A 110235-nucleotide genomic window follows, 5' to 3' on the forward strand; every position below is an offset into this window, starting at 1 on the left:
TCCGTCTGCACACCTTTCCCCCGCTTTCCCTCCGACGGGCGGTTTGATGCGAGCGAACGGAGCAGGCCGCGGGACGGCGGGGCGGGTTCGGCCCGGTTACTGTTGTGGCCATGCGTCTCCACGTCGTCGACCACCCCCTGGTCGCCCACAAGCTCACCACGCTGCGCGACCAGCGCACGGACTCCGCGACCTTCCGCCGGCTGGCCGACGAACTGGTCACCCTGCTCGCCTACGAGGCCACGCGTGACGTGCGCACCGAGCAGGTCGACATCAAGACGCCGGTCGCCTCGACCACCGGCGTCAAGCTCTCCTACCCGCGCCCGCTGGTCGTGCCGATCCTGCGCGCGGGCCTGGGCATGCTGGACGGCATGATGCGGCTGCTGCCGACGGCCGAGGTGGGCTTCCTGGGCATGATCCGCAACGAGGAGACCCTGGAGGCGTCCACGTACGCCACGCGTATGCCGGAGGACCTCTCCGCCCGCCAGGTGTACGTCCTGGACCCGATGCTGGCCACCGGCGGCACGCTGGTCGCCGCGATCCGCGAGCTGATCCGGCGCGGCGCCGACGACGTCACGGCCGTGGTGCTGCTCGCCGCCCCCGAGGGCGTGCAGATCATGGAGCGCGAGCTCGCGGGCACCCCGGTCACGGTCGTCACGGCAGCCGTCGACGATCACCTCAACGAGCACGGCTACATCGTCCCGGGTCTGGGAGACGCGGGCGACCGTCTGTACGGCGCAGCCGAGTAACCCTCGAGCCGATCCGGTCGGCTCGAGGGTCCGAAGGCGGTCAGAGGCTGCCGGCAGGCTTGCTAGCAGCTCTGCTTCGTGGATGCCGTCGGGCGGGGTTCGGACAGGGCTGTCAGGGCCTTGGCCGCGGCTGCCTGCGGCGTCAGGGTCTTGAAGCCGTTGCCGATGATCAGGTCGACGGTCGTGCCCGTGCGGGCGGCGTCCGTGCGGCGCTCGGCGGTGCCGAGCTGCGTGGCGAGGACCGGCAGCGAGGTGTTCAGCGAGGCCGCGGGGCCGAGCAGTATCCCCGTGCCGGTGACCTTCTTGTCGTACTGCTTGCTGGCGTTGCCCACCTCGCCGATCTTGAAGCCGCGTTTCTTCAACTCGTCCGCGGTGGTCTTGGCGAGACCGCTGCGGGTCGTGGCGTTGAAGACGTTCACGGTGATCTGGGCGGGCTTGGGCACCGCGCCCGTGGCCGCGGCGGCACCTGCGGCAGCGGAGGCGGAGGGCACGGCGCTCGCCTTCGTCGAGTTCTTCGCGCAGGCGGCGCCGGCGGCCGAGGCCGTCCCGCCGCCGCCCGTGAAGACGTCGATGAGCTGCAGAGTGCCCCAGCCGGCCACGCCGAGCACAGCACCGCAGCCGACGACCACGACGGCCAGCCTGCCGCGTCGTCGGTGGGGGCGCATGCGGGGGTATTTGTCCCCCGTGATCCGGTACTTGCCGCCCATGCCGGGGGGAGTCAGCATGCTCATGGGCGCAGCGTAGTGCGCCCGGGCGGCCGTGACTAATAAAGGATCATCCGACACTGCGCGGGGGTGCGAGAAAGAACCCGAACGGGTCAATCCCGGGGTTCGTCAGGGGCCTGCGACGGGTCTCGCGACGGTGCCTGCGGCGGGGCTCAGTCCAGCTCGAGCACGCGCGCGTGCAGCACCTGTCGCTGCTGGAGCGCCGCCCGCACCGCGCGGTGCAGCCCGTCCTCCAGGTACAGGTCGCCCTGCCACTTCACGACGTGCGCGAAGAGGTCGCCGTAGAACGTGGAGTCCTCCGCGAGCAGGGTTTCCAGGTCGAGCTGCTGCTTGGTGGTCACCAGCTGATCGAGGCGGACCGGGCGCGGCGCGACGTCCGCCCACTGCCGGGTGCTTTCCCGGCCGTGGTCGGGGTACGGCCGGCCGTTTCCGATGCGCTTGAAGATCACACGGAAAGCCTACCGGTCCAGACGTTCCGGGCGCAGCCATGGAGACGGAGTGCGACGCTGGAAAAGACGTGATGAACAGGGGTAAAACGGAATGAGGGGCTGCCGATGAGTGAGTCGACGAGCGCCGCTGACATCGCCGCCGGGTACGCCTTCACCGGCCCCGCCCTCGACCTGGGCGCTCTGTTGTGGGACGGCAAGTGCCTGCCCGACGCCCCCGTCCGCATCCCCCTCCCCATGCTGAACAGGCACGGCCTGGTCGCCGGGGCCACCGGCACCGGGAAGACCAAGACGCTTCAGCTGATCGCCGAGCAGCTCTCGGCCCAGGGCGTCCCGGTCTTCCTCGCCGACGTCAAGGGCGATCTGTCCGGGGTGTCGGCTCCGGGGGCGGCGAACGACAGGGTCCGTGGGCGGGCCGCGGAAGTCGGCCAGAAATGGTCGGCGACGGGCTTCCCGGCCGAGTTCTACGCGCTCGGCGGCCTGGGCCACGGCATTCCGCTGCGGGCCACGATCACCAGCTTCGGCCCCGTGCTCCTCGCCAAGGTGCTCCAGCTCAACCGGACCCAGGAACAGTCCCTCGGCCTGGTCTTCCACTACGCGGACACCAAGGGCCTGGAGCTGGTCGACCTCAAGGACCTGAGGTCCGTCGTCGCCTTCCTCACCTCCGACGAGGGCAGGACGGAGCTGAAGAACATCGGCGGTCTGTCGACGGCCACCGCCGGGGTGATCCTGCGCTCCCTGACCGCCTTCGAGGCGCAGGGCATGGCGAGCTTCTTCGGCGAGCCGGAGTTCGACACGGCCGACCTCCTGCGCACGGCGTCCGACGGTCGCGGGATCGTCTCGGTGCTCGAACTGCCCGCCGTCCAGGACAAGCCGCAGCTCTTCTCGACGTTCCTGATGTGGCTGCTGGCCGACCTCTTCCACGACCTCCCGGAGGTCGGCGACGCGGACAAGCCGGGGCTCGTCTTCTTCTTCGACGAGGCGCACCTGCTGTTCAGCGACGCGTCCAAGGCGTTCCTCGACTCCATCACACAGACCGTCCGGCTGATTCGCTCGAAAGGGGTGGGCGTGTTCTTCGTCACGCAGACCCCGAAGGACGTGCCCGGCGACGTCCTCGCCCAGCTCGGCAACCGGGTCCAGCACGCGCTGCGGGCCTTCACCCCGGACGACCAGAAGGCCCTCAAGGCCACGGTGAAGACGTTCCCCGACTCCGGCTACGACCTGGAGGAACTGCTCACCGGGCTCGGCACCGGGGAGGCCGTCGTCACCGTCCTCAGCGAGAAGGGCGCCCCGACCCCGGTCGCCGCGACTCGGCTGCGTGCGCCCGAGTCGCTGATGGGCCCGGTGGACGGCCCGGAGCTCGACCGGGCGGTCCAGGCATCCTCGCTCCACGAGCGGTATGCACAGGCTGTGGACAGAGAATCGGCGTTCGAGAAGCTGGCGGCCCGGGAAGAGGCCGAGGCGGCCCGGCCGGAGCCGAAGGAGACCAAGGAGACCAGGGCGACCGCGGCCAAGGAGACCAAGGGGAGCAGGGAGCCCAAGGAGCCAGGTAGGCCCAAGGCGGAACGGTCCGTGGTCGAGCAGGTCGTCGGCAGCGGCATGTTCAAGTCGCTGGCCCGGTCCGTCGGCACCCAGATCGGCCGCGAGATCACCCGTTCGCTCTTCGGTACGGCCCGGCGGAGGCGGTAGACCGCCTCCGCCGACCGGTCAGCGGTCCCGATTCTCCCGGGGCTGCTGCGGACGCTGCTCCTTCACCTGCGGCTTCGGTGCGCTGCGGGCGGCCTCCGCGCGCAGCAGGGCGCGCAGGACGGCGTACGGGTCTCTGGGCATGACACTTCCCTCGCATGTTCCTTGCGTGAGTGCTGACGGGCCTGGGGGGACGGCTTCCGTCAGCAGCGCAGAACCACGGTGCGCAGGGTGTGCAGGGCGTACGGGGTCCTCGGCGGTGCGGGGCGCGGCCGGTCCGCCGGGACGCCGGGCGCGGGGGCCGGGAGCGGCGCCGGGCGCAGGGGTGCGGCGGGACGGTGGGCGCCGGAGGCGGGTCGCAGCGCCGTGTCGAGGACGTCGTACTCGACGATCTCGGCGGCGGCGACCGGCGCCGCGGAGAGCTCGCCGGGCATGCACGGTGCCAGCAGGGCGAGGAGCACGGCGAGCACCCGTAGCCAGGCGCGGCTGCGGGAGTGACTGCGTGCGGTGCTCATGGGAGGTGATCTCCCCGCGACACGCCCGGCGTTCAGCATGCCGGACGGGAGAATCACCTGTTCGGAGGAGGGGGCGTACGGAGGCCGAAGGGCGTGCTCGGACGGTGTGCGGGACCCGCCGGGATCTACCGGGACCCGCCGGGCCCGGCCGCGGACGCTCGACGCGGTGACGGTCCGTAGGAAAGGGCCGCCCCCGGCCGGACCTACTTCTCGGCCGCCTTGGCGGCCTTCGCCGCCGCCTTCATCTCCTGCTTGTGGGCGCGTACCTTCGCCAGCGACTCCGGGCCGGTGATGTCGGCGACGGACCGGAAGGACTTCGCCTCGCCGTAGGCGCCGGCCGCCTCCCGCCAGCCCGTGGGCCGTACGCCGAGCTGCTTGCCCAGCAGGGCGAGGAAGATCTGCGCCTTCTGCTTGCCGAAGCCGGGCAGTTCCTCGAGCCGCTTCAGCAGCTCCTTGCCGCTGCCGGCGTCCTTCCAGACGGCCCCGGCATCACCGTCGTAGTGCTCGACGAGGTACTGGCAGAGCTGTTGGATGCGCTTGGCCATGGAGCCGGGGTAGCGGTGCACGGCCGGCTTGTCGGAGAGCAGCGCGGCGAAGGCCTCCGGGTCCTGGGCGGCGATGTCGTGTGCGTCCAGGTCGTCGGCGCCGAGCCGGTCGGCGATGGTCCGGGGACCCTTGAACGCCCACTCCATCGGAACCTGCTGGTCCAGCAGCATCCCGACCAGCGCGGCGAGCGGGGACCGCCCGAGGAGCTCGTCGGCCTCGGGGTCCTGGGAGAGGTGAAGGGTGACGTCCATGCGTAGATGATCCCGCCTGCGCGCTGAAGGGGCGCGGGGAACTGCGCGACCGGCCGCGACGGCGCCGCGACGGCGCCGCGGCGGAACGACGGCACATCGCGGCACTTCCAGCGGAGCGCTTGGCTCGCGCGCCGGTACTCCCGGGGGCGCGAGCCGAGGGCGCAGGCGGGGCGATGGCCCTAACTCGCGCGCCAGTATCCGAGCGCGTGCAGCCGGTCCTTCGGTATGCCCAGTTCCTTGCGGACGTAGGCCGACAGCGTTCTGGTGGTGCGGGTGTCGCAGGCGATCCAGACGTACGGGTCGGGGGTGGCCGAGAGCAGGTCGGGCAGCTCGGCCTTCACCCGTTCGACGAGGTGGGCGCCGGAGTCCTGCCGGGGCACGCGCCGTATCTCGTGGCGGTCCGGGTCGGTGCGGAAGGGGAGGTCCTCGGTGTGTTCCGGGGCGCCCTCGAACCAGACGGTCGCCGGTACGCCGCCGAGCGCACCCGCGCCGAGCAGGGAGTTGATGGCGGGCAGGGAGGCCGGGTCGCCGATCACGAGGACGTGCGAGGGGGCCGGGGCGGGCGGTTCGAAGCCGGTGCCCTGGACGGTCGCGCCGATCGTGTCGCCGGGCTTCGCCGCCCGCGCCCAGTCGCTGGCGGCGCCGTCGTGCAGGGCGAACTCCAGGCTGAAGGCGCCGGCCGCCGGGTCTGGGTCGACCAGGGTGTAGGCCCGCTGGTGCGGCCGGCCGGCGTTCTCGAACCAGAGCCGGACCCATATCGTCGGGTGGACGCCGGTGGCGGCGAGCAGTCCGCCGTCCGAGAGGTGCAGTCGGCGGTAGTGCCCGGTGACCTCCTCCACCCCCGTGACGGTGAGGGTGAAGTCTTTCGCGCGCATCAATTTGAGGACCGCGCCCTCCCAGCCCCGCCCCTGTGCCATGACGTCTTCACCCCTCGCGTACGATTTCGGCACAACTAACTTAGGCAAGCCTAACCTAAAGCAAAGTGGGATCACAGGGTGACTGCCGAGATCTACCGTGACGCCTGGGGCGTCCCGCATCTGCGCGCCGACAGCGTCCGAGCGCTCGCCCGCCTCCAGGGGCTGGTCACCGCCCGCGACCGCGCCTGGCAGCTGGAGGTCGAACGGCATCGCGCGCGGGGCACCTCGGCCGCCTTCCTCGGCCCCGAAGCCCTCCCCTGGGACAGATTCGTGCGCCGCGCCCGCCTCGACGACACGGCGAGACGCTGCTTCGCCGAGCTGGAGAAACAGGACCCGGAGACGGCCGACTGGCTACGGGCGTACGTCGACGGCGTCAACGAGGGGCTGACCACCGGCGGAGCCGCCGCGCCCGCCCCCGAGTTCGCCCGCGTCGGACTCGCCGCCGGCCGCTGGGAGCCCTGGACGCCGCTCGCCGTCTGGCTGGCCACCCACATCCTGTTCGCCGGGTTCCCCGCCAAGCTGTGGCGCGAGGAGGCCGCCCGGCACCTCGGCCCCGAGGCGGTCGGACTGTTCGCCACCGACGGACCCGGCACCTCCGGCAGCAACGGCTGGCTGGTGAGCGGCGAGCGCACGGTCACCGGACAGGCCGTCATCGCCGGCGACCCGCACCGCTTCATCGAGGACCCCGGCGTCTACCAGCAGATCCGCCTCGCCTGCGACGAGTTCGACGTCGTCGGCCTCGCCGTCCCCGGAGTCCCCGGCATCGCGCACTTCGGCCACACCGGCACCGTCGCCTGGGCCATCACCAACGCCATGGCCGACTACCAGGACCTCTACCGCGAACGGCTGCGCCGCACCGGCGCGGGCGTCGAGGCCCTGGGCCCGGACGGGACCTGGCAGCGCGTCGCCCGGCACACCGAACTCGTGCGCGTGGCGGGGGAGGAGACCGTCGAGGTCGAGGTCCTGGAGACCGAGCGCGGACCGGTGATCGCCGGGGGCCCGGAGGGCCTCGACGACGGCTCCCCGCTCGCGCTGAGCCTGCGCTACCCGCCCCGCGTCACCGCCGACCTGGGCTTCTCCGCGCTCCTCCCGCTGCTCCGCGCCCGCCGGGTCGCCGACGTGGACCGCGCCTTCGACCGCTGGGCCGAGCCGGTCAACGTCGTCCAGGCCGCCGACACTTCAGGCGGCCTGCTGCACCGGGTCGCCGGCCGGGTGCCGCTGCGCGCCGAGGCCAACGGCACCCGTCTGGTCGCCGCCTGGGAACCCGGCCACGAGTGGACCGGCTGGCACGAGATGCCCCACGCGGGACTGACCGACGGCGTCGCCGTGATGGCCAACCAGCGAGGCCCGGCGGTGGAGTTGGGCGTCGAGTTCGCCGCGCCGCACCGCGCCGACCGGATCGGGGCGCTGCTGGCGGAACGCCGGCAGTGGTCCGCCGCCGACATGCCGGCGATCCACACGGACACGTATCTGGCCTCCGCGGCACCCCTGTTGGAGCACGTCGCAGCCCTGGACGCGCTGACCGGACCGGCCGCCGAACTCCGCGACCGCCTGCTGCGCTGGAACCGCCGGATGGACGCCGACAGCCAGGAAGCGGCCCGGTTCGCGGCCCTGCGCAGCGCGCTGGTCCGCCGCCTCGCCGCGCACCCGGCGCTCGCGGCCCTGACCGGCCCGCCCGCCTACCCGGAGGTCTTCCTCCCCTGGCTCGCCCTCGTCCCGCGGATCGGCTTCGCCCTCCAACACCTCCTGCGCGCCGAGGAGCTGTACGGGATCGACCGGCCGGAACTCGTCCGGGAGGCCCTCGAGGAGGTCGCCGGGCAGCCGGCCGCCCACTGGGGCGACACCCACCGCCTCGCCCCCTGGCGGGCGCTGCCCGACCCTTCGGACGACCCCGCGGACGAGCCCCCGGCCCTCGCCGGCGACCACGACTGCGTGCTCTGCACCTCGGCCGTGCCCGGCTGGACCGACCTCGCCGCCCGCGGCCCGGCCGCGCGTTACGTATGGGACCTGGCCCGCCGCGAGGACAGCCTGTGGGTCGTCCCGTACGGCGCGTCGGGCGTCCCGGACCACCCCCACCATCACGACCAGCTGCCCCTGTGGCTCAAGGGCGAGCTGGCCCCGGTCGTCACCGACTGGGCGCAGCTGACGAAGGAGAGCGACCACCATGGCTGACCCTCAGGTCCACCACGTTCCGTCTGGCCGGTATGTCCATGAAGCGCACGTCGACGGGTTCGGCACCCTCCGGCTGAGGCCCCTCGACGCCGAGGCCGACGCCGGTGTCGTCCACTCCTGGGTGAGCGAGGAGCGGGCCGTGTTCTGGGGCATGAACGGTCTGACGCGGGACCAGGTCGCCGAGATCTACGCCCATATGGCCGGCCTCGACACCCATCACGCCTTCCTGGCCGAGCTGGACGGCGTCCCGGTCGCCCTGCTCCAGACCTACGAGCCGACCGAGGACCGGGTCAGCGAGGTCTACCGGGTCGAGCCCGGAGACATCGGCATCCACCTGCTCATCGCACCCGCCGGCGAACAGGGCACCCGGCGCGGCTGGTCGGCGGCGCTGATGGGCGAGCTCGCCGCCTACGTGCTGGTCGGCCTCGACCGGCGCCGGGTCGTGGTGGACCCCGATGTGGGCAACGAGAAGGCGGTCGCCCGCTTCCTGCGGCAGGGCTTCGAGGAGGGGCCGGTCGTCACCCTGCCGGAGATCGTCCTGCCGGATGTGCGCCTGCCGGAGAAGAAGGCGCAACTGGCCTTCCTGCGCCGGGAGGTAGCGTTCCCCGGGTGACCTCACCGCTCACCCCCGAAGACCTCGTCGCGCACTACGGCCTGGAGCCGATACCCCGCGAGGGCGGCCTGTTCCGCCGCACCTGGGCGGGGCCCGAGGGGCCGGACGGCCGTCCCGCAGGCTCCGCGATCGTCGCCCTGCTCACGGCCGGCGACCACTCGGCCCTGCACCGGCTGCCCACCGACGAGGTCTGGCACTTCTACCTCGGCGACCCGCTGGAGCTGCTGCTCCTCGCCCCCGACGGCACCTCCCGCACGGCGGTGCTCGGCCCGGACGTCCTCGGCGGACACCAGCCGCAGCTCACCGTGCCCGCCCGCACCTGGATGGGCGCGCGGGTGGCCGCCGGGGCCGCCTGGAGCTTCCTCGGCTGCACGATGGCCCCCGGCTTCACCTACGCGGACTACGAACACGGGGACGCGGACCGTCTCACGGCGCGTTATCCGGACCGGGCGCCCCTGATCAGGGAACTGTGCCGTCCATGACGTTGCTGGCGGGCCGGGTGGCCCTGATCACCGGGGCGAGCGGCGGCATCGGCCGCGGCATCGCGCTGCGGTTCGCCCAGGAAGGCGCGGCGGTGGCGCTGCACTGCTGCACGGGTGAGGCGGCGGCCCGGGCGCTCGCGCGGGAGATCGGCGAGCGGGCCGTCGTGCTGCCGGGCGCGGATCTCACCGTCGAGGACGACTGCCGGAGCGTGGTGACGCAGGCCGCCGAGTGGGGCGGCGGACGGCTCGACGCCCTGGTCAACAACGCGGGCGTACAACCGGTCCAGCCGCTGCCCCAGATGACCGCGGCAGACTGGCGGGCGGTCGTGGACACCAACCTGACCAGCGTGTTCGCCTGCACACAGGCGGCGGCGGAGGCGATGCGGGAGCACGGCGGGACCATCACCCACATCGCCTCCGTGGAGGCGGGCAGCCCGGCTCCGGGCCACGCCCACTACTCCGCCGCCAAGGCCGCCGTCGTGATGCACGCGCGGGCGGCGGCGCAGGAGTACGGGGCGTACGGCATCCGCGTGAACACGGTCTCGCCCGGTCTCATCGACCGGGAGGGCCTGGCCGAGGCCTGGCCCGAGGGCGTACGGCGCTGGCGGCAGGCGGTCGCGGTGGGCCGACTGGGCCGCCCGGAGGACGTCGGCGACGCCTGTGTCTTCCTGGCCTCGCCGCTCGCATCCTGGATCACCGGGCACGACCTGGTGGTGGACGGCGGGGTGTCGGCCCGGCCGACCTGGTGAACCGGATGCCCGATGCATGCGTACGTATCTCCGAGCACGCGAGTCTCGAGTCTCAGGCAAGGCGGAGCGGTGACGTGGGCGAAGGGCGCGATGACGGACGACACGGCAGTGAGCGGCACGGCGGCGGAGCGACCGGCGGGCGGCGCCACGGCGGTCGGGGACCCGGTCGACCCGGCGGCCGGAGCCGGCGACTTCAAGGGCTGGTGCTGCTGGGCACCGTGCTGGTCCTGCTCCTCCTCGGCGGCGGACCGGCCTCGGCGCACGCGGCTCTCCGCAGCGCCGACCCCGCCGACGGAAGCATCGTCAAGACCGCACCCGACTCCATCACCCTCACCTTCACCGAGTCGGTAGGCCTGCTCGACGACTCGTTCCGCGTCTTCGACCCCGACAACCAGCGGGTGAGGACGGGCAAGGCCGGGCATGCGGACGGCCGTGCCGACACCGCGCGCGTCACGCTTCCCGGCAAGCTCGCCACCGGCACCTTCACGGTCGCCTGGCGGGTCGTGTCGGCGGACAGCCACCCGATCGCCGGCGCCTTCACCTTCTCCGTGGGCGAACCGTCCGCGACCCCGCCGGCCCTGCCCAGCACCTCCGTGGAGAACCCCGCCACCAGCGGACTCTTCAACATCGGCCGCTATGTCGCGTACCTCGCCGCGGCCCTGCTCATCGGCACGGCCGCCTTCATCGCCGTCTGCGGACCGCCGGACATCCGGCCGCTGCGCAGGCTGCTGAAGGCCGGCTGGTGGGCGCTCGCCGGATCGACGGTGTTCCTGCTGCTGCTCCGCGCCCCCTACGAGACCGGCACCGGCCCGGCCGAGGTCCTCGACCCCTCGGGCCTGACCCGCACCCTGGGCACCCGCCCCGGCCTCGCCCTGCTGGCGCGTCTCGCGCTGCTGGCGGCGGTCGCGGTCCTTCTCCTGCGGCAGCGGGGGCCGGTCGAGCGGCGCGAGCGGCCGTCCCGCGCGACCTTCCTGACCGGCGCGGCGCTGGCGGTGGGCCTGACCCTGACCTGGGCGGCCGCCGAGCACGCGTCGGCCGGCATCCAGGTGCCGGCGGCGATGACGTCCTCGGTGCTGCATCTGCTCGCGATGGCGGCCTGGCTGGGCGGCCTCGCGGCCCTGCTCACCCTGATGTACCGGGCGTCCGTCCCGTCCCGCGTGGTCGGCAGCTTCTCCCGGCTGGCGGGCTGGTCGGTGACCGTCCTGGTGGTGACGGGCGTCTACCAGTCCTGGCGTGGCCTCGGCTCCGCGTCCGCGCTGACGGACACCACGTACGGCCGGATCCTGCTCGCCAAGCTGGCCGCGGTGACGCTGCTGCTGGTCGCGGGCGCATGGTCCCGGCGGACGGTGACAACGGAAAGGACGGCGAGGAACGTGACGGCTGAGACGGTCGAGACGATCGAGACGGTCGAGACGGCTGCGGAGCAGGACGCGCGGGTCCCGGAGCCGGTGAGTGCCCTGGCAAGCGGTTCGGCGGGCGGTTCGGTGAGCACTCCGGTCGCGGAGAAGCAGTCGGCCGAGAAGCAGTCGGCCGAGAAGCAGTCGGCCGAGAAGCCGTCGCCGTCGGCCGGGAAGCCGTCGGCCGGGAAGGTTCCGGCCCCGCTCGCCCTCACCCCCGCCGAGGACGCCCGACGCCGTGCACTGCGCCGTTCCGTGCTGGTCGAGGTCGTCGTCTCGGTCGTCGTGCTCGTCCTGACGACCGTGCTGACGGGCACCCTGCCCGGCAGGGCGGCGGCCGAGGCGGCGACGGCGGAGCAGTCCGCCGGGCTGCCCGTGGCCTCCGTGACCGACGTCCCCTTCACCATCAGCTCCGTCGACGGCAGGGCCGCCAACTTCAGCGGCAAGGTGCAGGTGACCCTCGACCCGGGCCGGGTCGGCGAGAACAACCTTCAGGCCGTGGTCTACGGCCCCGACGGCGGTTTCGTCAGCATCCCCGAACTGCGCGTCTCCTTCAGCCTCCCCGAGCAGGAGGTCGGTCCCCTCGACGCCAAGGTCACCGACCGGGGCGGCTACTTCGCCGCCGACGCGGTCAATCTGCCCATCCCCGGCGAGTGGGAGATGAAGGTGACCGTGCGGGTGTCGGACATCGACCAGGTGAGCGTGGAGAAGCCGGTGCAGATCGTGCGCTGACGCCGTCAGCGTCCCGCCGGGTCGGGAGTGGCGTGGCGCGCCGCCAGCGCGCGCTCCGCCTCCTCGAGCCGGCGTGAGCACCGGGCGTCCGGATCGTAGGCGACCGCCGTGCTCACACAGGTGCAGAACACCTGGGTGTCGAGGGTGACGCGGCTGGTGACCCGGAAGGACGAGCGGCGCACCTCGCCGATCGTGGTCGTGATGGTGACGGGCTCGGGCTGCACGACGAGCGGCTGCGTGTAGTCGAGCTCGTGGCGTGCGTAGACGAACCGGGGGCGGATCTGCTGCCCGGGAAGACCCGGGCGCAGATAGAACATGTCGAAGTGGGCGTCCTGGATCATCTCCAGCAGCCGGACGTTGTTCACATGGTTCATGGCGTCCAGGTCGCTCATGCGTACCTGGCGGAGATACAGGTGCGGACGGCTCTCCGGCAGCTCACGGGGCGTGCGCCCGGTGCTCGTGCGGCGGATGTCGGTCGCCAGGGCCTGGGTCAAGACGGTCACTCCTCGGATGTGCTGCGGGGGCTACGGGGACTGCGGGGCCGGGCCGTGTCCCTTGCGGGCCCGGGGCGGCCAGGCCCTAGAGGGCCTGCTCGATCAGGTCGGCCGCGGCGCCCGCCCCTCCCGCCTGCGTGATCTCCCGGCGCACGGCGGAGACGCCCGCGCGGATGTCCCGGTCGGACGACACCCGCAGCACGGCCTCGCGCAGCGCCTCGGGCGTGAGCGTCTCGCGCGGCAGCCGGACACCGAGCCGCAGCCGTTCGATCTGCGCGGCGTTGACCCGCTGCTCGGCCATCTGCGGGACCGCGACCATCGGGACGCCGTAGTGCAGCGCCTCCATCGTGCCGCCCATGCCGGCGTGGGTGACGAACGCGTCCGCGTGGGCGAGAACCGCCAGTTGGGGCACGTGCGCATGCACTTCGACGGTGTCGGGGAGCGGCCCCAGCTCGTCCCGCGCGACCGCGTGGCCGACGGACATCACCACCTGCCAGGGCAGCTCCGCGAAGGCCTGCACACAGGACCGGTAGAACTCCGGCCGCCGGGTGAACTGCGAGCCCAGCGACACCAGCAGGACCGGCAGATCCGGGCGCGAGGGCTGCCAGGACCCCTGGTAGGAGCGGTCCCCGAGCACCGGCCCGACATAGGCGACGCGCTGTGCCGCGACGGTGTCCGCCCGGCGCTGGAAGACCCGCGGGAAGAACGCGAGGGCGTGCTGCGGCGCCACCAGTTCGTGGATCCGCGCGCTGTCGACCCCGTGGTCCGCGAAGGCCGCCACCAGCTCCCCGAAGCCCGGGATCTGCGGGAGTCCGGGCACGTCGAAGAACTCGGGGACGATGCCGTCGTAGGCGAGATGCGTGGGCGACGCCACGACGATCGGCACCTCCCACCGCGACGCCAGCAGCAGCCCCGCGAACGCGTAGATGTCGCACAGCACCAGGTCCGGACGGTCCTTGCCGTACGCCCTGCTCAGGGCGGGCAGGGCGGCCAGCGCCCCCTGGACGACCCGGGCGAACCCCTCGCCCATCTCCTCGGGCGCCTCCGAGTCGTCCGCCGTGTCCGGGTGGAGCACGGGCTCCGCGCCGGCCGCCTTCACCTGGTGCACGAAGGGCTCGGTGACGGCGTAGGTGACCCGGTGACCGCGCCGTACGAGTTCCTCGACGACGCCCAGCGTCGGATTCACGTGCCCGTGCATCGGAACGTTGAACACGGCGATGTGCGCGGGATTGCGCGCGGGACTGTGCGCGGGACTGTGCGCGGGATTCGGATGAGTACCAGGCACGACACGCAACTCCTGTCCGGCGCGGAGCCGGGGCCGGGGGACTGATGGCGGGGGCGTCCGAGGGTGGACGCGGAGTCCCGATTAAAGGCGCTCCGACACCGTTCGGAGCCGTAAACCTGCTGCAGTGTCACCCCATCAGGGAGCCTCCACGGCCGTGCGTTGACACCTGCGGGGGCTCCCGGACGTGACTGCCGGTGCGATCCGCCGTTGGGGGTACAGGACGTCGTCCTCCAGCAGGCCCACGACAGGAGCAGTCTCATGCCCGGATCGCATCTTCCCTTGATGGAAGAGGGGATGGCCCGCTGGCCGTTCGGCCCGCCCAACGCCGGCATCGCTCTGGACTTCACGGGCGACCCGCCCGCGCCGGCGGAGCTGCGGGCCCTGGTGGACGAACGCTGGAAGGCGCTGCCGAGGCTCACCCAGACCCTCGTCGCCCCCGGCGGCGCCCGGACCGGCCTGGCCTGGTGGACCGGCCGGCACCGCTGGGCGCGCGGCGACGGCCACGACCTCGCACAACAGGTCGACAGCGCGGACAGCACCCTGCGGGACGCGGTCCGCCACTGGTTCCACACCCCGTTCCCCGCCGACCGCCCGCCGTGGAGCCTCCACCTCCTGCGGGGCGCGACGGAGGGAGAGTTCTCCCTCCTGTTCCGGATGCACCACAGCCTGCTCGACGGCCGCTCCCTGACGACCCTGCTGCGCGCCCTCTTCGACGACGGCCGCCCGCTGGACGCCGCCGCCTCCCTGGCCGTGCCCGGCCCCCGGCGCCGGACGGCCCGCCCCGCCCCGACGGCGGGCGATCCACCCGGACTGCTCACCGCGGGACGTGCGGTGCCCCTGCCGCACCAGGGCCCGCGGGAGCCCGCGTACACCGTGGTGCGGTTGCGCGCCGATGTCCTGCGGGCCGCGCGGGAAGCCGTCGGCGTGCGGACGGCGACCACCAACGAGGTGTTCCTGGCGACGGTCTCCGGAGTCCTGCGCTCCTGTCTGGCGGCCTCGGCGGACGACCGGGGCGCTGAGCCGGCGCAGCAGGTCTGGCTGTCGGTCCCGGTCGACGAACGTCCCGAGGACTGCGGCGAGTTCCTCGGCAACGCGTTCGCCAACGTCCGGGTCCCCGCGCCGGTGACCCTGTCCGACCCGGCGGCCCGGCTGACCGCGTGCACCGGACTGCTGACCACCGTCACCCGGGCCCGGAGCACCTCCGAGAAGCTCGTCGAGGGCACGCTCGGGGCGGTTCCCGGGGCGACCATGGCGCTGGCCGGCGGCAAGATCTTCGCGCCCGCGTACGCGCCGGCGGCCTGCTCCTACGTCCATCTGCGCGAGCAGGGCCAGACCCTGGCCGGACGGCCGCTGCGCCGGCTGACCATCGTCCCCATGGTGCCCCCGGCCGACACGGCCACCTTCGGGCTGGGCGGCTGCTCGCAAGGTCACACGCTGAGCGTCGCCACCAACTCGGGCGGCCGGGACGCCGCCCTGCTGGCGGAGGCCTTCCTGGACGAGCTGACCCTGCTCGCCGAGGGGCCGGCCGGCCGGGGCTGAGACGAGGGGAGGGCCGCCGGTCGACTGCCCGGCGGACCTCCGCACTCACCTGCTCACTTGCTCAGGTGTTCGCTTGCTCAGGTGTTCAGCTGCCCTGCGGAGCCCACCCGTCCGTGCCGGTCAGGTAGGCGGCGACGGTGTAGGCGCCCTCGTTCTCGGCCGTCAGCTGCGGCCGGTCGGCGTTGACGCCGGTGTCGAGGTACTCGTTGAAGCGGGCGGCCTGCCAGGTCTGGGTCGCGCTCCAGTTCTGGTACGGGGCGCTGCCGACCTGCGCGGGCAGCGAGGTGTTGCGGATGACCTGCTGGCCGCTGGGACCCCAGGGCCGGCCGAGGCTGAGCTTGGCGGCGTTGTCGACACTGGGCGGGCTACTGCGGCGGCGCGTACCCCAGCTCCTCCGGTGACCTGGTGAAGACCTCCACCGGCGGGTACGCCATCGCCTTCGCCGACCGCGGAGCCGCCTCGGCGGTCAAGAACACCGCGGACAGCAGCGGCCGCGGCTGGACCGTCACCCCGAAGACGGACACCCACCAGGTGGCGGTCGCGCTTCTGAAGGACGCCTCGAAGCCCGGCAGCACGGTGCTCCTCACCGACGACCCGACCACCGACCACCGACCACGTCAACGTCCACATCGCTCCGTACGGCAAGAACCTGCTCGTCTCCTGGGAGAGCGTCGCCGGCGCCACTTGCAAGGACGGCACCTGCACCGGCAGGTTCACCGGCACCCACCTCCAGGTGATCGACCCCACCGGAAAGCCCGTCTCGGCGGAGGAGGTGGTCGACGCCCACATCGACCCTGTCGATCGCCCGCCTCACCCCCTGATCCCCTCCGGCGACATCCCCTCCGGCGACGAGGAAGGGCCCCGCTGCGAACAGCGGGGCCCTGCGTCATTGCCTCATCTGCTGTGACCCGGGGCGGGGCGGGTGCTCACTGACGCCGTTGGCCAAGGACACAGAACTCGTTGCCCTCGGGGTCTTCCATGACGATCCACGACTGCTCGCCCTGGCCGATGTCGACCCGCTTCGCGCCATGGGCCTCCAGGCGGGCCACCTCGGCGGCCTGGTCGTCAGGCCTGAAGTCGAGATGCAGCCGGCTCTTGGCCTTCTTGCTCTCCTCGATCCGGACGAAGTCCAACCCCGGCAGGAGATCCGGCTCCGGGCGGATCTCGAACTCATCGTCGGAGGAGTGCACCACAACCCAACCAAGAGCCGTGGCCCACCACTGCCCCAGCGCCGCCGGATCCACCGAGTGAACGATTACCTGTTCCCATTGCAAGGTCATTTGCCGAGCCTAGGCCCACCAGTTCCTCGGGGCCGTCGAAGGGCGAGCTCTCCCGGTGGATCAGCGCAGTCCGGCGAAGAGATCGGTCTCGGGTATGGCCGCGCCGGTGGTGTCGCGGACACGTACGAAGGTCTCGACGCCCATCAACTCGCCGAACCTCTCCTGGCCCATCTTGAGGAAGAAGATGTTCTCGCCCTGACTGGCGTGCGCCGCCAGCGCGTCGAACTTCTGACCGCTGAACGCGGTGGCGTCCACCCAGGTGGTGATCTCATCGTCGGGGAGGCCGATCTCGGCCAGCGCGGCGGCCTCGGCCGGATCCGGCTCCGGCATGTCCTCCTGGGACTCGCGCATGATCTCGCCGAACCGCTGCATCATCGAGCGGGGCATCGTGGTCCAGTACACCTTCGGTGTCAGCGCGGTCAGCTCCAGCGCCGCCATCGTGATGCGGTGGGCCTGGATGTGATCCGGGTGGCCGTAGAAGCCGTTCTCGTCGTAGGTGACGACCACATCGGGCCGGTAGTGCCGCATGAGTTCCGCGAGCCGGGCCGCGCCTTCCTGCACGGGGGTCTGCCAGAAGGACCCGGGGGCGTCGTTGCCCGGCCAGCCCATCATCCCGGAGTCGGCATAGTCCAACATCTCCAGATCGCTGATCTTCAGGACGTCACAGCTCGCCTCGAGTTCCTGACGGCGCATCAAGGCGACGGCCGCCGGGTCGTGCCCGGGATCGCCCGGTTTGACACCCCCCGGTCCGTCACCGCAACCGCCGTCGGTACATGTCACGAGAACCGTGCGGATGCCTTCCGCCGCATACCGCGCGAGGACCCCTCCGGTTCCGGTGGCCTCGTCGTCGGGGTGGGCGTGTACCGCCATGAGCGTCAAGGGCCGGTCAGTCATGGAACAGTCCTCCAGCAGAAAGCAGAAATACGTCTTGGTCCAGGTGCGCGGCGGGCGTACCGCGATCCCGGGGCCCGGATCCTGTCGGGGCGGACGCTCGTGATCTCCGCGTTCCCCGCCCGTGCGGCGCCGGTCCCTCGGTCGATGCAACCGTGACGGCTGTGCCGACTGTTCCCGGCACGGCCGCCTGGTCGTCCGGGCGTCGGCGTCGCGACGCGAACGGGGTAGCGGCGCGACCTGCACGCTCTCTCGCGACCTGCACGCTTTCTCGTAGGCGTCGTCGCGGCGGAGGGGGATGACCAGGTCGGCATTTCCTCCAGGCCTCCGGAGTCGCGCAACACCCATCCTCATCGGCGCTGCGCAGGTAGCCAACGGTCGAGGTACCGGCGCAGCGCTTCCACCTGCGTCCCGCGAGCTGCGTGGGCAAGGTAGCCGTCAGGGCGCACGAGCCCGTGGGCCACACCTGGCCACGGACTCTCGTCGCCGAGCCGGTGCACGCTGACCAGGTCCTCCCGTCCCCTCAGGACCGAGATGAGCTGTTCATCGCTCCAGAGCGTCGGTGGCCCGGACAGCAGCAGGTGCCACCCGGGCCCAGCAGTTCGGGCCTGGAGTCCGCGTGGCAGGTCGGGCAGCCGGTCGCCCGCACGCGGACCACGCCTCGGCCGCAGCGGGCCCCTGGTGGTGGCGGGGCCGCGCCGGTACTGAATGCCCAGCTCCGACACCGTACGGAAGACCCGCCCTCGCGGCCCGGTCGCACGCAGTGCCAACGGGGCCAGACGCGGCGCGAGCCGGGTGCGGGCGAAGCTGATGACGGGGTTGCTGCTGGTGGCGACGGTGAACGCTCGGTCGGTGAAGCGCAGCACGCTGCGGCCGACCGGGGCGCGCTCGGCCTCGTACGTCTCCAGCAGTTCCTCCGGTGCCCTGCCCCGGCATACGAGAGCGAGTTTCCAGCCCAGGTTGAGTGCGTCCTGGATGCCGGTGTTCATGCCCTGGCCGCCGGCCGGGCTGTGGATGTGGGCCGCGTCCCCGGCGAGGAAGAAGGGCCCCGACCGGTAGCGGGCGGCTCCGCGCTTGTGGAGGCGGAAGTCGGTCATCCACACCGGGTCGCGCAGCGCCGGCCGGTCGTCGGCGTATCGGTCGGTGATCTCCTGCAGGAGTCCGAGACTCACCTCGGCGTCCGGGGCGCCCGGGGTGCCCGGCGGCCGCATCGCGAGCATCCGCCAGCCGGCCGGAGAGCCGAGCGGGAAGAAGAACAACATCCCGGCCCCGGTCAGGTACGTGTGCACCGCCCCGGGCTCCAGCCCATCGACCTCCAGGTCGGCAAGCAGAAACGTCTGCGGATAGGCGTGCCCCTCGAAGCCGATCCCCGCCTGGGCCCGCACGGTGCTGTGCGCGCCGTCGCAGCCCACGACGTGCCTCGCCGCCACGGTCTCCTCGGTGCCGTCGCTGCGCCGCAGCCGGCAGGTGACAGCCGAGCCCGTGCGCTCCAGACGGATCAGTTCCGTGCCGCGCTCGACGTCCACGCCCCGGTCCCCCAGATGTTCCGAGAGGACGCTCTCGGTCTCCGCCTGCGAGAGGAACAGCAGAAACGGGTACGCGGTGTCGGCCAGCCCGATGTCGAACAACGGAATCCGCACCACCCGCTGCGGCAGATGCATCCTCAGCTGCATCGCGGGATTGCCACGTCCGACCAGCTCGCCGGTCACCCCGAACGGAGCGAGTGCTTCCAAAGTGCGTGGCTGGACGACCAACGCGCGCGACTCATGGACCCGGTCCAGACAGCGGTCGACGATCCGGAAAGCGGTGCCGTAGGTCCGCAACTGGGCGGCGAGCGCGAGCCCGGTGGGCCCTGCACCGACCACGAGCACGTCCAGAGTGGCCGTCATGGATCCACGGTAGTGCCCGCCTCGATGCGTCCTGGCCGCGCTACGGGCGATCATGGCAGTGCGGCGAAGCCGCCGCGCACCTGAGACCAAACCTGACACGGACAACGTCGAAGGGCCCCGCTGCGAACAGCGGGGCCCTTCGACATCGTGCCCGGTGAGGCACTGGCGGAGGATACGAGATTCGAACTCGTGAGGGGTTGCCCCCAACACGCTTTCCAAGCGTGCGCCCTAGGCCACTAGGCGAATCCTCCGCGGCAAACAATACAAGACGTTGAGGAGTGCTCGCGAACTCGTTCCCCCCGCTCAGATCCTGTAGCCTGTGCGAAGCCCCTCACGCGGCGCTATCTGACTGAACTCCCCCAGGGCCGGAAGGCAGCAAGGGTAGGTTGGCTCTGGCGGGTGCGTGGGGGGCGCTTGCGTTTCCGGGCGGCTCGCAGGCGCCGGGAGCTCGGGCGGCAGTGGTGCGGTGGGGTCCGTGCGTGGGGCTTGATGTCAGTGGTCGCCTATAACCTCGTATGCGTGTCGTCTCTCGCGCTGTACCGCCGCTATCGCCCGGAGTCGTTCGCCGAGGTCATTGGGCAGGAGCATGTCACCGACCCGCTGCAGCAGGCGCTGCGGAACAACCGGGTCAATCACGCATACCTGTTCAGCGGGCCGCGCGGATGCGGGAAGACCACCAGCGCGCGGATCCTGGCGCGCTGTCTGAACTGCGAGCAAGGGCCCACGCCGACCCCCTGCGGGGAGTGCGAGTCGTGCAAGGACCTGGCCAGGAACGGGCCGGGTTCCATCGACGTCATCGAGATCGACGCCGCGTCGCACGGCGGTGTGGACGACGCCCGTGACCTGCGGGAGAAGGCCTTCTTCGGCCCCGCCCGCAGCCGCTACAAGATCTACATCATCGACGAGGCCCACATGGTCACGTCAGCCGGTTTCAACGCGCTCCTCAAGGTCGTCGAGGAGCCGCCGGAGCATCTGAAGTTCATCTTCGCGACCACGGAGCCCGAGAAGGTCATCGGGACCATCCGGTCGCGGACCCATCACTACCCCTTCCGCCTGGTTCCGCCGGGCACGCTGCGGGACTACCTCGGTGAGGTGTGTCAGCAGGAGGGCATTCCGATCGAGGAGGGCGTGCTGCCCCTCGTCGTGCGCTCCGGCGCCGGGTCCGTGCGTGACTCCATGTCCGTCATGGATCAGCTGCTCGCCGGCGCGACCGACGCGGGTGTGACGTATGCCATGGCCACCTCGCTGCTCGGCTACACGGAAAGCTCGCTGCTCGACTCCGTCGTCGAGTCCTTCGCCACCGGTGACGGTGCCGCCGCCTTCGAGATCGTCGACCGGATCATCGAGGGGGGCAACGATCCGCGCCGCTTCGTCGCCGACCTGCTGGAGCGGCTGCGGGATCTCGTCATCCTCGCCGCCGTGCCGGACGCCGCCGAGAAGGGGCTCATCGACGCCCCCTCCGATGTCATCGAGCGCATGCAGGCCCAGGCCGGCGTCTTCGGCGCCGCGGAGCTGAGTCGCGCCGCCGACCTCGTCAACGAGGGCCTCACCGAGATGCGCGGCGCCACCTCGCCCCGTCTCCAGCTCGAGCTGATCTGCGCGCGCGTGATGCTGCCCGCCGCCTATGGGGACGAACGGTCCGTCATGGCCAGGCTCGACCGCATCGAGCGCGGCGTGAACTTCTCGGCGGGCCCAGGCATGGCGGGCCCAGGCATGGGGGCGGCGGCGCAGGGGGCACCCGCCATGCCGGCGATGGGCTACGTGCCCGGGCCCGAGGCGCACGGCGGTGCCGCCATGGGCGGGGGGGAGTCGGTTCCGCCCGGCGGCGGGGCTGCCGCGGCCCGCGCGGCCGTTCGCGGCCAAGTCGGTCAGCCGGGGCAGCAGAGTCAGCCGCCTGCCGCTCCCGCTCAGCCACCCGCCGCCCCGCCCGCAGCTTCCGCGACGCCGGCTCCGGCTCCGGCGACGCCCGCTCCCGCTCCCGTCGCGGCCCAAGCCGTCCCGCCCGTGGACGAGGGACCCGCCGCGCCCGCCCCCGGCGCCTGGCCCACCGCCACCGCGGCGGGCAGCGGGCGCCGACCCGGCGGCTGGCCCACGGCCACGCCCGCAGGCGGCGGCGGACGTCCCCCGGCGGCACCCACCCCCACCGGCCCCCAGACACCCACCCACACTCCCGCGCCGAGTGCGCCGAGTGCGCCGAGTGCGCCGACCGCATCGCCCGCATCAGCCGGGCCGGCCGCTGCATATGCGCCCCCCTCCGGCGGCCTCGACCCCCGCATGCTCTGGCCGAACATCCTGGAAGCCGTCAAGAACCGACGCCGCTTCACCTGGATCCTGCTCAGCCAGAACGCCCACGTCGCCGCCTTCGACGGCACGACCCTGCAGCTCGGCTTCGTCAACGCCGGCGCCCGCGACAACTTCGCGAGCAGCGGCAGCGAGGAGGTGCTGCGGCAGGCGCTGTCCGAGCAGTTCAGCGTCCAATGGAAGATCGACGCGATCGTCGACCCGTCCGGCGGCTCGGCGCCCCCGGCGGGCGGCGGCTTCGGCGGCGGCGGAGGCGGCGGGTCCCCGGGCGGCTACGGCAACCCGGGCAACTCCGGTGGTTACGGCGGTGGCTACGGCGGCGGTGGTGCGACGACCTCGTCGGCGCCGTCGGCCATGGCCGCACCCCCGCCCCCACCCCCGTCCACGCCCTCGGCACCGGCCGCCCCCACCCCTCCTGCCCAGCACGCGCCCCAGCCGACGTCGGCCCCGGCTCCCGCCCAGCCCCGCCCCCCGGCCCCGGAACCGGTGGCCCCCGAGGACGACACCCCTGAGGACGACGACCCCGACCTCAACGAGTCGGCCCTCTCCGGCTACGAACTGATCGTCCGCGAGCTCGGCGCGACCGTGGTCGAGGAGTTCACCAACGAGTAGTCCCGACCCCCGCCCGACCCCCGCCCGACCCCCGCCCGACCGCTGCCTGACCTCCGCCCGACTCCTGCCCGACCCTCCGCCTGATCCCTGCCCGGCCCCAGCCCGCCAGCGGGCTCATTTGGAGGAACGCACAAGGCCGTCGCCCCTCCGCTCTCGGAAGCCCGCACAAAACACCGCGGCCCCCGCCGGTTAGGCTGACCCCCGTGAACGTCCTCGTCATCGGCAGCGGCGCCCGCGAACACGCCCTGTGCCGCTCACTGTCCCTCGACCCCGCCGTCACCGCGCTCTACTGCGCGCCCGGCAACGCCGGCATCGCCGAGGTCGCCGAGCTGCACCAGGTCGACGCCCTGGACGGCAAGGCCGTGTCCGCGCTGGCCGTGGAGCTCGGCGCCGAGCTGGTCGTCGTCGGCCCGGAGGCGCCCCTGGTCGCCGGGGTCGCCGACGCCGTGCGCGAGGCGGGCATCCCGGTGTTCGGCCCCTCGAAGGAGGCCGCGGAGCTGGAAGGCTCCAAGGCGTTCGCCAAGGACGTGATGGCCGCGGCCGGCGTGCCGACCGCCCGCTCCTACGTCTGCACCACCCCCGAGGAGGTCGCCGAGGCCCTCGACGCCTTCGGCGCGCCGTACGTCGTCAAGGACGACGGTCTGGCCGCCGGGAAGGGCGTCGTCGTCACCGACGACCTGGCGGCCGCCGCGGCGCACGCGGCCGGCTGCGAGCGGGTCGTCATCGAGGAGTTCCTCGACGGCCCGGAGGTCTCCCTCTTCGCGATCACCGACGGCGAGAGCGTCGTCCCGCTCCAGCCCGCCCAGGACTTCAAGCGCGCGCTCGACGGCGACGAGGGCCCGAACACGGGCGGCATGGGCGCGTACTCGCCGCTGCCCTGGGCGGACCCGGAGCTGGTGCAGGAGGTCCTGGAGACCGTTCTGCAGCCGACCGTCGACGAGATGCACCGCCGCGGCACCCCGTTCTCCGGTCTGCTCTACGCCGGCCTCGCGATCACCGGCCGCGGCATCCGCGTCATCGAGTTCAACGCACGCTTCGGCGACCCCGAGACGCAGGTCGTCCTGGCCCGGCTGCAGACCCCGCTGGCGGGCGTCCTGATGGCCGCCGCCACCGGCGAGCTCGCCGACCTGCCGGCCCTGCGCTGGAAGGACGACGCGGCCGTCACCGTCGTCATCGCCTCGCACAACTACCCCGACACCCCGCGCACCGGCGACCCGATCACCGGCCTCGCCGAGGTGGCCGCCGAGGACGCCCCGCACGCGTACGTGCTGCACGCCGGGACGAAGTACGACGGCGACGGCAGCGACACGGTCGTCAGCGCCGGCGGCCGCGTGCTGTCCGTCACCGCGACCGGCGCGGACCTCACCGAGGCCCGCGAGCGCGCGTACACGGCCGTCGCACGCATCGGTCTGGACGGCTCCCAGCACCGTACGGACATCGCCGCGAAGGCGGCGGCCGAGGCGTAGGCGTCCACGCCGACCAGGTATTTCCCAGGCCCCGGGCGGCCATGGAACTCCTCATCGAGGACCCATGGAACCCGGGGCCTGATCGTTGCCCAACGTCATACACCTTTCCCCAAGGCCATTCCATCGAGTGAGCGCTGAGCTATCCGGCTGACGGGGGCCGGAGCGCCAACTAGGGTGCGGCGCAAGCCATCCGGTACTCGTTCCGGCACTTGGCCCACCGGCATTGCGATGTCAGTGGCGGGTGCCACAGTGGGGGAGTGACAACTGCGAAGACAGCCGGGGGAAACAGGACTGCAGGGAGGGGGTGAGGTCCGGTCGTGACCGGTATGGGTGTGGAGGTGGGCGCGCAGGCCGCGCGGGCCCGGGCGCTGGCGGTGCTGCGCATCCGCAGCCGGGCGCTCGCCGTCGCGCTGCTGCCCGCGGCCGCCGCCGTGATCCTGCTCGCGGGCGGTTCCACCGGCCAGTTCGCCGGCCCGGGCTGGGATGCCGCGCGCTGGACCGTGTCCGTCGTCGCACTCGTCGTACTGCTCGCCGCGGGCGTGATCGCCCTGGTCGTAGCCCGCGCGCGCCCCGCCGTCAGTCCCACGGTCGCCGTCGCCGAGGAGGCGGCCCCCGATCTGTACCGCCTGGTCCGTGACCTCGCCGACCGCCTCGACGTCCCCGTGCCCTCCGCGATAGCGCTCACTCCGGACTGCGACAGCTGGCTGGAGGACCGCACCCACCCGGCCCACGGCCCGCCCCCGTCCCGCGACGGGGACGAGATAGCCGGCGCGGGCGGCTCCAACGGCGCTCTCCACCGCCGTGCGACAGCGGCGCCCGTGCTCGTCATAGGCTCCCCGTTCCTGTGGTGGATGCGGGTCGGAGAGCTGCGCGCCGTCCTCGCCCCCGTGGTCGCCGGTACGGGCCCCTCGGCGCACCCGGACATAGCCGCGGCCCGCCGCTTCGTGCGCGGGCTGGACGCGGCGGTGGCCGACTGTGCCGACCGAGGCAGCCGGTATCCCGTCCTGCGGCCGTTCTGTTCGGGCATCGGCTGGGTCGCTCGGCTGATGCTGCGCGGCTGCCAGGTCCACGCCGGCGAGATGGAGCGGGGCGTGGCCGCCGCGGCCGCCGAGCGTGCACAGGCTGTGGACTACGGGCTGCGGATCGTCGCGCAGGAACAGGTGGGCCTGGCGTACGCGGGCTGGGACCGGCTGCTCACGAGAGTGGCGCTGCCCGCCTGGCGGATGGGCCGCTGGCCCTCCCGGCTGGACGCGGGAGTCGTCGCCGCCCTGACCGAGCTGTCCCGGCGCGACCGGCTGGCCGAGGGCTTCGCCTCCCGGCTCGGCGAGCGCCCCGCCTGTGACCTGCTCGAAGAGCCCGGCGCCGTCGACGAGGCCGCCTCGCTGCTCGCCGCCCGCCTCTTCCACGGCGGCCCGGCGGAACCCGGCCCGGACTGGTCCCCGGTGGCCTGGGAGGACTACCCGGACGAGGTCGTGGACCGCAAGTGGCGCACCGACGCGGCCCGCCTCCACCGAGTCCTGGACGCCCTCGGCGTCCGCCGCACCCCCGACCCCACGAGCCGTCTCGACCCCACGAGCCGTCTCGACCCCACGAGCCGTCTCGACCCCACGAGCTGTCTCGGCCCCGCAGGTCACCTGGACCCCACGAGCAGCCTCGACCTCACGAGCTCTGCCCACCCCACGAGCATCGCTCACCCCGGGGGGCCCACCCTGGCCCGGGTCCTGGACCACCTGGCGGACCGGCCCGACGCCGGGGAGGAGGACCACGGCGCGGAGGGGCCCCACGCGGACACGTCCTACCCGACGGACCCGGCCGCCCCGCCGCCTGCGCCCCCGCTGACGGAGCCGCTCGGCATGCCCCCCACGGCCGACTCCGGCCCCGACTCCGACCCCGCCCTCACTCCCGAAGCCCTCGACGCCGAGGACCTCCAGCCCCCCAACCCCCGCAGCGCCGCCCTCGCCGCCCGGCTCGGTGTCGAGGTGGGCCGGGAGGAGGCGGCAGCCGCGCCCACGGCTCCCGTCGGTCCCCCGGCGCCCGGCCAGGGCCCCGACACGGCGCTCTGGAACGACGACGCGCTCCCCCTGTTCCCCCTCCAGCCCCCGCGCACCGACCGCGAGCTCCTCGCCGATCACGTCACGGCGATGGTCTGCTGCGCCGCGATGGACACGGTCGGCGCGACCCCGGGCCTCGACTGGCTCGACGGCCCGACACTCATGGTCGACGGCGTGCGCGTGGCCGATCTGGCCCCCCGGATCCTCAGCCTCGTCGAGGACGGCGACGCGGTCCCGCTGCGCACCTGGCTCGTGGAGCTGGGCATACGTCCGGAGAAGCCGGTACGGCTCGGCTGAACTCGGCGAAGCCGCAGCACCGCCACCGCAAAGCCCTACCGGAGCACCCCCTTCCACTTTCGGCCAATTCGCAACGAATAGTGACTGTCTGCGCGCGTTATGTGATGTGCTGGGACCGATAGAGCCCATGGCAAGGGCTCGCGACATAAGACAAAACGCGAGACACGCGCGACGCACACGAGACACATGAAGTACGCGAGGCACGCGAGGCACGCGAGACGAACGCGCACGGCGGTCACGTACGCACGAACCACCACGGGGGCACGAGGGAGGGGAGAACCATGGCACCCGGACCAGGACCAGGACCCGGACCAGGACCGGAGCGCATCCGCCGATGGGAGTCGGGAGCGCTGGCCCACGCCGTGACCGATCCCTTCGGACAGGGCCCCCTCCCCTGGCTGCGCGGCAGCGAGACGTACTTCGACGACACCGGCCAGGTCGTCCCCTGGTACGTGGACCCGGCCCCCGCCTCGGCCCCCGCGCAGGGCGCCCCCCGCGTCCCCGCCCCCCGCACCGCCCCCGGGGCCGGCGCTCCCCGCTCCGCGGACGACGTCCGCCGCCAGATCAAGGGCTTCGTCTCCACCGGCGCGGTCGCCCCCGGCGACGCCGTCGACTTCCACATCACCGTCGACCCGCCCCAGGAATTCAGCGTCGACATCTACCGCATCGGCCACTACGACGGCGACGGCGCCGCCAAGATCACCACCAGCCCGCGCCTCTCCGGCATCGTCCAGCCCCCGCCCCTGACCGCCGACCGCACGGTCTCCTGCCACCACTGGTGGCTCTCCTGGCGTCTGCAGGTCCCGTCGTACTGGAACGTCGGCGCGTACGTCGCCGTCCTCACCACCGTCGACGGCTACCGCTCCCACGTGCCCTTCACGGTCCGCGACGACCACCCCGCCGACCTGCTCCTGGTCCTCCCCGACATCACCTGGCAGGCCTACAACCTCTACCCCGAGGACGGCCGCACCGGCGCCAGCCTCTACCACGCGTGGGACGACAGCGGCCGTCTCCTCGGCGAGGCCGACGCGGCGACGACGGTCTCCTTCGACCGCCCGTACGCCGGCGCCGGCCTCCCCCTGCACGTCGGCCACGCCTACGACTTCATCCGCTGGGCCGAGCGCTACGGCTACGACCTCGCCTACGCCGACGCCCGCGACCTGCACACCGGTCGCATCGACCCCACCCGTTACCGAGGCCTGGTCTTCCCCGGCCATGACGAGTACTGGTCGGCGAGCATGCGCCGCACCGTGGAACTCGCCCGCGACAGCGGCACCTCACTCGTGTTCCTGTCCGCCAACTCCCTCTACTGGCAGGTGGAGTTGGCGCCGTCCCCGTTCGGCGTGCCCGGCCGGCTGCTCACCTGCCGTAAACGCAGGGGGCCCGGCAAACCCGTCCTGTGGCGGGAGATCGACCGCGCCGAGCAGCAGTTGATCGGCATCCAGTACGCGGGCCGGGTGCCCGAGCCGCACCCGCTGATCGTCCGCAACGCCGAGCACTGGCTGTGGGAGGCGACCGGCGCGGGCGAGGGCGACGGCATCGAGGACCTGGTCGCGGGCGAGGCCGACCGCTACTTCCCGCGCACCCCGCTGCCGCCCCACGAGGACCGCATCCTCCTCGCCCACTCCCCGTACACCGACGGCGACGGCGTCCTCCGGCACCAGGAGACCTCCCTCTACCGCGCCCCCTCCGGCGCGCTGGTCTTCGCCTCCGGCACCTTCGCCTGGTCCCCGGCCCTGGACCGGCCCGGCCATGTGGACCCCCGCATCCAACGCGCGACGGCCAACCTCCTGGACCGCATCTGCAAACGCGACTGACCCGCTGCCTCGAGCTGAGCAGTCATACGGGACAATCGAGTCGTTGGACAGAACCACGGGGAGGAACCGTGTCCGGATTCGTAGAAAAGCCCGAGCCCCTTCAGGTGCCGGGCCTGGTGCATCTGCACACCGGCAAGGTGCGCGAGCTGTACCAGAACGAGGCGGGCGATCTCGTGATGGTCGCCAGCGACCGTACGTCCGCCTTCGACTGGGTGCTGCCGACCGAGATCCCCGACAAGGGCCGCGTCCTCACCCAGCTCTCCCTGTGGTGGTTCGACCAGCTCGCCGATCTGGTCCCGCACCACGTCCTCAGCACGGAACTGCCCGCCGGCGCCCCCGCCGACTGGGCCGGCCGCACCCTGACCTGCAAGTCGCTGCAGATGGTCCCCGTCGAGTGCGTGGCCCGCGGCTACCTCACCGGCTCGGGCCTTCTCGAGTACCGGGAGTCCCGCACGGTCTGCGGCCTCGCCCTGCCCGAGGGCCTGGTCGACGGCAGCGAGCTGCCCGCCCCGATCTTCACCCCGGCCACCAAGGCCGCCGTCGGCGAGCACGACGAGAACGTCTCCTACGAGGAGGTCGCCCGTCAGGTCGGCGCCGACACCGCGGCCCAGCTCCGGCAGGCGACCCTCGCCGTCTACGGCCGGGCCCGCGACATCGCCCGCGACCGGGGCATCATCCTCGCCGACACCAAGTTCGAGTTCGGCTTCGAGGGGGACACGCTGGTCATCGCCGACGAGGTCCTCACCCCGGACTCCTCCCGCTTCTGGCCGGCCGACCAGTGGCAGCCGGGCCGCGCGCAGCCCTCGTACGACAAGCAGTTCGTGCGCGACTGGCTGACCTCGGCCGAGTCCGGCTGGGACCGCGCGAGCGAGCAGCCCCCGCCGCCCCTGCCCCAGCACATCGTGGACGCGACCCGCGCGAAGTACGTCGAGGCCTACGAGCGCCTGACGGGCACCAGCTGGGCGTGACGCCCGACACGCAATGAGAAAGGCCCCCGGAGAACCGGGGGCCTTTTTCGATACCGAGCGGACGACCAGGTTCGAACTGGCGACCTCAACCTTGGCAAGGTTGCGCTCTACCAACTGAGCTACGTCCGCATCGCGCCGTGGTCACCGTGGTGCCGTGGCGCGAGAGCAACTATACCCAACCTCGCTCCCGGGCGAGCCGCACCGCCGCGTGCCGGTTCTCCGCCCCGAGCTTGGAGACCGCCGACGACAGATAGTTCCGCACGGTTCCCTGCGACAGCGCGGCCCGCTCGGCGATCTCCGCGACGGGCGCTCCGTCGGCGGCGAGTTCGAGCACCTCCGCCTCGCGCGAGGTCAGCGGCGAGTCCCCGGCGGCGATCGCGTCGGCGGCCAACTCCGGGTCGACGTAACGGTTCCCGGCGTGCACCGTGCGGATGATCTCCGCGAGCCGCTGAGCGCTGACCGTCTTCGGGACGAACCCGCGTACACCCGCCGCAAGCGCCCGCTTGAGATGCCCCGGCCGACCATGACTGGTGACGATCATGGCCTGGCAGCCGGGCAGTTCGGTCCGCAGGGATGTGGCGACCTTCACACCGTCGGCGCCCGGCATCTGAAGATCCAGGACGGCCACATCGGGCCGGTGCGCCCGTGCCATGGCCAGCGCCTCCGGTCCGGTGGCCGCCTCGGCGACGATCACCAGGTCGTCCTCCAGGGAGAGCAGCGCGGCCAGCGCGCCCCGGATGAGGTGCTCGTCGTCGGCGAGCAGCACCCGCACCGGCGTCGTCATGAAGTGACCTCGCTCACAACGGCTTGGGTGGGCACGGAAGTCTGGAGAGTCCGAGGAGTCACGGGAGCCAGGGGCACCTCGGCCACCACCCGGAACACGCCCGCGCCGGCGAACCCGGCCTCCAGCGTCCCGTCGACCGCCTGCAGCCGTTCCCGCAGCCCGACCAGCCCCGACCCGTCGCTCTCGTCGTCGCTCTCCCGCGCCCCGTCGTTCTCCACCGTCAGCACCGCACGTCCCTCCGTCACCCGCAGTGCCACCGAGCACCGCCCGGCGTTCCCGTGCCGCAGCACATTGGTGGTCGTCTCCCGCACCACCCAGCCGAGCGCCGACTGCACCTCGGCGGGCAGCCCGCCCGTCTCGCCCCGGACCTCGCACGCGATCCCCGCCGCCGTCAACACGCCTTGCGCACCCGCGAGTTCGACCCCGAGGTCGGCCTCCCGATAGCCCCGCACGACAGCGCGGACCTCCCGCTGCGACTCCTGCGCTATCCGCTGGACCTCGATCATCTGCTCCACGGCCTCCGGTCGCCCGCGCCGGGCCAGTTGCACGGCCAGCTCGCTCTTCAGGGCGATCACCGCCAGATTCCTCCCCATCACATCGTGCAGATCCCGCCCGAACCGCAGCCGCTCCTCCGCGACGGCGAGCCGGGCCCGGGTCTCGCGGGCCTCGTCGAGCGCGTAGACGGCGTCGAGCAGCCAGATGGAGAAGACGGCGGTGAAGGCGAGGAACGAGCAGCCGACGAGCACGCCCCCCATGGTGACCAGGACAGAGGCGGCGGGCCCGCCCAGCGCCAATGTGATCGCTCCCGAGCCGAAGGCGAAGCCGCCCACGATCGCGTAGACGCGGCGCCGATCCCGCACACCGAGCACGAGGACCCCCGCACCGACGATCAGGACGACCCCGAAGACCCCGCCCGCGGCGCTGTCCACCTTCTCGCCGCTCGGCCCGTGCTTGGCGATCCCCATCGCCGCGACGGCGATCACGGCGGTGAGCGAGGCGAGCGTCCACAGCAGTCGCACCGGCTGCGGGCGCCGCCCGCGCGTCCAGTCCAGCGCCCGGGACACCGTCAGCATGCAGACCCCGCCGTGCAGGGCCACCGCGGTGAGCAGCCCCGCACCCAGCCCCGGCCCGAGCAGTCCGATGGCCGGCAGGCCGACGCCGACGATCTCGGTCAGCCAGAAGAAGTGGAACGAACATCGCGTGTACGTCTCGAACTTCGCCGGTGTGCTCTTCTGCCGCCACCAGCCTCCCGGCCCGCGCATCTCCCTGTAGCCCCCCGTTCTCAGCGCCGCGGCTCCCACCGGAACCACCGCCATACAGCAAACACCGCCAGCACGGTCCAGGCCAGTGCGGTCAACAGGGCGCCCAGGGCCTCGTACACCGACAGATCGCCGGTCCAGCCGCCGCGTATCAGGGCGATCACCGGGGACAGCGGCAGCAGTTCGAAGACCGAGGCGAGTCGGTCGGGCAGCAGTTCGAGGGGGACGGTGATCCCGGAGCCGAGCATCGACACCAGCACCATCGGCATGGTGGTGACCTGCGCGCTCTCCACGGTCCGGGTCACCGCCGCCGTGACCGCCGCGAGCGCCGCGCACATCGCCAGGCCCAACAGCAGCCCCAGAACGGCTAGATGGGGAGCCCGGGGGGCCGGTATGTCGAGCAGCACCGTCGAGCCGACCACCAGCACCAGGGACTGCACCAGCCCGGTGGTGAGGACCGGCAGCGCCGCCCCGCCGAGGATCTCCGCATCCCGCAGCTCGCCGGTGCGCAGCCGCTTCAGCACCAACTCCTCGCGCCGGGCGGTGTATATGGCCGCCAGCGCCGAGTACACCCCGAACAGCAGCGAGAAGCCGATGGCGGCGGGCAGCAGCACCAGGCCGATGCTCAGCCCGGCGTCCTCCACCTCCATGTCCTTGACCACTGTGATCAGGCTGACCGGCAGCACGAGCGGCACCAGCACGGCCGCGATGAGCGTGCTCTTGCTGCGTCCGAGCAGGGTCAGCTCGGCACGCGCGAGGGCGGCCATCCGGCTCACCGGCGTGGTGACCGCGCGGGTGGCCGCACGGCCGGTCGAGTCCTTCACCGTCGCCCCGCTCATGCCGCGACCTCCTCGGTCCGGTCGCCGGTCCGGTCGCCGGTCCTGTCGCTGTTCGACGCCTGCCGGGCGATCCCCAGGAACGCCTCCTCCAACGAGGCCGACCGCACGTCCAGCCTCCGCAGCTCGACCCCGGCCCGCTCCGCCCACACCAGCAGCCCGGTCGCCGCCCGCTGCAACTCCCGGGTGCGCAGCCGCACGACACGCCCCTCGACCTCGTGACCGCACACGCCCAGTTCGGCCAGCGGCGGCAGGTCGCCCACGAAGTACCCCTCGGGCAGTTCGAAGGCGATCCGGGACGGCTGGGCGCCGGTGACCTCGCCGGGTGTCCCCGCGGCCGCTATGCGGCCCTCGTGCAGGATGGCCAGCCGGTCGGCGAGGTTCTCCGCCTCCTCCAGGTAGTGCGTGGTCAGCAGCACCGTCGTACCGGCGTCGCGCAGGGCGCGCACCAGGTCCCAGGTGTCCCGGCGGCCCTCTGCGTCCAGGCCGGTCGTCGGCTCGTCCAGGAACAGCACCTCGGGTTCGCCGAGCACCGCGAGCGCGAGGTCGAGGCGGCGCCGCTCACCCCCGGACAGCTGCTTGACCCGGACGCGGGCCCGCCCGGCGAGCCCCACCAGCGACAGCGCCTCCGCGACGGGGCGGGCGCCGCTCACGCAGCCGGCCCACATCCGGGCGGTCTCGGCGACGGTCAGCTCGGAGGGGAAGCCGCCCTCCTGGAGCATCACGCCGGTGCGTGGCCGGACGGCGGCCCGCTCGGCGCAGGGGTCGTGGCCGAGGACGGAGATCCGCCCGCCGTCGGGTCGCGCGAGCCCCTCCAGCAATTCGACCGTCGATGTCTTGCCGGCGCCGTTCGTGCCGAGCAGCGCGAAGATCTCACCGCGGTCGACGTGGAAGGAGATCCCACGGACCGCTTCGAACCCGCCCCCGTACACACGCCGGAGGTCGGTGACCTCAATCACGTGTTCATTCGTGTCCATGCCTCCAGCGTCCCCGCGGACGGGGGTCGGCAGCAGTGCGAGGTGTCACCACTCCGCATGACAAATGTCAGACGACGGTGGGCGCGGGCGCGCATGAAAAAGCCCCCCGGCAACAGCCGGGGGGCTTGATACAAGAGCGGACGACGAGGCTCGAACTCGCGACCTCAACCTTGGCAAGGTTGCGCTCTACCAACTGAGCTACGTCCGCATTGCCTCCGACCAGCTTTCACCGGTCGGTGCGAGCACCAGCCTACCTGATCCAGAAGACTGGTCAGACCGGCGATGCAGAGCGGGTGACAGGAATTGCACACTGCGCCTTCCCCCTGGAAGGGGGATGTTCTGCTACTGAACTACACCCGCGTGTACTCCGTGAGCTGGGCTTTTCGGGCCCCGCCCCTCGGCGTGCTCCAGACTCTAGCCGACCCGGAGGGGTGCAGCGCAAGTCGGTTCGTTCGAGGGGCGGGTGACCGGCCGTCGGCCCGGCGCTCACCGGGCCGGGCTCACCCGGCAGCGCTCACTGCGCGTCGGCGAACGCCTCGTAGATCTTCTTGGGGATGCGGCCGCGGGCCGGCACCTCCATCTTGTTGGCCTGGGCCCAGGCGCGGACCGCCGACGGGTCGGGAGCGACCTCGGTCTGCTTGTAGGCCTTGCCGGACTTCGACCGCTTGCGGCCGGCGTCCACGTAGGGCGCGAGGGCCTTACGCAGTTTCTTGGCATTGGCTTCATTCAGGTCGATCTCGTACGACCTGCCGTCGAGCCCGAAGGCGATCGTTTCCGCCGCTTCCGAGCCGTCGATGTCGTCAAAGAGAGTGACCACGACCTTCTGCGCCACGAATATCGGTCCCTTCGTGCGACAGCTCTGCGATGACGTGCCAAGACGTCGCGGAGATGTCGACTGTTCGCCTGTTATGGGGCAAAGTATCGGCTATTACCAATTCATTTGTACAGTGCCCGGCATTGCAATGTGAAGCCCGACTAAATCTGTCCGCGTGTCCCAGGGCAATAGGGAACGCGGGTGCACCCCGGATCTTTCCCTGAAATTTCCGCGAAGGCACAGGTCCGATACCTGATCGTGATGGCGCTCACGTACTTTCCTACAACTCTACCCGCGTAGAAATTTTGTACGGGTAGTCTGAAGACACCGAAGACACCTGTTGGAAGTACTCCTGCAGGAGCCTGCTCAGCACCACACCACCGGGAGTGCCAGTGGCACGCGTCGTAGTCGACGTCATGCTCAAGCCGGAGATCCTCGACCCCCAGGGCCAGGCGGTGCAGCGCGCACTGCCGCGGCTGGGTTTCGAAGGCATCTCCGACGTACGTCAGGGAAAGCGATTCGAACTGGAAGTTGACGGCCCGGTCGACGAGGCCGCGCTCGCCCGCATCCACGATCTTGCGGAATCCTTCCTCGCCAACACCGTGATCGAGGACTTCACCGTCAAGGTCGAGTCGGAAGAAGCAGTCGCGGGGGCCGCGAAGTGACCGCTCGTATTGGCGTCGTCACTTTTCCGGGCAGCCTCGACGACCGGGACACCCAGCGTGCGATCCGCCTCGCGGGCGCCGAACCGGTCGCCCTCTGGCACAAGGACAAGAACCTCCACCAGGTCGACGCAGTCGTCCTTCCCGGTGGTTTCTCCTACGGCGACTATCTGCGCGCCGGAGCCATCTCCCGCTTCTCGCCGGTGATGGAGACCGTCATCGAGCAGGCGAAGGCCGGCCTTCCGGTCCTCGGCATCTGCAACGGCTTCCAGATCCTCACCGAAGCCCATCTGCTGCCCGGCGGGATGCTCGGCAACGACCACCTCCACTTCATCTGCCGCGACCAGAAACTGCGGGTGGAGAACGCGGACACCGCCTGGACGGCCGACTACGAAGCGGGCCAGGAGATCCACATCCCGCTGAAGAACATGGACGGCCGGTATGTCGCCGACGAGTACACCCTCGACCAGCTCGAGGCCGAGGGCCGCGTCGCCTTCCGCTACCTGGACGTGAACCCCAACGGCAGCCTCCGTGACATCGCCGGCATCACCAACGAGGCCGGCAACGTCGTGGGCCTCATGCCGCACCCGGAGCACGCCGTCGAGCCCCTCATCGGCTCCGGCCGCACCGACGGCCTCCCGTTCTTCACCTCGATCCTCAAGAAGCTGGTCAACGCATGAGCCGGACGCCTCTGGACACGGTCGAGCACGCGGCCGAGACCCCCGACGTCGAGCTGCCCTGGGCCGAACTCGGCCTGAAGAAGGACGAGTACGAGCGGGTCGTGGAGATCCTCGGCCGCCGCCCGACCGGCGCCGAGCTCGCCATGTACTCGGTCATGTGGTCCGAGCACTGCAGCTACAAGTCCTCCAAGGTCCACCTCCGCCAGTTCGGCGAGAAGGCCCCCCAGTCCGATGCGCTGCTCGTGGGCATCGGCGAGAACGCGGGCGTCGTGGACGTCGGCCAGGGCTACGCGGTCACCTTCAAGGTCGAGTCGCACAACCACCCCTCCTACGTCGAGCCCTACCAGGGCGCGGCCACGGGCGTCGGCGGCATCGTCCGCGACATCATCGCGATGGGCGCGCGCCCGGTCGCGGTCGTGGACCCGCTGCGCTTCGGCGCGGCCGACCACCCCGACACCAAGCGCGTCCTGCCGGGCGTCGTCGCCGGCATCGGCGGCTACGGCAACTGCCTGGGGCTGCCGAACATCGGCGGCGAGGTCGTCTTCGACGCCTGCTACCAGGGCAACCCGCTCGTCAACGCAGGCGCCATCGGCGTGATGCGGCACGAGGACATCCACCTCGCGAAGGCGTCCGGCGCGGGCAACAAGGTCATCCTGTACGGGGCCCGGACCGGCGGCGACGGCATCGGCGGCGCGTCCATCCTGGCGAGCGAGACCTTCGACGACGCCAAGCCGTCGAAGCGCCCGGCCGTACAGGTCGGCGACCCCTTCCAGGAGAAGCTCCTCATCGAGTGCACCCTGGAGGCCTTCGCCGAGAAGCTGGTCGTCGGCATCCAGGACCTCGGCGCGGCAGGCCTCTCCTGCGCGACGTCCGAGCTGGCCTCCAACGGCTCCGGCGGCATGCGCGTGACGCTGGACGACGTACCGCTGCGCGACTCGACGCTCTCGCCCGAGGAAATCCTCATGAGCGAGTCGCAGGAACGCATGTGCGCGGTCGTCGAGCCGGCGAAGGTCGACCGGTTCCTCGAGATCTGCGACAAGTGGGACGTCATCGCCACGGTGATCGGCGAGGTCACCGACGGCGACCGGCTGGAGATCTTCTGGCACGGCGGCAAGATCGTCGACGTCGACCCGCGGACCGTGGCCCACGACGGCCCGGTCTACGAGCGCCCCTACGCCCGCCCGGAGTGGCAGGACGCCCTCCAGGCGGACGACGCGAACAAGCTGCCCCGGCCGCGGACGAGCCAGGAGCTGAAGGACCAGGTCCTGAAGCTGGTGGCCTCGCCGAACCAGGCGTCGAAGAAGTGGATCACGTCCCAGTACGACCACTTCGTGCAGGGCAACACCGTCCTCGCCCAGCCCGAGGACTCCGGCATGATCCGGATCGACGAGGAGAGCGGCCTCGGCGTCGCCATCGCGACCGACGGCAACGGCCGGTACGCCAAGCTCGACCCGTACGCGGGCGCGCAGCTGGCCCTCTCCGAGGCCTACCGGAACGTGGCCACGACCGGCGCCAAGCCGCTCGCCGTCTCCGACTGCCTGAACTTCGGCTCGCCCGAGGACCCGGCGGTGATGTGGCAGTTCGCGGAGGCCGTCCGCGGCCTGGCCGACGCCTGCCAGCAGCTGGGCACCCCGGTGACCGGCGGCAACGTCTCGCTCTACAACCAGACGGGCGAGGTGGCCATCCACCCGACCCCGGTGGTGGCCGTGCTGGGCGTCATCGACGACGTCGCCCGCCGCACGCCCGTCGCCTTCCAGGAGGAGGGCCAGCTGCTCTACCTCCTCGGCGACACGCGCGAGGAGTTCGGCGGTTCGGCCTGGTCCCAGGTCGTCCACGACCACCTGGGCGGACTGCCCCCGAAGGTCGACCTGGAGCGGGAACGGCTGCTCGCCGAGATCCTGATCTCCGCCTCCCGCGACGGCATGATCGACTCCGCCCACGACCTGTCCGACGGCGGTCTGATCCAGGCGGTCGTCGAGTCGGCGCTGCTCGGCGGCAAGGGCGCGCGGCTGGTCGTACCGGACGGCCTCGACGCCTTCACCCTTCTCTTCTCCGAGTCGGCGGGGCGTGCCGTGGTGGCCGTCCCGCGCTCCGAGGAGCTCCGCTTCAACGACATGTGCGGGGCGCGCGGTCTGCCCGTCACCCGCATCGGCGTCGTGGACGGGGAGACGGTCGAGCTCCAGGGCGAGTTCGAGCTGTCCCTCGAGGAGCTGCGCAAGGCGCACGAGGAGACCATCCCGGCGCTGCTCGCGTAAGCGGCAGCCCACCACGAGCTCCACCACCAGCCCCACCAGCAGCACCCCGAAGGCCCCGCCCGCACCCACGGACGGGGCCTTCGCCGTCGGCGGGGACAAGCCCTAGGCTCAACTCCATGCCTCCGGCCAAGAAGCGCACGCGTGCGTACGACCCCGTCAGGACCCGGGCCGCGGTCCTCGCCCAGTTCGGGAACGTGCGGGAGGCGGTCGAGGGCCTCGGCCCCGAGCAGCTCGCACGGCCCACCCGGCTCGGCGACTGGACCGTCCGGGAACTGGTCGCGCACATCGGCATGGCGCTCCTCGCCGTCGGCCGGTTCCTCGACAAGCCGGAGCCGGCCCGGCAGGACGCCGCACTCCTCGACTGGCCGTTCGCGACGTCCGCGAACTCCGGCGGCATCGACGGCATGGCCCGTCTCCTCGCCGAGCGGCACACCGACCTCGCCGCGTTCCTCGCCGACACCGGGCAGCGCCTCACCGCGGATCTGGACGCCCACCCGGGCCCCCGCCTCCTCGCCACCAACGCCGGCGCCATCACCCTCGCCGACTACCTCGTCACCCGCACCGTGGAACTCACCGTCCACACCGACGACCTCAACGCCGCCGTCCCCGGCCTGGACATCCCGCACGACCGTCAGGCGCTCGCCGCCGCCACCCGGCTGCTCGCCGACGCCCTCGCCGTCAAGGCGCCCGGCGGCGCGACCGAGGTGCGGATCCCGCCGTACGCCGTGGTGCAGTGCATCGAGGGCCCCCGGCACACCCGCGGCACCCCGCCCAACGTCGTCGAGACCGATCCGCTGACCTGGATCCGGCTGGCGACCGGCCGGGTGACCTGGCAGGACGCCGTGGAGTCGGCGAAAGTCGGCGCGAGCGGGGAACGGGCCGACCTCGCGGCCCTGCTGCCGCTCATGTCCTGAAACCGACGCCCGAATCGAACCCAGGTGGAACCGACCACCCCACCCGTCCCGTCGAACCGGCATGTACAGGCAGAGGCACAGCCCTACGCACACGTACAAGCGGCGCACGACGCTGACCGCCGCCGCCCTGCTGCTTCCGCTGCTCCCGCTCGTCGCGGCCTGCGGCGCGGAGAAGACGGACGGCGAGCAGCCCGGCAGCGGGGCGGTGAGCGCGGAGCAGCCCGTCACCGGGGTCCGGTGGAACGTCGACAGCGTCATCGTGGACGGCACCACCCACGAGGCCCCGGACGGCGCGCACCTGAAGATCGAGGACGGCAAGGCGGCGGGCAGCTACGGCTGCAACAACTTCACCGCCAAGGCCGTCGTCGAGGGCGACAGTGTCACCTTCAGCGAGGCCAGGGCGACCAGGATGGCCTGTCAGGGCCGGCCCATGACCTTCGAGCGCACCCTGTCCGCCGCCCTCGCCGAGGGTGCCCTCACCACCGAGGTCAAGGGAGCCACGCTGACGCTCGGCACGGCCGACGGCGACCAGGTCCGACTGACCAGAGGATGAGATCCCGCCCTCCGGCCGTCCTCAATGGTGTGCGACACCTCACTCGCACCCGGGGAACGGCCCCCGCGCGGTCGCCGCCGGGGCACGTCCGATCGGCTGTCGGATCACCGCGTATCAGGTCTGACCTGCAAAAATGAGTCGATCATGGATAACGTCGCCGAGAAGTGATCCGGTTACCGGCAGGTAGCCCCAATTCGGACCAGTGGTCGATCTCGCCTACACTCGGTGGCGTGCCACGTGGTGACGGTCGACTCAGTCATGATCTGCTCCCCGGCGAGAAAGGACCCCAGGACGCTTGCGGCGTCTTCGGAGTCTGGGCTCCCGGTGAAGAGGTCGCCAAGCTCACTTACTTCGGGCTCTACGCCCTCCAGCATCGGGGTCAGGAATCCGCGGGAATCGCGGTCAGCAACGGCTCCCAGATCCTCGTCTTCAAGGACATGGGTCTCGTTTCCCAGGTCTTCGACGAGACCTCGCTCGGTTCGCTCCAGGGTCATATCGCGGTCGGACACGCCCGCTACTCGACCACCGGCGCGTCCACCTGGGAGAACGCCCAGCCGACGTTCCGTGCCACCGCGCACGGCTCGATCGCGCTCGGCCACAACGGCAACCTGGTCAACACGGCCCAGCTCGCCGAGATGGTCGCCGACCTGCCCAAGCAGGAAGGGCGCACCCCGCGCGTAGCGGCCACCAACGACACCGACCTGCTCACCGCGCTCCTCGCGGCCCAGGTCGACGAGGACGGCAAGCCGCTGACCATCGAGGAGGCAGCCCACGCAGTCTTCCCGCAGGTCAAGGGCGCCTTCTCGCTCGTCTTCATGGACGAGCACACCCTCTACGCGGCCCGCGACCCGCAGGGCATCCGCCCGCTGGTCCTCGGTCGGCTGGAGCGCGGCTGGGTGGTCGCCTCCGAGTCCGCCGCCCTCGACATCTGCGGCGCGGCCTACGTCCGGGAGATAGAGCCGGGCGAGTTCATCGCCATCGACGAGAACGGCCTGCGCACCTCCCGATTCGCGGACGCGAAGCCCAAGGGCTGTGTCTTCGAATATGTGTACCTGGCCCGCCCGGACACCGACATCGCCGGCCGGAACGTGTACCTCTCCCGCGTGGAGATGGGCCGCAAGCTCGCCAAGGAAGCCCCGGTCGACGCCGACCTGGTCATAGCGACACCGGAGTCCGGCACCCCGGCCGCCATCGGCTACGCGGAGGCCTCCGGCATCCCCTTCGGCGCGGGCCTCGTGAAGAACGCGTACGTCGGCCGGACGTTCATCCAGCCCTCGCAGACGATCCGCCAGCTCGGCATCCGTCTGAAGCTGAACCCGCTGAAGGAAGTCATCAAGGGCAAGCGGCTGGTCGTCGTCGACGACTCGATCGTGCGCGGCAACACCCAGCGGGCCCTGGTCCGCATGCTCCGTGAGGCGGGCGCCGCCGAGGTCCACATCCGGATCTCCTCGCCGCCCGTGAAGTGGCCCTGCTTCTTCGGCATCGACTTCGCCACGCGCGCGGAACTCATCGCCAACGGCATGACCATCGAGGAGATCGGCACCTCGCTCGGCGCCGACTCGCTCTCCTACATCTCCATCGACGGCATGATCGAGGCCACCACCATCGACAAGCCGAACCTCTGCCGCGCCTGCTTCGACGGCGAGTACCCGATGGAGCTCCCGGACCCCGAGCTGCTCGGCAAGCAGCTCCTGGAGACCGAGCTGGCGGCCGGTCCGGCAGCCACGGCCGCAGCCGACGCGATCCGTCGCCCGTAGGCAGCCCGTGCTGTGCTTTTTTTGAATACGTCTGCAGTACGACACGAAAGTTCTCACCGTCATGTCTGAGACAACTGGTGCCAGCTACGCAGCCGCGGGCGTCGACATCGAAGCGGGCGACCGCGCCGTAGAGCTGATGAAGGAGTGGGTGAAGAAGACGCAGCGCCCCGAGGTCCTCGGCGGCCTCGGCGGCTTCGCCGGCCTCTTCGACGCCTCCGCCCTCAAGCGCTTCGAGCGTCCGCTCCTCGCCTCCGCCACGGACGGCGTGGGCACCAAGGTCGACATCGCGCGTCAGCTCGGCGTGTACGACACGATCGGCCACGACCTGGTCGCCATGGTCATGGACGACATCGTGGTGTGCGGCGCCGAACCGCTGTTCATGACCGACTACATCTGCGTCGGCAAGGTGCACCCCGAGCGGGTCGCCGCCATCGTCAAGGGCATCGCCGAGGGCTGTGTGCTCGCCGGCTGCGCCCTGATCGGCGGCGAGACGGCGGAACACCCGGGCCTGCTCGGCGAGGACGACTTCGACGTCGCCGGCGCCGGTACGGGCGTCGTGGAGGCCGACCGGCTGCTCGGCCCGGATCGTATCCGCACGGGTGACACGGTGATCGCCATGGCGGCCTCCGGCCTTCACTCGAACGGGTACTCCCTGGTCCGGCACGTCCTGCTGAACCAGGCTGGCCTCGCCCTGGAGTCCCGGATCGACGAGCTCGGCCGCACGCTCGGCGAGGAGCTCCTGGAGCCCACCAAGATCTACTCGCTGGACTGTCTGGCGCTCACCCGCACCACGGACGTCCACGCCTTCTCCCACATCACCGGCGGCGGCCTCGCGGCCAACCTGGCCCGGGTGATCCCGGACGGGCTGCACGCGACCGTGGACCGCTCCACCTGGACCCCGGCCCCGATCTTCGACCTGGTCGGCAGGACCGGATCGGTCGAGCGCCTGGAGCTGGAGAAGACCCTGAACATGGGCGTCGGCATGATGGCGATCGTGCCCGAGGAGTCGACGGACGTGGCCCTCGCGACGCTGGCCGACCGAGGCGTGGAGGCCTGGGTCGCCGGCGAGATCACCGAGCGCAGCGAGCACCCGACGGGCGCGGAGCTGGTCGGGGACTACGCGGTCTAGGACACAGCGGAGACCCGGTCCTGGACATGGCCAGGACCGGGTAACCGTGTGGGAGCGGTTGACCGTGCAGGCAGCACAAGACCCGGTCGGTGACCGAAGTCACCGACCGGGTGGGTGCTCAGTACAAGGTCAAGCGCCGCGACGGTGTTGCGAGGAGTCCTCGCCGTCATCCTCGTCATCGTCCCCGTACAGCTCGGCGTACCGTGCGTACGGGTCGTCGTCTTGCTCATCGTCATCGTCATCGTCCTCGAATGGCTCAGCATTCGGCGGAATATTTGATGGCGATGCGCCCAGCTCTTCGGCCAGGCGTGAGAGATCTGTCCCGCCGCTGTTGTACTTCAGCTGGCGGGCGACCTTCGCTTGCTTGGCCTTGGCCCGGCCGCGCCCCATGGCTCGACCCCCTCAACGACGGGGCTCGACGGCCCCAGGTTGACACGCGTTCATGATCCAGGACGGCCTCTCCATGGAGAGCCCGTCGTAGGGCTCCCACGGTACCTGAGCCCACGCCCGTACGGTACGTCGCCCGTACCACGCGCGTGTGCACAGCACCTTTCGAGCGCCCTGTCCTTGCTGGTCAGTGGCGATTTTAACCACTTATCGGCGGGCGACCCGCCGGGAAGAGTGAGAGTTCTCTCTAACTTTCCACCGGCCGGTACCGACGAAACCCCGGGACGAGGCGCTCGGAGCCCTGGACGGACCTCACCAGCCGCGTGCCTGGGCCGCCTCGTGCATCCGCTGTTCGGCGATCCGGTCGGCCGCCGCGGCCGGCGGAATCCCGTCAGCCTTCGCACGTGCGAAGATTCCGAGGGTGGTGTCGAAGATCTTCGCCGCCTTCGCCCTGCACCGCTCGAAGTCGAAGCCGTGCAACTCGTCGGCGACCTGGATGACCCCGCCGGCGTTCACCACGTAGTCCGGCGCGTAGAGGATCCCGCGGTCGGCGAGGTCCTTCTCCACGCCCGGGTGGGCGAGCTGGTTGTTGGCCGCGCCGCAGACGACCTTCGCCGTCAGCACCGGCACGGAGTCGTCGCTCAGCGCACCGCCGAGCGCGCAGGGCGCGTAGACGTCGAGCCCGTCCACACGGATCAGCGCGTCCGTGTCGGCGACCGCCGTCACACCCTCCGGGTGCCGGTCGAGGATCCGGCGCACGGCGTCCTCGCGCACATCCGTGACGACGACCTCCGCGCCCTCGCCGCGCAGGTGCTCCACCAGGTGGTGGCCGACCTTGCCGACGCCGGCGATGCCGACCCTGCGGCCCCGCAGCGACGGGTCGCCCCACAGGTACTGCGCCGAGGCCCGCATGCCCTGGTAGACGCCGAAAGCGGTCAGCACGGACGAGTCGCCGGCCCCGCCGTTCTCCGGGGAGCGTCCGGTCGTCCAGCGGCACTCGCGCGCCACGACGTCCATGTCGGCGACATAGGTGCCGACGTCGCAGGCGGTCACGTACCGCCCGCCGAGCGAGGCCACGAAACGGCCGTACGCGAGCAGCAGCTCCTCGGTCTTGATCACATCGGGATCGCCGATGATCACAGCCTTGCCGCCGCCGTGGTCCAGGCCGGCCATGGCGTTCTTGTACGACATCCCGCGCGCGAGGTTCAGCGCGTCGGCGACGGCCTCGGCCTCGGTCGCGTACGGGTAGAAGCGGGTACCGCCGAGGCCGGGGCCCAGAGCGGTGGAGTGGAGGGCGATGACGGCTTTGAGGCCGCTGGCGCGGTCCTGGCAGAGCACGACTTGCTCATGACCGCCCTGGTCCGAGTGGAACAGGGTGTGCAGTACATCAGCAGGTGCGCCGGATACGTCGGTCACTGTGGTGACTCCCGGGTAACTAGCGGCGGTCGGGACGCAGGCACCGTAAGGGTGGCGGGGCCTGTGGTCCGAGCGTAGACCTGCGTGGCCCGCCGATCTCGCAGTGTTGCGGATCACCTTCTCCCGAAGTGCCGCCGTGGGACGATTCGCAGGGTTTCCCGGTCGGCGGAAGGGGGAGGGAGCAGGCGTGCCCAAGGTGTCCTCGTTGATCGTTCCGTACACGGTGTATCTGCGCGTGTACGAGCCGCTGGCCGCCTTCCCCGAACCCGAGCGCACCCACTGGGCGCGCTACGCCCGCCGCCCCGAGCTGCCCTCCTACCAGGACGAGCTGCGCCGCTCGCTGGCCGACCTGCTGGCCACCCCGCCGGTCGCCGTGCCGGTGCACGAGAGCGGCGACGCGTTCGTGGCGGACGTGGACGGCGTGCTCTGCGTCTGCCCCTGGCGCACCCGGCTGCGCGGCTGGCTGGCCCTGGCGGAGCTGGACGAGGAGCTGCCCCGGCCGGTGCTGGAGGCCGCGCTCCCCGAGGTCGTCCGGCTGGAGGCGGCCAAGGACCACGAGCGGTGGCTGGTGCGCAACCCCGACGCCCGTCCGTGGATCCGCACGGCGGTGTGGCAGGTGCCGCTCAACTGGTTCGTGCTGGTCTCCGACGAGGAGCGGGAGTACGAGAAGGGGACGGCGGAGCTGCCCCCCGTGCTGCGCTACCGCACGCCGATGGTGCAGGCGCGCCGCCGGGTGGCCCGCTCGCTGCGCACGCTGCGGGACGCGACGGACGAGGGACCGCTCATCGACGGCCTGGTGGATGTGGGGCGCTGGCTGGAGGAGTTCCACCCGCGTTCGCTGGTGGAACTGGATTACGGCGGCCTGGTGCACGTCCTGCCGGCCGGTGATCTCGAGGACGACCACTCGGCGAAGGACGTGGCCGACGGCATCCAGGCGCTGCGGATCGGGGACGGCGCGGCGGCGGGCGAGGCGTACGGCCGGCTCGTGGAGCGGTGGCGTTCGGTCCGGGACCGGCGCTCGGCGAACTGATCAGCGCACTGATCAGCGCACTGATCTGTGAACTCGTCCGTGAACCGATCCGTGCACTCGTCGGTGAACCTGTTGGCGGGCTGATCCGTGAACTGTTGTGTGGACCGACCTGTGATCTGACGATGTGACAGACGTGACAGCGCTTACCTTAGTGACGTAGGTCACGGCCGTGGAGCACTCGAACAGCGTACGGTCAACGGGACTTCACGGAACTGACGGGACGTAGGTCCATGTAGGTCCCGATCCGGGCTTATGTCGCAAGGGTGACGGACCGCACGTACAGGGCCCTTGCGCCGCTTGCCCCTCCTCGTGCCAAAATAGGACAAGGAGTCCGGGGAGGGCTCCTCCGCCTACTTATGCTCCACTGTGGGGGGAAAACTCAGCATTGCACGCTTTGGGGGGTCTGGTGACTCCTGATCGCCCCTGTGACTGATCGTCACAGTGGCGTGACTGTCCGCTATGGCATGGTCCATCGGCTTCCGTCGCCGATGAACACCTGGGGGGCAATTCCATCGGTTTGGCCGACGCGGCTGGACAGATGGTGTAGTTGTAGTGCCGAGGACAAGCCGTTCGTCCTATAACCGACTCGACTCGCGTCCGCCATTTCGGGCAACGCGGGTCAAGGTGCAGAATTTAGAGGAAAGAACCGAGAAGGTTCGGTTCTCCCGAGGAGGCCGCTCATGACCGCTCGCACCCCTGATGCTGAGCCGCTGCTGACCCCGGCTGAGGTCGCCACCATGTTCCGCGTCGACCCTAAGACGGTCACGCGGTGGGCGAAGGCCGGCAAGCTCACGTCGATTCGTACGCTCGGCGGACACCGCCGTTATCGCGAGGCCGAGGTCCGCGCACTGCTTGCGGGCATCCCGCAGCAGCGCAGCGAGGCCTGAACAACTGAATAACCGGGCAACACCTCAGGTCCCCCAACCTGTGCGGACGCCCGGAACCTGGCTCCAAGCGACGTGGGTCCTGCCCCAACAGGCCCCTCGCCCACGGGAACGTCGTTGATCGCGCTGGACTCCGCCGAGTCCAGCGCGATCTTTTTTGTGCGCTTGAGTCGGTCTGCAGGGCCGTATCAGGTCGCTCTGTGAGCAGGCTTGTCGGAGTCTGGGGAGGCTCTGGGAGGGTTCCTGGGGGCATCCTCCGGAGTGGTGCAATTGCACATATAAAATTGACCAGTTGTAGGAGACCGGTAAGAACCTGGGTTTCCAAAAGATATGCCGTGACACCCGTCACATGCCAGAGGTCTTGTCGCCAGTCACTCGCCTGAGCTAATGAAGACGCGGACGTCCCATCACCCCACGCGGGTAAGGCCGTTGACGGCGATCACTCGGGTGAGGGGCCGTCGCCCTCCACGGTCCCCTCAGGGGGCTGTGTACCCGCTGCGGCGCCGTCCATCGCCAGCCGCTGTAAGCGGATGCAGATCGGGCAGTGGCGGGTCAGATGCCGGTAGGGCGTCGCGGCCGACAGGTGCGCGCGGAGCAGCGCCCGCGTCTCGTGCCTGACCGATGCCGCCATGCCCCACCTCCGCCTGGGCTCCGCGAGGAACGGGCCCTGAGTTCTGGAGTACCGGCGGAATGTGACGCCGTCAAGAGACAGGCGGACAACCAGAAGAGCCCGGATCCGAAGATCCGGGCTCTCACTGTGTTGTGGTCGTGCAGAGGGCCCGCCTCCCCAGCCGGGATGCGAGCCCTCTGTGTTCACTGCGGTCCTGACGGGATTTGAACCCGCGGCCTCCACCTTGACAGGGTGGCGAGCACTCCAAACTGCTCCACAGGACCTTGCTCTGCGGCACTTGATGTTGCGCTGTGCTGCGAGAAGGACTGTACAGGAGGGTGAGCCCGGTGGTCGAACTCACCCTCTGTGGCGGTGTCGTTACGGGGCGGCCGCGTCGATCGCCTTCACGATCCGCTTGTCGGAGACCGGGTACGCCGTGCCCAGCGCGTGGGCGAAATAGCTGACCCGGAGCTCCTCGAGCATCCAGCGGATGTCCAGGACCTGCTGCGGAACGGGCCGGCCCGGCGGCAGTTGCTCCAGCAGCCACGCGTACTCGTCCTGCATCTCGTGGACCTTCTCCATGCGGCTGGTGTCCCGCTGCACGCCCGTCGGCATCTGCTGCAGCCGGCGGTCCGCGGCCACCAGGTAGCGCATCAGGTCGGGGAGGCGGCGGATCCCCGCCCAGGTCACGAAGCCGGGCTTCACCAGGGCGTCCAGCTGGCCGCGGACGTCCGCCAGGTTCGCGAGCAGCACAGGGCTGCGGACGCCCTTCAGGCGGCGCTCACAGGCCTGCCAGGCCGCCAGCACCTGCTGGACCGCCCCGACCGTCCGCACGGTCGTGTCGACGATCTCCGCGCGCACCTTGTCGTAGAGCTTGCGGTACGACTCCTCGTCCCACACCGGACCACCGAAGTCGGCGATCAGCCGGTCCGCCGCCGCCATCGCGCAGTCGTCGAACAGAGCCTGGATCGAGCCGTGCGGATTCGCGGACAGCGCGAGCTTCTGGGGGTTCGTCAACTTCTCGGATGCGAACTTTGCCGGGTTCACCGGGATGTTGCGCAGGATGAGCCGGCGCGTGCCCTTCCACATCGCCTCGGCCTGCTCCGCCTCCGTGTCGAAGAGGCGTACGGAGACCGTGTCGCCGTCGTCCACGAGCGCCGGGTACGCCTTCACCGGCTGGCCGGCGCGGCGGGTCTCGAAGACGCGGGTGAGCGTGCCGATCGTCCAGTCCGTCAGGCCCGAACGCTCCAGGGACTCGCCGCCCTGCCGTTCGGCGATGGCCGCGGCGGCCTGCGAGATGGCCTGCCTCGCCTTCGGTTTCAGCCGGAGCTTCAGGGCCTCCAGGTCCTTGTCCTCGGCGAGATTGCGCCGCCGCTCGTCCACGATCCGGAAGGTGATCTTCAGGTGGTCGGGGAGCCTCGACCAGTCGAAGTCGTCCGCCTCGAACGGGACGCCGACCATGCGCTTCAGATCGCGGGCCATCGCGGTGGTGAGCGGCTCCTGCAGGGGGACCGCCTGATCCAGGAAGCGCTGCGCGAAGTTGGGCGCCGGCACGTAGTTGCGGCGGATCGGCTTCGGCAGGGAACGGATCAGCTCCGTGACGACCTCCGCCCGCAGACCCGGGATCTGCCAGTCGAAGCCCTCGTCCGTGACCTGGTTGAGGACCTGGAGCGGGATGTGGACGGTCACACCGTCCGCGTCCGCGCCCGGCTCGAACTGGTACGTGACCCGGAACTTCAGCTGACCCTGCCGCCAGGAGTCCGGGTAGTCGGCCTTGGTGACCGCCTCCGCCGACTCCCGGATGAGCATCTCCCGCTCGAAGTCGAGGAAGTCGGGCTGCTCGTGCCGCTTGTGCTTCCACCAGGAGTCGAAGTGCGCGCCGGACACCACGTGTTCGGGCACCCGCTGGTCGTAGAAGTCGAACAGCGTCTCGTCGTCGACCACGATGTCCCGGCGCCGGGCCCGGTTCTCCAGCTCCTCGACCTCGCTGAGCAGCCGGCGGTTGTCCGAGAAGAACTTGTGGTGCGTGCGCCAGTCGCCCTCGACCAGCGCGTTGCGGATGAACAGGGCCCGGGAGGTCTCCGGGTCGATCCGGCCGTAGTTGACCTTCCGCTGGGCGATGATCGGCACGCCGTAGAGCGTGACCTTCTCGTCCGCCATCACGGCCGCCTGGTCCTTCTCCCAGTGCGGCTCGCTGTACGTCCGCTTCAGGAGGTGCCCGGCGAGCGGCTCGACCCACTCCGGCTCGATCTTCGCGTTGACGCGCGCCCAGAGCCGGCTCGTCTCCACCAGCTCGGCGGACATCACGAAGCGCGGCTGCTTCTTGAAGAGGGAGGAGCCCGGGAAGATCGCGAACTTGGCGCTCCGCGCGCCCAGGTACTCGTTCTTGTTGCCGTCCTTCACATCCTTCATGCCGATGTGCGACAGCAGCCCGGCGAGGAGCGAGACATGCACACTCTGCTCGGGCGCGTCCTCCTCGTTCAGATGGATGCCCATCTGCTTGGCGACCGTGCGCAGCTGCGCGTAGATGTCCTGCCACTCGCGGATCCGCAGGAAGTTCAGGTACTCCTGCTTGCACATCCGGCGGAAGGACGACGAGCCGCGCTCCCGCTGCTGCTCGCGGATGTACCGCCACAGGTTGAGATACGCGAGGAAGTCGCTGGTCTCGTCCTTGAAACGGGCGTGCTGCTGGTCGGCCTGCGTCTGCTTGTCGGCGGGGCGCTCGCGCGGGTCCTGGATGGACAGCGCGGCCGCTATGACCATGACCTCGCGTACACAGCCGTTCTTGTCGGCCTCCAGGACCATCCGGGCCAGCCGGGGGTCGACGGGCAGCTGGGCCAGCTTGCGACCGGTTGGCGTGAGCCGCTTGCGCGGGTCCTTCTCGGTGGGGTCCAGCGCGTGCAGCTCCTGGAGCAGCTGCACGCCGTCGCGGATGTTGCGGTGGTCCGGGGGATCGATGAACGGGAACTTCTCGATCTCGCCGAGGCCGGCCGCGGTCATCTGCAGGATGACGCTCGCCAGGTTCGTCCGCAGGATCTCCGCGTCCGTGAACTCCGGACGGGCGACGAAGTCGTCCTCGTCGTAGAGCCGGATGCAGATGCCGTCGCTGGTACGGCCGCAGCGGCCCTTGCGCTGGTTGGCGCTCGCCTGCGAGATCGGCTCGATGGGCAGACGCTGCACCTTGGTGCGGTGGCTGTAGCGGCTGATGCGGGCGAAGCCGGGGTCGATGACGTACTTGATGCCCGGGACGGTCAGGGAGGTCTCGGCCACGTTGGTCGCCAGAACGATCCTGCGACCCGTGTGCGGCTGGAACACCCGGTGCTGCTCGGCGTGCGAGAGCCGGGCATAGAGGGGCAGCACCTCCGTGCCCTGCCGATTAGCGCCTCCGGCGCGGGGGTACTGCCTCTTCTCCAGCGCGTCCGCCGTGTCCCGGATCTCCCGCTCGCCGGAGAGGAAGACCAGGATGTCGCCCTTGCCCTCGGCCTGGAGCTCCTCGACGGCATCGCAGATCGCGGTGATCTGGTCGCGGTCGGAGTCCTCGGAGTCCTCTTCGAGGAGCGGCCGGTAGCGGACCTCCACCGGGTACGTCCGCCCGCTGACCTCGACGATCGGCGCCTCGCCGAAGTGCCGGGAGAAACGCTCCGGGTCGATCGTCGCGGAGGTGATGATGACCTTGAGATCGGGGCGGCGGGGCAGCAGCTGGGCGAGATAGCCCAGCAGGAAGTCGATGTTGAGGGACCGCTCGTGCGCCTCGTCGATGATGATCGTGTCGTAGGCGCGCAGCTCGCGGTCGGTCTGGATCTCCGCGAGGAGGATGCCGTCCGTCATCAGCTTCACGAAGGTGGCGTCCGGGTTCACCTGGTCGGTGAACCGCACCTTCCAGCCGACGGCCTCGCCGAGGGGCGTGGCGAGTTCCTCCGCGACGCGCTCGGCGACGGTGCGCGCGGCGATACGACGGGGCTGGGTGTGCCCGATCATGCCGCGGACGCCACGCCCCAGTTCGAGACAGATCTTGGGGATCTGGGTGGTCTTGCCGGACCCGGTCTCACCGGCGACGATGACGACCTGGTGATCACGGATGGCGGCCGCGATCTCGTCCTTCTTCTGGCTGACCGGAAGCTGCTCCGGGTACGACACGGCGGGCACACGTCCGCGCCGCAGCGTCATCCGCTCCTCGACCTGCGTGACCTCCGCCTCGATCTCGGCGAGGACGGCGGCACGGGCCTCCGGCTTGCGGATCTTGCGCGCGCCTTCGAGCCTGCGCCCGAGCCGGTGCGCGTCGCGCAGGGACAGCTCGGCGAGGCGGGGGGCGATGGCGCCGAAGGCGGGGGTGCCCGGAGCAGAGGCGCCGGGGGCGGGGTGCGTAGACATACGCGATCCAGGATCTCATCCCGGCGAATTTCATGGCGAACCCTTTTGCGTGGGAGCTTGCCCACGAGTGCGCGGGAGCTTGCCCACGAGCGCAAAAAGGCCCCGATCCGAAGATCGGGGCCTTGGTTGTGGCTGGGGCCGGGGTCGAACCGGCGACCTATCGCTTTTCAGGCGATCGCTCGTACCAACTGAGCTACCCAGCCACGAGGTTTCACGTGAAACCTCAGCGGTCCTGACGGGATTTGAACCCGCGGCCTCCACCTTGACAGGGTGGCGAGCACTCCAAACTGCTCCACAGGACCTTGCTGTTGTGTACGACAGTGTCGCACACGGTGTTGCGTGCCCCCAACGGGATTCGAACCCGTGCTACCGCCTTGAAAGGGCGGCGTCCTAGGCCGCTAGACGATGAGGGCTATCGGCCCGCCTGGGCGCTTCGCAGCGCGTCGGGGACGTCATGAGCATATGGGATGGCGGGGGGTATCGCCAAAACGGTTTACGGGGCCGTCCCGGAAGGGGTTCGGGCGGGCGTCCCGGAGGGGCTGACGGGCGTGCCGGAGGGCGTGCCGGGGGAGGGGCTCGGGGTGGGGCTGGGCGTGGGACTCGGGGACGGGGCGGCGCCCGGTTGGTTCTCCTTCGGGAGGTGGCGGCTGACCTCGGCCGTCGTCAGACCGAGGCCGCCGAGTTTGATCTCGTCCCAGGCCTGGAGGCGGCGGGTGTCGCGGTCGAAGTAGAGGATCGACGCCTCGATGGGGTCCGGGTACTTGCCCTCGACGGCCCGCAGACCGCTGCCGCCCGTGGAGCCCTCGACGCGCAGCCGGGTGCCGTTCTTCATGACCTCCATCTCCTCGTGGTGGAGATGGCCGGCCAGGACGAGGGGCACCTCGCCGTCGGTGCCGCGGGCGGCGGAGGGCTCGTGGGCGACGGCCACGTCGACCGGGGTGCCGGCGGACCGCTGGGCGCGCAGGGACCGGGCCAGACGGGCGCCCGCCGCCTCCTGGGTCTCGGCGGCGCCGGGTTCGGTGGAGCGGTCGGGGGTGAACTGGGGGTCGCCGATGCCCGCGAAGCGCAGCCCGGCGACGGTGACCGCGCGGCCGTCGTCGAGGACGTGCACGTTCTTCATGCCCTCCAGGTAGCGCTGGGTGACGAGGGAGTCATGGTTGCCCCGGACCCACACGTACGGCGCGCCCAGGGTGGCGACGGGGTCCAGGAAGCCGTTCTCCGCCGCGCTCCCGTGGTCCATGGTGTCGCCGGAGTCGACGATCACGTTGACCTTGTACTGCTCGACGAGCGAGTCGATGATCTTCCAGCTCGCGGGGTTCAGATGGATGTCGGAGACATGCAGGACGCGGACGGTCGTCGGGTCCGGCTGGTAGGTGGGGAGGGTGGAGGTGGCGTCGTAGAGCTTGGTCACGTTGGTGACCAGGCGGGCGAGTTCCTGCTGGTAGACGTCGAACTCGGTGACGATGCTGCGCGCGTTGCCCACCAGGGAGGGCGCCGAGGACAGCAGGCCCGAGAACCGGGGTTCCAGCACCGAGTTGGGGTTCCAGGTGGCGTACGCGGTCGCGCCCGAGGCGGTCAGCAGGGCGAGGGCGAGGCCGCCGGCGGCGAGGGCGCGGCGGGGGCGGCGGTAGACGGCGAGGCCGAGGGCGGTGGCGCCGGAGACGACGGCGACGCAGGAGCGCAGCGCGAGGTCCAGGGTGCCGTGCTCGACGTCGCGGGCGACCTCGGCCTGGAGGCCGGAGAGGCGCTCGGGGTGGTCGACCAGGGCCTCGGCGCGGACCGGGTCGAGCTGGTCGACGTTCACATCGAGGCGGACCGGGGCGATGTGGCTGTCCAGGGTGAGCGCGCCCAGCGGGGAGACGTTGATCTTCGTGCCGCCGGTGACGGACGGGCGCAGCGTCATCGTCGTGTCCATGGGGCCGACGGAGACCCGGACGTTCCCGACGACCAGCAGGCCCAGCCAGGCGCCGGCGAGGACCACGGCGGTCAGGCCGAGGGCGCGCGCCCAGGGGTTGGGCCGGGCGGCGAGTTCGGGGGTGGTGCGTCGGCGGGCGGGGCGGTGGGTGGAGCGCCGGAGGCGGTCCAGGAGTGCGGCGGGGACGCGGACGCGGGCCATTGGTGCCGTATGCCCCGGTGTGGGTGCGGGTATGCGGACGGTTCACACCCTTCACGCGGGGGTGTCGTGCCCGACAATGGGCCTGTGCTGGAGATGACGCGCGAGGAGTTCGAGGAACTGGTCGCCGAGTCGCTGGACCGGATTCCGCCGGAGCTGACGCGGCTGATGGACAACGTCGCGGTGTTCGTCGAGGACGAGCCGCCGGCGGACGATCCCGAGCTGCTCGGGCTCTACGAGGGGACCCCGCTGACGGATCGCGGCGAGTGGTACGCGGGGGTGCTGCCGGACCGGATCACGATCTACCGGGGGCCGACGCTGCGGATGTGCGCGACACGGGAGGAAGTGGTCGCCGAGACCGAGGTGACGGTGGTGCACGAGATCGCCCACCACTTCGGCATCGACGACGCGCGGCTGCACGCCCTCGGCTACGGCTGAGCCGTCCGGCAGGGGGCGTGTGCCCCGCGCGTGCCCGGCGCGTGTCTTCTTGCGGGCGGCGGGAGTTGGACACGTCGACTCCTTGCGTCTGCCCCGGAGGTGGCCCCGTGCGCCCCTTGTACGTACCCGTTCGTCTGGCCGTGACGGCTCTGGCCGTCGCCGCGGCCGCCGGCTGTATGAGCGTGGGGGACGGAGAGGGCGGCCGGGCCAAGCCCTCGCACTCGGCGGGCCGGCACGGCGGTGAGGCGCCGGACGGGGGTTCGGCGGGCGCCGGCGGCGGGTTCGGGATGGGCGCGGCGGGCGGTGACGGCAAGCACGGGCACGGCAAGGGCGACAAGGGCAGGGCGAGCGCATCGGCGTCCGGCTCGGCCTCGCCCTCGGCGGGCCGGAGCGCGCCGGCCTCGCCGGGGGCCGTGAAGCCCGCGCCGAGCGATCAGCCGGGGGCGCCGACGCCGACCAGGGCGCAGCCGTCCGTGCCCGCGCATTCGCCGGACCCGGAGCCGCCCGCGCCCACGCCGGAGCCGCCGTCGCCCACGCCGGAGCCGCCGGTCGCCGAACCGTCGTCGTCGGCGCACGAGGAGGGCGGGGGGACGGTGCCGCAGCTGGTGGAGCGGGAGCCCGCCCCGGAGGCCGGTTCGCCGGCCGTCTAGGCGACGGCCGGGAGGCCGCTGAGCTGCGATGATGGGGGTCAGTTTGCCTTCGGTGGCCAGGGTGCGTATCTTGGTAGATCGTTTGATCCCATTTGCCCGGCGCCACCGCAGAGCGCGCCGTGTGGCGCGTTCTCTCCCTTACCGTGGCTGACCGCATAGAGGCGGTCGTAATGCAATGCGAACACGGAGTTGACGGGCGCGTGCCGAAGAGACTCCGGAAGGTTTCGCATCAGCATGTCCATTTCCAGTACTGATCACGCCGTCGTGCCCGAGAACAACGACGAGGCGATCGAGATCGCGCAGAGCGTCGAGGCCGTCGAGGCCGAGTCCGCCGAGCCGACCGTCACGTTCGCCGACCTCGGGCTGCCCGAGGGCGTCGTGCGCAAGCTCTCGCAGAACGGCGTGACCACCCCCTTCCCGATCCAGGCGGCGACCATCCCGGACGCCCTGGTCGGCAAGGACATCCTCGGCCGCGGCCGCACCGGCTCCGGCAAGACCCTCTCCTTCGGTCTGCCGACCCTGACCCGGCTCTCCGGCGGTCACACCGAGAAGAAGAAGCCCCGCGCGGTCATCCTGACCCCGACCCGTGAGCTCGCGATGCAGGTCGCGGACGCCCTTCAGCCGTACGGCGACGTGCTCGGCCTGAAGATCAAGGTCGTCTGCGGCGGTACGTCCATGAGCAACCAGATGTACGCCCTGGAGCGCGGCGTCGACGTCCTCGTCGCCACCCCGGGCCGACTGCGCGACATCATCAACCGGGGCGCCTGCTCCCTGGAGAACGTCGAGGTCGCCGTCCTCGACGAGGCCGACCAGATGTCCGACCTGGGCTTCCTGCCCGAGGTCACCGAGCTGCTCGACCAGGTCCCCGAGGGCGGCCAGCGCATGCTCTTCTCCGCGACCATGGAGAACGAGATCGGCACGCTGGTCAAGCGCTACCTGAAGAACCCGGTCAGCCACGAGGTCGACAGCGCCCAGGGCAACGTCACGACCATGACGCACCACGTCCTCGTCGTGAAGCCGAAGGACAAGGCGCCGGTCACGGCCGCCATCGCCGCCCGCAAGGGCCGCACGATCATCTTCGTCCGCACCCAGCTGGGCGCCGACCGCATCGCCGAGCAGCTCGTCGAGGCCGGCGTGAAGGCGGACGCGCTGCACGGCGGCATGACGCAGGGCGCCCGTACCCGCGTGCTCGCCGACTTCAAGGACGGCTACGTCAACGCGCTGGTCGCCACCGACGTCGCCGCCCGCGGCATCCACGTCGACGGCATCGACCTGGTCCTGAACGTGGACCCGGCCGGCGACCACAAGGACTACCTGCACCGCTCGGGCCGTACCGCCCGCGCCGGTCGCTCGGGCGTCGTGGTCTCCCTGGCCCTGCCGCACCAGCGCCGCCAGATCTTCCGTCTGATGGAGGACGCGGGCGTCGACGCCTCGCGTCACATCGTGGGCGGTGCGGGCGTGTTCGAGCCGGAGGTCGCCGAGATCACCGGTGCGCGTTCGCTGACCGAGGTCCAGGCCGACTCCGCGAACAACGCCGCCAAGCAGGCCGAGCGTGAGGTCGCCGATCTCACCAAGCAGCTGGAGCGCCTGACGCGCCGCGCCACCGAGCTGCGCGAGGAGGCCGACCGTCTGGTCGCCCGTTCCGCGCGTGAGCGGGGCGAGGACCCGGAGGCCGCGGTCGCCGAGGTGACGGAGGCCGCCGTGGCCGAGGTCGCCGAGGCCGTGGTGGCGTCCGAGCCGGTCGTCCAGGAGCGCCGCGAGGAGCGCCCGGCGTTCCGCGACGAGCGGGGCAACTACGAGCGCCGTGACCGTGGCGGCGACCGGGGCGACCGTGGCGGCTTCCGCCGCGACGACCGTGGTGGCCGTTCCTTCGAGCGTCGTGACAACGACCGTCCGTCCGGTGGCTTCCGCCGTGACAACGACCGTCCGTCGGGCGGCTTCCGCCGCGACAACGACCGTCCCTCCGGTGGTTTCCGTCGTGACGACCGCCCGTCGGGTGGCTTCAACCGCGACGACCGTCGTGACGACCGTGGTGGCCGTTCGTTCGAGCGTCGTGACAACGACCGTCCGTCCGGTGGCTTCCGCCGCGACAACGACCGTCCCTCCGGTGGTTTCCGTCGTGACGACCGCCCGTCGGGTGGCTTCAACCGCGACGACCGTCGTGACGACCGTGGTGGCCGTTCGTTCGAGCGTCGTGACAACGACCGTCCGTCCGGTGGCTTCCGCCGCGACGACCGCCCGTCCGGCGGTCACCGTGGCAGCGACCGTCCGTTCAACCGCGACCGTCGCGACGACCGCCCCGCGGGCGGCTTCCGCTCGGGCAGCAGCGACCGCCCGTACGGCCGTCGTGACGACCACCGTGGCGGCGACCACCGCGGCACCGGTTCGACCGGCGGCTCCTCCTTCGGCCGCCGTGACGACAAGCCGCGCTGGAAGCGCAACGGCTGACCCGAGCTCAGCTGACTGAACGCCGTGGCCCCCACCGAACTCCGGTGGGGGCCACGGCGTTTCGGTTGTACGATCAACCGACTTGTGAGGCGGATGTGAAGGCCGGGGGGCCGTGGACGCCAGAACGGCGTCCAGCCCGTCTCCGTTCCCGGGGAGGGAATCTCTTGGCTCGCCATGTCTCCGTGCGCCTGCGTCTCATCACCGCATCCGCCGTCCTGACGGTCGGCCTGACCCCACTGCTCCCGTCGACCGCGGTCGCGGACACGGCGGTGGAGACGGTGGTGCCGGCGACTCAGAGCGGCGCGTACACAGGGGCTGCGCTGTACGGCGCCTCGGCCTACGGCGGTCATGACGGCGCCGGCCCCCAGGGCGTGTTCCACAATCTGGAAGGCTCCGGGCTGGTCTGGACACGGTATGCGGACGGCACGTCCGTCAAGGTGGTCCACCCGACCGGCTACACCAGCTACAGCACGGCGGGCGGCGACGTCCTCGTCTACCGCTACGCCGGGGACCGCGTCGACCTCTGGAACGCGGCGGACGGCAGCACCCGTACGATCCGCATCCCCGAGGGGCTGTCGCTGGTCACCGCCTACAGCGATCTGGTGGTCGCCTACCGGCCGGTGAAGGACGAGAACGGGACGACAGTCCAGCGCGAGATGCACCTGCTGTTCCCGGAAGCCGACGGCAGCACGCGGGACGTTCCGGTGACCCAGGTGCCCGAGGGGTACCTGCTCGGTCAGCCCAAGGGCGGGGACGCCGACGGGCTGCTGTTCGTCGCTGGACGGGCGGGCGGACCGTACCTGTGGGTCATGGTCGACCGACGGACCGGAGAGGTGCGGGACTCGACCCCGCCGCGCGCGGAGCTCTACGCGCACGCGGTGGTCTCCGCCGACCATGTGGTGCTGTTCGACGTGGGCGACCCCACGGTCCACGTGTTCTCCCGTTCCGACCTGTCCGCCGCCCCGGTCGAGGTCACGCTGGACAGCGGCAGCACGAACGTTCCGGGGGATCTCGCGGTGGTGGGCGACTGGCTGGTGACCCGGCCCGGTACGTCGGCGGTGACCGCCAAATCCGTCGCGGGCGGCCCGTCCAGAACCCTGCTGCCCGCGTCGCAGCCCGGCATCGCCGGTGCCTCCGACGGCAGCGCCGTTGTCGTGGGCCGCACCGGCGCCGCGCCGGACGACTGGGGCATTCAGCGCATCCAGCCGGGCCCGGACGGCAGCCCGGTCGTCACCCGGGTCAAGCCCCTGCCCAAGCTGCCGCGCAAGATCCAGGGGATCTCGCTGGACCAGGGCAAGCTCGTCGTGGCCGATACCGACGATGCCCTCGTCCGCGACACCTATGGGCGGACCGTCGCCGTGACCGGGACACCGACGTTCGGGGCGCGGTCATTGTTCGACGGGACCCAGACGCGGCTGAGCTCGTGCGCGGTGACAGACGTCGGCTGCTCGCAGCTCTTCGGCACCGCCGACGGGCGGACCGCCTGGCTGCAACGCGAATCGGAGCAGGAAGACCGGATCAGGGTCAACGGGCCGGGGGACGACGACTACTGGCAGCACATCGTCCCCGCCGGAGGCCGGATCACCGATGTCTCCGGCGAGTACCTGATCTACACCACGGCTGACCAGCAGTACGTCTACAAGCTGGACAGCAACGCGGCCCCGGCCGTCACGCGCGTCGCCGGCGCCGCCGCGCTCGCGGGTGACGTCCTGTGGACTGTGGGCGAGAGCCCCGGCACGGTGACCGCGTATGACCTGACGGCGAAGAAGAACATCGAGACCCTCGCCATCGACGCCGGCTGCACCCCCACCGAACTCCAGGCGCTGGGCCGCTGGCTGTACTGGACGTGCGAAGGCCGGGCCGGTGTCTACGACCGTACGGCGAAGAAGTCCGTGCCGGTGCCGGCCGACGAGGCCAAGCTCGGTGACGGGTACGTCGTCACCCATGACAAGCAGGCCGGGAAGCTGACGCTGACGACGGTCGCGGACGGCACACCCGTCGGCCGGGCCATCGGCGACCTGCCCGACACGGGCGTCTCGCAGCGGGACGTGCGCTGGACGGTCGACGAGTCCGGCGCGAACGCGGCCTATGTGGACGGCGCGGAGCAGGTGCACCTCGTGCCGTCCGGCGTTGTCCAGCAGCCCTTGCGCATGCTGGGCGCAGTGCAGAATGCGTCGATGGTCGACACGGGCCTGACCGATCCGGCCTTCTACCCCCTGACCACCGTGCTGTTGTCGAAGCCGGCCGCGAGCCGGCAGCTCACGGTCCGCGACAAGGCGACCGGCAAGGTCGTCGACAGCGAGGACGGCGGCCCCGCGCGCGGCGAGCTGAAGGTCGGGTGGGACGGCGTCAACGGCGCGAAGGTCCTTCCCAACGGCTCGTACACCTGGACGTTGTCGGTCACGCCGGCGGATGGTGTGGGTGCTCCCCTGGTGACACAGGGGACGGTTCAGCTGGTGCACGGCAGTGCGGTGCACCACGACTTCGTGGGCGGCTCGTGGGGGTCGCCGGACGGCGTCGGGGACCTGCTCACCCTCAGTTCCTCGGGTGCGCTGACCTACCACCGGGGCACGGGCAACGGCACGTTCGTCACGGACGTCAGCAGGACGGGCTGGGCCACGACGATCAAGGCGGTCCCGGTGGGAGACTTGAGCGGCGACCGCTGCAACGACGTCCTGGTCCGGCTGAGCAGCGGTGCGCTGCGGTTGTACAAGCCGGGCTGCAACGGGTTTCTGGCGCCCTCGACGTCGTACACCACCCTCGGGACCAGCGGCTGGAACCAGTTCGACGTCCTGACCTCGACCGGTGACGTCAGCGGGGACGGGCGGCCCGATCTGATCGCCCGTAACGCGGCGACGGGTGCGGTGTACCTGTACAAGGGCACGAGTGCGGGGAGGCTGGCGACCGGTGTGAAGCTGTACGCCAACTGGAAGACGTACAAGAAGGTCGTCGGGGCCGGGGATCTCAACGGGGACGGGGTCGGGGACCTGCTCGCGCAGGACAAGGCGAACAACCTGTTCCGGTTCTACGGCACCGGGAAGGGCACCTTCGGCCCTGGCGTGAAGCTGTACGCCAACTGGGGCGCTCCGTACGACGTGGTCGTCGGCGTCGGCGACATCACCGGGGACGGCAAGGCGGATCTGGTCGCGCGGGACACGGCGGGTGTGCTGTACCGGGTTCCGGGGAACGGGACGGGGTCCTTCAGCTCGCGGGTGAAGATCGGCGCCGGCTGGCAGGGCTACAAGGGTATTTTCTAGCCAAGTTGTGATGCATGTCACGCCCCCGGTGAGGGAATTGCTGGGGGCATGACAGATGACGGCATAGTGAGTGGGCGGTCTCCCGGGAATCTCTCGGATCCCTCGGGGCTCTCGGATCCCTCGGGGCTCTCGGATTCCTCGGGGCTCTCGGAGCTCTCGGACGAAGAGCGGCTGGCCCAGCTCGGTTACACGCAGGTTCTCGCCCGCCGTATGTCGGCGTTCTCCAACTACGCGGTCTCCTTCACGATCATCTCGGTCCTGTCGGGCTGTCTGACGCTGTACCTGTTCGGCATGAACACGGGCGGCCCCGCGGTGATCACCTGGGGCTGGGTGGTCGTCGGCCTGATGACGCTCTTCGTGGGCCTGGCGATGGCCGAGATCTGCTCGGCGTACCCGACGTCGGCGGGCCTGTACTTCTGGGCGCACCGGCTGGCGCCCCCGCGATCGGCGGCGGCCTGGGCCTGGTTCACGGGCTGGTTCAACGTGCTGGGGCAGGTCGCGGTGACCGCCGGCATCGACTTCGGGGCCGCGTCCTTCCTCGGCGCGTATCTGAACCTCCAGTTCGACTTCGAGGTGACACCCGAGCGGACGGTCCTGCTCTTCGCCGGGATCCTGGTGCTGCACGGCCTGCTGAACACCTTCGGGGTGCGGATCGTCGCCCTGCTCAACAGCGTGAGCGTGTGGTGGCACGTGCTGGGCGTGGGTGTCATCGTCGGGGCGCTGGCCTTCGTCCCCGACAAGCATCAGTCGACGTCCTTCGTGTTCGGCGAGTTCGTCAACAACACGGGCTGGGGCAGCGGTGTGTACGTCGTCCTGCTCGGCCTGCTCATGGCCCAGTACACCTTCACCGGCTACGACGCCTCCGCCCATATGACGGAGGAGACGCACGACGCGTCCACGGCCGGTCCGAAGGGCATCGTGCGGTCCATCTGGACCTCCTGGATCGCCGGCTTCGTCCTGCTGCTCGGCTTCACCTACGCCATCCAGTCCTACAGCGGCGCCCTCGAGTCCCCGACCGGCGCGCCGCCCGCCCAGATCCTGCTCGACGCGCTCGGCGCGACCGCCGGAAAGCTGCTGTTGCTGGTGGTGATCGGGGCCCAGCTGTTCTGCGGGATGGCGTCGGTGACGGCCAACAGCCGCATGATCTACGCGTTCTCGCGCGACGGCGCACTCCCCTACTCGCACCTCTGGCACACGGTCAGCCCGCGCACCCGCACACCCGTCGCGGCGGTCTGGCTGGCGGCGGGCGGCGCGCTGGTGCTCGGGCTGCCCTATCTGATCAACGTGACCGCGTACGCGGCCGTCACCTCCATCGCCGTCATCGGCCTCTACATCGCCTACGTCGTCCCGACACTGCTGCGCATCCGCAAGGGCGAGGCCTTCGAGCGCGGGCCGTGGCACCTGGGCCGCTGGTCGAAGGCGATCGGCGTGGTGTCGGTGGCCTGGGTGGCCGTCATCACGGTCCTGTTCATGCTGCCCCAGGTCTCGCCGGTCACCTGGGAGACCTTCAACTACGCCCCGGTCGCCGTCCTGGTCGTCCTGGGCTTCGCGGGGGTGTGGTGGCAGGTCTCGGCCCGGGAGTGGTTCCTCAACCCCCTGCACGAACGGACGCTGGCCCGGGAGGCGGCGAGAACGCAGAAGACCCTGTAACCGACTCCGGCGCGGCCGTGTCTCCGATACCCGATCGGAGAGACGGCCAGGTCCGGCTATGCTCGGGGAGGCAACATCACGCAACACCGCGTGGGCCCTTAGCTCAATTGGCAGAGCAGTGGACTTTTAATCCATTGGTTGTGGGTTCGAGTCCCACAGGGCCTACCGAAACGCCCCCAGCTCAGAGGTACTTCGAGCCGGGGGCGCGTCCGTTTTGCGGGGCCTTCATGATCACGAGCTGGCCCGTCGCTGGCCCGAAGGGACGCGCGGGCAAGAGCACGGGCGGCCACCCCTGGGGGTGACCGCCCGGCCCCGCCTCGGCGCCCTCTCCGGGACCTCCCGGCCCCAACGCCTCAGCGGGTCTGTGGTGGCCCGCGTCCTTCAAGATCACCAGATTTAGGGTCGACCCTAATCACAGCCGATCATGCCACCGAGAGCGTGGACGGGTGCCGCGCCCCACCCCGCCCGACGACCGGGTCATCGCCCGCCGCCGCGCTGTGGGAGAGCAGATCCGCCGCGTCCGCCTCCACCACGACCTGAGCCAACGCCAGGTGTGCGAGCGGACCGGGATCGACATGGCGACGTACAGCCGGATCGAGCAGGGACATTCCTCGCCTCTGCTGGACACGCTCATCCGCATCGCTGACGCGATCGGCTGCTCGCTCGCGGACCTTGTCCGGTGAGTGGCCCGTCGCCGGCGCACGGGGGCACGCGCGACGACGGGCCTGCGGCCGCCTGGTGTGGGGCTCCGGGGCGGCCGCCGTCCTCGCCTGCGGGATCGTCGGCGTCGCAGGCGAGGTGGTCAGCGGGACCGCGGTATCACGACGGTGCGCGGCGGCTTGCAGTCCCAGGCGTGCGTGTACGTGCTCGGCCGGGCGGCCGACATCGAGTCGGGAATGACCGTCGTGTACCGCTCGTCGCTACGGATCGGCTGGCCGCAGCGCTCGCAGCGCTTCACCGCCGGGCCGCCCGTCGCGCCCGGCTCCACGCCAGGAGGAGCGCCGTCGACTCTTCGCACGGCTTCGGAGGGAAGGCTTTGCAGCGCACGCACTCCACCAGGGAGTGGTGCGACAGGCGTCGGTATGCCTCGTCCACTCGGGACAGGGCGATATGCCTGCCCGCAGTCACAGCGCTCATGGGGACACCTCGTGGTTGTCGACTCGGGCCCAGATCTCCGGCGTGCCGCTCGCGCTGCTGCTGCCCCAGGCGTCCGCCGTGCGCAGGATCTCGATGGCCTTACGCCACCGCTCCCAGTCCGCCGCGTCCGGCGCGGCCGCGCTGATGCGGGTACCACGCTGGAGAGGGACGAGGTCCACCTGCCCACCGAGGGCGTCCTGGAGAGCAGCCCGTAAATCGGCTGCGCGCTGGCTGGTCGGCACGACGAAATACCTGCTCTCGTGCGAGAGACTGACTCTCGTACGAGAGTAGACCGAGGATCACTACTCTGTCACGTAAGTCACACAGAGAGGAGGCGGACAGTGAGCGAGACACCGCTGTACCTGCGCGTCGCCGAAGAGCTGCGTACTCGCATCGAGTCCGGTGAGCTTGTGCCAGGCACCCGCCTCCCGTCCGTGGCTGAGATCTCCCGGCAGTACGGCGGCAGCAACTCCGTGGCCACCGGCGCGTACAAGCTGCTCGTCGACGATGGGCTGGTCGTCTCACGGCACGGCGCCGGCCACTACGTCCGTAGCCCGGACTCACCCGAGGTGCTCGTCCGCCAGCACCGGCACCGCAGCGAGGACTCACCGTTCGCTGAGGGGGCCGCGAAGCAGGGCGCGGTCGGCACATGGCGGCACGAGTCCACCACCGAGCAGGCCAGCGACACCGTGGCTGGCCGCCTCGGCGTCGCTCCGGGCGAGGCCGTCATGCGCACCTCGTACACCTACCTTGCCGACGACCAACCCGTGCAGCTCGCCGAGTCGTGGGAGCCGCTCGCCCTCACCGGCCAATCCCTCATCGCGCTGCCCGAGGTCGGTCCGTACGCCGGGGTCGGCGTCGCCGCCCGCATGCGCGTCATCAGCATCGAAGTCGGTGACCCCGTCGAGCGCGTCCGTGCGCGGATGGCCACACGGCAGGAGGCGCAGGCGCTCGGCATGACGCCGCCCGGTCCGGTCCTCGCGGTTGAGCGGACGTACTACGACCAGGCCACCGGCCGCGCGGTGGAGACCGCGGACATCGTGATGCGCGGCGACCGGTGGGTGAGCGTGTACGGGCAGCAGCCTGCTCGCTGACCCCGGACATGCCGAAGCGGCCCCGCCCTCCGAAGAGGACGGGGCCGCATCAGCGTGCGAAGAGGGAGACGGCGCCCGTTGCTGCGCCCGCGAGTCCGGCGAGGACGCCGATCGTGGGTAGTGGCCAGCGGGCGCGTTCGAGGGTGCGCAGCCGGGTCTCGTGGTCGGCGACATCCTTGCCGAGATCGGTGAGCCCCTGGCCGATGCCGTCGAGCTTCGTCTCCACTCGGGTCAGACCATCGCTCAGGGATCTCAACTCCTGGTACATCTGGGCCGAGCTGATGTAGACGCCCGCCGGGTCCGGGGCCGGGCCACCCATCAGGCTGCCGTGGACGACTTGTTGGGCACGGCGTAGGTGATGCCCCACGCGCCGAGGACGGCGAGCACGATGGTGACGCCCTCGCCGGTGGAGAGCGCGCCGTCCTGTACGGCGGTGACCGCGGCGGTCGCGCCGGCCGCGACCCCGGCGACGATGGACTTGGCGATGCTGGAGATCTTCATGACGGGTCTCGTTTCTGCTGGGGCGGATGGTCAGTCAGCGAGGCGTGCAGCGAGCAGGTCGGCGACCTTGGCGGCGAGGGCGTCCAGGTCGACGCCGCCGACGGCGAGGCTGTCGACCTTCGTCTTGACCTCGGCGACGTCCGCCGCCAGGGCGCGCGTCGCCTTGAGGGTGAGGCCGAGGAAACTGGACACCGCCCACTCCACCGTCGGGTCGTCCGGTGACTTCGCGCCGTTCGCGCCCGTCACGACCTGCCGGCCGATGGCCTTGATCTCGGCGTCCGTGAGCGCCATGTCTTCCTCCTGGGTGGGTGTGGTGGCGCCCTTGGCGAGGGCGATGACGCGGGCGAAGTTCATGGAGCCCGGGTCGCCGTGGTCGTTCTCGGGGACGTGCTGGTGTCCGCACCAGCCCTTGAAGGCCTGCCACTTGGCGGCCGTCATGCGGGCGGGGCTGGCCCCGTAGGAGGCTGGGGTGACGCCGGGGCGGCGGGTGTCCTTGCCGTAGGCCAGCCAGTCGGCGACGCAGGTGAGCGGTACGCCGTGGTTGGTGTTCAGCCAGCGCACGAGCCAGGCGACTTCGGCGAGTGCCCAGTCGGGGGCGGTCGGCCAGTGCAGGTAGTCGACGCCGGCCTTGGCGCTGCCCCAGCTGGTCTTCTTGGAGTCGTCGCAGGTGCCGACGAGTTCGATCTGGAAGGCGTTCGCCGTGTTCGTCTCGACGCCGCCGAGCTTGTTGGCGAGGGCGCGGGCGGACTCGTCGACGTCGTAATGCTGGTGCCAGCGCACCTTCTTCGCGGCGAAGTCGGGGACCCCGGTCACGGTCGGGGCGATGGATCCGCCGTTGTAGTCGGGCAGGGTCCGCCCTTCGGTGGTGTGGACGACGCCGCAGTTCACCTCCATGTCGGAGCCGGAGTACTGGCCCGTTCCGTAGAAGCGCGCCAGGGAAGCACCGGGAATCTTCTGGGGGCCCGTCTTGGCCATGAGCCCTCCTCAGGGCACGAGAAAAGCCCCAGCCGGAAGGCGCGGGGCGTGGTGGGAGTGGCGGGCGGTCAGGGCAGCGGTGCGTATCTGGCTTCGAGGTCAGCGGTGGGGTAGGTGCCGAGGTACATGTACTGGCCGCCGCCGAGCGCGCGGCGGATCACCCAGTCGCCCAGGTACACCTGGGGGTCGTTGTTGCCGTCGACCAGGCGCAGGAGCTGGCCGTCGTCGCTGAGGACCGTGGTGTTGTCGAGGAACTCGGTGGCGATGAACTGGCCGTTGGTGCCGTCGTACTGGATGGTCTCGAGCCGGTCGGTGATGAACACGAAAATCCCTTCAGGCGATGCGGCGGAGCTCCATCCACGAGTCGGCCTCGAAGACGCTGGCGGTCGCGTTGGAGACGGTCTGGGCCCAGTCGACGGAGAAGATCCCGGCGTTGGCTGCGGTGATCAGGCGTCCTGCGCCGTGGCTGATCTGGGCTGCGGCGGTGGACGGGGTGGAGTACTGGGTCTCCACGTTGTACGAGATGCGGGTGCTGGTGCGGAGGTCGCCGTCCGTCGCCGACGCGCCGGCGAGGCGTCCGGTGACGCCGTAGGAGCCGGTGGATCCGGCGGGGGTGGTGAACTGGATGTCCATGTCGGCGGCGGCGAGCCCGGAGATCCTGAAGAAGAAGTGCAGGAGGTAGTCGGCGTTCGCCTCGACCGCGAGCTGCAGGTCGGGGTCGGGACTGATGGCGATCGTCGAGGCCCGGGAGGTGAGGGCAGGCTTCGCGGCGTGCAGGGGCAGCATGCTGGTCAGGAGGTCGGCGGTGGCCCTCTGCCCGGCGTACAGGTTCGGCCATACGGCCATGGCAGGCTCCTCACAAGGGCAGGTAGGCGGGCAGCGCGGCCTGTACGTCGGCGCCCGTGCTGTGGGTGGCGATCACGCCGTTGACGGATCTGACGACGGTGAACGTCTGGCTGTTGGTGGTCCCGGTGCAGGCCGTCGCCCTCATGACCTCTCCGGTGGGGCCGCCGACGCGGAGGTCCAGGGGGTAGACGTCGGGGTAGGTGGCCGAGTCCGCCCACCGGCGGGCGCCGGTCGTGGTGACGTCGACGGCAGTCTCGGTGGCGTCGAGGTCCTCGGCGAGTTCGCAGCCGCCGGTGTCGAGGCGGCCGTGGGCGGTGCTGCCCAGGACGAGGGCGGTCCAGGGCGCGGCCGGCACGCAGTTGAAGGTGATCTTCCATTCCTCGGGCCCGGCGGTCTCGGTGTAGCCCTGGACCAGGACGTCGACGTCGTCGGGCCCGTGGTCGTCGGGCAGGCGGGTCAGCCGCAGCATGTCCCCGGAGTCGACGCGCAGGATGTCGTCGATCATCTGGTGGACGCGCGGGTTGGCGAGGTCGAGGGTGATGCGGGCGTAGCGGACGCCGTCGTAGGTGCCCAGGTGTACGCGCATGGAGGCGACGTGGCCGGCCTGGTCGTCGGTGGCGAGGCTGTAGGTGTACTCGTTGTCGTAGCGGCCGGTGCCGTCGGGGAAGTCGAGGACCGACATGGGCCCGGATTCGAGGACCTGCCGGGCGGGGAGCGAGCCGTACTCCCGTCGCACCGAGACGTCGTTCTCGGTGAGCTTGTCGTCGTCCACGGGCCTGAACGGGGCGGAGATGAGGCCGGCGCTGAAGTCGAGGACGAGGGCGGGGGGCTGGTTCCACAGGGTGGAGTGCCCCCGGTGGATCAGCTCGTTGCGGTCGCGGGCCTCGGGCAGGTACCCGAAGTTGGTGCGGTTCGCCTCGTTGAGGAGTTCGAGGGTCTTCTTCTGCCCCTGGATTCCCATGAGCTCTTGAAAGGCGATGTCGCCGGAGACGGTCGCTGTGTATCCGGCCTCGGCGGCCAGGCGTTTGACGCGGGATCCCGCGCGCTCTCCGGCGAAACCGGTCAGGGCGCTGTACATGTTCGCGGCCGAGGGCCCCGTGCCGTCCCACAGCGTGAAGAAGCCGAAGCCGCGTTCGGTCATGGTCTGCCCGGCGACGGTCAGCGAGCCCCAGCCCAGACGCATGAGACGCGGGGCCTTGATGACGATGGACGCGATGGTGCCGCTGCCGATCAGCTGCCCGTCCGCGTACACGGACCACGCGGTGTCGGTGGTCTGCGGGTCCATGGTGATGCGGACGTGGTGGGGGTTCTCGTCGTAGATCGACACGGTCGTGGCGGCCATGACGAGGGAGGCGGACGACGCGCTCTCGCCCACCATGTTGAGGGTGAGCGTCAGCGTGTCGCCGTTGCCGTCGAAGATCAGGGTGAACTCGGCCTGGTTGTCGGTGTCCGTGCGCGCGCCGGCGTCGAGGATCTCGAACACCCCGGCCGACTCGTTGCCTCCTCCTCGCAGGAAGAAGTCGATCGACCAGGCGGCGGTGGTGCCCGCCGTGACGGGGCACTCGCCCTGAATCGAGCCGGTCACGTCGGGCAGGATCTGGATGACGGGCTCGATCCACGGGGCGAGGCTGCCCTTGCCGAAGACGCCCCGGGTGTCGATCGACCGGATGATCTGCGTCATCGGCTTGCCGCCGACGAGGGACCTTCCGACCGTCGACTGCTCGCCGTCGGTGAGGGGCCAGCACTCGACCGGGTTGTTCGCCTTGATGAAACGCAGCAGGGCGGAGTCGACCGGCTTGTTGCCGGCGTCCATGCGGCGGGTGACGCCGGTGGGAGTGATGCTGACGTAGGCGTCGTTGCCGGACAGGTCGCGGGACGGCGGCCAGGCGGGCACCTCGCCGACCATGCGGACGTGCTTGTTCGTCAGCGTGGCCCCGGCCGTCGCCTTGGTCCACACGAACCCGCCGGAGGTGAACGAGCTGGCCCCGGGGGCGGCGTCCTGCGTCGTCATGCGCAGGACGGTGGTCCCGCCGATCCCTGACAGGAGCCTCAGGGCGTAGGCCTTGCCGGTCATCGCGGGCAGGGCGATGCCTGTCATGTCGCCCAGTTCGATGGGGGCCGCGGCGGCGAACACGGCCGTGGCGGCGCCGGTGAGCGGGGTGCCCAGGAGGTCCCATTCTTCGTCGTCGACGGTGCGGCCGGTGTAGAAGCGGAGCTCGTAGCTGCCTGCGCCGTTGTCGACGTCGAGGGTGACGCGGATGGCGAGGCGCTGCCCGTTGTAGGCGGTCACCGGGAGGCTGGAGAACCGGGTGACCAGGGTGGCCGATCCGGTCGGCGACCAGTGGAAGGCGATCTGTCCGGTCCCTCCCAGGTACATGCCCCAGCTGCGCTGGTTTCCGGTGGCCAGGTAGCGGGCGGCGAGGTTCTGCTGTTGGACCCAGTTGTCCAGGGCGATCTCGATGCGCAGGTCGACGTCGGTGACGTTGAAGGCGGTTTGGCTCGGCGTGGTGATCTCGTTGCCGTCCGTGCCGTCGAGGGCGACCCACGGGGAGCCGGTCCTGTAGCCGAGACGGAACGGCGTGTTGCGGCCGATCTTGTTCCGCAGCGGCGAGCGCCAGTTGCGGGGTGCGTAGAGGCCGTCGGGACTGTTCAGCTCGCACTCGCACTGCGTCGGCTCGGCGGCCGAGGCGGACTCCGCCGACAGCCCGCGCGTGATGACGACCGAGGACGTCCGGCGCAGGCCGCTGGCGGGGTTCCATGCGCCGTCGTAGAACAGCTCGGCCCACATGTCCGGCGGCAGGCTGACCATCTCACCTCACCCTTCGACGAACTTGACGATGTCGCCGCCCGCAGTGATGCGCACGGACTCCTGGAAGAACTCGCGGAACAGCCGGGGGCCGCCCCGCAGTTCCATCGCGAGCGGCCCGGCCGGCTGGACCTTGCCTGTCGAGGCGGCCGCGTAGGGCTGGCTGAGGAGCTGCTCCAGCCGCGACAGGGGCAGCACAGCCTCGCGCTCGCTGCCTTCGCCGATCATCGCCAGGGTCGGGCCGGTGGTGATGCCGCCGTCGGCGAGGTAGGGGATGTCCGGCGTGGACAGGGTGAGGCGGGGGATGTCGACGCCCATGAAGCTGCCGCCGCCGATGGAGAACGACAGCCCGTTCCACGAGCTGATGATGTTGTTGATCGCGCCGCGGAACGCGCGCGGGATGCCGTCCCACATTCCGCGCACGGCTCCGCTGATGCGGCCCGGGATCCCGGTGATGAACGAGACCATGCTGTTCCAGTAGCCCTTGACCTTCGCCCACATGCCGCTGGCGCCGCCCGCGATCGCGTTCCACACGGCCGACAGCTGTGGCTTCAGCGTGCCGGTGAACCAGTTCGCGACCGCGCTGACGGTGTTCTTGACGGCGTTCCATCCTGCTTGCAGGGCGGGTACGACGGTGCCGGTCCACCAGTCCGAGACGGCCTTCGCCGCGGCTTTGATCGCTCCCCAGGCGACCGTCCAGGCCTGCTGGAACGCCTTGGTCTGGGTGGCGATGTAGAAGATCGCGGCGACCATCGCGACGATCGCCACGATGATCCAGGTGATGGGGTTCGCGAGCATCGCCGAGTTCATCGCCCACTGTGCGGCCGCCGCGATGGCGAGGCCGGCGGCCAGCGAGAGGACGATCGGCACGAGCGCCTTGACCAGGCCAGGCTGCTTGGCGAACAGCCCGGACACCGCGGTCAGGACGGGCAGCAGCGCCATGCCCAGGGTCGTGGTCACGGTCCGCATGACGGAGTCCCACTGCTGTGCGGGCGAGTCGGCCATGCCGTCGGTGACCTTCTTGGCGGCCCCAGCCGCGGCGTCCATGCCGCTTGCGGCGGCCGCCGTCTGGGGGTTCATGGCCAGCAGCGCGTCGGCTGCCTCGCCGGCCATGTCGCCGAACAGCGCCACCTCGAGCTGGGCCCGCTTGGCAGGGTCCTTCACGCCACGCAGGGCGTCGAGGGTCGTGGTGAGCGCTGCCGCGGCGGGCTTGCCACCCTTGGCGATGTCGGCGAGCAGCGACTTCGAGTCCAGACCCAAGGCTTTGAAGCCGTCCGATGCCCTCTTGGTCTCCTCGGAGGTGATGCGGGCGAACTCGTGCAGCACGTCGGCGGCCTGGTCGATGTCCTTGCCACCCGCCTGCACGAACTGGGACATCATCCCGAACGCCGTCTCAGCGTCCAGGCCGATCCGCTTGAAGTGGGTGCCGTACTCGGTGACGATCGCCGGGATGTCCGCGGCCATCGACGCAGGCAGCGTCTGCGCCGCCTTGGTCAGCACATCGAACGCCTCGATCCCGTCCTCGACCAGGCCCTGCTTGATGAGCGCCCCCGCGGCGTTGGCCGCCTCGGGAATGTCCATCCCGAACTTCGTCTCGAGCGCGGTCGCGCTCTTGGTCATGTCCTTCAGCTCGGCGTCGGTGAAGTCGCCGACCTTGCCCATCGCGCCGATCACCGCGCCCATGGCGTCCGCGACGCCTCCCACCGACTCGCCGAACCCGGCGGAGAACACCTCGCCAGAGAGATGTCCCGCGCGTTCGGCCTCCTCCTGGGTCAGGCCGAAGCCCTGCTCGAGCGTCGTGATGGCCGACGAGATGTCCATGGCGGACTCCAGGCCCACGGCGAACGCGCCGCCGAGCCCGGCGGCGGCCGCAGTGCCCACCGTGGCGAGCCCGTTGAGACGGCCCTCGATGCCCGCTGCGCCCTCGTCGACCTCGCCCTGCGCCTCGGACATGTCGACGCCGAGGCGCACCAGCACCTCGTCCAGAACAGCCACGTCAGGTCTCCTTCCGGTCGCGGCGCCCGCGTCGGCGGGTGCGCCGGTCGTCGTCCTGCTCGAACTGCTGCTGGAAGCCCTGGACGATGCCGAGGATCTCCCGGCCGCTGCGGGCCGGCCGGTCCGCACGGGACCAGAGCATGAGGTGGTCGCGCAGCCGAGGCGTCGCGCCCTTCCGCATGTGCGGGGCGGTCACGTCCATGCCCAGGCGTGCCAGGAGGACGTCCCAGCGGCGCGGGGTGACGGGCCCGTAGAGGTTCTGCCAGGCGACCAGGTGCACGATCTGCTCATCGCTGAACCGCTCCATCACCTCGTCGGGCGGGATCTGGTAGGCGATGGACAGGTCGTACAGCAGCCTCAGCTCTGGTCGCCGTCGGAGTTTCCCTCGGCGTCCCGGACCTTCTGCTCGAAGTCCCGGTCCTCGCCGGACAGGTGACGGACGAGCTTGAACAGCCCGTCGACCATGCCCGAGCTCTTCTCGCTGAGGATGGCGATGCCCTCGCGCAGGTCGGCGAAGACGAGCTTGCCGGTGTCCGGGTCGTACAGGGCCTTGGCGACGATCTCGGCGCGGTTGGACTTCACCTGCATTTCGGCGCCGCTGCGGCCTTCCTGGAAGCGCAGCTTGTTCAGCTTGTTCTGGTAGGCCTCCCACTCCCCGGACGGCAGGCCGTGGACGTCGACGGTGACGCCCCACTCGGGGATCTCCACGTCCGGCTGGGTCTTGATGTCCTGCGCGGCGCGGATGGCGTCCTTGATGCTGCTCACGGCAGTACTCCTAGGGGTGATCGTCAGCCGGTGGCCGTGAGGGTGGGCTTTCCGGAGATCTTGAAGGTGACCTCGCGGCCCATCTTGTCGTCGAGGGGGAACTCGTCGCTGATGTTGCTGATGCCGGCGGAGAAGTTCCAGGTGTGCTCGTCGTCGTCGCCGGGCAGCATGACGAGCTGGTAGTCCCGCAGCTCGTCCTCTTCGAAGTCGGCGTCCAGGTCCTGGTGGGTGGTCTCGCCCGGGCGGTAGTTGATGGTGGCGGTCACCTCCCCGCCGTCCTTCATGCCCTTGACGAACTCCCGGTAGTTGTCCGGGCTGTCGTGCGCGGACACGTCGATCATGTTGCGGGACCGGGAAGGGCCCGACAGGTCCTCGACGGACGCGATCGGCACGAAGACGCCGCCGCCGGTGGAGTCCCGCTTGAGCAGTGTCCCGGTTGCGTCCTCACCAGCCATGGCGGGTCACATCCTCTCTGTCGTCGTTCACGGGCTGACCTGCGTCAGGACCCGGAAGCTGATGGGTACGTGCCGGATGTCGCCCGGCGGCTCGGGGTCGGTGATCGTCTGCTGCGACACGTAGTAGGTGGCCACGTGCCGGTGCCCGGCGACGGTGAGGGGCCGGTGCTCGAGGAGCGCCCGCACCCGGGCGGCGATCTGCAGGGCCTGGCGGTAGCCGCGGTACTTCGACCACACGTGCAGCGTGATCACACAGTTGGAGCCGTGGCTGTCGTGGGTGTTGTCCGGGGTCTCGACGGCCTCGCCGATGACGATGTACGGGTACGGCTGGTTCTCCTTGACCCAGTCGAAGACGCCCTGGACCAGGGACACCAGCGTGCCGTCCGCCTTCAGCGCGGCAAGCACGGCGTCCTGGACGGGCAGGACGGCGGAGTCGGAGACGGGCATGCTCACAGGCGGCTCCTCACCTCGTCCTTGAGCCGCTGCACCAGCTGCGTGCCGGCACGCTCCAGCGCGGGAATCAGCGTGGGGTTGGCGGGGATACGGCGGGAGCCGCGCTCGTGGACCATGGCGTAGAGGTCGTCCCGGTCGCGCCAGCCGACCTCCACCTGCAGCCCGTCCTTCTGGTACTTGGGCTCGACGCTGCTGCGCATATTGCCGGAGTCGACGCGCACGTTGCGGCGCACGTCGGCCACCATGAGCCCGGCCGAGTTCTCGACCTCCGCCTTGGCGGCCGCCTCCAGCTGCGGCACCACCTCCTGCAGACGGCGCTGCAAACGGTCCATGCCGACGATCTCCACGCGTGCCCTTCGGCGACGCGCCACGGGTCACCTCCGCTTGTCGAGGAGCCGGCGGATCTGGTGCAGTTCGCCGGCGACGGCGAGCAGCGCCCACGCGATCGCCTGGGGAACGTCGACGTCGTGCCCCAGGCCGAGGAACCCTTCGGCCTCGCGCCGGCACTCCTGCGGCTCCATCTGCGGCAGGCCGCCGCCCTCCTGGCCGGGCATCAGGTGCCCAGCTCGAACGGCCTCACGGTCACGGACGTGACGGCGCTGTAGGTGATCGCCGCCCGTCCGGTCGAGCCGCGGAAGATGTTGGTCAGCGGGATGATGGCGTGCTTGCCCGCGGCGACGACGACCGCCACGTCGGCGATGGCAAGCCCGGACACCGTGCCCGGGGTGGCGATCGTCACCGTCTTGGAGGACGCGTCGGCGTTGTTGACGTACAGGAACCTTCCGGGTCCGACGGGGGCGGTGTCGCCGCCGCCGGCCGCGGCGGTCGCCTGGGCGGCCATGTCGGCGATGCCGGTGGCGACCGGCACTGTGACGAGGCTGAGGTCAGCCATCAGCTTTCTCCTTCTGCCTGGATCAGCTCGACGAGAGCTTTGGAGTAGACGGGGGTGGAGGGCTGGACGACCGACTGCACTCGGAACACCTGCGCGGTGCCGAGCGCGTCGGTGCCGCGCAGTTCGTCGCCGCGGCGGACGTCCGCGCGCGGTAGCAGGTAGACGTCGTGCGAGTGGCGGGAGCTGGTCGACGCGGCGACCATCCGCTCGGTGGCCGTGGGCTGGTCGACCTTCGCCCGCACGTTGCCCACCTCGACGAGCGTGGTGGTCTGGCCGCCAGAGCCGTCGTCGGCCGCCTGCGGACGCCACACCGTGAGCGCGCGGTTGAGGTAGCGGCGGACGCCGGCGCGGCCCCTCACCGCGACCTCACCAGCGCCGCGCCCCCGCCGAAGCGTGCGGCCAGCCGCTCGCGGAGGTAGTCGGGCAGCTCCATGCCGGTGATCAGTCCGGTGTCCCCGTAGGTGACGGAGTAGTCGCCGATCCGTTCGGAGCGGATGTCTCCGGCGGCCAGGCCCGCGCCCTCGGGGTCGGCTCGGTAGTCGGCCAGCGCCCCCGCGGCGATCCGGCACACCAGGTCGACGATGTCCGACGGGACGTCGGCCAGGCCGTGGGTCTGGACCACCTCGACGTCGGACGGGCCGAATCCGGGCGACCAGCCGCACGCCCGCCACAGGCGGTGGGAGCGCAGCCGCCAGTCGGTGACCGCCTCCCCGTCGATCTCCACCGTCGCCACCGACTGAATCGGTGGGCCGGGCAGCGTCAGCCATTCGGTGACCGGCCCTTCCAGGGTGACGGTTGAGGTGGTCTGTGAGATCGGCACGCCCGCGGCTTCCCGGACGGCGGTGGAGGCGACGTCGAGGTAGGTCTCCGCGACGGTCTCCTCCTCCGCTGTCACGGTCAGGCCGCGCGCGGCGAGGTCGGCCGTGGTCGCCAGAGCAGCGAGCGCCATGACGCCCCCTTTCCTCGCCTCAGGCGAACAGGGCGATCAGGTCGTCCTTGGTGTACGCCTCGGCGTCCTCGCGGGACATGCGGCCCGACCGCACCGTGTAGTCGATCCACGCGGCCTTGTCGGCTGCCTCGTCCGGGCGCCCGTCGCCCGGGCGCGCGGCGGGGGCGGGCTGCTCGGGCAGTTCCTGAAGCTGCGCCTTGGTCATCGCCTCGGCGTCCGTCTCGGGGATGGCGTGCACGGCCATGGCCCACAGGACCCAGTCGTCCTTGCCCGCCCGTGCGCCTGGGCGCGGGACCAGGCCGTCGGTCAGCGCGCTGCTCTTCGCGGCGGCCGCCTTCGGCGCGGGTGCGGGTGCGGCGTAGTACGGAGAGCCGTCCTCGTTGACGCGCTGGATCGCCCCGCGGTCGAGGCGCTCCTGGATGCTCTCGGGCAGGGGCAGGTCCATCGCGAAGATGGCGCCGCCCTCGCCCCGGACGTGAATGGTCTCGGCCATGTCAGGTGTTCCTCGGGACCTTGAAGGCGGTGACGGTCATCGCGACCGAGGTCTCGACGATCAGCGATCCGTCGTTCTGGACGAACCGGCCCGATTCCACGGGGCCGATCCACTGGGTGGCGCCGTTGGCGACGGTGACCGCCAGGTTTCCCTGGCCGGCGGCGATGGCCAGCGGCAGGGAGCCCGCCAGCACGGTCGCGGTACCGGATCCGCCGGAGGCGTTCGACACCCGCAGCACGGTCAGTTCCGGGAAGGCGTTGGCGACCTGGCCGCCGTTGCCGGCGCCGGAGGTGACCGCGGTACCGGCCGGGTCGGCCAGGCTGCTGTTGGGGGCGAGGTTGCTGTACGCGACAGCGGTGCGTGCCATGGTTCAGCTCTCCGATCAGGCGGCGGGGTTGATGAACGCGGCGGTCAGGTGGTCCGGGCGGATCACCTTCGCGCCGTACAGGGCCAGGCCCTTGACGGCGTCGCTGAAGGACGACTCGGGGCGGTACGCCTCGGTCTTGTTGATCTGCTCCGCGAACGTGATGGCCGCGCCCACGCCGGCCTGGACGACTGTGGTGTCGCCGGTCGGGACGGGGCAGTTGTTCGACTCGTAGATGTCGAAGTTCGCCGCGCGCCCGACGAGCCCGTTGCGCAGACCCGCGTCGGTGCCGGCCTCGTCGGACTTGATGAAGCGGGAGTCGAGCAGCAGCGACGCGTAGAACTCCGGCGGGACGATCACGTACCGGCCCGCGCTGGGCACGTTCGCCTTGGTGAGCTTGGTGCGCAGCGGGACGAGCACCTTGTCGTAGGCGTCGGTCGGCGTGGTGTACGTGTCGATCGGCGAGCCGACCAGGTTGAGGAAGTTCGCCGATGCGATCTGCGTGTACAGGGCGGCCACGTACTGGTCGATGGTGTCGGCCAGGCCGAACGCGGCCTCGGACATGGCCTGCGGGATCAGGTTGGACTTGGCCTGCCGCTTGTCGACGTCGTCGATGGAGAACGCCCAGTACTTCGACTGGTCGACGACCAGGGTGCGCTGGCCGGTGGTCAGCTTCTCCGGGGTGATGGTCGTCGTGCCGGGCACGTAGGTGCCGATCGCCGGCCGGGACACCGAGGTGATGCGGACGGTGTCGCCCGCCTCGCTGATCTCGCCCTCGTAGTCACGGTTCACCACGTTCGGCGCCGCGTAGACGAGGGCCTTGCGGGTCGCGACGAGCAGTCGCGAGCTCCAGATTTCGGGAACGAAGTTCCGCACGGTCATGGGTCTGCCTCCTGGCTACTTGCCCGCCATGAGGTCGTCGAGCCGCCCGTCGATGCGGGCCTTTTCGATCGCCTCGGGGGTCATGGTCTTGAGGTCCTGCTGGGTGAGCTGCTTCGGCCGGGACGCCTTGCGCGCCGCTCCGCCGTCGCCGGTGCCCTGGAACCTCTTCGCCGTTGCGGCTGCCAGGTAGGGCTTGGACTTGACCAGCTCGTCGATCGCGTCGGCGACCTCGTCGCTGTCGACGTTGCCGTCGTCGTCGACCTCGAACTGGTCGAGGTCGAGGAACTTGAAGGCGTCGGCCGGGTCCGCGAGCTTGCCCGCGGCGGCGGCCTTCACCTCAGCCCGCAGGATGCGGGTGTTCGCCTTGGCGAGGGCGTCCTGCTCCGCCTTGCGGCGCACAGTCTCGGCCTCGTCCGCGCCGTCCTTCTGCGCGAGCTGCTCTTCGAGCTGCTTGCGCTTGTCGCGCTCGCTCTTCCACTTGCCCTTCATGGAGGCGAGCGCCCGCTTGCCCTTGTCGCCGAGCGCGTCGGCGTCGTCCTGGTCGTCGTCGTCGCCGTCGCTGGCGTCGGCTCTGTCGCCTTGGTCGTCGTCCGATCCGCCGTCGTCCTGGTCGTCGTCGGAGTCGTCTCCGTCGTCGTCCTGGTCGTCGTCGGCGCTGTCGTCGTCCTGGTCGTCGCCGCCGGCGTAGAACACCGGCGACCACGGGCCGGTCGGGTAGGGGCGGGACCAGCCGGCCGCGTGGCGGCGGGCATGGCGGGGCAGCGTGAAGAGATCCATCGGTGTGCTCCCATTGCGGGGGTGAGACCGGGCGTTGCGCGCGGTCAGTACAGGTAGCCGTGCAGGCGCAGCAGCCGCATGGCGTGCGCCCGGTCGTCGGCGATGCGGAAGATCTCTTCCGGCATGAGGCGGGCCCGCTCGGGGCGGAACCCGCGGATGGACTGGCTGCGGGGGATGGCGCCCTCGCCCTGCAAGCGGCGGAACTCCCGCCGGCGGAACTCACCGCGCACGCTGCCCTCGGTCGTGGTGGCCAGGCGGCGCCCCTCGACGGTGGCCGAGGCCATGCCGCGCCGGGCGTTGACGACCTGCGCCAGGTCGGCGCCGTCGTCGATCGCCTTGACGGCCGCCTCCCCGAACGTCCGCTTCCGCTCCGGCTCGGACATGGCGTCGTACAACTGCTGCGGGCTCGACGGCTTCGGACGGTGCTCGCGGGTGACGGGCTCCATCCCGCAGTGACAGCGCGGATGCCGCGCGAACGCAGCGCTCACGCCGTACTCGCGGCCCGCGAGGACCACGCACCTCGAGCAGGCCCCGCCCTCGACGACCCGCACATACGACGTCACGGCAGGGCGGGCCGTCATGCCCACCGAGTCCGCGGCCCGGCCCGCGTCCGCCACCGCGGTACGCACCATCAGGTCAAGGAGCAACTGCCCGCGCGCCATCGCCTGCACCACGGGCACGCCCCGGGTGACCAGCCGCAGCGCCGTCCACACCGGAACCTGCAACGCCTGGACGAGCGGGGTCCCGTCACCGGTCACCCCGGACAGCGACGCCGGGTTGAGCCGGTCCGACTCCGCCTGCCCGTCGTCCAGGCCGAGCAGCTGCTCAAGCCACGGCTCCGTACTCTGCGCGGCGGCGAGCTGCGCACCGGCGACCGCGGCGATGACCGGGCCGAGGGCGGCGAGCCACGATGGGCCCGGCGCGTCCCGGTCGACCTTCCGCCATGCCAGACGTGCGGCCCGTGCGGCGGCCAGGGCCAGACGCAGCCGGGCCGTGGCGTGCGCGACGGCCATCGGAGACGGGCTCACGCCGCGGCCTCCTCATCTTCATCGCCGTCGTCCGGCTCCGTGACAGGTTGCGGCGCGGGGGCCGCGGTCTGCGTGAGTTGCCGGGTGATCTCCGAGACGGGGTCCATCTCCATCTCCCGCTCCCGCAGGGCGACCACCTCCGATACCTCCGTCGGGGTGAGGCCGTACCGCAGGGCCAGCCACTCGAAGGGGAAGCCCAGCTGCTTCAGCTTCAGCAGCGCGTCCGCGAGCTGCGCGTGCGAGCGGGACTCGGTCTCCGCCCACAGCACCCGCCCGGAACGCAGCGCCTCCGCCTTGCGGTCGTCGCCCTTGGCCAGCGCGATCAGCCGCGCCGTCTCCCGCAGGCCCTGCCCGTACCAGAGGGTCTTCTCGTCGCAGCGTTTGACCAGGCCGGTCTCGGCGGCGAGCAGCGCGCCCTCGGCCAGGTTCGCCATCTTCCCGATGAGGTAGTGCTGCGGGGTGCGGGTCTGCGCGGCCAGGTGTCCTACTGCGACCTCGATCATGCCGGTGTACGCGGCCAGGTTCGCCGCCTGCCACTCGGCGATCCGCGCGTCCTTGCCGGTGATCCACGCGACGCGGTCGATCTGGAACTTGTCCAGGTCCACGGGCTGTTTGCCGACGACCTCGCCGGCCGAGTTCAGCTTCGGGAGCATCGGCCGCTCGGCGCCGAGGACGACCCGCTGCGGGAACGAGGCGTAGTCGGAGGCGGTGAACATCTGCGCCCACAGCAGGTTGATCGCGTCCTGCATCGCCACCACACCGGCGACGTCGCTGATGGGGTCCTCCACCAGCATCGGCTTGTTCGGGAGCTCCACCATCGGCACCACGCCCATGGGGTTGGGCTGCGGGTTGGGCTCGTCGCCCGTCTCCCGCGGCGTCCACCTCTTCAGCTCCTCGTCGACGTCCGCCATCTGCGGGGACTTGTCCTGCTGCTGCAGCGGCCGGCAGAACTTCCACACCTCAGTCTTCAGGTACAGGGTGGCGTAGTCCTGGTTGCCGTCCTGCCACCGCTTCAGCGCGGCCCGCCGCAGCCGGCGCGAGCCCGGCTCGTAGGCGACGATGCACTGCGAGGCGTCCTCGAACGTCACGCACGGCATGTCCGGGTCGTCGGGGTCGCCCCACACCAGCACGAAACACCTGGCGCCGGTGACCGCGCCGAGAAACCCCAGCTGGCTGTCGGCGTCCAGGCCGTTGACCTGCCACACCCGCCACAGGTCCTTGTCCGCGCTGGTCTCGCCGTCGGCCAGGAACCCCGTCACCGTCAGCCGCTCCACCGGGCTGTCGGCCACGACCTGCACCCAGTTGTCGGAGAACTCGCGGTAGCGGTCGCCGTGGAATTTCGCGAACTCCGTCGAGGCGAACCGCAGCGGATGCTTGCCGCGGTAGTAGGCGTTGTGCCGGTCGATGTCGCCGCGCCGCCGGATCAGTTCGTTCTCCAGCAGCGCGACCAGTTGGAGAGCCTGCGCCTCCGTAGCCATCGGGCCCTCCTCAGCTTCCGTAGTAGTAGGACACTTCGCGCTCGGCCAGGCCCGCGGCGATGACGTCGCCGAGCGCCTCGTGGGCGAGGATGCTCGGGATCGTGGCGTCGATCTTCTGGGTGGGGCTCGCCTTGCGCAGCACGTACCGGTCCATCGGCCGCGCTGCTGCACGGGTGTGCTCGATGTGCTTCTGCGTGATCTCGCAGCCGTCGTGCCGGAACGTGCTGTCCCGCTTGACGACGTCGGTCTTCAGCCGCTCACACGCGGCGTGCATCTGGACGATGCGCCGGGTGTGCCACCGGATGACCCGCTCCTCGCCGAAGTCGTCCACCCAGTCGTCGATCTCGGTCTCCCAGTAGGGCGGATCCGCGTAGAGGCGCACCACGTCGTACCGGCGAAACACCTGCTCCATCGCGGCGCGCACCTCAGCGCGCGGGACCTGGCCGCCGGTGTCGGCCGGGTTCCAGATAGTCGGCTCGTCGTTCGGCCCGTAGAGCGGGGTGAACTGGTAACCGTCCATCGTCTCGGCGCGGATCGCCGTCCAGTCGTCGCTGTCAGATCCGTCGAAGCCGAGCACGATCCGTGTCATCGGACGGACTCGCCGAGGCTTCGCCTTCGCCGCCCACTTCGCCCCGTCCAGCCACGAAGCCGAACCGGCGACGCACCGGTTGCCGAAGAACCTCTCGCCCTGCGCCGGATCCTTCTCCATGATCTCGGCGGTCTCGGCCTCGATCGCGTCCAGGTCGACGTGCGACGAGCCCGCGTACACCACCGCGTGGATCTTCCGACGGTCCCGCTTGTTGCTGTACGACAGGGACTTCGGCGCTTCCGGGTGGTACTTGAAGACGTCCTTCGCCTTGGCCTCGGCGGTCGTCTGCGCGACCGAGTTCTCCGACGGGTCCCACGCGTTCGTCGTCTCCATCGAGCGGCCGCCCATGCCGGCCGTGCCGCGGCGCTGGGTCTCGGCGACCCGGCGCAGCTTGTTCGCCGTCGTGTACAGGCCGGTCTCGTCCTGCATCGCGAAGATGATCGGGTTGCCCAGCCGGCTCATGGCGGACGACGTGACGGTGTCGATGCGGCCGTCGTCGCCGACGCGGGTGAACTCCTCGCCGACCGACATCATCTCTGCGAGCGGGCCCCGCTTGACCATCGCCTGCAGCGGCCGGTACACGTTCGCGACCTGGTCCTCGGACGTCGCCGTCAGCTGGATCAGCGGCGTCGGCCACGGCGTCCCCATCGGGTCGCCCGGCTGGTAGTCGTACCACCATCCGCAGCCGCAGCCGTGATCCGAGCAGCGGTAGCGCTCGTCGCCGCGGGCCCACCCGTCGAAGACGACCGGGCCCGCGGCTTCGGCCAGGACGATGGTCGCCGACCACGGGCCCTTGCCGGTCTTCTGCGGAGCCACCACCTGCGAGCGCCGGTAGTGGAACGCGGGCGCCAGCTGCCCCACGCTCGCGCCCGGGCGCACGCGGTAGTGGTTGGCCGTGCACCACAGCTGCCACGGGTACAGCTCGAGGTCCTCGCCCGCCCGGAACCCGTCCGGGACGGGGCAGTGCGCTTCGATCCAGTCGGGCACGATCCACAGGGTGGGGAAGTCGACGACGAACTCGGGCCCGGCGTCAGGCCCCTTCGCCACTGGGTACGACCTTCAGCCTGTCCCGCGCCGAGGGGCGCCGCGCGGGCGCGGCCGCCGGAGCGGTCTCGGCCGGCTCCTCGACGGCCGGGGCGACCTTCCACCGGTTGCGGTTCATGCCCGTCACGCTCAGCCCGAGCGAGTCGAGGTAGCCGCGCACCATCTTCTTCACGTCCACCCGGCCGTCGACGCGCTCGGCCTCGGCCAGCGTCCGCACGAACAGCGCGACCTCCAGCTCCTGGCCCATGTCCTCCCACGCCACGGCCTGCGGCTTCGACCACAGCTCGTCCCACAGATCCAGCTCACGGTCAGCGGGCGTCGTCAGCGGCCACTCGGGCGCCGGCGCGCCGCGGCCCTCGGCCGGCAGAGTTCTCCAGCCGCCCTTGTCCGCGGTCCTGCTGCTGCGCAGCGACCGGGGATCCGGCGCCGGTCCGGAGACTGCGCGAGCTCCACCACGGGGCATGTCGATCACTCCTTCAACGCGCTGCATTGCGCAGCACCATGCCGTCACATTGCGTGACAGCGGGGACCCTATGAACCCGTCGGACCTTCGAGCGCCCTCCCCCGCGCTGCTCCACCCCCGGCCGGCCAGGGGTCACCCCCCTGGGTCGGTGACCGAAAGTGATTTCAAAATCCCCAGGTTTCTGCCGCGGTTTTGCGGGAGTGGTGCCGCTTGCTCATGGCCTGCCAGTTGGACGGGTCGAAGCCGCGCGGGCCGCGCGGGCCGAGGCCGTCGATGTGGTCGACCTCGGTCGCAAGGTCGCGCTGCAGCATGGGGAGGGCTGAGCAGGCGTGGCACTCGCACCAGGGATGGTCACGCAGGTACTCGGCGCTGGCCTTGCGCCAGTCCGCGTTGTATCCGCGTGCGTTGGGTGATGGCCTGGCTGCCCTGGCCTTGGCTGCGCAGGGATCGCACTTCCCGCCTGGGGTGAGCGTCGGGCATCCGGGCGTGGGGCAGACCTGCAGCGCCTTGCGCGCCATGGCCTCCTCCGCGGGCATGAGCGCGGCCCCGTACCTGGTGGGTACGGGGCCGCGGGTGGCAGGGCACCGAGGTGCCTAAGGGGTAGCTCAGAAGTCGGGGCAGATGTACTTGTGGGCCACGTTGAGGATCTTGGTCGCGGTGGCGGTGTCGCGGCCCTCGGGATGGTCCGGCGAGGTGAAGCGCGAGCCGGTCGTCTTCACCTGCAGCGCCTTGTCGTCGGGGTAGCGCTTGATGCCGCTGCAGCTGTCGATGCCGCGGCTGATCGCCTTGTCTTCCTTGCCGTGGACGATGTCCGCGTCGATGGCGTCGAGGGCTTTGATGTAGGCGGCCCATTCCGCCGGTTGCGGGGTGGGCGGGAGGCCGGCCGCCTCTCGGGCCGCGGCTTTCTGCTCGTCCGTGATCCCCGATGCGGTGGGCGTGGCCTTGGCCGTCGCAGTGTCATTGCCGGTGACGTCTTCGCTGGCGCTGCAGGCTGTGAGAGCGATGGCGGCGATGGCGGCGGCAGCGGCTGTGCGGATGCGCATGGTCCCCCCTGGGTCCGTGTGGCTGAGGGGGCATCATGCGCTGCCGTTGGCCCGGTCGGTGGCGGTGTGTCCGTCTTGTGACGTCGTCAGAGTCGGCGGATGCCGATGGCGAGCGACAGCCGGACGAGGCGGGCGCGCTCGCGGGTGGCGGCGGGCAGCTCGATGGGGGCTGGATCGCAGCAGCCCTTGAGGCAGGTGCTGTGTCCGTCCGAGACGAGGTGGACGTGGTGGCCGTCGCGGGCGAGCAGGTGGGCCGCCTCGGCCGCGGTGCGGGGGGCCGGGCTTCTGGTGGGCATGGGTGGGCCCTACGCGCGGCGGGCCCGTGCGTGGGCCCACTTGAGGCAGTAGGCGTACCTGCCTACGACCACGGCCAGGCCGATCGTGGCTCGGGTGTCGCTGTTCGCGTACCGGTTCCACATCGCACGGGTGCCGCCGGGGGCGGCCGGATACCGGTACACCTTCGGCCAGTGGTACTCGGGGTAGAAGACGCTCTCGGGCTCTGTGGTGAGGACGGCGAAGTCGGGCATTGTGGGTCCCTCCTGCTGTCGGGTGGGATGGGCGACGGCGCGGCCAGGCTCCCGTCCTCCGCGCCGTCGCCCAGGCACGACGAAGCCCCCCGGGGTTCAGGTCACCGGGGGGCTCGTGTGCGTCTGTGGGGCCCGGGCATCCGGGCATGGCTCTACACGCAGATCGTTACACCGGGCTGGCCTGCAGGTCAAGCGACCTTGACAGCCAAGCGCTTCGCAGCGAGGGCGGCGACGTCGCTGGCGGCGTACCAGGGCTGGCGCGGGGTTCCGCCGACGCGGGCGAGTTGGCCGCGGTGGACGAGCAGCCGGACGCCGCCGAGGGTGATGCCGAGGACGCGGGCGGTCTGGTGGGCGGTGAGGTAGCCAGGGCGGATGATCTGTGACTCCATGCCTCCATGATGCGTCAGCGAGCGCCTGCTTCGTGGGTGCGTCGCCAGGCGTTATGAGCACGTCGGCCGGCGCGCAGCCGGAGCCTCTTGCCGCGGCAGCGCGGGCACGTCCGTGGCTTTCCGAACCGCTCGATCTGGCCCGCGCCGCGGCACCGGCGGCAGGGCGCGAACGGCTTCACGGCGCAGAGCACGGCGTAGTAGCCGAGGGCCGCGACGAGCGCGGCGCTAGCGATCAGCATGGGTGTCTGGATCCCTTCCTGGGGCGGTGTTTCCCGTTTCCCGGGCCCCTGCTGCTAGACGCTAGATGGCAGGTCAGGGGCCCGTTTTGGTGCTAGCGGAGGTGCTAGGCCTAGCAGGAGCAGGTGCTAGGCCTAGCGGCCGTTCTGGTGGGTCAGGCGGCGGCCCGGCCGGCGTCCCGGCGGGCGCGCGCGGCGGCCACGTCGGCCCGCTTGATGCCGCGCTTCGTGGTGCCCTTGCCGTCCTCCCCGGTGGCCCACACGTCCGCTGTGGCGATCCCCCAGGGCTTCAGGCTCGGGGCGACGGACGCGGTGGTCCACTCGCCGTAGACGTCGGGCCAGGCCTCGGCGAGGCGGGCGGCGATCCGCTCGCACCACAGCTGCTCGTCGTCGGCGCGGAACACCCTCAGGACGTCGCCGAGGACATCCATGCCGCGGGAGGTGGACGGGCCTTCGCCGAGGGCGTGGCCGGTGACGTTGCCGTAGTCCTCGCGCAGCTGCCGGGCGCGGGCGACGACGGCCTCGGCGCCGGGGCCGTCGACGAACGCGGACGCCGCGATCAGGGGGTCGTCGCCCTCGCCGGACATCCAGCAGATCCCGCGGTCCGAGCGGGAGAACATGGTGGCGCGGATGCCGGACTTGTAGGCGCCGGTGCCGAGGACCATGTCGTTGGCGGTGTGGCCCATGACCTTCAGGCAGAACCTGAGGACGGCGTTCGCTGAGATGCCGGGCGGGAGGCTCTTGGCGTCGGGGCGCTGGGTGGCGAACATGCCGACGATGCCGAGGGCCGGGCCGCGCTTGGCGACGTCCGTGCAGATGGATTCCAGCTCGGCGCCGTACTTCTCGTGCTCGAACGGGACCTGGCACTCGTCGAAGCTGACGACGATCGGGTGCAGTCCGAGGCTCTTGTCGCTGGCCAGGGCCGGAGTGACCTTCGATTCAGGGCAGCGGGACTTGGGCAGGTTGCGGATCACCTTCGCGCGGCGGCGCAGCTCCTCCTTCAGCTCGCGCATGGCGTGCAGGACGTACAGGAGGTCGTCGTCGTCCTCGCCGGACCGGTAGCGGTGGCAGACCGGTTCGAGGGGGCCGAGGTCGCCGGTGCCCTTGAAGTCGAAGGCGTAGAGGGCGGCGCGCGGGTCGAGGGCGGCGATGAGCAGGAGCAGCCTGAGCAGGAACGTCTTGCCCATGCGGGGGATGGAGCCGATGACGATGGAGGCGAACATGAGGGTGACACGAAGGTCGCGCATGCGCTGGTCGTTGGCGAAGACGACGGGCTTGAACAGGTCGACCTCACCTTCCTTGAGCAGCGGCCACGGCGGCTTGGTGGTCTCGTTCATGGGCTTGTCGCCGACCCAGAGGATCAGCCGGCCCTCGTGCTCGTCGGGGTCGCCGGACGGCCAGACGCAGCCGAGCTTGCGGCGCAGCCCGGAAGCGAGGGCCTGGCGCTGCTCCATGACGTCCTCGGGCACGACGCCGTAGGGCAGGTCGAGGTCGGCGCGGTAGCCGGGCCCGTCGCGGGTGATCTCGCTGGTGAAGCGCATGCCGTTCATGTCGCCGCCCTTCTTGATGGCGGCGGAGACGCGCGGGTTGCCGATGGCGTCGAGGGCGCGCAGCACGATGGTGCCGGTGAGCTTCTGCAGTTCGGTGCGCATCACGGCCGGGCCGATGACGGGGGCGTCGGGCTGCTGGCCGAAGTAGCCGAGGGTGAGCACGCCGCCGGCTGCGAACGGCCAGAGGAAGGCGGGGGCCATGACGTAGAGCCAGAGGGCGAAGCTGAGGCCGAACACGCAGGCCACGACGGTGACGAGGCCGCGCAGGCGGACGCGGTTGCCGCGGAGGCGGGCCAGGCGCATGTACTCCTCGACGTCCTCGGTGCGGACGGCGTAGTCCCGCAGGGGGGCGGCTTCGCGGTCCCACACCCAGCGGTTCGTGGAGGTGAGCAGGCGGGCGGTGCCGCGCGGGGCCATGAGGGCGAGCTGGACGCCGTACCAGGGGGCTCGAAGTCCGTGGTAGGCGGTGGCGTATCCGGCGTGGCCTGCGGCGCGTTCGACGGTGGCGAGGAGGTCACGGCGGGAGCGCAGCCAGGGGGCGACGATCGGGCGCCGCTTCTCGGTGGTCACCCCGGGGTCGGGGAGCTTGGGGTTGTCGACGGGGACGGGCGGGGCCGGGGCGGCGGGATCGGCCGGCGGGACGGCCTCGGCGGCGGGCGCGGCCGGGTGGTCGGTGATGGGCGGGGCGAGGGTGTCCGTCATCCTGGTCTCTCCGGTCGTTCTGTTGGGCGGTCCGGGACCCGGGGACGGCCGTTGACTTGGCGGTTTGGGCCGTCCCCGGGGCGTGGCTACTTCTTCTGCTTGCGGCGCAGGGCCGCTTCCTCGATGCGTTCGATGCGCGCTTTCAGGTCGGCGGTGTAGACGTTGCCGGTGCCGTCGTCGGCGAGGCCGCGTTTGGCCAGGCGGGCGCCGAGGGCGACGATGCGGATCTGCTCGCCGCGGGTGAAGTCGCTGAAGTTGAGGTCGTCGGCCATGGTCAGCGGCCCTTCTGGAAGTCGGCCCACAGGCCGCGGAGGACGAGGGCGAGGATCGCGACGGACACGGCTCCGATCGCGACGGCTACGGCGAAGAGCGAGGCGACCAGGCCGCCCGCGATGCCGAGGCCGCCGAGGACGAGCCACTTGCGGGCGTCGAACTCCGGGCGGGCCGGGGCAGGCGCGGTGGGCTGGGTCTGCTGCTGGGTGATCTGCTGGGCGGCGAGGACGGCGGCCACGATGCGGACGATGTCCGTGTTCTCGGCGGCCTCCACGACGGCGGCCTCGGCCTTGGCGAGCGGGTCTGTCTCGGTCACCGCGACCACCTCCGGCCGGCCAGGTGCGGGCGGGCGAAGACACCGGCGGCGGACGCGACGGTGACCGGCTGCAGCACCGAGCCGAGGGCCGTGAGCGGTAGGCCGAGCAGCAGCCACAGCAGGGCCAGGACGGCACCGAACAGGAGCGGTTTCACGGCCGGGCCTCCCCGGGGACGAGGGCCACGGTGACCACCTGGCGGCGCAGCTCTGCCGCGTCTCGGCGGGACAGACTGAACTCCTCGCGGAGTTGGTCGATGGTCACCGGCCTGCCCGTCGAGGTGACCAGCTCGCGGTTGAGCTTGGCGGCCCGTCGCCGCAGCTCGGACGGGGTGAGCGTGATGACCTCGGTGACCACCTGCCGGGGGGCCTCGGCACCCACCGAAGTGGTCACCGGGCTGGTCGTCTCGTCGGCCTGTTCGGAGCCGTCTCCGTACCCCTCGTGGTCGGGGTCGGGTGACCAGTTCCCGTCCGGGCCGGTTGCCCACTCCGGGTCTTCGGGCACCGGCCAGTCGATGTATCCGTTGGTGCTGCCGGACGGCATGTACTGCTGCCGGGAGTGGACGAAGACGAACGTCGGCTCCGGCTCCGGCCGTGCCACGATCGGCAGCATCTGCGCCCCGGCGGGTACCACCTTGGGCGGCTCCGGGAGAGCGCGCGGCTGGTCATCGGCGACGCGCTCCGGGACCACGGTGGTGGTCACCTCCGGGGCGGTGTCTGCGATTCGAGACACGGGCTCGTCGCGTCCGGTGAGGGCCTGGTGGACCTGCCGCATGAGCGCCCCGAACGCGAGCAGGGCGGCGGTGGGCGGCACGGCGGCGACCACGTAGTCGAGGACCTTGGCGGACGAGCCGACCCCGGCCACGTTCAGGGCGATCGAGGAGCCCGAGCCGACGACTGTGAGCCCGATCGCCCACCCGTCGACGCGGCCGGCGAGGGCGGCCCGCAGCATGAGCAGCTCGCCCGCGACGATGAACAGGTCCAGGGTCGCGGGCCAGGCCCACGCCCGGACTTCTTTGCCGCGCATGCCGTGGGCGAGGGCGACCTCGGCGAGGTGCGCGTAGGAGAGCCAGAACGCGGCTGCGGTCAGCGCGACGATGACCAGCCCAGCAGCGATGGCCAGGGCGCGAGAGGCGTCGAGCGTCTTCACTGGCCACCCCCGTATCGGGCCGGGTCGCAGATCTGGCAGACGTGTTCGGCGCCGCCGTCGTGGCACTTGTCGGTGCACCACCGACACCACGTCGAGTCCTTGTAGCGGGCGCGGCCATCGAACGCGGTGTCGGTGGGGTCGAAGGGGGTGAGGCAGCGGCGGCACCGGTTCTTCTCCCGCTCGGCGGCCTGGGCTTCCTCCTCCGCGATCTGCGTGCGCAGGTACGCGGTATTGAACAGGGCGGTGGCACCGGTGGGGGACTGGGCCTCGGCCAGGACTACGCGCACGGGCCTGGCACGGGACGACAACCGCTGCTCGTAGTCGGGGGTGTCGTACGGCAGGGTGAGCGCGTCCTGGACGGCGGCCAGGAGCGCGAGCAGGGCGGCGGTCTCGTTGGCGCTGGGCTTGTTCGTCATCGGCGCTCACCCTTCGCGCGGTTCTCGTCGCGGCTGGGCTGCGAGGGCTGCTCGGCGCCGAGGGCGCGGAGCAGGAGCCGGATGGCCTCGCGCACGGAGATGAGGCTGTCGCTGTCGATGAGCTGCTGGGCGACGCTGATGGCGACGTCGAGCTCGCTCGGCTCAGGCTGCGAGTCAAGGGAGGCCGGGTAGCGGCGAGCGAAGTTCGCGCGGGCCAGGCGGCCGGCCGGGCTGTGGTAGTCACGCCAGGCCGCACTGTGCAGCTTGGCGAGGGACGTGGAACTTGCGGGCGTGTTCGGGCCCGCGACATGATCGGTCATGCCGACTCCTGGTCGTATCAGGTAGTTCGGTGGAGGGTCGGATGGCGCGCGCGCCTCCTGGTGTTCCAGCACCGGGAGAGCTGCCGTCCGGCCCTCGTTCTATGCGGTTGTGTACTTCTTGATCGCCTTCGCTACGGCCGTCCAGCTGAGCCCGATGTCCTGGGCTACGGCGTAGACGCTGCCGAGCTCGGCCGACCCGTCTTTCAGGGCCTGCGCGCGTCGTCTGAGGGCTGCTTCGGTCTGGTCGGCGAGCTGTTCCAGCAGCGCGTCTTCCTGACCGAGGCGTTCCCTCCAGGGGATCGCTTCCATCCCTCACAGGATATCGCATGGGGGGTTATACGCAACCCCCCATGCGATACGTGTCATGCCGTCGCCTTCGGCTGGTGGTGCCTAAGCAGCAGCAGGTCGGTCTCGGTGCGGTACTCCGTCCGGCACCACCGGCACCGCACAGGCTGCCCAGGCAGACGAGTGAGGACGGCCCCGCACACGGTGCCCTGATCGTCGGTGACGGCGACGCACAGGCCGATGCGCTGCGGGCGCGGGGGCGGCGCGCCGACGATGGACAGGATGGTGCCCTCCATCGACCGGACCTCGCGGGCGAATTCTCCGGCGGCCGGATAGCGGGCGGCGATCCACTCCAGCTCCATGCCGAGCCACCGGCAGTCAGCTGCCACCCCGGCCGGCGGCGGCGGGCTGTGCTGCGGCCAGCGTTCCAGCTGCACGTCGATCCGCCACAGGCGCACGACGGCGGCGAAGTGGCCGCTCATCATCAGGTCGAGGACGTCTTCGTTCAGCGGAGAGCGGGGGCCGGCGGGGCCGGACGCGATGTGCTCGGCGAGTCCGGACACCCGCGGCACGAGGTGGTGTCCGAGTTCGGCGACGAGGTCGGGGAGCCGGGCGAGGCGCCCGGCGAGCGCGTGGGTGTCGCGCTCGCACAGGTACGCCTTGCCCGTCTCGTCCTCGCACAGGGTGCAGGTGGTCACGTGGTGCTCTGTTCCTTCGGCTCGGCGAGCTTCGCGCGGATGTTGGCGGCGACCGGGTGCACGATGCCGCTGTTCTCGTCCTTGCCGATGCCGATGCTGCGGGCAGTGGCGTCGAGCTCGTCGCACCATGCGGTGAGCCGGGCGACGGCGGCCTCGGCGGCCACGGCCCGCGCCTTCCAGTCGTCGCCGCGGCGCCAGCCCTTGGAGGCGTTGGCGTACAGCTCGTCCAGGGCATCGTCGGTGATGCTGTCGGCGGTGTGCCGGGGCGCGGTCATACGGTCCTCCGCTGGCTGTTGCAGGTGCTGGCGTGCTGGGTGCCGCAGGACGTCCACCAGCGCTCGCAGCACGAGTGGCCGAGGGTGTCCGCGGTCCGCCGTATGGCGCGCTGCTCATCGAGGGCTCGGAGCCGAGCAGCACGCTCGGTCTTCACGGCGGTGGCGCGGCGTTCGTCGGCGGCCTGGTGCTCGCGGACCGTGGCGCCGATGAGCAGCAGGGTGGCGGCTGTCAGGCCGGCCGTGTACCAGGGAGCTCCGTGGCGGGCGCTGACGACGGCGCAGTGCAGGGTGAGGAACGAGGCGAGCAGGTAGGCCCAGGACAGGGCGCGGTCGGTGCGGGTCACAGGTAGCTCCCGGCGAGTTCGACGGTGGTCATCGTGTACTTCTGGCGGAGGGTGAGGCCTTGGCCCCAGAGGTCGGCGTGGTCGTGGGCCCGGGTGCGGCGGCGGGTGCAGCGGCAGGGGCCGGGCTGGGCGGTGGCGGGGAGGAAGTGGCCGCTGTCGCAGCGCGGGTGGGCGGCCATCACAGCCCGGCGATCACGCGTGCAGCAGCCGAGTCGGAGGCGTGGCCGTGCTCGCCGGCCCAGTCCGCGACGTCGAGCGGCCAGCGCTTGTCGAAATAGCCGATGACGACGTCGGTGCCGTCCTGGTGAACGGTGTGGACGGTGTCTCCGGGCCGGGTGGCCTCCTCGATGACGGCAGCGGCGTCTTCAGTGGAGAGGCAGGTGAGGCGGGTCTCGGGCATGTGTTTCTCCGTGGTGTGATGGGTGGGAGGCCGCCCCGCAACTCGACTGCGGGGCGGCCGATGTGCGGTCAGGCGCTCCAGCCGATGAGGCGGAACTCGATGCCGTGCTCCTCCATCTCGCGCTTGGAGGTGCACTGCTCGGAGGCCCAGACGAGGCGGAGGATGGCGTCGCCGTGGGATGGGGGGCTGGTCTGGTACTCGCCGTAGAGGAAGCCTTCGTCGTCGATCCAGACGGCGTTGTGCTCCGGCGTGGGCCGCTCGGCGGCCGGGGCGATTCCGGCTTCGACAGCAGCGCGAAGCCAGGTGGCGGCTTCGCGGGTGGACTGCTCGCGCTCTACGTCGGTGAGGTCGTTCCAGGCGGGGAGGTAGCTGATGCCTTCGTGGGCGATGCGCTGGCGGTGCTGGGCGAGCTTGAGGGCTCGGAGGTCGGTGGTCATGCGGTGTGCCTCGATCTCCTCGAGCTGCTGATCGGTGAGGGAGTCGGTCATGTGGTCACACCCCCTGGCCCGGGCGGCGGACGGGGACGATAGACGCGAGGGCGTCTCGCAGGTCGGCGAGCAGCTGGTCGCGCTCAGCCAGGTCCATGTCGGGGCGGACGGACAGGCGCAGCCGGGCGTCGAGGTCTCCGTGGACCCAGCCGATGTCGATCGGCTCGCCGTGCATGACCAGCCCGTCGGAGGTGTCGCGAGGGGCAGCTGCCGCGGCCTGGCTGGCGGGCGGCGCCGACACAGGCACAGGCACCGGCTTGGCGGGCGGGGTCGGATCCGGAATCGGGGCGACGGCCGGGGCTGGGACCGGTGGGCGGGGGCGTAGAAGGTTTCGAAGGTCCATTGATTCCTCCGGTGTGATGGGTGGGAGGCCGCCCCACAACTTGGCTGCGGGGCGGTCGGCTGTGTCAGGCAGTGCAAGCGCGGGCGCGAAGGAGACGGAGCGCCGCGGCGGCCTGCTGGGGTACGACGCCGTTGCCGAGTGCTTTGAGCTGTTGAGTGCGAGTCAGCTCGGGGACGGCGGTGACGTGGCCGGAGGGGAGGCCCATCATCCATTCGACGAACGCGGGGCTCAGTCGATGGCGATCGTCAGTTGCCCGGGGGGCACATCGTCCGGTGACGGCTTCCCACCGCTGGATGGCGGGCAGGAAACGGCCCCATGCAGCGTCGGGTTGCCGCGGTAGTAGGTCGGGCTCGTCCGCTCGCCGTCCGATGCTGTCGGCGTCGGCATGAGCGGCAGGACGACCTGTGACAGCGGTGGCCGCCATCCCTCGCTCGCCCGGCGCCCCGGTGTGCCTGTGTCCGAGGCCCTCGGTGTCGGCAGGAGCGCGACGATTCCCGGGAGCAGTAACTCCCTCCGATTGTTCCTCTTGTTGCCGGCCGAGTTCTGCACCGTTGGAGTCGGCAGCAGCGCCGGAACCAACGAGTCCAGCGACGGCCGCACCGCGGCACCCGGGCTCGGGGAATGGTTGTTGCCGTAGGGCGTCGCCGTCGGCGTCGGCAGCAACAGCGAGGATGAAGAGCCGCTCCCGCCGGTGGGGAGCGCCGACCTCCGATGCGCGAACAAGGCACCACTCCGCATCGAACCCGAGGCGGGCAAGGTCGGCGAGGACGTCGGCAAACCCAAGTCGAAGGTGCCCTGCGACGTTCTCAAAGATCGCGATTCGGGGTCGCAGAACGCGAAGGGCGTCCGCGATGTACGGCCAGATGTGACGCTCATCCTGGGTTCCTTTCCGTTTGCCGGCGAGGCTGAAGGGCTGGCAGGGGTAGCCGCCGCAGACGATGTCGACGGGTTCGACCTGGGTGTAGTCGGCGGTGGTGAGGTCGCCGATGTTCGGTGTGGTGGGCCAGCGGTGCGCGAGGACCGCGTTGGCTCCGGGGTCGACGTCGGACACCCATGCGGTGGTGGCGCCGAAGGCTTCCTCGACGGCAGCGTCGAGGCCGCGGTAGCCGGAGCAGAAGGAGCCAATGCGGAGAGGGGCGGGATGGTCGCTCATGGGTTCCTCCGTGGTGTGATGGACGGAGGCCGGGCCTGGTAACGACAGGCCCGGCCGCTATGCAGCGGCGGAAGCGGACAGGGCTTCGAGGACGCGCCCGAAGTGCTCCTGGTCCATGAGGTCGGCGAGGTCGCCGGCGGTACTGCCGCGGGGGACCGAGACGCCGAGGCGGCGGGCCGCGCTCAGCTGGTTCGGGTGAGGCTTCGCGGACCGCCAGGGATGCTGACGGGCGGTGAGCGCGCCAGTGGCGGCGATGGCCTGCTTCTCCAGCCAGGCCAGCGCTTCGTCGAGAGGCCGCGCCACGTCGTCCTTCGGCGGGCGAACGCCGTACGCCTCGGTCCACCGGCGTACTCGGTACAGCCGTGTCCCCGGGTCCCGGGCCAAGAACAGGACCATGGCGCCGGTCAGGCGGACGAACCATGTGCCGTCCGGGGTGCGCAGCCAACAAATCGCCGACGAGCCGAACAGGTTGATCTCCTCGGCGTTCACCTGCGCCGCGAGCGCGCGCCGCTTCTCGGTGGCTTTGTGCGCTTCGGCGACCTGGCGCAGGCTCTTCCCCGGCTCGGCCTCGCCGATCTCCCGCTCGGTCAGGTCGACCATCGACGCGAGCTTGTGGCGGGACGCTGCGCCCATCACGTCGAGCAGCAGAGCGTCCCGCTTCCCCGGGGCCAGGCGCAGGCCGCGGCCGACCATCTGCACGTACAGGCCGGGGCTCTTGGTCGGGCGGGCGACCACGATGCAGGACGTGTGAGGGGCGTCGAACCCTTCCGTGAGGAGCATCGCGTTGGTGAGGACCTGGAGGTCTCCAGCCTGGTAGCGGGCGAGGGTCTCGCGGCGGTCGTCGCGGCCCATGTCGCCCCACACCGGGGCCGCCGTGATGCCGACGCTGCGAAGCGACTCGGCGGCGGCCTGGGCGGTCGCCACCGTCGGGGTGAAGACGACGCCGGCCCGGTCGACGGCCAGCTCCGCGTACGCCTTGGCGAGGGCGTCCAGCGCGCCGGACTCCTCGAGCGCCTTGCCGAGCTGGCCGTCGACGAGGTCGCCGCCCCGGGTGCGCACCTTGTTGAGGTCGAGGGTGTCGACTGTGATGCTCTTGCCGCGGACATCGCACAGGTAGCCGTCACTGATCATGTCGAGAATGTCGAGGCGGAACACGACGTCCTGCCAGACCTCGGCCAGGCCGCCGTCGGTGCGGGTCATGGTCGCGGTGAAGCCGGCGGTGGGTACGCCGTCCCAGGCGCCGAAGTGCCGGAGCACCTCCATGTAGGTGCGGGCAGCGGCGTGGTGGCACTCGTCCACGATGATCAGGCCGATGTCCCGGATGGCTTCGCGCCGGCGGGCCACGGCCAGGGTCTGGACGCTGGCCACGATCACGTCGGCGTCCGCGTGGTCGTCGCGGGCGGCCTTGACGATGCCGACCCGCAGCATCGGGTCGACCGCCAGCAGCTTGGAAGCGGCCTGCTCGATGAGCTCCTCGCGGTGGGCGATGACGAGCGCCCGGCGGCCGCCGAGGCTGTCGAGCATCTGGTGGGCCAGGTGGCTGAAGACGACGGTCTTACCGGCGCCGGTGGGCAGGACGATGGCTAGGCGGTTCTGGCCGTCGGCCCATCCCTTGCGCAGCGCCTCGATGGCGTCGAGCTGGTAGGGGCGAGGGGTGAAGGACATGGGTCACCTCGATTCGGTGAGTGGGGGAGAGGGGCGGTACGCAGTGCGTACCGGCTGCGTACCGGCTGCGTACCGGGGCAAAAGCGGGTTTGACCTGCCGTTATGTCTCTCTCTAGAGACGGTGGTATGCAGGTACGCAGAAACACACAGGGGTCTATGTGTGCGCGCTCGCACACGCGCACCCGCACACACGCACACGCCTGAGAGGTGCCATTTCCGGGCGACTGCGTACCACCCCGAAAGCGGCCCTCGCGATGCCGTTGACCTGCGGATACTGGGGCGGGCGGGTGGTACGCACCTCGTGCGTACCACCCCGTCGGCGGCCCTCATGCCGCCTCGTCCTCGTCGCCGAAGCCAATGCCCGCGGGCGTGAACGCCAGGCACTTCGCGCGCGCGCCGTCGAAGCGGCGAGGCACGAGGTGCGCGGGCCGCTGGCTCTTCAGCGTCTTCAGGTACTCGGCGTCGACCCAGCTGCCGACCACCGCGTCGAGCGAGTAGCCGGATTCCGCGAGGATCTTCCGGACGCGCTCGGGCAGCAGTGCCACCTCGGTGACGCCGTCCTTGGTCGACAGGACGCCGAGCCAGCCGGAGTACGGAGGCTTGTCGTGCATGGCCGCGCGGCTGGCCGTGAACAGTTCGTGGGCGTGTCCTGCGACGTACTCACGCACGACGTCCAAAGCCATGTCCGGCCTGTTGTCAGTTGGGCTGTGGGCAGTGAACAGACCGCGCCACACGTCGTGTTCGAGGGGCGGGTACGGCAGGAGGCCGATGTGGCACGCCAGCGCCTCGGCGAACGCCAGGACCGCGACCATCGGCGCGCGCCGGTTCGTCATATCTCCGCCGCCGCGGAACTCGTCCACCAGCGCGCGGTGCTTCTCCTTCAGCCCTTCACGGCCGCCCGGCTTGGCGAGGCCGCTGAGGATGTACTGGACGAACTCAGGCCCCGCGTGGCCGTGGTGGGCGAGAACGCCTTCCCGGGAAGCGGCCGCCGCGGGCCCGCCGCCCTCGCCGAACGGCGCGATGGTCGTTCCGAGGATGCGGGCCGCAGCGCCCTGGCTGGTCGTGAAGCTCAGCGCTGGCCGCTCGCCGGACGACAGGAGGATGGTTTCCCAGGGCAGCATGTTGCCGAACGCCCCGCCAGACCGGGCCTTCCCGTGGTTCATCGGGAGCTGGTAGAGCACCTCGTCGATGAGGCTGTCGTCGGTCACCGCCATCGTCTCGTCGAAGACGGTGAGGATGCCCCGCACCAGGTTCAGCCGCTTCTCGATCGCGTAGAGCGTCGTGCGCCAGTTGCTCATCGCCGAGGCGTGCTCGGACGGGTCGGCCCACACACTGAGCGCGACCTGGAGCGCGGTCGTCTTGCCCTTGGTGGAGCGGCTGGAGATGTCCAACGTGAAGGAGTTGAGACCGAGCGGCTTGAGCAGGGGCGCGGCGAGCGCGGCCGCGATGGCGACGCGCGGCACCGGGTAGCCAGCCAGCTGGGCAACGGTCTCCTGCCAGCCCTCCAGGGTCCCTTTCCTGGCGTGCGCGCGGGCCGGGCCTCGCTGCTCCTCGAACGGCGTGTCGACCTTGATGCCGTCTTCGGGGGAGGAGACGAACGTTCCGTCGTCCTGCCAGCCCAGCCACCTGGCCAGCTGCTCGGACGGGATACGTCCGAAGTTGTGGGCCTCGAACTCGGCCAGCCACTTCTCGACCGCGCGGGCGTCGCCCTCGACGGCCGGGAGCCCAGCGGCACCCAGCGTCTCGATCAGCTTGCGCCCGCGCTTCGCAGTCTCGCGGCTGACGATGCGGGAGATCCGGCGGGGTCGACCGAGACTGCGGTCGACCCAAGAGAGCTCTACGTACTGGTCGCCCTCGGGGTCCTCGAACGTGGCGCTCACGACCAGCGGGGCGAAGGTGACGCGCACCCAGTTCTCGCCGCTGGTGCTGAGGACCTCGACCCCTCTGCCAGTGACCCGGTAGTCGTAGGGCGTGCGGACAGAGGGAGGCAGGTCGAAGATGCCCGCGTAGTCGAAGCCCTCCGGGTCGGCGGCCTCCTTGTCGGGCGACGGTCGGCTCTCTTGCTCGTCTTCGGCGGGGGCTACGTCGGGAGCAGGAGTGGCCGGCGCAGTCGGGCGAGTGCCGACCGAGGCAAGGTGACGGCTTCCGTAGTTCTGGCGGGCCAGCTCCTTCGCGGCCGCCTTGTGGTCGCCGCCGTGGTTCAACAGGGCGTACGCACCGAACTTGCTGTACGGCACCTCGGCGGTGAACTCGGAGCCGGTGGCGAACACGAACAGCCGGTCGTGCTCGTCCTTCCCGGTCGTCGCCTTCACGCCGCCGACGCCGTCGGCCCATCCCCAGTAGGTCTCGCTGCCTCGGGTGTTCAGCGGCCGGAAGACGCCTCGAAGGATGTCCTCCCATGACGCGCGAGCCTCGAAGTCATCGCCAGGCCGAAGGCTCCCGTCCGCGCGGGGCGGCGCGGGGCGCGGTGCAGTCTTCGCGGCCTCGGGCTGGGGCAGCGCGTCCACCATCCGGCACGCGGTCCGGATCGCGTCCATGGTCTCGGCGTCGAGAACGGGGATGGTGCCCGGGCCGCCCGCCAGTCGGACATACGGTCTGCCTGAGGCGTGGACCGGACCGCCGGACGGCTCGACCAGGCCGTACCCGCCCTCGCCGCGCGTCTCGATCAGGACGCGGACGATGCGTGCGTTCGGCTTCTCCCGGAGCCGCTGCTTCTCGTCCTCGGTGTACTCGTCTTCGAGAGCGAGGCGAGAGGCCAGCTTGGTGTTGCCGGGCACGTCGCCTTCGACGCGGACGCGGTAGTGCCGCCCGCCGGAAGGCGACTCGGTGGCCCAGCCGCCGAGGACAGCAGCCCACGGCTCGCCGAGACCGGAACCTTCCATGATCTCGGTGACGTCGTCGAGCAGGCCCTCACGGATGGCGAGACCCTCGAACTCGATCAGCTCGACGTTGCCAGAGACCTGGCCGTAGACGACGGCGATACCGCGCGGGCGGTCGCCGCCGAACCAATCGTCGTGCTGCCCGGGGGTGGTCCGGTCCACCTTGTACGGGAGCCAGGGCACGGCAGGCTTCTTGGTTCCGTCAGCCTTGATGGGCAGGACGCACAGGCCGGCGTCGTGCAGCTCCTGGGCTGCCGCCCGGAGGTCCGGGGTCTGTGAGTCTGTCAACGGGTCTCCCCCTGGTGGTGCCGGGCGAGATGCTCGGTCTTGACGGCGAGGGCGAAGTCCGGGATGGCGGCCCCGTAGACGGGGCCTTCGTGGCGCTGAGGGCAGCCAGGGCGGAAGCAGGCGTAACGGGCGCGGCCGTTGTCGGCGTCGATGATCAGCACGCCGTTGACCTGGCGAGGCGCGGGCGTGCGGCCCGGGGTGTCCCGGGCCCTCGCCGTGGGGGCGGTCACTTCTGCGCCTGGCTGGTGCGTGCGTGCCAGGTGTCGACGTCCTCGACGTGTCCGGCGGCGACGGAGGCCTGGAAGTCCAGAGCGCGCTGCTGGTCTTCCGCGCGCTGGGCGATCTCCTCGCGCAGCTGGAGCAGCGTGGTCTTGGGGTGCTGCCGGGCCGGGGCGATGGCCATGCCCGTGCCGTCGGCCGTCCAGATGACGGCTGTGCGAGGCATCTGCTCCGTGTCCGAGGCGCGGGACCAGTGCAGCGTGATGCGGTGCTGCGCGGCGAACGCCTTCAGGTTCTCCCGGCTGAGGGCCTCGACGACCCAGGCGTACACGGTCTCGGGTGCGCCGATGATCCTGATCAGGTCGCCGATGGCGTCCAGGCACTCGGCGACGTCCTGGCCGGCGAACAATTTGGCGGCCTCGATGTCGGCGAGTGCGCGGGTGACCTCGTTGGTGGTGGACGGCGCGGCGGCCGTGGGACGCTCAGACATGAGCAGGCTCCCGTCTCTACTTGCTGGCGCGGGTGGGTGCGGACTGCTCGGACGGCGCTCCCGGCTGGACCCCGGGGGCGTCGTCGTCTGTGGTGGCTGGTGCCGACTGGACCTCGGCAGCAGCGATCTCGGCCAAGCCGAGGAAGGCGAGCAGGTCGGCCTTGCGGAAGCGGTAGGTGCGCCCGAGGCGGATCGCCTCGATGGGGAAGGCGTCCGTGTCGAGCAGTTCGTAGCCGAGGGTTTCGCCGATCGCGAGAGCGGCGAACGCCTGCTTGCTGCCGACCATGGCGGGCAGGGCGCGGACCTGGTCCGGGGTGAGGGCCGTGGCGGTGCTCATGCAGTCACCTGCGTCGGGATGTAGACGCGGCCCGCGCGCTCCATCGGGACGAACAGCACGAGCAGATCGATGCCGAGTACGGCCGCGATGGCCTTGGCCTTGGGCTCGGGGACGACGCGCTGCGTTCCGGCCATCAGCGCACCGACCGTTCCGTGAGCGACGCCGGCAGCGGTCGCGAGTTCCCGGCTTGTGATCGGCTGCCCCGTGCCAGTGCGCTCCATCAGGAGCTTCAGGCGGTCGGGACTGTCGACGGCGTACATGGTGGATGAGGTGTTCTTTTCGCTCACGTTCGCTCCACTGGACATGTTGTCCATCTAGATGGATGACCTGGATGTGAGCATTCCATGAGCTGAACGCTTTGTCCAGCTAGATGGACAGTGGGGGCGCGCGAAGGTAACCGGCCAATGACTCAGCGCGACCTGGCGAGATTGCCCAGTCTGCTGAACAATCCGTTCAGTGAGATGAATGAACAGCATGGATGAGCTGCCCGTATGTCTCAAAGGTTCGTATAGATACTGAACACACGCACCGCTACGCGGCCAGGAGGAATGGCAGGATGAGGCCCATGGCGCCCATTGACACTTCGTCGGCTACACCTGAACAGAGCGGCCCTCGGACGCAGTTCACAGATCTGCTGAGGGGTCGGCGTGCTGAGCTGGGCGAAGGGCTGAACAAGGTGGCGTCGAAGGCGGTCGACCCGGACACCGGGAAGGTCGTGAAGCGTGGCCGGATCTACCGCCTTGAAGGCAACGAGGAGGGCGGCATCACGCCCCCCGACTTCTGGGAGCTCAGGGCCCTCGCCGTCGCCTATCGCCTGTCGATCGAGCGCCTCCAGGATGCCGCTGGCCAGCAGTTCCATGGGGTCGATCCGCTCCGCTCGGGAACAAGCGAAGCGGTCGCGTACGTGCACAAGCTCGACTCTCTGCCGCCCGATCAGCGGGAGCGTCTCCTGCACCTGATCGACACATTGGTTCCACCGCGTCCGGGTGAGGGCGAATGAATCATGCGTTCCCTCATGCCTCACTCCCAGTGACGGTTCGCCGCAGCCTGTAGACCAGCGTGATGCCTGGTGCGATCATGTGCCGACACCCACAGGCAGAAAGGGTGCTGGTCCAAGGCGCGAATCGAACGCGTGAGCGGAAGATGGGGGAGGCTGCGTGGAGTCACCACAGCAAGCCTGGTACTTCTTCAGCAACGAGCTGCCAGAAGGAGAGGTGATCGTACCTTTTAAGACAGAGCATGGGCTGGCCTTCGGCGTCCGGACAGGAGCAATGCCGGACGAGACCCTCGATGCGCTGAACCGGACCGCACGGTTCGTACTCGGCGTGGGGCTGGCCCATATCGGCCACACTGAGAAGCCGCCCGACCAGACGGCGCAGAAGGAGTAGCGCGATGCCGTCAAACCGCCGTGCAGGAAGCATCACGCGACGCTGCGAGTGCCGCGGTGACGACGGCAAGTTGGTGGGGCAGTCCTGCCCCAAGCTGAAGCGCAAGAACCACGGCGCTCCCGCAATCCGTCTGGAGTTGCCACCGGATGCCGAAGGAACCCGCCGGATCTTCCGGCGCACCGGGTACAGCAGCGTAACGAAGGCCGAGGGCGACCTCTCCCGCCTACAGGCCATCCTCGCGCTCCCCGGTGACGACCTGAACGACCAGCAGCGCGTGGGAGATCTACTCGCCGACATCTCCCGGCGCCGCGCAGACATCCCCGAGACTTCCGAGGTGCAGCGCCGACTCGGGGTCGGCGTCTCCCTCGATGGCAAGATGACCGTCGCCGACTGGCTCGACCACGTCATGGCCAACAAGGCGACCCGGGCCACAACGAACCACAGCTACGACAGCCACATCCGTGTCCACCTGAGGCCTGCGCTCGGGCACCTGCGCCTGGACCGCCTCGGCGTCGGGCACGTCCAGGACATGTTCAACGCGATCGACGACCGCAACGACGTCATCCGCGCGGAGAACGCGGCACGGCACGAGCAGGCCGCCCGCTGCAAGCGAGGCAAGCCGGGGGCGCCGAAGGCCGCCGAGCGGGCGCAGCTCGCCGCCGAGCGGGAGAAGCTCGCCGGGATGCCACCGTTCCGGAAGGTCACGGGACCCGCCACGAAGCAGGCCATCCGCCGCACGCTCCGCATGGCGCTGAACAAGGCGATCGCTGCGCAGCACATCACGTTCAATGCCGCGCAGTACGTCGAGTTGGCGGCCGGCACCCGGCCGAAGGGGCTGCTGTGGACCACCGAGCGCGTGGAGCGGTGGCGGGAGACCGGGGTGAAGCCAGGTCCTGTCATGGTCTGGACGCCCGCCCTGCTCGGCCAGTTCCTCGACGCTGCAGAGGGCGATCGGCTTTACGCACTGTTCCACCTGATCTCTCATCATGGCCTGCGCCGTGGGGAAGGGGTCGGCCAGAACTGGGCTGACTTCTCGCCGGAGCGCAAGGAGATCAGGGTGAGTGCCGAGATCGTGGTCGATGGATGGACGCCCATCGAGACGGCCCCGAAGACGGACGGCTCTGTCGGCATCGTGAAGGTGGACGCGGGCACCGTGGCTGTTCTTCAGGCGCACCGTGAGCGGCAGGAGTCCGAGCGCGCAGCATGGAACGAGCAGGCCGCCGCCGAGCGGGAGCAGGGCAAGGACACCCAGGACTGGGCCGACACGGGGAAAGTCTTCGTGTCGGAGGACGGCAGCTGGCTGCACCCGGACGTCGTCAGCAAGACGTTCCGCCGGATCGCGGACGGGGCGGGCCTGCCGCCCATCAACTTGAGGGACCTCAGGCATGGGGCCGCTGCTCTGGTGAAGGCGGCCGGCGGTGAGCTGCACGATGCGAAGGTGAAGCTCCGCCACAGCACGATCGTCCTGACCTCGGACACGTACATGGAGCTGTTCGAGGAGTACGAGGAGGAGCTGACGGAGCGCGCGGCGGCGGTAGTGCCGCGGGCCAGGAAGCCGCGCGACGAGGCCCCCGCTCCGGGCGCTGTTCCGGTGCAGGGGCCTGGCGCGTCGCAGCCAGCAGACGCTTCTGATGACAGCCCTCACGGTACGGGCCAGCACTGACAACGGACAGGGTCTCGGCGTAGAATCGAGGCACAGGCAAAGGGCCTCTGACCTGCGGGTCGGAGGCCCTTACTGCTGGCCCCGTGCTGGCCCGGAAGCCCCGCTGCTATGCGGTACGGGGCGGTACGAGACAAGGTGAAGAGCGAGCAGCGGTCGGCCGGAATGCGCGTCTGACCTGGGCGTTACGGGGTGCATCAACCCCCGGCGGTACAGCGCGGTACGCACCGGGTTGGCCACTCAACAGACTTTTAATCCATTGGTTGTGGGTTCGAGTCCCACAGGGCCTACCGAAACGCCCCCAGCTCAGAGGTACTTCGCGGTACCTCGGGCTGGGGGCTTCTTGCATTCCGCTTTCATCCCGCGGGTTCACAAGTGGATGTTCGTTCGAACATCGGCATGGTAGAAATGGCGTATGGATGTCGCCGATCGTCTCGATCTGACCCTGCGTCTCGTGCAGGGCGCAGAACAGGAGCGCGTCTCCGTCACCGAACTCGCTCAGCGGCTCGGGGTGTCGGAGATGACCGTGCGCCGGGACCTGGACGCGCTGGAGCGGCAGGGGCTGGTGCGGCGGGTGCACGGTGGGGCTGTCGCCGGGCGGGCCCGCGAGGAGGGCGGCGGGTTCGAGGCGCGGCAGGCGTGGCAGACGGCGACGAAGGACCGGCTCGGGGCGGCCGTCGCCGGGCTCGTCGAGCCGGGCGCGCGGGTGCTGCTGGACGCGGGGACGACGACCGTGCACGTGGCGGAACATCTCGCCGCTCGGGGGCCGTTGACCGTCGCCGTGCTCAGTCTGCAGGCGGCGCTGCCGCTGGCCGACCGGCCCGGCATCGAGCTGCTGGTCGTGGGCGGCCGCTCGCGTCCCGGTGAGCGCTCCCTCGTCGGGCCGCTGGCGCTGCGCACCCTGGAGTCCCTGGCCTTCGACGTGTTCGTGATGTCGATCGGCGGAGTGCACGCCGAGCACGGCTGGTCGGAGTTCTCCCTCGAGGACGCGGCCGTCAAGCAGGCGGGGCTCGGCCAGGCCGGCCGTACGGTCGCGGTGGCCGACGCGACGAAGCTGGGCGTGCGCGCGTTCAGCCAGGTCGCTCCGCTCGACGCCGTGCACACCTTCGTCACCGACACCGCCGCGGCCGACCCCGCCACCCACCCCGGCGGCCCCGGAACCCTGGACGCCCTGCGCAAGGCCGGCGTCGACACCCGCCTCGCCTGAGGAGACGCAGACGTACATGTCACCGCTGATGATCCTGGTCGCCGGCCCGTACCGCTCGGGCACCGGCGACGACCCCGCGAAGCTCGCGGCCAACGTGCGGGCCATGAACGAGACCGCGCTCGTGCTGTTCCGCGCCGGGCATCTGCCCGTCACGGGCGAGGCGCTGGCGCTGCCCCTGCTGGAGACGGCGGGCGGCGACCCGGCCCCCGGAAGCGCGCTCTTCGACGAGCTCTTCCATCCCGTCGCCGAACGCCTGCTGGACCGCTGCGACGCGGTGCTGCGCATAGGCGGCCCGTCGGAGGGCGCGGACCGGATGGTCGAGCGGGCCCGCGCCGACGGCAAGCGGATCTACGGCGCGCTCGCCGACGTCCCCGCCCCCACCCAACGCCTCGCAGGGAGCCCCGCATGACCGTCGGCATCGACACCCCCGACCCCCGCGGCCGTACCGGGCTCGACCGGCAGGGGCGCGACCTCACCGGCAACGACCGGGTCCGCATCCTCGACGTGGAGGTCCTCGCCTGCGACTGGGCGGTGCTGCGCCGCACCACCTTCGACTACCGGCACAGCGACGGCCACGTCAGCCGCGAGCGGCGCGAGACCTACGACCGGGGCGACGGCGCGACGATCCTGCTCTACGACCCCGACCGGCGGACGGTCCTGCTGACCCGTCAGTTCCGGCTGCCCGCGTATGTCAACGGGCACCCCGACGGCATGCTGCTGGAGACCGCCGCAGGGCTGCTGGACGGCGACGATCCGCAGGAGGCGATCCGTCGCGAGGCGGCCGAGGAGACTGGACGCACAGTCCACGATGTCGAGCACGTGTTCGATGCCTTTATGGGCCCCGGCTCGGTCACGGAACGGCTGAGCTTCTTCGCCGCCCCCTACGACGCCTCCGCCTCCGGCGTCGAGACGGCGGGCGTGGCGGCCGAGGGCGAGGACATCGCCGTCGTCGAAGTGCCCTTCGTCGAGGCCCTCGACCTCGTCCGCAGCGGTGCCATCGCGGACGCGAAGACCATCATGCTGCTCCAATGGGCCGCGCTGGACGGGCCGTTCGGGGCATCTTAGGTCAGCCCACGTGGAGCCCGGTGAGCCCGTTGAGATCCGCCAGCGGCAGCGTGTGCTGGGTCTGCAGGACCTTCGCGCGCAGGTAGCGGACGTTGTGCGGGGTCGTGAACACGCCCGTCGGGACACGGTCCTGGACGTCGATGCCGAGGCCTCGCAGCTGGTCGGCCTTGTCGGGGTTGTTGGACAGGAGGTCCAGGCTCGTGATGCCCAGGGCGCGCAGCATCTGGGCGGCGGCGGTGTAGTCGCGGCCGTCCTCGGGCAGGCCGAGCGCCGCGTTCGCCTCGTAGGTGTCCAGGCCCTGGTCCTGGAGGGCGTACGCGTCGAGCTTGTTGTAGAGGCCGATGCCGCGGCCCTCCTGGCGGAGGTAGAGCAGGACGCCGCCCGTCCCGGCTATCCGCTCGACGGCCTCGCGCAGCTGCGGCCCGCAGTCGCAGCGGGCGGAGCCGAAGACGTCGCCGGTGAGGCACTCGGAGTGCAGCCGGACCAGCGGGGTGGTGCCGGGCACCGGCTCGCCGAGGACGACGGCGACGTGCTCCTGGCCGTCGGTCAGGCCGTGGAAGGTGACCAGTTCGGCGTCGACGGAGTAGCCGTCCTGGAAGCGCAGCGGTACCCGGACGCGGGCGCGCGGGGTGGCGGCGGCGGGGGTGTCAGGCATGCGGGTCTCCCGGTGCGAGTGGGGTCTGTGCGGGCACCTGCGTCCACCTGCGTCTACCTGTTTCAGATTTGAAGCAGAGTGCCGAGAGCGACCCTACCTCATGCTTTAAATTTGAAGCAACGGGATGGTGACGCGCACCTCATGTGCTCGCGACCATCGGGTTCCGGTCATGCGGTTCGGTCGTCAGGTTCGGCCGTCAGGTTCCCGAGCAGGGCGATGAGCGGCGCCGCCACGGCAGTTCCTCCGGGGCGGCCTCGTCGCCGTCCTGGAACCCCAGCACGACCTGCGTGAAGATCTCCTCCAGCTGTCCCACCTGCTCAGGGGTGAGCCGGTCGAAGAGGGCCGAGCGGACCGTCTCGACATGGCCGGGGGCCAGGCTCTCCAGGGCCGCCATGCCCTCGTCCGTCAGGGCCGCGACGGTCCCGCGCTTGTCCCAGCGACACTCCTCGCGCCGCAGCAGCCCGTCCTTCTCCAGGCGCGTCACCGCGTACGTCAGCCTGCTGCGGGTGATCTTCAGCTGCTCCGCGAGGTCGGTCATCCGCAGCCGTCGCTCCGGAGTCTCGGAGAGGTTGGCGAGGATGGAGTAGTACAGATGGGGCATGCCGGCCTCCTGCTGGAGCTGCCGGTCGATCGCGTCCTCCAGCAGGAGGTAGCCGGCAACGTACGCGCGCCAGGCGCGCTGCTCCGCGGGGGACAGCCAGCGAGTCGTCATACGGCCAGTGTAGGTTTGTTTCAAACTTGAACCAAGGCCCGGTCCCGCCGGGACCGCCGTCGGACCCATCCCGGGGAGTGCGTCGATGCCGTACCCGTACGTCCTGCTGTCCGCCGCCGTCTCCCTCGACGGCTACCTGGACGACACCACGCCCGAGCGCCTGCTCCTCTCCGGCCCCGCCGACTTCGACCGCGTCGACGACGTACGGGCCTCCGTGGACGCCATCCTCATCGGGGCCGGCACGATCCGCGCCGACAATCCGCGGCTCCTCGTGAACTCCCCCGAGCGCCGCGCCGCCCGGGTCGCCGCCGGACTGCCCGAGTACCCCCTCAAGGTCACCGTCAGCGGCTCCGGCGACCTCGACCCGGCCGCGAACTTCTGGCACACGGGCGGCGAGAAGGTCGTGTACACGACGGAGAAGGGCGCCGAGCGGGCCCGCGCGCTCGGCCTCGCCGCGGACGTCGTGGCGCTCGGCCCCGAACTGGACTGGCGCCACCTGCTCGAACACCTGAACGATGTGCGGGGCGTGCGGCGGCTCATGGTCGAGGGCGGCGGAACCGTCCACACCCAGCTGCTCCAGCAGGGCCTCGCCGACGAACTCCAGCTCGTCCTCGCCCCGCTCTTCGTGGGCGACCCGGGCGCTCCCCGCCTCTTCGGGCCGGGCGGCTACCAGGGCGGCCGCCTGCGCCTGCTGGAGACCCGGCGCATCGAGGACGTCGTCCTGCACCGCTACGAGCCCACCGCCCCCGGCGCCGGACCGCTGCCCGCCGCCGCCGACCGGCACTGGCTGGCCCTCGCCTGCGAGCTCGCGGAGCGGTGCCCGCCGTCGCGGACCGCGTTCAGCGTCGGCGCGGTGATCGTCGCCGCCGACGGCACGGAACTCGCGCGCGGCCACTCCCGTGAGGCCGGCGACCCGGTCGTGCACGCCGAGGAGGCGGCCCTCGCCAAGCTCGACCCCGCCGATCCCCGGCTGCCCACGGCCACCGTCTACAGCAGCCTCGAACCGTGCGCCCGCCGGTCCTCGCGCCCGGCGCCCTGTGCCCGCCTCATCCTCGACGCGGGGGTGCGCCGGGTGGTCACGGCCTGGCGTGAGCCGGACACCTTCGTGACGGAGGCGGACGGGACCGGACTGCTGACGGCCGAGGGCGTCGACGTCCTCGGCCTCCCGGAGTACGAGGAGCGGGCGAAGGCCCCGAATCGCCACCTCCTGTGACCCCCTGCTCGACCGTGGTGTTTGCGGCCCCGCAGATGGCGTACAGTTGTGTTCAACGGCGCGGGGTGGAGCAGCTCGGTAGCTCGCTGGGCTCATAACCCAGAGGTCGCAGGTTCAAATCCTGTCCCCGCTACTCAAGGCCGAGGGCCGGAATCCAGAACATGGATTCCGGCCCTCGGTGTTTTCCCCGTTCTTCTCTGTGTGCCGTCTGCCGTCACTGCAGGTGAGCGAGTGATCCCCCTCCGCGTAACGGCTGACATCCTGTCAATGCCTGTGTGATCGCTGAGTCTGGCCAACTCGCCCGTTTTTCATCGGTCATGGGTCGAAAGTCCAGGCCAGAAATGTTGTTGATCAAGCGGAAGAGCTTGGAAACCTGACCCCGGGTCTATTAACGTTCGATAACGCAGCGCGGTCGTCCCAGCCGGCACAAGAGTCGGCTCCGTGCGCACTGCCGAATCCCGCAAGGGAACCGGGGAACCACCACCTTGGGGTGAATCTCGCGGAAGCCGTCGTGAACTCGCAGAGTCCACGACCGGTTTACGCGCGTAGGAGACCTTCCCGCTCCGAACCCGTCAGCTAACCCGGTAGGCGACGGAAGGAAAGGAGTACGCCCGCGTGGCGTCCAACCGGCCTGTCCCAGAAGCCCCGTTCGTGCCGAGCCAGCGGTCCGCAGAGACCTTGGCCTATGGCAGCGTCCGCACCGACGAGGGCCCCTGGGAGGAGTGGAACCCCACCGCGGATTCCATTCGCCCGGTACGCGGCAAGCACCGCGTCGCCAAGCAGCGCGGCGGCGGGTTCGCCCGCAGCTCCACCGTCCTCGGCGTCGGCGTCATAGCCGCCGTCAGCGCGGGCGGCATGGCCAGCGCCAACACCGGCAAGGCCCCGGTCTCCATCTCCATGCCGGACCTGCCCAACGTGGGCTCCCTCATCTCCGACGACGAGCCCGCCGCGGACGCCGCGCCCGCCCTCGCCGGCTTCGGCTCCGAGGCCGCCGAGGAGACCGGCGAGAGCGCCACCGACGCCGGCGAGGCCCTGCGCAGCCGGATCATGGCGCAGGCCGAGTCGCAGCAGACCCAGCTCGAGACCAAGGCCCAGGCAGCCGCCGTGGCCGCCGCGGCCAAGGCCCAGGCCGACGCCGTCGCCAAGGCCGAGAAGGAGGCGGAGGCCAAGGCCGCCGCCGCGAAGAAGAAGGCCGCCGACGAGGCCGCCGCGAAGGCCGAGACCGCGCGCCTGGCCGAGCTGGCCACGCAGTACACGCTGCCGACCTCCTCGTACACCATCACCTCGACCTTCGGCCAGGCCGGTTCCCTCTGGTCCTCCGGCTACCACACGGGTCTCGACTTCGCCGCGCCGACCGGCACGCTCATCAAGGCCGTCCACAGCGGCACCATCACCGAGGCGGGCTGGGCCGGTTCCTACGGCTACCGCACCATCCTCACGCTGGACGACGGCACCGAGGTCTGGTTCGCCCACCAGTCGTCGATCAGCGTCAGTGTCGGCCAGAAGGTCGGCACCGGCGATGTGATCGGCCGCGTGGGCGCCACCGGCAACGTCACCGGGGCCCACCTCCACCTCGAGGTCCACCCCGGCGGCAGCTCCGACGGCATCGACCCGGGGGCCTGGCTGCGCAGCAAGGGCCTCAACCCCTGAGGTCTCCCTCCGGGAACCCTGATCGATTTCTGTTTGCTTCTTCTGCTCGACGCCCTGCAGCCCTGACGGCCACCCCCGACGTCAGGGCGGCAGGGCGTTCACGTGTTCTTCGCGTTGAGCGTGGAATCGGCACGCGGTCGGCGCCCGTTGACGAAGCATGACTTCTCTTCGCAAACTCGGCTCCTCCGACCTCGAGGTCTTCCCGCTCGCCCTCGGCGGCAACGTCTTCGGCTGGACCGTCGACGAACCCGCCGCCTTCGCCGTGCTCGACGCCTACGCCGCCGCGGGCGGCAACTTCCTCGACACCGCCGACTCCTACTCGGCGTGGATCGAGGGCAACAGCGGGGGCGAGTCCGAGACGATCATCGGCCGCTGGGTCAAGGCCCGCGGCAACCGCGATGACATCGTGATCGCCACCAAGGTCAGCCAGCACCCCGAGTTCCCGGGCCTGTCCGCCGCCAACATCAAGGCCGCCGCCGACGCCTCCCTGCGCCGGCTGGGCACCGACCACATCGACCTCTACTTCACGCACTTCGACAAGACCGAGGTGCCCGTCGAGGAGATCGTCGGCGCGCTGGACGAGCTGGTGAAGGCGGGGAAGGTGCGGCACATCGCCGCCTCCAACATCTCGCCCGAGCGCCTCCAGGAGTCCGTGGAGTTCTCCGACCGCGAGGGCCTGGCCCGGTACGTCGCCCTCCAGCCCCACTACAACCTGGTCTCGCGCGACACCTACGAGGGCGGTCTCCAGGACCTCGCCGCCCGCTTCGGCCTCGCCGCCGTCCCGTACTTCGCGCTGGCGTCCGGCTTCCTCACCGGCAAGTACCGGCCCGGTACGACGGTGGACAGCGCCCGCGCCCCCCGCGCCGCCCAGCACCTCGACACGGAGCGGGGCCGACGGGTCCTCGTCGCCCTGGACGAGATCGCACAGGCCCACGACGCCCAGGTCGCCACGGTCGCCCTGGCGTGGCTCGCCGCACAGCCGACCGTGGCCGCGCCGATCGCGTCCGCGCGGACGGTCGAGCAGCTGCCGGCGCTGCTGGGGGTGGCGGAGCTGGAACTGACGGACACGGAGATCACGAGCCTGACCCGGGCCTCGGCCTGACCTCCTGCTATCGGTAGGGGTTGGGGGCGGGGTACGGCCCTCCGGGATACCCGTAGGCCTGCCCTGCCGGGTACCCGGAGCTGTGCCCCTGGGGGTACCCGTACGCCTGGGGGTGCCCGTACGCCTGGGGGTGCCCGTACGACGACCCGTACGACCCGTACGACGACCCGTACGACGACCCGTGCGACCCGTAGGCCCCGTACATCGGCCAGGGCGGCGCAGCCATCGGTACGGGTACCGGAGGGGCCGTCATCCGGGCCGCGTGGTCCAGCGCGGGCCGGGCGACGTCCTTGCGGCGCCACAGCTCGTTCAGCAGCTCCCGTTCCCGGACGACGAAGTCGGCGTTCGCCCGCCCCCGCCGGCCGCGATGCCGCAGGAACGCGAGGGACGTCGCGTACGCCTCGTACCGGGCCACCTCCCGCGCCGCCGGCCGGCCCAGGTGGCGGCCCGCGTACACCCGGGCCAGCCGCCGGGCCCGCATCGAGCCGAGCGCGAACGGCTCGGCCGGGGTGAGCCAGCCGGCCGCCGCGTAGGCGGGCAGTTCCTCGCGCACCGTGCGCAGCTCGCGTTGGCGGGTCCACACCACCAGCCAGGTGAGCAGCCCGAACGCGGGCACCATGATCGCCACGTACACCGCGAAGAAGCCGAACTCGCCGAACGACGAGGAGCCGTTCCACAGGGCGTGCATGCCCATGGCGAGGAGCAGCCCGGCCAGCGGGAGCAGCGCGCGACGCAGTGGCCGGCCCTCCCCGGAGAGCGCGGCGATGCCGAAGCCGATGCCGGTCAGGACCGTGAACAGGGGGTGCGCGAACGGTGACATGACGACGCGCACGAAGAAGGTCGCGGCGGTGACGGAGGAGATCCCGCTGTCGCCGGTGAGCTGGTCGGTGCCGAAGGCGGTGCCGAGATAGAGGATGTTCTCGGTGAACGCGAAGCCGGTGGCGGTGATCCCGGCGATGACCACGCCGTCGACGATCCCGGTGAAGTCCCGCCTGCGGAAGAGGAAGACGAGCAGGACGGCGGCGGCCTTGGCGGACTCCTCCACGACCGGCGCTATGACCGTCGCCCCCAGGGTGTCGGCACCGGACGGGTCGGCGGTCGCCATCGCTATCCATCTCGTCGCGAAGCTGTTGGCGACGATGGCTATCAGCGCCGCCGCGCACGCACCCCAGGCGAAGGCGAAGACCAGGTTCCGCCAGGGTCCGGGCTCGACCCGGTCGAGCCACCGGAACACGGCGACGAGCAACGGCACCGGCAGCACGGCGAGCCCGAGCCCGACCAGGAAGCCCTCCGTGCCGGTCTGTTCGCGTACCAGCGCCAGGATGACCAGGCCGGACAGCGCGAGCAGCGTGATCAGCGCCCCGTACCGCACCCCTCTGTGCTGCCACCAGTGCGCGTGCCGGAGGACGCCGTCCTCGGGCGCCCCGCCGGGATACGGCGGATGCGGCGGGTAGGGCGGGAACGGGGGACTGATGGCCACGGCATCGACCCTAACGAGGGAGGGGACTGTGGTGGACGGCGTCGGTAGGTCAGTGATCCCCGCGCCGGACGTCCTGTGGGCTTCCCTGCGGGACGCGATGCTGTACGCGCCGGAAGAGCAGATCGTTCACCACATGACCCTTGTCCAGCCCCTGCCCCTCGAAACGGGTCAGCGGCCGGAACTCGGGCCGGGGCGCGAACCCGCCGTCGGCCTGGGTGTTCTCGAAGTCGGGGTGCGCGGTGAGCACCTCCAGCATCTGCTCCGCGTACGGCTCCCAGTCCGTGGCGCAGTGCACGATCGCACCGGGCTTCAGCCGGGTCGCGGCCAGGTCGAGGAACTCCGGCTGGATGAGGCGCCGCTTGTGGTGGCGCTTCTTGGGCCAGGGGTCGGGGAAATAGACGCGCAGTCCGTCGAGCGAGTCCGCCGGCAGCATCTCGCGCAGCAGGATGATCGCGTCGCCGTTGGCGACCCGGACGTTGGTCAGGCCGTTGTGATCCGCGAGGTTGAGCAGGTTGCCCTGCCCGGGCGTGTGCACGTCCACCGCGAGGATGTCGGTGTCCGGGTCGGCGGCCGCCATCTGCGCGGTCGCCTCG

117 protein-coding genes, 10 tRNA genes, 1 other RNA gene and 1 riboswitch (1 of these 129 only partly in view) are annotated in these 110235 nt (G+C 70.9%); of the genes, 41 read left to right on the forward strand and 87 right to left on the reverse strand.

The window, feature by feature from the left end; genetic code table 11:
• Window positions 1–110: 110 nt before the first annotated feature.
• Window positions 111–746 (forward strand): uracil phosphoribosyltransferase, encoded by a 636-nt coding sequence (gene upp / locus ACWD4O_RS09805; RefSeq protein WP_450950338.1) that lies wholly within the window; start codon window positions 111–113, stop codon window positions 744–746.
• Between the two features lie 62 nt (window positions 747–808).
• Here the strand turns inward: upp and ACWD4O_RS09810 are convergent, their stop codons facing one another.
• Both ACWD4O_RS09810 and ACWD4O_RS09815 read right to left on the reverse strand, forming a co-directional pair.
• Window positions 809–1477, reverse strand: a complete 669-nt coding sequence (locus tag ACWD4O_RS09810; protein ID WP_451279110.1) for a LytR C-terminal domain-containing protein — start codon at window positions 1475–1477, stop codon at window positions 809–811.
• Window positions 1478–1623: 146 nt separating this feature from the next.
• A complete protein-coding gene (locus tag ACWD4O_RS09815; RefSeq protein ID WP_004943146.1) occupies window positions 1624–1920 on the reverse strand; it encodes a type II toxin-antitoxin system VapB family antitoxin in 297 nt (98 codons plus the stop codon).
• A gap of 105 nt (window positions 1921–2025) precedes the next feature.
• On the opposite strand from ACWD4O_RS09815, the gene ACWD4O_RS09820 reads away from it, so the two are divergent.
• Window positions 2026–3606, forward strand: a complete 1581-nt coding sequence (locus ACWD4O_RS09820) for a helicase HerA-like domain-containing protein (RefSeq protein ID WP_451279112.1) — start codon at window positions 2026–2028, stop codon at window positions 3604–3606.
• Window positions 3607–3624: 18 nt separating this feature from the next.
• On the opposite strand, the gene ACWD4O_RS09825 is transcribed toward ACWD4O_RS09820, so the two are convergent.
• The 4 genes from ACWD4O_RS09825 to ACWD4O_RS09840 form a co-directional block, all read right to left on the reverse strand.
• Window positions 3625–3747, reverse strand: a complete 123-nt coding sequence (locus tag ACWD4O_RS09825; RefSeq protein ID WP_450950341.1) for a hypothetical protein — start codon at window positions 3745–3747, stop codon at window positions 3625–3627.
• A gap of 59 nt (window positions 3748–3806) precedes the next feature.
• Window positions 3807–4118: a hypothetical protein gene (locus ACWD4O_RS09830; protein WP_451279114.1), complete on the reverse strand. Its 312-nt coding sequence runs from the start codon at window positions 4116–4118 to the stop codon at window positions 3807–3809.
• 203 nt (window positions 4119–4321) lie between these two features.
• Window positions 4322–4915, reverse strand: a complete 594-nt coding sequence (locus ACWD4O_RS09835; RefSeq protein WP_450950343.1) for an HhH-GPD-type base excision DNA repair protein — start codon at window positions 4913–4915, stop codon at window positions 4322–4324.
• Between the two features lie 179 nt (window positions 4916–5094).
• Complete coding sequence (locus ACWD4O_RS09840; RefSeq protein WP_451279116.1) at window positions 5095–5832, reverse strand: siderophore-interacting protein; 738 nt, start codon at window positions 5830–5832, stop codon at window positions 5095–5097.
• A gap of 78 nt (window positions 5833–5910) precedes the next feature.
• On the opposite strand from ACWD4O_RS09840, the gene ACWD4O_RS09845 reads away from it, so the two are divergent.
• From ACWD4O_RS09845 to ACWD4O_RS09865, 5 genes are all read left to right on the forward strand, one after another.
• Complete coding sequence (locus tag ACWD4O_RS09845) at window positions 5911–8004, forward strand: penicillin acylase family protein (protein WP_451279118.1); 2094 nt, start codon at window positions 5911–5913, stop codon at window positions 8002–8004.
• A complete protein-coding gene (locus ACWD4O_RS09850; RefSeq protein WP_451279120.1) occupies window positions 7997–8617 on the forward strand; it encodes a GNAT family N-acetyltransferase in 621 nt (206 codons plus the stop codon). Before ACWD4O_RS09845 ends, ACWD4O_RS09850 begins: the two co-directional genes overlap by 8 nt.
• Window positions 8614–9099, forward strand: a complete 486-nt coding sequence (locus tag ACWD4O_RS09855; protein ID WP_450950347.1) for a cupin domain-containing protein — start codon at window positions 8614–8616, stop codon at window positions 9097–9099. Before ACWD4O_RS09850 ends, ACWD4O_RS09855 begins: the two co-directional genes overlap by 4 nt.
• A complete protein-coding gene (locus ACWD4O_RS09860) occupies window positions 9096–9848 on the forward strand; it encodes an SDR family NAD(P)-dependent oxidoreductase (protein ID WP_451279123.1) in 753 nt (250 codons plus the stop codon). Before ACWD4O_RS09855 ends, ACWD4O_RS09860 begins: the two co-directional genes overlap by 4 nt.
• A gap of 203 nt (window positions 9849–10051) precedes the next feature.
• Complete coding sequence (locus tag ACWD4O_RS09865; protein ID WP_451279125.1) at window positions 10052–11977, forward strand: copper resistance CopC/CopD family protein; 1926 nt, start codon at window positions 10052–10054, stop codon at window positions 11975–11977.
• A 5-nt stretch (window positions 11978–11982) separates the two neighbouring features.
• Here ACWD4O_RS09865 and ACWD4O_RS09870 read toward each other — a convergent pair whose 3' ends face one another.
• Window positions 11983–12471 (reverse strand): acyl-CoA thioesterase, encoded by a 489-nt coding sequence (locus ACWD4O_RS09870; RefSeq protein ID WP_451279127.1) that lies wholly within the window; start codon window positions 12469–12471, stop codon window positions 11983–11985.
• Window positions 12472–12556: 85 nt separating this feature from the next.
• Window positions 12557–13756 carry a macrolide family glycosyltransferase gene (locus ACWD4O_RS09875; protein WP_451279129.1) on the reverse strand — a complete coding sequence of 400 codons (1200 nt, stop codon included), beginning with the start codon at window positions 13754–13756 and terminating at the stop codon, window positions 12557–12559.
• Between the two features lie 258 nt (window positions 13757–14014).
• Between ACWD4O_RS09875 and ACWD4O_RS09880 the strand changes: the two genes are divergently transcribed.
• Entirely contained in the window at window positions 14015–15295 is a 1281-nt protein-coding gene (locus ACWD4O_RS09880; protein ID WP_451279131.1) for a wax ester/triacylglycerol synthase domain-containing protein, read from the forward strand.
• Between the two features lie 365 nt (window positions 15296–15660).
• Here ACWD4O_RS09880 and ACWD4O_RS09885 read toward each other — a convergent pair whose 3' ends face one another.
• From ACWD4O_RS09885 to ACWD4O_RS09905, 5 genes are all read right to left on the reverse strand, one after another.
• Complete coding sequence (locus tag ACWD4O_RS09885) at window positions 15661–15882, reverse strand: hypothetical protein (protein ID WP_451279133.1); 222 nt, start codon at window positions 15880–15882, stop codon at window positions 15661–15663.
• Between the two features lie 339 nt (window positions 15883–16221).
• Window positions 16222–16575 carry a VOC family protein gene (locus tag ACWD4O_RS09890; protein ID WP_451279135.1) on the reverse strand — a complete coding sequence of 118 codons (354 nt, stop codon included), beginning with the start codon at window positions 16573–16575 and terminating at the stop codon, window positions 16222–16224.
• Window positions 16576–16635: 60 nt separating this feature from the next.
• The gene (locus ACWD4O_RS09895; RefSeq protein ID WP_451279137.1) at window positions 16636–17469 is read right to left on the reverse strand and encodes a PIG-L family deacetylase; all 834 of its coding nucleotides are present in this window, start codon (window positions 17467–17469) and stop codon (window positions 16636–16638) included.
• 347 nt (window positions 17470–17816) lie between these two features.
• Entirely contained in the window at window positions 17817–19355 is a 1539-nt protein-coding gene (locus ACWD4O_RS09900; RefSeq protein ID WP_451279139.1) for an FAD-dependent monooxygenase, read from the reverse strand.
• Window positions 19356–19518: 163 nt separating this feature from the next.
• Window positions 19519–19606: transfer RNA gene (locus tag ACWD4O_RS09905), tRNA-Ser, on the reverse strand.
• A 71-nt stretch (window positions 19607–19677) separates the two neighbouring features.
• On the opposite strand from ACWD4O_RS09905, the gene ffs reads away from it, so the two are divergent.
• From ffs to ACWD4O_RS09935, 6 genes are all read left to right on the forward strand, one after another.
• An RNA gene (ffs, locus tag ACWD4O_RS09910) (signal recognition particle sRNA small type) lies at window positions 19678–19776 on the forward strand.
• 98 nt (window positions 19777–19874) lie between these two features.
• Complete coding sequence (locus tag ACWD4O_RS09915) at window positions 19875–22268, forward strand: DNA polymerase III subunit gamma and tau (protein ID WP_451279141.1); 2394 nt, start codon at window positions 19875–19877, stop codon at window positions 22266–22268.
• A gap of 203 nt (window positions 22269–22471) precedes the next feature.
• Window positions 22472–23734 carry a phosphoribosylamine--glycine ligase gene (gene purD / locus ACWD4O_RS09920; protein ID WP_451279143.1) on the forward strand — a complete coding sequence of 421 codons (1263 nt, stop codon included), beginning with the start codon at window positions 22472–22474 and terminating at the stop codon, window positions 23732–23734.
• Window positions 23735–24060: 326 nt separating this feature from the next.
• The gene (locus tag ACWD4O_RS09925) at window positions 24061–26082 is read left to right on the forward strand and encodes a hypothetical protein (protein ID WP_451279353.1); all 2022 of its coding nucleotides are present in this window, start codon (window positions 24061–24063) and stop codon (window positions 26080–26082) included.
• A 281-nt stretch (window positions 26083–26363) separates the two neighbouring features.
• Window positions 26364–27899, forward strand: coding sequence for a N,N-dimethylformamidase beta subunit family domain-containing protein (locus ACWD4O_RS09930; RefSeq protein ID WP_451279145.1), 1536 nt, complete (start codon window positions 26364–26366; stop codon window positions 27897–27899).
• Window positions 27900–27967: 68 nt separating this feature from the next.
• Window positions 27968–28867, forward strand: coding sequence for a phosphoribosylaminoimidazolesuccinocarboxamide synthase (locus ACWD4O_RS09935; RefSeq protein WP_451279147.1), 900 nt, complete (start codon window positions 27968–27970; stop codon window positions 28865–28867).
• 56 nt (window positions 28868–28923) lie between these two features.
• Here the strand turns inward: ACWD4O_RS09935 and ACWD4O_RS09940 are convergent.
• The 8 genes from ACWD4O_RS09940 to ACWD4O_RS09975 form a co-directional block, all read right to left on the reverse strand.
• Window positions 28924–28996: transfer RNA gene (locus ACWD4O_RS09940), tRNA-Gly, on the reverse strand.
• A gap of 40 nt (window positions 28997–29036) precedes the next feature.
• Window positions 29037–29651, reverse strand: coding sequence for a response regulator (locus ACWD4O_RS09945; protein ID WP_451279149.1), 615 nt, complete (start codon window positions 29649–29651; stop codon window positions 29037–29039).
• Complete coding sequence (locus ACWD4O_RS09950) at window positions 29648–30913, reverse strand: sensor histidine kinase (protein ID WP_451279151.1); 1266 nt, start codon at window positions 30911–30913, stop codon at window positions 29648–29650. Before ACWD4O_RS09950 ends, ACWD4O_RS09945 begins: the two co-directional genes overlap by 4 nt.
• 20 nt (window positions 30914–30933) lie before the next feature.
• Window positions 30934–31749, reverse strand: a complete 816-nt coding sequence (locus ACWD4O_RS09955; protein ID WP_451279153.1) for an ABC transporter permease — start codon at window positions 31747–31749, stop codon at window positions 30934–30936.
• The gene (locus ACWD4O_RS09960; RefSeq protein WP_451279155.1) at window positions 31746–32723 is read right to left on the reverse strand and encodes an ABC transporter ATP-binding protein; all 978 of its coding nucleotides are present in this window, start codon (window positions 32721–32723) and stop codon (window positions 31746–31748) included. The genes ACWD4O_RS09955 and ACWD4O_RS09960 overlap by 4 nt, the downstream gene beginning before the upstream one ends.
• 135 nt (window positions 32724–32858) lie before the next feature.
• Window positions 32859–32931, reverse strand: a tRNA-Gly gene (locus ACWD4O_RS09965).
• 80 nt (window positions 32932–33011) lie between these two features.
• A tRNA-Gly gene (locus ACWD4O_RS09970) sits at window positions 33012–33083 on the reverse strand.
• A gap of 154 nt (window positions 33084–33237) precedes the next feature.
• A complete protein-coding gene (locus tag ACWD4O_RS09975; protein ID WP_351910786.1) occupies window positions 33238–33555 on the reverse strand; it encodes a histone-like nucleoid-structuring protein Lsr2 in 318 nt (105 codons plus the stop codon).
• Between the two features lie 374 nt (window positions 33556–33929).
• On the opposite strand from ACWD4O_RS09975, the gene purS reads away from it, so the two are divergent.
• The 7 genes from purS (at window position 33930) to purM (ending at window position 41487) form a co-directional block, all read left to right on the forward strand.
• Window positions 33930–34202 (forward strand): phosphoribosylformylglycinamidine synthase subunit PurS, encoded by a 273-nt coding sequence (gene purS, locus ACWD4O_RS09980; protein WP_020131278.1) that lies wholly within the window; start codon window positions 33930–33932, stop codon window positions 34200–34202.
• Window positions 34199–34879 (forward strand): phosphoribosylformylglycinamidine synthase subunit PurQ, encoded by a 681-nt coding sequence (gene purQ, locus ACWD4O_RS09985; protein ID WP_451279158.1) that lies wholly within the window; start codon window positions 34199–34201, stop codon window positions 34877–34879. Before purS ends, purQ begins: the two co-directional genes overlap by 4 nt.
• The gene (purL, locus tag ACWD4O_RS09990) at window positions 34876–37134 is read left to right on the forward strand and encodes a phosphoribosylformylglycinamidine synthase subunit PurL (protein ID WP_451279160.1); all 2259 of its coding nucleotides are present in this window, start codon (window positions 34876–34878) and stop codon (window positions 37132–37134) included. The genes purQ and purL overlap by 4 nt, the downstream gene beginning before the upstream one ends.
• Window positions 37135–37250: 116 nt before the next feature.
• Window positions 37251–38048, forward strand: coding sequence for a sterol carrier family protein (locus tag ACWD4O_RS09995; protein WP_451279162.1), 798 nt, complete (start codon window positions 37251–37253; stop codon window positions 38046–38048).
• A gap of 61 nt (window positions 38049–38109) precedes the next feature.
• Window positions 38110–38601: an META domain-containing protein gene (locus ACWD4O_RS10000; protein ID WP_451279164.1), complete on the forward strand. Its 492-nt coding sequence runs from the start codon at window positions 38110–38112 to the stop codon at window positions 38599–38601.
• A 230-nt stretch (window positions 38602–38831) separates the two neighbouring features.
• On the forward strand, window positions 38832–40358 hold the full coding sequence (purF, locus tag ACWD4O_RS10005; protein WP_451279166.1) for an amidophosphoribosyltransferase: 1527 nt from the start codon (window positions 38832–38834) through the stop codon (window positions 40356–40358).
• A 61-nt stretch (window positions 40359–40419) separates the two neighbouring features.
• The gene (gene purM, locus ACWD4O_RS10010; protein WP_451279168.1) at window positions 40420–41487 is read left to right on the forward strand and encodes a phosphoribosylformylglycinamidine cyclo-ligase; all 1068 of its coding nucleotides are present in this window, start codon (window positions 40420–40422) and stop codon (window positions 41485–41487) included.
• Window positions 41488–41616: 129 nt separating this feature from the next.
• Here purM and ACWD4O_RS10015 read toward each other — a convergent pair whose 3' ends face one another.
• Entirely contained in the window at window positions 41617–41877 is a 261-nt protein-coding gene (locus ACWD4O_RS10015) for a DUF3073 domain-containing protein (RefSeq protein WP_307164157.1), read from the reverse strand.
• Window positions 41878–42186: 309 nt separating this feature from the next.
• Window positions 42187–43290: a Leu/Phe/Val dehydrogenase gene (locus ACWD4O_RS10020; RefSeq protein ID WP_451279170.1), complete on the reverse strand. Its 1104-nt coding sequence runs from the start codon at window positions 43288–43290 to the stop codon at window positions 42187–42189.
• A gap of 187 nt (window positions 43291–43477) precedes the next feature.
• Between ACWD4O_RS10020 and ACWD4O_RS10025 the strand changes: the two genes are divergently transcribed.
• Window positions 43478–44320, forward strand: coding sequence for a hypothetical protein (locus ACWD4O_RS10025; protein ID WP_451279172.1), 843 nt, complete (start codon window positions 43478–43480; stop codon window positions 44318–44320).
• A gap of 680 nt (window positions 44321–45000) precedes the next feature.
• Window positions 45001–45207 (forward strand): developmental transcriptional regulator BldC, encoded by a 207-nt coding sequence (gene bldC / locus ACWD4O_RS10030; protein ID WP_003949541.1) that lies wholly within the window; start codon window positions 45001–45003, stop codon window positions 45205–45207.
• A gap of 436 nt (window positions 45208–45643) precedes the next feature.
• Here bldC and ACWD4O_RS10035 read toward each other — a convergent pair whose 3' ends face one another.
• The 7 genes from ACWD4O_RS10035 to ACWD4O_RS10065 form a co-directional block, all read right to left on the reverse strand.
• Window positions 45644–45835, reverse strand: coding sequence for a DUF6274 family protein (locus ACWD4O_RS10035; protein WP_451279174.1), 192 nt, complete (start codon window positions 45833–45835; stop codon window positions 45644–45646).
• A 188-nt stretch (window positions 45836–46023) separates the two neighbouring features.
• A tRNA-Asp gene (locus ACWD4O_RS10040) sits at window positions 46024–46098 on the reverse strand.
• 94 nt (window positions 46099–46192) lie between these two features.
• Window positions 46193–50185: an ATP-dependent RNA helicase HrpA gene (hrpA, locus tag ACWD4O_RS10045; protein ID WP_451279176.1), complete on the reverse strand. Its 3993-nt coding sequence runs from the start codon at window positions 50183–50185 to the stop codon at window positions 46193–46195.
• Between the two features lie 129 nt (window positions 50186–50314).
• Window positions 50315–50388: transfer RNA gene (locus ACWD4O_RS10050), tRNA-Phe, on the reverse strand.
• A 24-nt stretch (window positions 50389–50412) separates the two neighbouring features.
• Window positions 50413–50487 (reverse strand) — tRNA-Asp (locus tag ACWD4O_RS10055).
• A 38-nt stretch (window positions 50488–50525) separates the two neighbouring features.
• Window positions 50526–50598 (reverse strand) — tRNA-Glu (locus tag ACWD4O_RS10060).
• Between the two features lie 80 nt (window positions 50599–50678).
• Window positions 50679–52301: a metallophosphoesterase family protein gene (locus ACWD4O_RS10065; protein WP_451279178.1), complete on the reverse strand. Its 1623-nt coding sequence runs from the start codon at window positions 52299–52301 to the stop codon at window positions 50679–50681.
• Between the two features lie 84 nt (window positions 52302–52385).
• On the opposite strand from ACWD4O_RS10065, the gene ACWD4O_RS10070 reads away from it, so the two are divergent.
• The 7 genes from ACWD4O_RS10070 (at window position 52386) to ACWD4O_RS10100 (ending at window position 61424) form a co-directional block, all read left to right on the forward strand.
• Window positions 52386–52736 (forward strand): metallopeptidase family protein, encoded by a 351-nt coding sequence (locus ACWD4O_RS10070; RefSeq protein ID WP_451279180.1) that lies wholly within the window; start codon window positions 52386–52388, stop codon window positions 52734–52736.
• A 107-nt stretch (window positions 52737–52843) separates the two neighbouring features.
• Window positions 52844–53386 (forward strand): hypothetical protein, encoded by a 543-nt coding sequence (locus ACWD4O_RS10075; RefSeq protein WP_451279182.1) that lies wholly within the window; start codon window positions 52844–52846, stop codon window positions 53384–53386.
• 234 nt (window positions 53387–53620) lie between these two features.
• Entirely contained in the window at window positions 53621–55834 is a 2214-nt protein-coding gene (locus ACWD4O_RS10080; RefSeq protein ID WP_451279184.1) for a DEAD/DEAH box helicase, read from the forward strand.
• Between the two features lie 164 nt (window positions 55835–55998).
• Window positions 55999–59091: an FG-GAP-like repeat-containing protein gene (locus ACWD4O_RS10085; RefSeq protein ID WP_451279186.1), complete on the forward strand. Its 3093-nt coding sequence runs from the start codon at window positions 55999–56001 to the stop codon at window positions 59089–59091.
• 48 nt (window positions 59092–59139) lie between these two features.
• Entirely contained in the window at window positions 59140–60741 is a 1602-nt protein-coding gene (locus ACWD4O_RS10090; protein WP_451279188.1) for an amino acid permease, read from the forward strand.
• Between the two features lie 92 nt (window positions 60742–60833).
• Window positions 60834–60906, forward strand: a tRNA-Lys gene (locus tag ACWD4O_RS10095).
• 281 nt (window positions 60907–61187) lie between these two features.
• Entirely contained in the window at window positions 61188–61424 is a 237-nt protein-coding gene (locus ACWD4O_RS10100) for a helix-turn-helix domain-containing protein (RefSeq protein WP_451279190.1), read from the forward strand.
• 119 nt (window positions 61425–61543) lie between these two features.
• Here ACWD4O_RS10100 and ACWD4O_RS10105 read toward each other — a convergent pair whose 3' ends face one another.
• Window positions 61544–61759: a hypothetical protein gene (locus ACWD4O_RS10105; protein WP_451279192.1), complete on the reverse strand. Its 216-nt coding sequence runs from the start codon at window positions 61757–61759 to the stop codon at window positions 61544–61546.
• 115 nt (window positions 61760–61874) lie between these two features.
• On the reverse strand, window positions 61875–62120 hold the full coding sequence (locus ACWD4O_RS10110; RefSeq protein WP_451279194.1) for a hypothetical protein: 246 nt from the start codon (window positions 62118–62120) through the stop codon (window positions 61875–61877).
• Between the two features lie 99 nt (window positions 62121–62219).
• Between ACWD4O_RS10110 and ACWD4O_RS10115 the strand changes: the two genes are divergently transcribed.
• The gene (locus tag ACWD4O_RS10115; protein WP_451279196.1) at window positions 62220–62972 is read left to right on the forward strand and encodes a GntR family transcriptional regulator; all 753 of its coding nucleotides are present in this window, start codon (window positions 62220–62222) and stop codon (window positions 62970–62972) included.
• Between the two features lie 49 nt (window positions 62973–63021).
• Here ACWD4O_RS10115 and ACWD4O_RS10120 read toward each other — a convergent pair whose 3' ends face one another.
• The 51 genes from ACWD4O_RS10120 to ACWD4O_RS10370 form a co-directional block, all read right to left on the reverse strand.
• A complete protein-coding gene (locus tag ACWD4O_RS10120; RefSeq protein WP_451279198.1) occupies window positions 63022–63291 on the reverse strand; it encodes a hypothetical protein in 270 nt (89 codons plus the stop codon).
• Window positions 63291–63473: a hypothetical protein gene (locus ACWD4O_RS10125; RefSeq protein ID WP_451279200.1), complete on the reverse strand. Its 183-nt coding sequence runs from the start codon at window positions 63471–63473 to the stop codon at window positions 63291–63293. The genes ACWD4O_RS10120 and ACWD4O_RS10125 overlap by 1 nt, the downstream gene beginning before the upstream one ends.
• A gap of 30 nt (window positions 63474–63503) precedes the next feature.
• On the reverse strand, window positions 63504–64448 hold the full coding sequence (locus tag ACWD4O_RS10130) for a hypothetical protein (protein ID WP_451279202.1): 945 nt from the start codon (window positions 64446–64448) through the stop codon (window positions 63504–63506).
• Window positions 64449–64516: 68 nt separating this feature from the next.
• Complete coding sequence (locus tag ACWD4O_RS10135; RefSeq protein ID WP_451279204.1) at window positions 64517–64771, reverse strand: hypothetical protein; 255 nt, start codon at window positions 64769–64771, stop codon at window positions 64517–64519.
• A gap of 10 nt (window positions 64772–64781) precedes the next feature.
• Window positions 64782–65294, reverse strand: coding sequence for a hypothetical protein (locus ACWD4O_RS10140; protein WP_451279206.1), 513 nt, complete (start codon window positions 65292–65294; stop codon window positions 64782–64784).
• Between the two features lie 10 nt (window positions 65295–65304).
• Window positions 65305–68103 (reverse strand): hypothetical protein, encoded by a 2799-nt coding sequence (locus tag ACWD4O_RS10145; protein ID WP_451279208.1) that lies wholly within the window; start codon window positions 68101–68103, stop codon window positions 65305–65307.
• Window positions 68104–68109: 6 nt separating this feature from the next.
• The gene (locus ACWD4O_RS10150) at window positions 68110–70095 is read right to left on the reverse strand and encodes a phage tail tape measure protein (RefSeq protein WP_451279210.1); all 1986 of its coding nucleotides are present in this window, start codon (window positions 70093–70095) and stop codon (window positions 68110–68112) included.
• A gap of 1 nt (window position 70096) precedes the next feature.
• Window positions 70097–70402, reverse strand: a complete 306-nt coding sequence (locus ACWD4O_RS10155) for a hypothetical protein (protein ID WP_451279212.1) — start codon at window positions 70400–70402, stop codon at window positions 70097–70099.
• A gap of 50 nt (window positions 70403–70452) precedes the next feature.
• Entirely contained in the window at window positions 70453–70860 is a 408-nt protein-coding gene (locus ACWD4O_RS10160; protein ID WP_358809283.1) for a hypothetical protein, read from the reverse strand.
• 23 nt (window positions 70861–70883) lie between these two features.
• Complete coding sequence (locus tag ACWD4O_RS10165; protein ID WP_451279214.1) at window positions 70884–71315, reverse strand: phage tail tube protein; 432 nt, start codon at window positions 71313–71315, stop codon at window positions 70884–70886.
• 27 nt (window positions 71316–71342) lie between these two features.
• The gene (locus ACWD4O_RS10170; protein WP_451279355.1) at window positions 71343–71762 is read right to left on the reverse strand and encodes a DUF3168 domain-containing protein; all 420 of its coding nucleotides are present in this window, start codon (window positions 71760–71762) and stop codon (window positions 71343–71345) included.
• A gap of 2 nt (window positions 71763–71764) precedes the next feature.
• Entirely contained in the window at window positions 71765–72100 is a 336-nt protein-coding gene (locus ACWD4O_RS10175) for an HK97 gp10 family phage protein (protein ID WP_451279216.1), read from the reverse strand.
• Between the two features lie 42 nt (window positions 72101–72142).
• Window positions 72143–72322 carry a hypothetical protein gene (locus ACWD4O_RS10180; protein ID WP_451279218.1) on the reverse strand — a complete coding sequence of 60 codons (180 nt, stop codon included), beginning with the start codon at window positions 72320–72322 and terminating at the stop codon, window positions 72143–72145.
• Complete coding sequence (locus ACWD4O_RS10185) at window positions 72322–72660, reverse strand: hypothetical protein (protein WP_358809287.1); 339 nt, start codon at window positions 72658–72660, stop codon at window positions 72322–72324. The genes ACWD4O_RS10180 and ACWD4O_RS10185 overlap by 1 nt, the downstream gene beginning before the upstream one ends.
• On the reverse strand, window positions 72660–73019 hold the full coding sequence (locus ACWD4O_RS10190; RefSeq protein WP_451279220.1) for a head-tail adaptor protein: 360 nt from the start codon (window positions 73017–73019) through the stop codon (window positions 72660–72662). Before ACWD4O_RS10190 ends, ACWD4O_RS10185 begins: the two co-directional genes overlap by 1 nt.
• Window positions 73016–73609: a hypothetical protein gene (locus ACWD4O_RS10195; RefSeq protein WP_451279222.1), complete on the reverse strand. Its 594-nt coding sequence runs from the start codon at window positions 73607–73609 to the stop codon at window positions 73016–73018. Before ACWD4O_RS10195 ends, ACWD4O_RS10190 begins: the two co-directional genes overlap by 4 nt.
• A gap of 19 nt (window positions 73610–73628) precedes the next feature.
• Entirely contained in the window at window positions 73629–74102 is a 474-nt protein-coding gene (locus ACWD4O_RS10200; protein ID WP_451279224.1) for a hypothetical protein, read from the reverse strand.
• Between the two features lies 1 nt (window position 74103).
• Window positions 74104–74469 (reverse strand): hypothetical protein, encoded by a 366-nt coding sequence (locus ACWD4O_RS10205; RefSeq protein ID WP_358809291.1) that lies wholly within the window; start codon window positions 74467–74469, stop codon window positions 74104–74106.
• A 15-nt stretch (window positions 74470–74484) separates the two neighbouring features.
• Window positions 74485–75348 carry a phage major capsid protein gene (locus ACWD4O_RS10210; protein ID WP_358809292.1) on the reverse strand — a complete coding sequence of 288 codons (864 nt, stop codon included), beginning with the start codon at window positions 75346–75348 and terminating at the stop codon, window positions 74485–74487.
• A gap of 15 nt (window positions 75349–75363) precedes the next feature.
• The gene (locus ACWD4O_RS10215; RefSeq protein ID WP_451279227.1) at window positions 75364–76125 is read right to left on the reverse strand and encodes a hypothetical protein; all 762 of its coding nucleotides are present in this window, start codon (window positions 76123–76125) and stop codon (window positions 75364–75366) included.
• Window positions 76126–76169: 44 nt separating this feature from the next.
• Entirely contained in the window at window positions 76170–77153 is a 984-nt protein-coding gene (locus ACWD4O_RS10220; protein ID WP_451279229.1) for a VG15 protein, read from the reverse strand.
• The gene (locus ACWD4O_RS10225; RefSeq protein WP_451279231.1) at window positions 77150–78631 is read right to left on the reverse strand and encodes a phage portal protein; all 1482 of its coding nucleotides are present in this window, start codon (window positions 78629–78631) and stop codon (window positions 77150–77152) included. Before ACWD4O_RS10225 ends, ACWD4O_RS10220 begins: the two co-directional genes overlap by 4 nt.
• Window positions 78632–78641: 10 nt before the next feature.
• Complete coding sequence (locus tag ACWD4O_RS10230) at window positions 78642–80267, reverse strand: hypothetical protein (protein ID WP_451279233.1); 1626 nt, start codon at window positions 80265–80267, stop codon at window positions 78642–78644.
• Window positions 80251–80727: a hypothetical protein gene (locus tag ACWD4O_RS10235; protein ID WP_451279235.1), complete on the reverse strand. Its 477-nt coding sequence runs from the start codon at window positions 80725–80727 to the stop codon at window positions 80251–80253. The genes ACWD4O_RS10230 and ACWD4O_RS10235 overlap by 17 nt, the downstream gene beginning before the upstream one ends.
• 164 nt (window positions 80728–80891) lie before the next feature.
• A complete protein-coding gene (locus ACWD4O_RS10240; RefSeq protein WP_451279237.1) occupies window positions 80892–81245 on the reverse strand; it encodes a hypothetical protein in 354 nt (117 codons plus the stop codon).
• An 87-nt stretch (window positions 81246–81332) separates the two neighbouring features.
• Window positions 81333–81770, reverse strand: coding sequence for a hypothetical protein (locus ACWD4O_RS10245; protein WP_451279239.1), 438 nt, complete (start codon window positions 81768–81770; stop codon window positions 81333–81335).
• A gap of 86 nt (window positions 81771–81856) precedes the next feature.
• Window positions 81857–82066 carry a hypothetical protein gene (locus tag ACWD4O_RS10250; RefSeq protein WP_451279241.1) on the reverse strand — a complete coding sequence of 70 codons (210 nt, stop codon included), beginning with the start codon at window positions 82064–82066 and terminating at the stop codon, window positions 81857–81859.
• Between the two features lie 9 nt (window positions 82067–82075).
• A complete protein-coding gene (locus ACWD4O_RS10255; protein WP_451279243.1) occupies window positions 82076–82297 on the reverse strand; it encodes a hypothetical protein in 222 nt (73 codons plus the stop codon).
• 188 nt (window positions 82298–82485) lie between these two features.
• Window positions 82486–82686, reverse strand: a complete 201-nt coding sequence (locus ACWD4O_RS10260) for a hypothetical protein (RefSeq protein ID WP_451279245.1) — start codon at window positions 82684–82686, stop codon at window positions 82486–82488.
• Between the two features lie 391 nt (window positions 82687–83077).
• Window positions 83078–85174, reverse strand: coding sequence for a cell division protein FtsK (locus tag ACWD4O_RS10265; RefSeq protein WP_451279247.1), 2097 nt, complete (start codon window positions 85172–85174; stop codon window positions 83078–83080).
• 86 nt (window positions 85175–85260) lie between these two features.
• Window positions 85261–85446 carry a DUF6257 family protein gene (locus tag ACWD4O_RS10270; RefSeq protein WP_451279249.1) on the reverse strand — a complete coding sequence of 62 codons (186 nt, stop codon included), beginning with the start codon at window positions 85444–85446 and terminating at the stop codon, window positions 85261–85263.
• 2 nt (window positions 85447–85448) lie between these two features.
• On the reverse strand, window positions 85449–85763 hold the full coding sequence (locus tag ACWD4O_RS10275; RefSeq protein ID WP_451279251.1) for a hypothetical protein: 315 nt from the start codon (window positions 85761–85763) through the stop codon (window positions 85449–85451).
• Window positions 85760–85918 (reverse strand): hypothetical protein, encoded by a 159-nt coding sequence (locus ACWD4O_RS10280; RefSeq protein ID WP_451279253.1) that lies wholly within the window; start codon window positions 85916–85918, stop codon window positions 85760–85762. The genes ACWD4O_RS10275 and ACWD4O_RS10280 overlap by 4 nt, the downstream gene beginning before the upstream one ends.
• Window positions 85915–86910, reverse strand: coding sequence for a DUF2637 domain-containing protein (locus ACWD4O_RS10285; RefSeq protein ID WP_451279255.1), 996 nt, complete (start codon window positions 86908–86910; stop codon window positions 85915–85917). Before ACWD4O_RS10285 ends, ACWD4O_RS10280 begins: the two co-directional genes overlap by 4 nt.
• Window positions 86907–87326 (reverse strand): hypothetical protein, encoded by a 420-nt coding sequence (locus tag ACWD4O_RS10290; protein ID WP_451279257.1) that lies wholly within the window; start codon window positions 87324–87326, stop codon window positions 86907–86909. The genes ACWD4O_RS10285 and ACWD4O_RS10290 overlap by 4 nt, the downstream gene beginning before the upstream one ends.
• A complete protein-coding gene (locus ACWD4O_RS10295; protein WP_451279259.1) occupies window positions 87323–87646 on the reverse strand; it encodes a hypothetical protein in 324 nt (107 codons plus the stop codon). Before ACWD4O_RS10295 ends, ACWD4O_RS10290 begins: the two co-directional genes overlap by 4 nt.
• Window positions 87647–87745: 99 nt before the next feature.
• Window positions 87746–87955, reverse strand: a complete 210-nt coding sequence (locus ACWD4O_RS10300; RefSeq protein ID WP_451279261.1) for a hypothetical protein — start codon at window positions 87953–87955, stop codon at window positions 87746–87748.
• A 53-nt stretch (window positions 87956–88008) separates the two neighbouring features.
• The gene (locus ACWD4O_RS10305; protein WP_451279263.1) at window positions 88009–88629 is read right to left on the reverse strand and encodes a hypothetical protein; all 621 of its coding nucleotides are present in this window, start codon (window positions 88627–88629) and stop codon (window positions 88009–88011) included.
• Window positions 88626–88904 carry a hypothetical protein gene (locus ACWD4O_RS10310; protein ID WP_451279265.1) on the reverse strand — a complete coding sequence of 93 codons (279 nt, stop codon included), beginning with the start codon at window positions 88902–88904 and terminating at the stop codon, window positions 88626–88628. The genes ACWD4O_RS10305 and ACWD4O_RS10310 overlap by 4 nt, the downstream gene beginning before the upstream one ends.
• Complete coding sequence (locus ACWD4O_RS10315; protein ID WP_451279267.1) at window positions 88901–89248, reverse strand: hypothetical protein; 348 nt, start codon at window positions 89246–89248, stop codon at window positions 88901–88903. The genes ACWD4O_RS10310 and ACWD4O_RS10315 overlap by 4 nt, the downstream gene beginning before the upstream one ends.
• Complete coding sequence (locus ACWD4O_RS10320) at window positions 89245–89427, reverse strand: hypothetical protein (RefSeq protein WP_451279269.1); 183 nt, start codon at window positions 89425–89427, stop codon at window positions 89245–89247. Before ACWD4O_RS10320 ends, ACWD4O_RS10315 begins: the two co-directional genes overlap by 4 nt.
• Window positions 89427–89648 carry a hypothetical protein gene (locus ACWD4O_RS10325; protein WP_451279271.1) on the reverse strand — a complete coding sequence of 74 codons (222 nt, stop codon included), beginning with the start codon at window positions 89646–89648 and terminating at the stop codon, window positions 89427–89429. The genes ACWD4O_RS10320 and ACWD4O_RS10325 overlap by 1 nt, the downstream gene beginning before the upstream one ends.
• Window positions 89649–89716: 68 nt before the next feature.
• A complete protein-coding gene (locus ACWD4O_RS10330) occupies window positions 89717–90136 on the reverse strand; it encodes a hypothetical protein (RefSeq protein ID WP_451279273.1) in 420 nt (139 codons plus the stop codon).
• A gap of 4 nt (window positions 90137–90140) precedes the next feature.
• Window positions 90141–90377, reverse strand: coding sequence for a hypothetical protein (locus tag ACWD4O_RS10335; protein WP_451279275.1), 237 nt, complete (start codon window positions 90375–90377; stop codon window positions 90141–90143).
• A gap of 166 nt (window positions 90378–90543) precedes the next feature.
• Complete coding sequence (locus ACWD4O_RS10340; RefSeq protein ID WP_451279277.1) at window positions 90544–91632, reverse strand: DNA cytosine methyltransferase; 1089 nt, start codon at window positions 91630–91632, stop codon at window positions 90544–90546.
• Window positions 91633–91689: 57 nt separating this feature from the next.
• A complete protein-coding gene (locus ACWD4O_RS10345) occupies window positions 91690–93297 on the reverse strand; it encodes a DEAD/DEAH box helicase (RefSeq protein WP_451279279.1) in 1608 nt (535 codons plus the stop codon).
• A gap of 326 nt (window positions 93298–93623) precedes the next feature.
• On the reverse strand, window positions 93624–96464 hold the full coding sequence (locus ACWD4O_RS10350; protein WP_451279281.1) for a DUF927 domain-containing protein: 2841 nt from the start codon (window positions 96462–96464) through the stop codon (window positions 93624–93626).
• The gene (locus tag ACWD4O_RS10355; RefSeq protein WP_451279283.1) at window positions 96461–96694 is read right to left on the reverse strand and encodes a hypothetical protein; all 234 of its coding nucleotides are present in this window, start codon (window positions 96692–96694) and stop codon (window positions 96461–96463) included. Before ACWD4O_RS10355 ends, ACWD4O_RS10350 begins: the two co-directional genes overlap by 4 nt.
• Window positions 96691–97173, reverse strand: coding sequence for a hypothetical protein (locus tag ACWD4O_RS10360; RefSeq protein ID WP_451279285.1), 483 nt, complete (start codon window positions 97171–97173; stop codon window positions 96691–96693). Before ACWD4O_RS10360 ends, ACWD4O_RS10355 begins: the two co-directional genes overlap by 4 nt.
• A gap of 16 nt (window positions 97174–97189) precedes the next feature.
• The gene (locus ACWD4O_RS10365) at window positions 97190–97510 is read right to left on the reverse strand and encodes a hypothetical protein (protein ID WP_451279287.1); all 321 of its coding nucleotides are present in this window, start codon (window positions 97508–97510) and stop codon (window positions 97190–97192) included.
• Entirely contained in the window at window positions 97507–97797 is a 291-nt protein-coding gene (locus ACWD4O_RS10370) for a helix-turn-helix domain-containing protein (RefSeq protein WP_451279289.1), read from the reverse strand. The genes ACWD4O_RS10365 and ACWD4O_RS10370 overlap by 4 nt, the downstream gene beginning before the upstream one ends.
• Window positions 97798–98075: 278 nt before the next feature.
• Here ACWD4O_RS10370 and ACWD4O_RS10375 point away from each other — a divergent pair, with 278 nt between their 5' ends.
• The 6 genes from ACWD4O_RS10375 (at window position 98076) to ACWD4O_RS10400 (ending at window position 102830) form a co-directional block, all read left to right on the forward strand.
• Entirely contained in the window at window positions 98076–98510 is a 435-nt protein-coding gene (locus tag ACWD4O_RS10375) for a hypothetical protein (RefSeq protein WP_451279291.1), read from the forward strand.
• Between the two features lie 157 nt (window positions 98511–98667).
• On the forward strand, window positions 98668–98898 hold the full coding sequence (locus ACWD4O_RS10380; RefSeq protein WP_451279293.1) for a hypothetical protein: 231 nt from the start codon (window positions 98668–98670) through the stop codon (window positions 98896–98898).
• 4 nt (window positions 98899–98902) lie between these two features.
• Window positions 98903–100561 carry a site-specific integrase gene (locus ACWD4O_RS10385; RefSeq protein WP_451279295.1) on the forward strand — a complete coding sequence of 553 codons (1659 nt, stop codon included), beginning with the start codon at window positions 98903–98905 and terminating at the stop codon, window positions 100559–100561.
• Window positions 100562–100973: 412 nt separating this feature from the next.
• Window positions 100974–101765, forward strand: a complete 792-nt coding sequence (locus tag ACWD4O_RS10390; RefSeq protein WP_451279297.1) for a DeoR/GlpR family DNA-binding transcription regulator — start codon at window positions 100974–100976, stop codon at window positions 101763–101765.
• A 16-nt stretch (window positions 101766–101781) separates the two neighbouring features.
• Entirely contained in the window at window positions 101782–102174 is a 393-nt protein-coding gene (locus ACWD4O_RS10395) for a DUF4406 domain-containing protein (RefSeq protein ID WP_451279299.1), read from the forward strand.
• The gene (locus tag ACWD4O_RS10400) at window positions 102171–102830 is read left to right on the forward strand and encodes an NUDIX domain-containing protein (protein WP_451279301.1); all 660 of its coding nucleotides are present in this window, start codon (window positions 102171–102173) and stop codon (window positions 102828–102830) included. Before ACWD4O_RS10395 ends, ACWD4O_RS10400 begins: the two co-directional genes overlap by 4 nt.
• 1 nt (window position 102831) lies before the next feature.
• Here the strand turns inward: ACWD4O_RS10400 and ACWD4O_RS10405 are convergent, their stop codons facing one another.
• Together ACWD4O_RS10405 and ACWD4O_RS10410 are read right to left on the reverse strand one after the other, a co-directional pair.
• Window positions 102832–103485: a GTP cyclohydrolase II gene (locus tag ACWD4O_RS10405; RefSeq protein ID WP_451279303.1), complete on the reverse strand. Its 654-nt coding sequence runs from the start codon at window positions 103483–103485 to the stop codon at window positions 102832–102834.
• Between the two features lie 196 nt (window positions 103486–103681).
• Window positions 103682–104197: a MarR family winged helix-turn-helix transcriptional regulator gene (locus tag ACWD4O_RS10410; RefSeq protein WP_351910891.1), complete on the reverse strand. Its 516-nt coding sequence runs from the start codon at window positions 104195–104197 to the stop codon at window positions 103682–103684.
• 85 nt (window positions 104198–104282) lie between these two features.
• On the opposite strand from ACWD4O_RS10410, the gene ACWD4O_RS10415 reads away from it, so the two are divergent.
• From ACWD4O_RS10415 to ACWD4O_RS10430, 4 genes are all read left to right on the forward strand, one after another.
• Window positions 104283–105410 (forward strand): dihydrofolate reductase family protein, encoded by a 1128-nt coding sequence (locus ACWD4O_RS10415; protein ID WP_451279305.1) that lies wholly within the window; start codon window positions 104283–104285, stop codon window positions 105408–105410.
• A gap of 59 nt (window positions 105411–105469) precedes the next feature.
• Window positions 105470–105543 (forward strand) — tRNA-Met (locus ACWD4O_RS10420).
• A gap of 306 nt (window positions 105544–105849) precedes the next feature.
• Window positions 105850–106016, forward strand: a riboswitch (cyclic di-AMP (ydaO/yuaA leader).
• A gap of 9 nt (window positions 106017–106025) precedes the next feature.
• Entirely contained in the window at window positions 106026–107060 is a 1035-nt protein-coding gene (locus tag ACWD4O_RS10425; RefSeq protein WP_451279307.1) for a M23 family metallopeptidase, read from the forward strand.
• A gap of 157 nt (window positions 107061–107217) precedes the next feature.
• Entirely contained in the window at window positions 107218–108162 is a 945-nt protein-coding gene (locus ACWD4O_RS10430; RefSeq protein ID WP_451279308.1) for an aldo/keto reductase, read from the forward strand.
• 7 nt (window positions 108163–108169) lie between these two features.
• On the opposite strand, the gene ACWD4O_RS10435 is transcribed toward ACWD4O_RS10430, so the two are convergent.
• Together ACWD4O_RS10435 and trmB are read right to left on the reverse strand one after the other, a co-directional pair.
• Window positions 108170–109642, reverse strand: coding sequence for a PrsW family intramembrane metalloprotease (locus ACWD4O_RS10435; protein ID WP_451279309.1), 1473 nt, complete (start codon window positions 109640–109642; stop codon window positions 108170–108172).
• A gap of 49 nt (window positions 109643–109691) precedes the next feature.
• Window positions 109692–110235, reverse strand: the 3' portion of a protein-coding gene (gene trmB / locus ACWD4O_RS10440) for a tRNA (guanosine(46)-N7)-methyltransferase TrmB (RefSeq protein WP_451279311.1). It continues 323 nt past the right edge of the window; the window shows 544 of its 867 coding nt (coding positions 324–867); its start codon lies off the right edge, out of view — the gene reads right to left on this strand; the stop codon is at window positions 109692–109694.

This window comes from Streptomyces sp. NPDC002623 (genome assembly GCF_053592635.1).

Bases quoted from the DNA above. Each gene is read 5' to 3' on its own strand.
- ACWD4O_RS10185 (WP_358809287.1), bottom strand. From the start codon at position 72,660: ATGGCTGACCTCAGCCTCGTCACAGTGCCGGTCGCCACCGGCATCGCC.
- ACWD4O_RS10325 (WP_451279271.1), bottom strand. From the start codon at position 89,648: ATGCCCGAGACCCGCCTCACCTGCCTCTCCACTGAAGACGCCGCTGCC.
- ACWD4O_RS10195 (WP_451279222.1), bottom strand. From the start codon at position 73,609: ATGGCGCTCGCTGCTCTGGCGACCACGGCCGACCTCGCCGCGCGCGGC.
- ACWD4O_RS09945 (WP_451279149.1), bottom strand. From the start codon at position 29,651: ATGACGACGCCGGTGCGGGTGCTGCTCGCCGACGACGAGCACCTCATC.
- ACWD4O_RS10400 (WP_451279301.1), top strand. From the start codon at position 102,171: ATGACCGTCGGCATCGACACCCCCGACCCCCGCGGCCGTACCGGGCTC.
- ACWD4O_RS10360 (WP_451279285.1), bottom strand. From the start codon at position 97,173: ATGTCTGAGCGTCCCACGGCCGCCGCGCCGTCCACCACCAACGAGGTC.
- ACWD4O_RS09840 (WP_451279116.1), bottom strand. From the start codon at position 5,832: ATGGCACAGGGGCGGGGCTGGGAGGGCGCGGTCCTCAAATTGATGCGC.
- ACWD4O_RS09860 (WP_451279123.1), top strand. From the start codon at position 9,096: ATGACGTTGCTGGCGGGCCGGGTGGCCCTGATCACCGGGGCGAGCGGC.
- ACWD4O_RS10125 (WP_451279200.1), bottom strand. From the start codon at position 63,473: ATGAAGATCTCCAGCATCGCCAAGTCCATCGTCGCCGGGGTCGCGGCC.
- ACWD4O_RS10300 (WP_451279261.1), bottom strand. From the start codon at position 87,955: ATGGAAGCGATCCCCTGGAGGGAACGCCTCGGTCAGGAAGACGCGCTG.
- ACWD4O_RS09995 (WP_451279162.1), top strand. From the start codon at position 37,251: ATGCCTCCGGCCAAGAAGCGCACGCGTGCGTACGACCCCGTCAGGACC.
- ACWD4O_RS10130 (WP_451279202.1), bottom strand. From the start codon at position 64,448: ATGGCCAAGACGGGCCCCCAGAAGATTCCCGGTGCTTCCCTGGCGCGC.
- ACWD4O_RS10205 (WP_358809291.1), bottom strand. From the start codon at position 74,469: ATGGCACGCACCGCTGTCGCGTACAGCAACCTCGCCCCCAACAGCAGC.
- ACWD4O_RS10405 (WP_451279303.1), bottom strand. From the start codon at position 103,485: ATGCCTGACACCCCCGCCGCCGCCACCCCGCGCGCCCGCGTCCGGGTA.
- ACWD4O_RS10120 (WP_451279198.1), bottom strand. From the start codon at position 63,291: ATGGGTGGCCCGGCCCCGGACCCGGCGGGCGTCTACATCAGCTCGGCC.
- ACWD4O_RS09830 (WP_451279114.1), bottom strand. From the start codon at position 4,118: ATGAGCACCGCACGCAGTCACTCCCGCAGCCGCGCCTGGCTACGGGTG.
- ACWD4O_RS10000 (WP_451279164.1), top strand. From the start codon at position 38,110: ATGTACAGGCAGAGGCACAGCCCTACGCACACGTACAAGCGGCGCACG.
- ACWD4O_RS10090 (WP_451279188.1), top strand. From the start codon at position 59,140: ATGACAGATGACGGCATAGTGAGTGGGCGGTCTCCCGGGAATCTCTCG.
- ACWD4O_RS10240 (WP_451279237.1), bottom strand. From the start codon at position 81,245: ATGGCGCGCAAGGCGCTGCAGGTCTGCCCCACGCCCGGATGCCCGACG.
- ACWD4O_RS10290 (WP_451279257.1), bottom strand. From the start codon at position 87,326: ATGACGAACAAGCCCAGCGCCAACGAGACCGCCGCCCTGCTCGCGCTC.
- ACWD4O_RS10340 (WP_451279277.1), bottom strand. From the start codon at position 91,632: ATGAGCGACCATCCCGCCCCTCTCCGCATTGGCTCCTTCTGCTCCGGC.
- ACWD4O_RS09880 (WP_451279131.1), top strand. From the start codon at position 14,015: ATGCCCGGATCGCATCTTCCCTTGATGGAAGAGGGGATGGCCCGCTGG.
- purL (WP_451279160.1), top strand. From the start codon at position 34,876: ATGAGCCGGACGCCTCTGGACACGGTCGAGCACGCGGCCGAGACCCCC.
- ACWD4O_RS09925 (WP_451279353.1), top strand. From the start codon at position 24,061: ATGGGTGTGGAGGTGGGCGCGCAGGCCGCGCGGGCCCGGGCGCTGGCG.
- ACWD4O_RS10065 (WP_451279178.1), bottom strand. From the start codon at position 52,301: ATGGCCCGCGTCCGCGTCCCCGCCGCACTCCTGGACCGCCTCCGGCGC.
- ACWD4O_RS09825 (WP_450950341.1), bottom strand. From the start codon at position 3,747: ATGCCCAGAGACCCGTACGCCGTCCTGCGCGCCCTGCTGCGCGCGGAG.
- ACWD4O_RS10430 (WP_451279308.1), top strand. From the start codon at position 107,218: ATGACTTCTCTTCGCAAACTCGGCTCCTCCGACCTCGAGGTCTTCCCG.
- ACWD4O_RS09895 (WP_451279137.1), bottom strand. From the start codon at position 17,469: ATGACTGACCGGCCCTTGACGCTCATGGCGGTACACGCCCACCCCGAC.
- ACWD4O_RS10310 (WP_451279265.1), bottom strand. From the start codon at position 88,904: ATGACCGCGCCCCGGCACACCGCCGACAGCATCACCGACGATGCCCTG.
- ACWD4O_RS09900 (WP_451279139.1), bottom strand. From the start codon at position 19,355: ATGACGGCCACTCTGGACGTGCTCGTGGTCGGTGCAGGGCCCACCGGG.
- ACWD4O_RS10390 (WP_451279297.1), top strand. From the start codon at position 100,974: ATGGATGTCGCCGATCGTCTCGATCTGACCCTGCGTCTCGTGCAGGGC.
- ACWD4O_RS10035 (WP_451279174.1), bottom strand. From the start codon at position 45,835: ATGGCGGCATCGGTCAGGCACGAGACGCGGGCGCTGCTCCGCGCGCAC.
- ACWD4O_RS10170 (WP_451279355.1), bottom strand. From the start codon at position 71,762: ATGCCCGTCTCCGACTCCGCCGTCCTGCCCGTCCAGGACGCCGTGCTT.
- ACWD4O_RS09955 (WP_451279153.1), bottom strand. From the start codon at position 31,749: ATGAGCGGGGCGACGGTGAAGGACTCGACCGGCCGTGCGGCCACCCGC.
- ACWD4O_RS10345 (WP_451279279.1), bottom strand. From the start codon at position 93,297: ATGTCCTTCACCCCTCGCCCCTACCAGCTCGACGCCATCGAGGCGCTG.
- ACWD4O_RS10265 (WP_451279247.1), bottom strand. From the start codon at position 85,174: ATGACGGACACCCTCGCCCCGCCCATCACCGACCACCCGGCCGCGCCC.
- ACWD4O_RS10165 (WP_451279214.1), bottom strand. From the start codon at position 71,315: ATGGCTGGTGAGGACGCAACCGGGACACTGCTCAAGCGGGACTCCACC.
- ACWD4O_RS09960 (WP_451279155.1), bottom strand. From the start codon at position 32,723: ATGGACACGAATGAACACGTGATTGAGGTCACCGACCTCCGGCGTGTG.
- ACWD4O_RS10245 (WP_451279239.1), bottom strand. From the start codon at position 81,770: ATGCGCATCCGCACAGCCGCTGCCGCCGCCATCGCCGCCATCGCTCTC.
- ACWD4O_RS09820 (WP_451279112.1), top strand. From the start codon at position 2,026: ATGAGTGAGTCGACGAGCGCCGCTGACATCGCCGCCGGGTACGCCTTC.
- ACWD4O_RS10255 (WP_451279243.1), bottom strand. From the start codon at position 82,297: ATGCCCGACTTCGCCGTCCTCACCACAGAGCCCGAGAGCGTCTTCTAC.
- ACWD4O_RS10330 (WP_451279273.1), bottom strand. From the start codon at position 90,136: ATGACCGACTCCCTCACCGATCAGCAGCTCGAGGAGATCGAGGCACAC.
- ACWD4O_RS10210 (WP_358809292.1), bottom strand. From the start codon at position 75,348: ATGACCGTGCGGAACTTCGTTCCCGAAATCTGGAGCTCGCGACTGCTC.
- ACWD4O_RS10145 (WP_451279208.1), bottom strand. From the start codon at position 68,103: ATGGTCAGCCTGCCGCCGGACATGTGGGCCGAGCTGTTCTACGACGGC.
- ACWD4O_RS10080 (WP_451279184.1), top strand. From the start codon at position 53,621: ATGTCCATTTCCAGTACTGATCACGCCGTCGTGCCCGAGAACAACGAC.
- upp (WP_450950338.1), top strand. From the start codon at position 111: ATGCGTCTCCACGTCGTCGACCACCCCCTGGTCGCCCACAAGCTCACC.
- ACWD4O_RS10015 (WP_307164157.1), bottom strand. From the start codon at position 41,877: ATGGGGCGCGGCCGGGCCAAGGCCAAGCAAGCGAAGGTCGCCCGCCAG.
- ACWD4O_RS09835 (WP_450950343.1), bottom strand. From the start codon at position 4,915: ATGGACGTCACCCTTCACCTCTCCCAGGACCCCGAGGCCGACGAGCTC.
- ACWD4O_RS10295 (WP_451279259.1), bottom strand. From the start codon at position 87,646: ATGACCGATCATGTCGCGGGCCCGAACACGCCCGCAAGTTCCACGTCC.
- ACWD4O_RS09930 (WP_451279145.1), top strand. From the start codon at position 26,364: ATGGCACCCGGACCAGGACCAGGACCCGGACCAGGACCGGAGCGCATC.
- ACWD4O_RS10415 (WP_451279305.1), top strand. From the start codon at position 104,283: ATGCCGTACCCGTACGTCCTGCTGTCCGCCGCCGTCTCCCTCGACGGC.
- purM (WP_451279168.1), top strand. From the start codon at position 40,420: ATGTCTGAGACAACTGGTGCCAGCTACGCAGCCGCGGGCGTCGACATC.
- ACWD4O_RS10410 (WP_351910891.1), bottom strand. From the start codon at position 104,197: ATGACGACTCGCTGGCTGTCCCCCGCGGAGCAGCGCGCCTGGCGCGCG.
- ACWD4O_RS09850 (WP_451279120.1), top strand. From the start codon at position 7,997: ATGGCTGACCCTCAGGTCCACCACGTTCCGTCTGGCCGGTATGTCCAT.
- ACWD4O_RS09950 (WP_451279151.1), bottom strand. From the start codon at position 30,913: ATGCGCGGGCCGGGAGGCTGGTGGCGGCAGAAGAGCACACCGGCGAAG.
- ACWD4O_RS10395 (WP_451279299.1), top strand. From the start codon at position 101,782: ATGTCACCGCTGATGATCCTGGTCGCCGGCCCGTACCGCTCGGGCACC.
- ACWD4O_RS10215 (WP_451279227.1), bottom strand. From the start codon at position 76,125: ATGGATCTCTTCACGCTGCCCCGCCATGCCCGCCGCCACGCGGCCGGC.
- ACWD4O_RS10180 (WP_451279218.1), bottom strand. From the start codon at position 72,322: ATGCCCGGCCAGGAGGGCGGCGGCCTGCCGCAGATGGAGCCGCAGGAG.
- bldC (WP_003949541.1), top strand. From the start codon at position 45,001: ATGACCGCTCGCACCCCTGATGCTGAGCCGCTGCTGACCCCGGCTGAG.
- ACWD4O_RS10175 (WP_451279216.1), bottom strand. From the start codon at position 72,100: ATGGACCGTTTGCAGCGCCGTCTGCAGGAGGTGGTGCCGCAGCTGGAG.
- ACWD4O_RS10225 (WP_451279231.1), bottom strand. From the start codon at position 78,631: ATGGCTACGGAGGCGCAGGCTCTCCAACTGGTCGCGCTGCTGGAGAAC.
- ACWD4O_RS10320 (WP_451279269.1), bottom strand. From the start codon at position 89,427: ATGGCCGCCCACCCGCGCTGCGACAGCGGCCACTTCCTCCCCGCCACC.
- ACWD4O_RS10155 (WP_451279212.1), bottom strand. From the start codon at position 70,402: ATGGAGCGGTTCAGCGATGAGCAGATCGTGCACCTGGTCGCCTGGCAG.
- ACWD4O_RS10140 (WP_451279206.1), bottom strand. From the start codon at position 65,294: ATGGCCGTATGGCCGAACCTGTACGCCGGGCAGAGGGCCACCGCCGAC.
- ACWD4O_RS09810 (WP_451279110.1), bottom strand. From the start codon at position 1,477: ATGAGCATGCTGACTCCCCCCGGCATGGGCGGCAAGTACCGGATCACG.
- ACWD4O_RS10375 (WP_451279291.1), top strand. From the start codon at position 98,076: ATGGCGCCCATTGACACTTCGTCGGCTACACCTGAACAGAGCGGCCCT.
- ACWD4O_RS09890 (WP_451279135.1), bottom strand. From the start codon at position 16,575: ATGACCTTGCAATGGGAACAGGTAATCGTTCACTCGGTGGATCCGGCG.
- ACWD4O_RS10200 (WP_451279224.1), bottom strand. From the start codon at position 74,102: ATGGCCGAGACCATTCACGTCCGGGGCGAGGGCGGCGCCATCTTCGCG.
- ACWD4O_RS10365 (WP_451279287.1), bottom strand. From the start codon at position 97,510: ATGAGCACCGCCACGGCCCTCACCCCGGACCAGGTCCGCGCCCTGCCC.
- ACWD4O_RS10385 (WP_451279295.1), top strand. From the start codon at position 98,903: ATGCCGTCAAACCGCCGTGCAGGAAGCATCACGCGACGCTGCGAGTGC.
- hrpA (WP_451279176.1), bottom strand. From the start codon at position 50,185: ATGTCTACGCACCCCGCCCCCGGCGCCTCTGCTCCGGGCACCCCCGCC.
- ACWD4O_RS10260 (WP_451279245.1), bottom strand. From the start codon at position 82,686: ATGGAGTCACAGATCATCCGCCCTGGCTACCTCACCGCCCACCAGACC.
- ACWD4O_RS10235 (WP_451279235.1), bottom strand. From the start codon at position 80,727: ATGCCCCGTGGTGGAGCTCGCGCAGTCTCCGGACCGGCGCCGGATCCC.
- ACWD4O_RS10250 (WP_451279241.1), bottom strand. From the start codon at position 82,066: ATGCCCACCAGAAGCCCGGCCCCCCGCACCGCGGCCGAGGCGGCCCAC.
- ACWD4O_RS10270 (WP_451279249.1), bottom strand. From the start codon at position 85,446: ATGGCCGACGACCTCAACTTCAGCGACTTCACCCGCGGCGAGCAGATC.